This window comes from Microbacterium lacus (assembly GCF_002812805.1).
In the GTDB taxonomy this organism is placed as follows: domain Bacteria; phylum Actinomycetota; class Actinomycetes; order Actinomycetales; family Microbacteriaceae; genus Microbacterium; species Microbacterium lacus_A.
The window spans coordinates 224,128-311,372 of the sequence record NZ_NMUM01000022.1 but is presented as its reverse complement, the minus strand read 5'-3'; the positions used below and the strand labels follow the sequence as shown (position 1 = coordinate 311,372).

The 87,245-nt window shown below is 68.2% G+C and carries 79 protein-coding genes and 1 pseudogene (1 of these 80 running past the window's edge); 30 read left to right on the top strand and 50 right to left on the bottom strand.

The annotated features are described in order from the left end of the window. Positions 1–54 precede the first annotated feature (54 nt). The 5 genes from CGU34_RS07765 to infC form a co-directional block, all read right to left on the bottom strand. Entirely contained in the window at positions 55–1,296 is a 1,242-nt protein-coding gene (locus tag CGU34_RS07765) for an IS256 family transposase (RefSeq protein ID WP_100809640.1), read from the bottom strand. An 82-nt stretch (positions 1,297–1,378) separates the two neighbouring features. Further along, positions 1,379–2,062, bottom strand: a complete 684-nt coding sequence (locus CGU34_RS07760; protein ID WP_100813758.1) for a TrmH family RNA methyltransferase — start codon at positions 2,060–2,062, stop codon at positions 1,379–1,381. Positions 2,063–2,152: 90 nt separating this feature from the next. Then, positions 2,153–2,539, bottom strand: coding sequence for a 50S ribosomal protein L20 (gene rplT, locus CGU34_RS07755; protein ID WP_036301883.1), 387 nt, complete (start codon positions 2,537–2,539; stop codon positions 2,153–2,155). Between the two features lie 31 nt (positions 2,540–2,570). Then, positions 2,571–2,765: a 50S ribosomal protein L35 gene (rpmI, locus tag CGU34_RS07750; protein WP_036301881.1), complete on the bottom strand. Its 195-nt coding sequence runs from the start codon at positions 2,763–2,765 to the stop codon at positions 2,571–2,573. A 74-nt stretch (positions 2,766–2,839) separates the two neighbouring features. Next, positions 2,840–3,460, bottom strand: coding sequence for a translation initiation factor IF-3 (infC, locus tag CGU34_RS07745; RefSeq protein ID WP_081766484.1), 621 nt, complete (start codon positions 3,458–3,460; stop codon positions 2,840–2,842). 324 nt (positions 3,461–3,784) lie between these two features. Between infC and CGU34_RS07740 the strand changes: the two genes are divergently transcribed. Then, complete coding sequence (locus CGU34_RS07740; RefSeq protein ID WP_051514236.1) at positions 3,785–4,159, top strand: DUF1844 domain-containing protein; 375 nt, start codon at positions 3,785–3,787, stop codon at positions 4,157–4,159. 15 nt (positions 4,160–4,174) lie between these two features. On the opposite strand, the gene CGU34_RS07735 is transcribed toward CGU34_RS07740, so the two are convergent. The 6 genes from CGU34_RS07735 to CGU34_RS07710 form a co-directional block, all read right to left on the bottom strand. Next, positions 4,175–4,978 carry an SseB family protein gene (locus CGU34_RS07735; protein WP_100813757.1) on the bottom strand — a complete coding sequence of 268 codons (804 nt, stop codon included), beginning with the start codon at positions 4,976–4,978 and terminating at the stop codon, positions 4,175–4,177. Next, positions 4,962–5,708: a bifunctional 1-(5-phosphoribosyl)-5-((5-phosphoribosylamino)methylideneamino)imidazole-4-carboxamide isomerase/phosphoribosylanthranilate isomerase PriA gene (priA, locus tag CGU34_RS07730; RefSeq protein ID WP_100813756.1), complete on the bottom strand. Its 747-nt coding sequence runs from the start codon at positions 5,706–5,708 to the stop codon at positions 4,962–4,964. Before priA ends, CGU34_RS07735 begins: the two co-directional genes overlap by 17 nt. Positions 5,709–5,795: 87 nt before the next feature. Continuing rightward, on the bottom strand, positions 5,796–6,464 hold the full coding sequence (gene hisH, locus CGU34_RS07725) for an imidazole glycerol phosphate synthase subunit HisH (protein ID WP_036294660.1): 669 nt from the start codon (positions 6,462–6,464) through the stop codon (positions 5,796–5,798). Next, positions 6,461–7,063: an imidazoleglycerol-phosphate dehydratase HisB gene (gene hisB, locus CGU34_RS07720; protein ID WP_036294657.1), complete on the bottom strand. Its 603-nt coding sequence runs from the start codon at positions 7,061–7,063 to the stop codon at positions 6,461–6,463. The genes hisH and hisB overlap by 4 nt, the downstream gene beginning before the upstream one ends. Beyond that, positions 7,060–8,145 carry a histidinol-phosphate transaminase gene (locus CGU34_RS07715; protein ID WP_036294654.1) on the bottom strand — a complete coding sequence of 362 codons (1,086 nt, stop codon included), beginning with the start codon at positions 8,143–8,145 and terminating at the stop codon, positions 7,060–7,062. The genes hisB and CGU34_RS07715 overlap by 4 nt, the downstream gene beginning before the upstream one ends. A gap of 52 nt (positions 8,146–8,197) precedes the next feature. Next, positions 8,198–8,545, bottom strand: a complete 348-nt coding sequence (locus CGU34_RS07710) for a LysM peptidoglycan-binding domain-containing protein (RefSeq protein WP_036294651.1) — start codon at positions 8,543–8,545, stop codon at positions 8,198–8,200. A gap of 337 nt (positions 8,546–8,882) precedes the next feature. Between CGU34_RS07710 and lexA the strand changes: the two genes are divergently transcribed. The 3 genes from lexA to CGU34_RS07695 all read left to right on the top strand — a co-directional run bounded on the left by lexA (position 8,883) and on the right by CGU34_RS07695 (position 13,097). Next, entirely contained in the window at positions 8,883–9,650 is a 768-nt protein-coding gene (gene lexA / locus CGU34_RS07705; protein WP_081766093.1) for a transcriptional repressor LexA, read from the top strand. 72 nt (positions 9,651–9,722) lie between these two features. Next, the gene (locus tag CGU34_RS07700; RefSeq protein ID WP_051512864.1) at positions 9,723–11,117 is read left to right on the top strand and encodes a hypothetical protein; all 1,395 of its coding nucleotides are present in this window, start codon (positions 9,723–9,725) and stop codon (positions 11,115–11,117) included. Between the two features lie 51 nt (positions 11,118–11,168). Continuing rightward, on the top strand, positions 11,169–13,097 hold the full coding sequence (locus tag CGU34_RS07695; RefSeq protein WP_036294649.1) for a S9 family peptidase: 1,929 nt from the start codon (positions 11,169–11,171) through the stop codon (positions 13,095–13,097). 16 nt (positions 13,098–13,113) lie between these two features. Here CGU34_RS07695 and hflX read toward each other — a convergent pair whose 3' ends face one another. Further along, entirely contained in the window at positions 13,114–14,631 is a 1,518-nt protein-coding gene (hflX, locus tag CGU34_RS07690) for a GTPase HflX (RefSeq protein ID WP_036294646.1), read from the bottom strand. Positions 14,632–14,761: 130 nt separating this feature from the next. On the opposite strand from hflX, the gene CGU34_RS07685 reads away from it, so the two are divergent. Then, entirely contained in the window at positions 14,762–15,406 is a 645-nt protein-coding gene (locus CGU34_RS07685; protein ID WP_100813755.1) for a class I SAM-dependent methyltransferase, read from the top strand. A gap of 48 nt (positions 15,407–15,454) precedes the next feature. Here the strand turns inward: CGU34_RS07685 and dapF are convergent, their stop codons facing one another. The 7 genes from dapF to CGU34_RS07650 all read right to left on the bottom strand — a co-directional run bounded on the left by dapF (position 15,455) and on the right by CGU34_RS07650 (position 22,140). Then, positions 15,455–16,327, bottom strand: coding sequence for a diaminopimelate epimerase (dapF, locus tag CGU34_RS07680; RefSeq protein WP_036294640.1), 873 nt, complete (start codon positions 16,325–16,327; stop codon positions 15,455–15,457). 10 nt (positions 16,328–16,337) lie between these two features. Beyond that, positions 16,338–17,315 carry a tRNA (adenosine(37)-N6)-dimethylallyltransferase MiaA gene (miaA, locus tag CGU34_RS07675; protein WP_051512862.1) on the bottom strand — a complete coding sequence of 326 codons (978 nt, stop codon included), beginning with the start codon at positions 17,313–17,315 and terminating at the stop codon, positions 16,338–16,340. After that, entirely contained in the window at positions 17,312–18,865 is a 1,554-nt protein-coding gene (gene miaB, locus CGU34_RS07670) for a tRNA (N6-isopentenyl adenosine(37)-C2)-methylthiotransferase MiaB (protein WP_036294637.1), read from the bottom strand. The genes miaA and miaB overlap by 4 nt, the downstream gene beginning before the upstream one ends. Before the next feature lie 140 nt (positions 18,866–19,005). Further along, positions 19,006–19,383 (bottom strand): hypothetical protein, encoded by a 378-nt coding sequence (locus tag CGU34_RS07665; RefSeq protein ID WP_100813754.1) that lies wholly within the window; start codon positions 19,381–19,383, stop codon positions 19,006–19,008. Positions 19,384–19,557: 174 nt separating this feature from the next. Further along, positions 19,558–20,316, bottom strand: a complete 759-nt coding sequence (locus tag CGU34_RS07660) for a regulatory protein RecX (protein ID WP_100813787.1) — start codon at positions 20,314–20,316, stop codon at positions 19,558–19,560. 2 nt (positions 20,317–20,318) lie between these two features. After that, positions 20,319–21,374, bottom strand: a complete 1,056-nt coding sequence (gene recA / locus CGU34_RS07655; RefSeq protein ID WP_036294633.1) for a recombinase RecA — start codon at positions 21,372–21,374, stop codon at positions 20,319–20,321. 214 nt (positions 21,375–21,588) lie between these two features. Continuing rightward, positions 21,589–22,140 (bottom strand): MarR family winged helix-turn-helix transcriptional regulator, encoded by a 552-nt coding sequence (locus CGU34_RS07650; protein WP_232711587.1) that lies wholly within the window; start codon positions 22,138–22,140, stop codon positions 21,589–21,591. An 87-nt stretch (positions 22,141–22,227) separates the two neighbouring features. Here CGU34_RS07650 and idi point away from each other — a divergent pair, with 87 nt between their 5' ends. Genes idi through CGU34_RS07615 form a run of 7 tightly spaced genes read left to right on the top strand, consistent with a single transcriptional unit; the run spans position 22,228 to position 27,935 of the window. After that, on the top strand, positions 22,228–22,788 hold the full coding sequence (idi, locus tag CGU34_RS07645; protein WP_051512859.1) for an isopentenyl-diphosphate Delta-isomerase: 561 nt from the start codon (positions 22,228–22,230) through the stop codon (positions 22,786–22,788). 10 nt (positions 22,789–22,798) lie between these two features. Continuing rightward, a complete protein-coding gene (locus tag CGU34_RS07640) occupies positions 22,799–23,875 on the top strand; it encodes a polyprenyl synthetase family protein (RefSeq protein ID WP_198517712.1) in 1,077 nt (358 codons plus the stop codon). Continuing rightward, positions 23,872–24,804 (top strand): phytoene/squalene synthase family protein, encoded by a 933-nt coding sequence (locus CGU34_RS07635; protein WP_100813753.1) that lies wholly within the window; start codon positions 23,872–23,874, stop codon positions 24,802–24,804. The genes CGU34_RS07640 and CGU34_RS07635 overlap by 4 nt, the downstream gene beginning before the upstream one ends. Continuing rightward, positions 24,801–26,375, top strand: a complete 1,575-nt coding sequence (gene crtI, locus CGU34_RS07630; protein WP_100813752.1) for a phytoene desaturase family protein — start codon at positions 24,801–24,803, stop codon at positions 26,373–26,375. The genes CGU34_RS07635 and crtI overlap by 4 nt, the downstream gene beginning before the upstream one ends. 5 nt (positions 26,376–26,380) lie before the next feature. Then, positions 26,381–26,743 carry a lycopene cyclase domain-containing protein gene (locus CGU34_RS07625; RefSeq protein ID WP_036299625.1) on the top strand — a complete coding sequence of 121 codons (363 nt, stop codon included), beginning with the start codon at positions 26,381–26,383 and terminating at the stop codon, positions 26,741–26,743. Beyond that, positions 26,740–27,045, top strand: a complete 306-nt coding sequence (locus CGU34_RS07620) for a lycopene cyclase domain-containing protein (RefSeq protein WP_036299627.1) — start codon at positions 26,740–26,742, stop codon at positions 27,043–27,045. Before CGU34_RS07625 ends, CGU34_RS07620 begins: the two co-directional genes overlap by 4 nt. Then, complete coding sequence (locus tag CGU34_RS07615) at positions 27,042–27,935, top strand: prenyltransferase (RefSeq protein WP_232711586.1); 894 nt, start codon at positions 27,042–27,044, stop codon at positions 27,933–27,935. Before CGU34_RS07620 ends, CGU34_RS07615 begins: the two co-directional genes overlap by 4 nt. A 190-nt stretch (positions 27,936–28,125) precedes the next feature. On the opposite strand, the gene CGU34_RS07610 is transcribed toward CGU34_RS07615, so the two are convergent. After that, positions 28,126–31,056 (bottom strand): UPF0182 family membrane protein, encoded by a 2,931-nt coding sequence (locus tag CGU34_RS07610; protein WP_036299629.1) that lies wholly within the window; start codon positions 31,054–31,056, stop codon positions 28,126–28,128. A 79-nt stretch (positions 31,057–31,135) separates the two neighbouring features. Beyond that, positions 31,136–32,254, bottom strand: coding sequence for a YlbL family protein (locus tag CGU34_RS07605; protein WP_036299631.1), 1,119 nt, complete (start codon positions 32,252–32,254; stop codon positions 31,136–31,138). Positions 32,255–32,457: 203 nt separating this feature from the next. On the opposite strand from CGU34_RS07605, the gene CGU34_RS07600 reads away from it, so the two are divergent. Beyond that, entirely contained in the window at positions 32,458–33,834 is a 1,377-nt protein-coding gene (locus CGU34_RS07600; protein WP_051513669.1) for a zinc-dependent metalloprotease, read from the top strand. 796 nt (positions 33,835–34,630) lie between these two features. On the opposite strand, the gene CGU34_RS07585 is transcribed toward CGU34_RS07600, so the two are convergent. Both CGU34_RS07585 and nudC read right to left on the bottom strand, forming a co-directional pair. Next, positions 34,631–36,448 (bottom strand): ATP-dependent helicase, encoded by a 1,818-nt coding sequence (locus CGU34_RS07585; protein ID WP_100813749.1) that lies wholly within the window; start codon positions 36,446–36,448, stop codon positions 34,631–34,633. Further along, on the bottom strand, positions 36,445–37,365 hold the full coding sequence (gene nudC / locus CGU34_RS07580; RefSeq protein ID WP_100813748.1) for an NAD(+) diphosphatase: 921 nt from the start codon (positions 37,363–37,365) through the stop codon (positions 36,445–36,447). The genes CGU34_RS07585 and nudC overlap by 4 nt, the downstream gene beginning before the upstream one ends. A 63-nt stretch (positions 37,366–37,428) precedes the next feature. On the opposite strand from nudC, the pseudogene CGU34_RS17520 reads away from it, so the two are divergent. After that, positions 37,429–38,193 (top strand): annotated as a pseudogene (locus tag CGU34_RS17520) (phosphotransferase); the annotation flags it as partial. Positions 38,194–38,651: 458 nt separating this feature from the next. Here CGU34_RS17520 and CGU34_RS07575 read toward each other — a convergent pair. After that, positions 38,652–42,185 (bottom strand): UvrD-helicase domain-containing protein, encoded by a 3,534-nt coding sequence (locus CGU34_RS07575; protein ID WP_440344733.1) that lies wholly within the window; start codon positions 42,183–42,185, stop codon positions 38,652–38,654. A gap of 53 nt (positions 42,186–42,238) precedes the next feature. Continuing rightward, entirely contained in the window at positions 42,239–45,568 is a 3,330-nt protein-coding gene (locus CGU34_RS07570; protein WP_232711585.1) for an ATP-dependent DNA helicase, read from the bottom strand. Between the two features lie 171 nt (positions 45,569–45,739). Here CGU34_RS07570 and CGU34_RS07565 point away from each other — a divergent pair, with 171 nt between their 5' ends. Both CGU34_RS07565 and CGU34_RS07560 read left to right on the top strand, forming a co-directional pair. Beyond that, positions 45,740–45,964: a DUF3107 domain-containing protein gene (locus tag CGU34_RS07565; RefSeq protein ID WP_036299639.1), complete on the top strand. Its 225-nt coding sequence runs from the start codon at positions 45,740–45,742 to the stop codon at positions 45,962–45,964. A gap of 1 nt (position 45,965) precedes the next feature. Beyond that, positions 45,966–46,283 (top strand): hypothetical protein, encoded by a 318-nt coding sequence (locus CGU34_RS07560; protein WP_100813747.1) that lies wholly within the window; start codon positions 45,966–45,968, stop codon positions 46,281–46,283. Here CGU34_RS07560 and CGU34_RS07555 read toward each other — a convergent pair. Continuing rightward, the gene (locus tag CGU34_RS07555) at positions 46,273–46,989 is read right to left on the bottom strand and encodes a ferritin-like fold-containing protein (RefSeq protein WP_036299643.1); all 717 of its coding nucleotides are present in this window, start codon (positions 46,987–46,989) and stop codon (positions 46,273–46,275) included. The two genes, CGU34_RS07560 and CGU34_RS07555, sit on opposite strands and share 11 nt — an antisense overlap. Positions 46,990–47,201: 212 nt before the next feature. Between CGU34_RS07555 and CGU34_RS07550 the strand changes: the two genes are divergently transcribed. After that, complete coding sequence (locus tag CGU34_RS07550; protein ID WP_100813746.1) at positions 47,202–48,689, top strand: DEAD/DEAH box helicase; 1,488 nt, start codon at positions 47,202–47,204, stop codon at positions 48,687–48,689. Between the two features lie 141 nt (positions 48,690–48,830). Continuing rightward, positions 48,831–49,262, top strand: coding sequence for an SHOCT domain-containing protein (locus CGU34_RS07545; protein ID WP_232711584.1), 432 nt, complete (start codon positions 48,831–48,833; stop codon positions 49,260–49,262). Positions 49,263–49,363: 101 nt separating this feature from the next. On the opposite strand, the gene CGU34_RS07540 is transcribed toward CGU34_RS07545, so the two are convergent. Then, a complete protein-coding gene (locus CGU34_RS07540) occupies positions 49,364–50,245 on the bottom strand; it encodes a PHP domain-containing protein (RefSeq protein WP_100813745.1) in 882 nt (293 codons plus the stop codon). A gap of 98 nt (positions 50,246–50,343) precedes the next feature. Between CGU34_RS07540 and CGU34_RS07535 the strand changes: the two genes are divergently transcribed. Together CGU34_RS07535 and CGU34_RS07530 are read left to right on the top strand one after the other, a co-directional pair. Next, the gene (locus tag CGU34_RS07535; RefSeq protein ID WP_100813744.1) at positions 50,344–51,369 is read left to right on the top strand and encodes an endonuclease/exonuclease/phosphatase family protein; all 1,026 of its coding nucleotides are present in this window, start codon (positions 50,344–50,346) and stop codon (positions 51,367–51,369) included. Positions 51,370–51,419: 50 nt separating this feature from the next. Further along, a complete protein-coding gene (locus CGU34_RS07530) occupies positions 51,420–52,880 on the top strand; it encodes an aminopeptidase P family protein (protein ID WP_100813743.1) in 1,461 nt (486 codons plus the stop codon). A gap of 115 nt (positions 52,881–52,995) precedes the next feature. On the opposite strand, the gene CGU34_RS07525 is transcribed toward CGU34_RS07530, so the two are convergent. Both CGU34_RS07525 and CGU34_RS17360 read right to left on the bottom strand, forming a co-directional pair. Next, positions 52,996–53,715 carry an alpha/beta hydrolase family protein gene (locus CGU34_RS07525; protein WP_157811256.1) on the bottom strand — a complete coding sequence of 240 codons (720 nt, stop codon included), beginning with the start codon at positions 53,713–53,715 and terminating at the stop codon, positions 52,996–52,998. Between the two features lie 29 nt (positions 53,716–53,744). After that, the gene (locus CGU34_RS17360) at positions 53,745–54,563 is read right to left on the bottom strand and encodes a general stress protein (RefSeq protein WP_232711583.1); all 819 of its coding nucleotides are present in this window, start codon (positions 54,561–54,563) and stop codon (positions 53,745–53,747) included. A gap of 58 nt (positions 54,564–54,621) precedes the next feature. On the opposite strand from CGU34_RS17360, the gene CGU34_RS07515 reads away from it, so the two are divergent. The 4 genes from CGU34_RS07515 to CGU34_RS07500 are packed head-to-tail and all read left to right on the top strand — an operon-like array spanning position 54,622 to position 59,279. Then, entirely contained in the window at positions 54,622–55,908 is a 1,287-nt protein-coding gene (locus CGU34_RS07515; protein WP_100813742.1) for a magnesium transporter MgtE N-terminal domain-containing protein, read from the top strand. Continuing rightward, positions 55,908–56,462, top strand: a complete 555-nt coding sequence (locus CGU34_RS07510) for a DUF1003 domain-containing protein (protein ID WP_036299673.1) — start codon at positions 55,908–55,910, stop codon at positions 56,460–56,462. The genes CGU34_RS07515 and CGU34_RS07510 overlap by 1 nt, the downstream gene beginning before the upstream one ends. Beyond that, entirely contained in the window at positions 56,452–57,678 is a 1,227-nt protein-coding gene (locus CGU34_RS07505; protein ID WP_036299675.1) for an Mrp/NBP35 family ATP-binding protein, read from the top strand. Before CGU34_RS07510 ends, CGU34_RS07505 begins: the two co-directional genes overlap by 11 nt. A gap of 53 nt (positions 57,679–57,731) precedes the next feature. After that, positions 57,732–59,279, top strand: coding sequence for a carboxylesterase/lipase family protein (locus CGU34_RS07500; protein WP_036299677.1), 1,548 nt, complete (start codon positions 57,732–57,734; stop codon positions 59,277–59,279). A 117-nt stretch (positions 59,280–59,396) separates the two neighbouring features. On the opposite strand, the gene CGU34_RS07495 is transcribed toward CGU34_RS07500, so the two are convergent. Beyond that, positions 59,397–59,828, bottom strand: a complete 432-nt coding sequence (locus tag CGU34_RS07495; RefSeq protein WP_036299679.1) for a twin-arginine translocase TatA/TatE family subunit — start codon at positions 59,826–59,828, stop codon at positions 59,397–59,399. 62 nt (positions 59,829–59,890) lie between these two features. On the opposite strand from CGU34_RS07495, the gene CGU34_RS07490 reads away from it, so the two are divergent. Next, the gene (locus CGU34_RS07490) at positions 59,891–60,535 is read left to right on the top strand and encodes an O-methyltransferase (RefSeq protein ID WP_370651683.1); all 645 of its coding nucleotides are present in this window, start codon (positions 59,891–59,893) and stop codon (positions 60,533–60,535) included. A 67-nt stretch (positions 60,536–60,602) separates the two neighbouring features. On the opposite strand, the gene CGU34_RS07485 is transcribed toward CGU34_RS07490, so the two are convergent. The 3 genes from CGU34_RS07485 to dapE all read right to left on the bottom strand — a co-directional run bounded on the left by CGU34_RS07485 (position 60,603) and on the right by dapE (position 63,155). Continuing rightward, the gene (locus CGU34_RS07485; RefSeq protein WP_081766366.1) at positions 60,603–60,773 is read right to left on the bottom strand and encodes a DUF3117 domain-containing protein; all 171 of its coding nucleotides are present in this window, start codon (positions 60,771–60,773) and stop codon (positions 60,603–60,605) included. A 76-nt stretch (positions 60,774–60,849) separates the two neighbouring features. Continuing rightward, positions 60,850–62,097, bottom strand: coding sequence for a hypothetical protein (locus CGU34_RS07480; RefSeq protein ID WP_232711582.1), 1,248 nt, complete (start codon positions 62,095–62,097; stop codon positions 60,850–60,852). Beyond that, complete coding sequence (gene dapE / locus CGU34_RS07475; protein ID WP_100813741.1) at positions 62,082–63,155, bottom strand: succinyl-diaminopimelate desuccinylase; 1,074 nt, start codon at positions 63,153–63,155, stop codon at positions 62,082–62,084. The genes CGU34_RS07480 and dapE overlap by 16 nt, the downstream gene beginning before the upstream one ends. A gap of 64 nt (positions 63,156–63,219) precedes the next feature. Between dapE and dapD the strand changes: the two genes are divergently transcribed. From dapD to CGU34_RS07460, 3 genes are all read left to right on the top strand, one after another. Continuing rightward, positions 63,220–64,176 carry a 2,3,4,5-tetrahydropyridine-2,6-dicarboxylate N-succinyltransferase gene (gene dapD, locus CGU34_RS07470; protein ID WP_036299699.1) on the top strand — a complete coding sequence of 319 codons (957 nt, stop codon included), beginning with the start codon at positions 63,220–63,222 and terminating at the stop codon, positions 64,174–64,176. Positions 64,177–64,244: 68 nt separating this feature from the next. Next, positions 64,245–65,051: a polyphosphate kinase 2 gene (gene ppk2 / locus CGU34_RS07465; RefSeq protein ID WP_440344732.1), complete on the top strand. Its 807-nt coding sequence runs from the start codon at positions 64,245–64,247 to the stop codon at positions 65,049–65,051. 101 nt (positions 65,052–65,152) lie between these two features. Then, positions 65,153–65,467, top strand: a complete 315-nt coding sequence (locus CGU34_RS07460; RefSeq protein WP_100813739.1) for a GIY-YIG nuclease family protein — start codon at positions 65,153–65,155, stop codon at positions 65,465–65,467. 140 nt (positions 65,468–65,607) lie between these two features. Here CGU34_RS07460 and CGU34_RS07455 read toward each other — a convergent pair whose 3' ends face one another. From CGU34_RS07455 to CGU34_RS07380, 16 genes are all read right to left on the bottom strand, one after another. After that, entirely contained in the window at positions 65,608–66,867 is a 1,260-nt protein-coding gene (locus tag CGU34_RS07455) for a citrate synthase (protein WP_036298539.1), read from the bottom strand. 280 nt (positions 66,868–67,147) lie between these two features. Continuing rightward, positions 67,148–68,260, bottom strand: coding sequence for a succinyldiaminopimelate transaminase (gene dapC, locus CGU34_RS07450; protein WP_036298535.1), 1,113 nt, complete (start codon positions 68,258–68,260; stop codon positions 67,148–67,150). Positions 68,261–68,262: 2 nt separating this feature from the next. Next, positions 68,263–68,583: a ferredoxin gene (gene fdxA, locus CGU34_RS07445; RefSeq protein WP_036298533.1), complete on the bottom strand. Its 321-nt coding sequence runs from the start codon at positions 68,581–68,583 to the stop codon at positions 68,263–68,265. A 29-nt stretch (positions 68,584–68,612) separates the two neighbouring features. Continuing rightward, positions 68,613–69,026 carry a DUF6113 family protein gene (locus CGU34_RS07440; RefSeq protein ID WP_198517711.1) on the bottom strand — a complete coding sequence of 138 codons (414 nt, stop codon included), beginning with the start codon at positions 69,024–69,026 and terminating at the stop codon, positions 68,613–68,615. A gap of 31 nt (positions 69,027–69,057) precedes the next feature. Next, entirely contained in the window at positions 69,058–69,372 is a 315-nt protein-coding gene (locus tag CGU34_RS07435) for an AzlD domain-containing protein (protein ID WP_036298531.1), read from the bottom strand. Further along, on the bottom strand, positions 69,369–70,109 hold the full coding sequence (locus CGU34_RS07430) for an AzlC family ABC transporter permease (protein ID WP_100813738.1): 741 nt from the start codon (positions 70,107–70,109) through the stop codon (positions 69,369–69,371). The genes CGU34_RS07435 and CGU34_RS07430 overlap by 4 nt, the downstream gene beginning before the upstream one ends. A 191-nt stretch (positions 70,110–70,300) precedes the next feature. Beyond that, positions 70,301–72,205 carry a translational GTPase TypA gene (typA, locus tag CGU34_RS07425; RefSeq protein ID WP_100813737.1) on the bottom strand — a complete coding sequence of 635 codons (1,905 nt, stop codon included), beginning with the start codon at positions 72,203–72,205 and terminating at the stop codon, positions 70,301–70,303. Positions 72,206–72,424: 219 nt separating this feature from the next. Further along, positions 72,425–74,104 carry an ABC transporter family substrate-binding protein gene (locus CGU34_RS07420; RefSeq protein ID WP_198517710.1) on the bottom strand — a complete coding sequence of 560 codons (1,680 nt, stop codon included), beginning with the start codon at positions 74,102–74,104 and terminating at the stop codon, positions 72,425–72,427. A gap of 64 nt (positions 74,105–74,168) precedes the next feature. Then, on the bottom strand, positions 74,169–76,313 hold the full coding sequence (locus tag CGU34_RS07415) for an ABC transporter ATP-binding protein (RefSeq protein ID WP_232711581.1): 2,145 nt from the start codon (positions 76,311–76,313) through the stop codon (positions 74,169–74,171). Continuing rightward, a complete protein-coding gene (locus tag CGU34_RS07410) occupies positions 76,306–77,229 on the bottom strand; it encodes an ABC transporter permease (RefSeq protein ID WP_100813736.1) in 924 nt (307 codons plus the stop codon). The genes CGU34_RS07415 and CGU34_RS07410 overlap by 8 nt, the downstream gene beginning before the upstream one ends. A 1-nt stretch (position 77,230) precedes the next feature. Continuing rightward, positions 77,231–78,214 carry an ABC transporter permease gene (locus tag CGU34_RS07405; RefSeq protein ID WP_100813735.1) on the bottom strand — a complete coding sequence of 328 codons (984 nt, stop codon included), beginning with the start codon at positions 78,212–78,214 and terminating at the stop codon, positions 77,231–77,233. Between the two features lie 262 nt (positions 78,215–78,476). Next, complete coding sequence (locus tag CGU34_RS07400; protein WP_100813780.1) at positions 78,477–79,106, bottom strand: PH domain-containing protein; 630 nt, start codon at positions 79,104–79,106, stop codon at positions 78,477–78,479. 5 nt (positions 79,107–79,111) lie between these two features. Then, the gene (locus CGU34_RS07395; RefSeq protein ID WP_100813734.1) at positions 79,112–80,758 is read right to left on the bottom strand and encodes a dipeptide ABC transporter ATP-binding protein; all 1,647 of its coding nucleotides are present in this window, start codon (positions 80,756–80,758) and stop codon (positions 79,112–79,114) included. Then, on the bottom strand, positions 80,755–81,702 hold the full coding sequence (locus CGU34_RS07390) for an ABC transporter permease (RefSeq protein ID WP_100813733.1): 948 nt from the start codon (positions 81,700–81,702) through the stop codon (positions 80,755–80,757). The genes CGU34_RS07395 and CGU34_RS07390 overlap by 4 nt, the downstream gene beginning before the upstream one ends. Beyond that, entirely contained in the window at positions 81,692–82,621 is a 930-nt protein-coding gene (locus CGU34_RS07385) for an ABC transporter permease (protein ID WP_100813732.1), read from the bottom strand. Before CGU34_RS07385 ends, CGU34_RS07390 begins: the two co-directional genes overlap by 11 nt. A gap of 159 nt (positions 82,622–82,780) precedes the next feature. Next, positions 82,781–84,400 (bottom strand): peptide ABC transporter substrate-binding protein, encoded by a 1,620-nt coding sequence (locus tag CGU34_RS07380; RefSeq protein WP_100813731.1) that lies wholly within the window; start codon positions 84,398–84,400, stop codon positions 82,781–82,783. Positions 84,401–84,532: 132 nt separating this feature from the next. On the opposite strand from CGU34_RS07380, the gene CGU34_RS07375 reads away from it, so the two are divergent. Together CGU34_RS07375 and CGU34_RS07370 are read left to right on the top strand one after the other, a co-directional pair. Then, positions 84,533–85,354, top strand: coding sequence for a CPBP family intramembrane glutamic endopeptidase (locus CGU34_RS07375; protein ID WP_100813730.1), 822 nt, complete (start codon positions 84,533–84,535; stop codon positions 85,352–85,354). Between the two features lie 311 nt (positions 85,355–85,665). After that, positions 85,666–86,571, top strand: coding sequence for a hypothetical protein (locus CGU34_RS07370; RefSeq protein WP_100813729.1), 906 nt, complete (start codon positions 85,666–85,668; stop codon positions 86,569–86,571). Between the two features lie 205 nt (positions 86,572–86,776). On the opposite strand, the gene gcvP is transcribed toward CGU34_RS07370, so the two are convergent. Then, positions 86,777–87,245, bottom strand: partial view of an aminomethyl-transferring glycine dehydrogenase gene (gene gcvP / locus CGU34_RS07365; protein ID WP_232711595.1) — the final stretch only. Its footprint extends 2,435 nt past the window's final position; only the last 469 of its 2,904 coding nucleotides appear in the window; the start codon falls outside the window, past its right edge; it ends in the stop codon at positions 86,777–86,779.

The following is an 87,245-nucleotide window of genomic DNA, read 5'->3' as shown; positions in this document are numbered from 1 at the left end:
GGTCAAGTCCTGGGACGTGGTGTATCGGTGATCGTGTGATCCCTCGTGTCGAGGTCAGGCTGTGAGGGCCCGAAGGTCGGGTTCGATCACCTCCTCTGTGGTGGGTTCGCCGACGCGGCGTGCGGCGGCGAGGGCGTCGAGGCCGAGGTAGCGGCGTTGCTCGGCCCACTCGTCGTGTTGCTCGGCGAGGACGGCGCCGACGAGCCGGATGATCGCGTCGCGGTTCGGGAAGATGCCCACGACGTCGGTGCGGCGGCGGATCTCCCGGTTGAGGCGTTCGTTCGGATTGTTGGACCAGATCTGCCGCCAGATGCTCTTCGGGAACGCGGTGAACGCGAGGATCTCCTCACGTGCGGCCTCGAGGTGCTCGAACGACCTGGGGAGCTTGTGCTCGAGCGCGTCCAGGACGCGGTCGAACTGGGCGTGCACGGACTCCGCGTCGGGCTGGTCGAAAACCGTGCCCAGCAGGGTCTTCACCCATGGCCACGAGGACTTTGGGGTCACGCTCATCAGGTTCGCCGCGTAGTGGGTTCTGCACCTCTGCCAGGACCCGCCGACGGTCGCGCCGATCGCTGCGACCAGACCTGCGTGTGCGTCGGACGTGACGAGCTTCACGCCGGTCAGGCCTCTCGCGACGAGGTCGCGCCAGAACGTCAGCCAGCCGGCGCCGTCTTCGGTCGAGTTGACTTGCAGACCGAGGATCTCGCGGTAGCCGTCGGCGTTCACGCCGGTCGCGACCAGCACCGCGACCTTCACGACCCGGCCGCCCTCGCGGACCTTCATGGTGAGCGCGTCGGCGGCGACGAACGAGTACGGGCCGGCGTCCAACGGCCGGGTGCGGAACGCGGTCACCTGCTCGTCAAGGTCGCGCGCCATCTCCGACACCTGCGACTTCGACAGCCCGGTGATCCCGAGGGTCTTCACCAGGTCATCCATCCGACGGGTGGACACGCCGAGGAGGTAGCTGGTCGCGACCACGGTGGTCAGTGCGGCCTCCGCGCGGCGGCGGCGTTCCAGCAGCCACTCCGGGAAGTAGGTGCCCTGCCGGAGCTTGGGGATCTTCACGTCGATGGTCCCGGCGCGGGTGTCGAAGTCGCGGTGGCGGTAACCGTTGCGACGGTTCACCCTGTCGTCGCTGATCGTGCCGTAAGCGGCGCCGCAGATCTGGTCCGCGTCCGCGGATAGCAGCTGGTTGATGAACGTGCCGAGCATCTCCCGCAGCAGATCGGGAGACGCCTGCGCGAGGTGGTCTTCGAGGAAGCGGGCAGGGTCGATATCGTGGGGTGAGACGGTCATCGTCGGGGTCCTTTCGAGATGGATGTGAAGAGTTCTCTCGAAGGATCACGCGGTGACCGTCGCTACGTCCGCAGCGACACGGTCACCCGATCCGTACACCACCTTGCCGGACGCCACCGAGCCATGCGGTCGGCTCGGCAAGAATCCCCTGGTCGCGTGCCTCGAGCAGATCGTCGCCCTTCACATCGGCGGCGATGACCCGCAGACCCGCGCCGCGCGCCAGCTCGAGCGCCTCCGCGAGGTCGGTCGTCAGCGCGATGGGGAGGTGAAACAGGGAACCGGTGGTCGCGCGCACAACCTTGGGGTTGTAGGGATCGACCGTGCGGCCGGTCAACACGACGGCATCAGCGCCCGCGGCATCCGCTGCCCGAATGATCGTGCCGAGATTGCCGGGGTCGCGAACCTCCTCGCACACGGCGATGAGGCGCGGGGATGCCCCGAAAATCTCGCGGATCGAAACCGGGAACTGCCGGGCGACGGCGACGACCCCCTGCGGCGTGACGGTGTCGGCCATCGCGTCGAGGACGGCCTCGGTCGTGTACTCGACCTCGACACCGGCGGTGGCAGCGAGCTCACGTAGTTCCCCGTGCCGCTCGATAGCCGTCGGGGTCGCGAAAAACTCGACGATTGCCTCGGGCCGATAGGTCAGAGCCTCGCGAACGGCCTGCGGACCCTCGAGCAGAAACAGCCCCGTCTCGTGACGGGCGCTTCGTTTGGTCAGTTTTGCGACGGCGCGCACGCGCGGCGAGCGCGGGTTCTCGAGCACGTGCACAGTCTAGGGCGCCGCGGTGTAGCGCCCGTGAACGCCGAAGGCCCCGCCCTCGAGAGAGAGCGGGGCCTTCGAACAAACAGGTGCTTACGCGGATGCCTTGGGCGCCGACGTGTCGGCCGGCAGCGCGGCCTTGGCCGTGGCGACGAGCGACGCGAACGTGGCGGGCTCGTTGACCGCGAGCTCGGCGAGCATGCGACGGTCGACCTGCACACCCGCGAGGCCGAGGCCCTGGATGAAGCGGTTGTACGTCAGGCCGTTCTGGCGGGACGCGGCGTTGATGCGCTGGATCCAGAGGCGACGGAAGTCGCCCTTGCGCTTGCGACGGTCACGGTACGCGTAGACCAGGGAGTGGGTGACCTGCTCCTTGGCCTTGCGGTACAGGCGCGAACGCTGTCCGCGGTAACCGGAGGCGCGCTCGAGGATGACGCGACGCTTCTTGTGGGCGTTTACTGCCCGCTTGACTCTAGCCATTTGTCTTGTTTCCTATCCTGATTCGGCGCGCTCAGCGACCGAGAAGCTTCTTGGCGACCTTGGTGTCGGCCTTGGACAGGACCTGGTCCTGGTTCAGGCGACGCGTGCGACGGCTCGACTTGCCCTCGAGGTTGTGGCGCATACCGGCCTGCTGCTTCTTGAGCTTTCCGCTACCGGTGATCTTGAAGCGCTTCTTGGCACCCGAGTGGGTCTTCTGCTTCGGCATCTCGTTTTCCTTTGCTGAGGCCCCGGAGGGCGTCGTGGGTGTGCACCCGCCGAGGCGGGAGTGGTGTGGGGGTCCTACTCGGCGACCGAGTCGGCGGTCTCGGACTCGGGCTTGGGACCGCGTGCCTCGCGTGCCGCCTGCTTGGAGGCGTCGCGCTTGGCGTTCTGCTCGGTCTTGACCTCGGACTTGTTCTTGTGCGGTGCGACCACCATGACCATGTTGCGACCATCGATCGTCGGGTTCGACTCGACCGTGCCGTACTCGGCCACATCTTCCGCGAACTTACGCAGAAGACGAACACCCTGCTCGGGACGCGACTGCTCGCGACCACGGAAGAGGATCATCGCCTTGACCTTGTCGCCGGTCTTCAGGAAGCCCTCGGCGCGCTTGCGCTTGGTTTCGTAGTCGTGCTCGTCGATCTTCAAGCGGAAACGGACCTCTTTGAGGACCGTGTTCGCCTGGTTGCGGCGTGCTTCCTTGGCCTTCTGCGCAGCCTCGTACTTGAACTTCCCGTAATCCATGATCTTGACCACGGGCGGCTTCGAGTTGGGGGCCACCTCGACGAGGTCGAGCTCTGCCTCCTGAGCGAGGCGCAGCGCTGCCTCGATGCGGACGACACCGATCTGCTCTCCTGCGGGGCCGACGAGTCGGACCTCGGGCACGCGGATGCGGTCGTTGGTGCGGGGATCGCTGATGCGGAACTCCTCTAGATCTGGGTAACCGCACGACGAAGCCGCACGGGGTGGAAGCACCCGGAGACGAGAGTTTCCGGGTGAAGCGAACGTCGCATTCCACCCGGCGCGGAGTTGATACAGCCCGCCGGCTTTGTGCCCAGACCACTGGATGCCTCGGATCGAGACGAGCCAGCGGAGCACGTGGACCCGGTAGCCTGGCCTATGGCCGGCGCGGGTGGGATGCGAATCCTCTTCGAACCGAGACAAAAGTCCCGGAGCCCGCAGAAGTCTAGCAGAGAGCGACACGTGAGCACGATTCCCCCCGAAGACAATGTCCCGCACAGCATGGAACCGGATGCCGCGACCCAGGCTCGCTGGGAGGAACAGGAGCGTGCCGCCTCGGCCGCAACCCGCGATATCGCGGATGTTCCGGCCGTCGAGATCATCACGACGACCGCGGTCCACCTACTAAGTGCCGCCGCCGTCAAGACCGGGCTCGCCGATGATCCCGCCAACCAGACCGACCTGGACGAGGCTCGCAAGCTCATCAACGCCCTCGCCGGCTTGATCAGCGCGGCCGCGCCCGAAGTCAGCGACATGCACGCCCGGTCGCTCCGCGACGGTCTGCGCTCGGTGCAGTTGGCGTTCCGCGAGGCATCCGTCATCCCCGATCCGATCGGCAAGGGACCCGGCGAGAAGTGGACCGGACCCGTCACCTGAGCGGATCAACCGCGCTCAAGGCGCCGAGCGCTCCAGGCGAACCGTGAGCGAGTCGACGAGCGTCGCGATGCGGTCATCGGCCGCCCACCGCTGAGCCAGGCGAGCGAGCACGGGGTCGAGTTCCTGACGATCGAGCCCCTGCAGCAGACTCAACCGGACGATCGTCTCGGGCCCGCGCAGGCGCGCAGTCGGGTCGCCCGCTTCGAGTGCGATGTCGACGGCCGCCAGCTCGGACGCGATCGATTCGAGGAACGCCTGGCGCACCTCGACGGATTCTGACGACGGCATCCACGACTCGCCCTGCGCGAGCGCCCAGACGGCGGGCCGACGGATGACGAACTCGGTCTCGGAACCCGGGTCGACCACGATCAGGTCTGTGCCCTCCCCCACGGCGGCCTGAGCCACGCGGAACACGGGCGTTGGGATCGGTCGCGCCGACGCATCCCACGCCTGCAGAGCCGCCACGCTCGAGAACGCTGGCAGCACGGTTCGCCCGTCGGGGGCCGCCACGGTCACGATCGAGAGCTCCTGCGTCTTGTCCACGGTCAGACCGGATGCCGAGACCCCCGTCTCGCCACGTTCCGCGACGAGGGGCACGAGAAGGCGGGCGGCGCGCAAGGAATCGACCACGGCGGCCTGACCGACCTCGCCCGCGCGGAACGCGGCGAGGGCGACGAGGAAGGCTTCCGGCGCCGAACCGTCATCGCCCGCGTGGGGGTTCGGCTGAAATGCGCGCCCCTCCCAGGGAACGCCCGCCGAGTCGGTGCCGTGCTGGTGCGCGGCGCCGTTCGGGTCTTCCGGGTCAGCCGGCTGCGACATCCAACGCCTCGGCCAGCGTGAAGGCGCCAGCGTAGAGGGCCCGACCGACGATCGCGCCCTCGACCCCGAGCGGGACGAGTTCGCGCAGTGCCGCAATGTCATCGAGGCTCGAGACGCCGCCCGAGGCCACGACGGGCTTGGGTGTGCGCGACGTCACCTGACGGAGCAAGTCGAGGTTCGGACCCTTGAGGGTGCCGTCCTTCGTGACGTCGGTGACGACGTAGCGACTGCAGCCGGCCGCTTCGAGACGCTGCAGGACCGTCCAGAGGTCGCCCCCGTCCTCGGTCCAGCCTCGCGCGGCCAGCGTCGTGCCCCGCACATCCAGACCGACGGCGATCGCCTCGCCGTAGCGGGCGATGACATCTGCCGCCCATTCGGGGTTCTCGAGCGCTGCGGTGCCGAGGTTGATGCGACTGGCACCGCTCTCGAGGGCGGCCTCGAGTGAGCGGTCGTCGCGGATGCCCCCGGAGAGCTCGACCCGCACACCCTTGACCTGCTTGATCACCTTGCGGAGAACGGCGGTGTTGTTTCCGCGACCGAATGCCGCGTCGAGATCGACGAGGTGAATCCACGTCGCGCCCTGCCGGGCGAAATCGAGGGCCGCGTCGACGGGATCGCCGTGGAAGGTTTCGGTGCCGGCTTCGCCCTGGGTGAGGCGGACGGCCTTACCTCCGGCGACATCGACGGCGGGAAGAAGGACGAGCTCGGGTGTGGCGGAGAAGTCGTTCATGGATCCTCGTGCGTGGGCGGATGCGCCGGTTTTACACCGGATTCGGCTGCCGCGCGGGGCGGTCCGAAGGCCGGATAGGCACGAAGCCTAGATGTTAGTCGGGGTCAGGCCGTCGATCCAATTCGCGAGCAGTCGGATGCCCGCGGCACCGGACTTCTCGGGGTGGAACTGCGTCGCCGAGAGCGGGCCGTTCTCCACCGCGGCGAGGAACGGTGCACCGTAGTCCGTCCAGGTCAGGTGCGGGTTGGCGAAGGGCCCGTTCGCCTCCAGCTGCCATTCCTGCACGCCGAACGAGTGGACGAAATAGAAGCGCTCATCCTCGAGACCGGCGAACAACTTCGATCCCGGATCGGGGCGGACCGTGTTCCAGCCCATGTGCGGCAGAACGGGGGCGTCGAGTTCGCGGACGACACCCGGCCACTCCCCCATGCCCTCTGTGTCCACGCCGCGCTCAACACCCAGCTCGAACAGCACCTGCATGCCGACACAGATGCCGAGCACGGGGCGTCCACCCGCGAGACGCCGGTCGATCAGTCGGTCCCCACCGCTCGCCCGCAGCGCCTCCATGACAGCGCGAAAAGCACCGACGCCGGGCACGAGAAGACCGTCGGCCTCGAGCACGAGCTGAGGGTCCGACGTCAGACGCGCGTCAGCGCCCGCCGCCTGCAGCGCCTTGACGGCCGAGTGGACGTTGCCGGATCCATAGTCGAGGACGGCGACGAGAGGTCGACGCTCTCCGGAATCCGCGTCTGTCACAGTGCACCCTTGGTGCTCGGGATCCCCTCGACGAGGGGATCGAGCGACTTGGCTTGGCGGAAGGCACGGGCGAAGGCCTTGTACTCGGCCTCGGCGATGTGGTGAGGGTCGCGCCCCTCGAGCACGCGAATGTGCACCGTGAGACCACCATTGAACGCGATCGCCTCGAACGTGTGGCGCACGAGCGATCCCGTGAAGTGGCCACCGATCAGGTGGTGTTCGAACCCGGCGGGCTCACCCGTGTGCACCAGGTACGGACGACCCGAAATGTCGACGACCGCCTGCGCAAGGGCTTCATCAAGCGGTACGAGGGCGTCGCCGTAGCGAGAGATACCGGCCTTGTCGCCGAGCGCCTCGCGGATGGCGATGCCCAGCACGATGGAGACATCCTCGACCGTGTGGTGTGCGTCGATCTGCGTGTCGCCCGTCGCCTTCACGGTCAGGTCGGTCAGCGAGTGCTTCGCAAATGCCGTGAGCATGTGGTCGAAGAACGGAACCGTCGTGTCGATACTCGAGCGACCCGTTCCATCGAGGTTGATTTCGAGGTCGACGGATGACTCACTCGTGCGACGAGTCTTGCTCGCCGTGCGCTCGCTCATGCCTGCGAGTCTATCGACGCGAGTTGGTCGAGGAACGCGGTGGTCTCATCCTCTGTGCCCGCCGAGACACGCAGCGTGCCGGGAAGTCCGACGTCGCGAACAAGCACGCCACGCTCGAACAGCGCGCGCCAGGTCGCGGCGGGATCGTTCACGCCACCGAACAGGATGAAGTTGGTCCATGACTCGTACGGTTCGTATCCGAGCGCGGACAGGGTCGCACCCATGCGGTCACGCTGCGCGACGATGTCGTCGACCATCGCAAGCATGGTGTCGGCGTGGCGCAGCGCGCCGAGCGCGGCCGCTTGCGTGAGCGAGCTCAGGTGATAGGGCAACCGCACGAGGCGGAGAGCGTCGATGAACGCGGGATTCGCCGCAAGATACCCGACGCGCGCACCGGCGAAGGCGAACGCCTTGCTCATCGTGCGCGAGACCGCGAGACGGGGACGATCGTGCAGAAGCGTCAGCGCCGACCGCTGGTCGTGCGGTGCGAACTCCCAATACGCCTCGTCGACGACGACGACGCCACGGGATGCCTGATACACCGCCTCGATGACGTCGATGGGCAGCGGTGTTCCCGTGGGATTGTTCGGCGAACACAACAGGATGATGTCTGGGTCCGCCTGCGCGACCTGCTCGGCCGCGAACTCCGGGGTCAGCGTGAAGTCGTGTCCGCGTTCACCCACAACCCACCCCGCACCGGTCCCTGCCGCCAGGAGCGGGTACATCGAGTAGGTCGGGCCGAATCCGAAAACGGTGCGACCCGGCCCACCGAAGGCCTGCATGATGTGCTGCAGCACCTCGTTCGATCCGTTCGCCGCCCACATGTTCTGCGCAGTCAGGCCATGCCCGAGATAGTCGGCGAAAGCCTCACGCAACGTGTCGAATTCGCGATCGGGATAGCGGTTGATCTCACGAAGGGCGACGGCGATGCCATCCAGGATGTCGTCCGCCACCTCTTGGGGAACCGGGTGCGTGTTCTCGTTGACGTTCAGTGCGATCGGCACGCTGGCCTGCGGGGCTCCGTAGGGAATCTTCCCTCGGAGATCGTCACGGAGAGGAAGGTCTTCGAGGGATGCGCTCACCCCTCCCATGCTACGACGCGCGAGACGAGGGGCGACGACTGGGTGTTCTTCCCTAGGAGGCGAGGTCGGCCGGGATCGCGATGCTCTGTCCGGCGACGACAGACGAAGAACCGAGCGCGTTCAGGCGGACGATCTCGTCCACGACATCCCTCGGATCGGAGGTCGGCGCCACCTCGAGGGCAATCGACCACAGGGTGTCACCCGGCTCGACCAGCACGGTGGTGAACTCATCGGCCGACGCCGAAACACTGCGCGAGGCGAGGGCCTCGCCACTCGCGAGGACACCGACGAACACTGCTGCTGCCAGGGGCAGCGACACCAAGCTCACGACGACGCGACGTCCGCGTGCCGTCAGCCGCAGGCGAGTGTGCGATGGCATCGACATGAGTGCGGTGGTCATCTTGTCCTCCTGGATCGTGCGGTGCTGTGTAGCGCGGGATGAGCGTGGTGGTCGCGAGTCCGGGCGGGCCGGTCGTGAGTCCAGCTCCGCATCCGGCTCTCGGCCGGGAGAGCCGGATGCGAAGTTGTGTTCCGAAGTTATCTTCGAGTATTTCATGTTGTCAAGTCCTTATTGCGCTTCGAATGGCCCGAAATCGTTCGACACGCTCGAACAGATGTGCCGAAATGTCCCACGGACCGGATAGTGTTTCGATGGTCGCGCTGGTGCAAGAGCAGTACACCAGGGACCACCGACATCGCATTCAGAGCGACGCCTCGTACGGCGGAAGGAGCACGACATGACGCTTGAGCCCGGGGACTCCGCGCTGGCGGAGTCGGATGCCGAGAGGGACGTGGACTCGGAGGCGAGCGCGGACGACGCGTCCGTCACCGAAGAAGTCGCCGGGCCACGGGCGCGCACGCGCCGCCGCAAGAGCCTCAGCGACAAGCAGCTCGCAATCCTCGAAGTGATCCAGCGCGCGGTTCAGGCGCACGGCTACCCGCCGAGCATGCGCGAGATCGGCGACGCCGTGGGCCTCCGCTCGCTCTCGAGCGTCACCCACCAGCTCAACCAGCTCGAGCTGTCGGGATACCTCCGGCGCGATTCGGGCAAGACCCGCGCGATCGAGATCTTGATCGATCTCCCCGGTACCGCGACCGAGAATCCCGCCGACACGGCCCCGCCCGTGGGCGATGCGGCGATGGTCCCTCTCGTCGGTCATATAGCGGCCGGCGTCCCCATCACTGCCGACCAGCAGGTGGAAGAAGTGTTCCCGCTCCCCCGCCAGCTCGTCGGCAAGGGCGAACTGTTCATGCTGCGTGTCTCGGGCGAGTCGATGATCGACGCCGCTATCTGCGACGGCGACTGGGTCGTCGTGCGCACGCAGGCGAACGCGGAGAACGGCGACATCGTGGCCGCCATGCTCGATGGCGAGGCGACCGTCAAGACCTTCCGGCGGCGCGACGGCCACACGTGGCTGCTGCCCCGCAACAGCGCATTCGAGCCGATTCTCGGCGATCACGCGAGCGTTCTCGGCAAAGTCGTCGCGGTCCTGCGCGCAGTCTGACCACCCGCGGTGGCCCCGGGCGCTGTTGCGGGAAAACCTGCGCGCGCAGGCGTGGGAGCGGTATAAGGGGATGTGACCAACCCCACCTCCGCCTCCGCGAACGACGCGGAGGTCGCGCGTCGGCTCGCCGAACTCGAAGCCGAGAACGAACGGCTTCGCTCGCGCCTCGAAGCGACGCCCGCTCGCCCGGACCGCGTCTCGCGGCCGCGGAAGGGCACGTGGCGCGGAGTCCTGTCCGCCGCAGTGATCGTCGTCGCGGCGCTCTTGGTACCCGTGTCGATCGTGTCGGCGTGGGCACGCACCGAACTCGTCGACGAGACCGCCTTCGTCGCTACGTTCGCTCCCCTGGCGCAGGATCCCGCCGTGCAGGCGCTGATCGTCGACGAGGCGACGGTGGCGATCGACGAGTCGCTCGACCTGCAGGGCCTGACCGACGATCTGTTCGACGGACTCGGTGGGCTCGGACTGCCGCCTCGGGCCACGGCCGCCATAGATCTGCTCCGCGGTCCGGCGGTGGAAGGGCTCCGCGGCCTGATCGGCACATCCGTGACCCAGCTCGTGGAATCCGACCTCTTCGCCTCGGTCTGGGAGACGGCCCTCCGCTCGAGCCATCGTGGGCTTGCCGCAGCCGCGACGGGCACGACCCCGACGGGGGCCGTCACCGTCAGCGACGCCGGCGAGGTCGGCATCTCGCTGGCCCCGATCATCGATGAGGTGAAGGAGCGGCTCGTGGCGCAGGGCGTCGGTTTCGCCTCCGCTATCCCCTCCGTCGACCGCACGATCGTGCTCGTTCAGAGCGACGCGCTCGTCACCGTTCGCATCGTCTATGGAATCGCCGCGACGGTCGGATGGTGGCTACCGCTCATCACACTCGCCCTGTTCGTCGGTGGTGTGCTCCTCGCACGCCGGAAGAGCGTCGCCCTCGTCGGCACGGGTGTAGCCATTGCCATCGGCGGCGGAACACTCGCCATTGCCCTCGCAATTGGCGCAACGGTTGCGTCGATCGCGGCGTCGCAACTCGCTCTCCCGATCACGGCCGTCGATGCCATCTACGAACAGATCGTCACGGCGATGCGTGACACCGCCGCGGTGGTCGCGCTGATCGGTGTTCTGCTCGCGCTTCTTGCATGGGTACAGGGGCGGAGCACAGCGGCGATCGCGATCCGGACCGGTGCCGCAGGCATCAACCACCGGCTGCGCTCGACGCTTCGCTCAAGCGGCGTGGACACGGGCCGCGTCGGCCGCTGGATGTACGCGTACCGCGTCCTGGTGCGGGTGGCCCTCGCCGCGCTGGCAATCCTCTGGCTCTTGGCGTTGCGTCCGCTCTCGATCGGCGATGTCTCGCTCGTTCTGGTCGTCGCACTCCTGGCCTGGTGGGCGACCGAGCTCGCGCAGAGCGATGCGGTACAGGATGAGCCCGAGCGCGCCGAGCCCGAGCTGAGTGGGTCCGAGCGCGTCACGACGTAGGGCACCCGGCGTCACGTACGCGGCGTCGGCCCCTCCGCGTAGCCTGTCGTGATGACCACGATTCTGCCTTTCGGAACCTGGCCCTCCCCCATCTCGGCCGCCGAGGTCACCACGTCCGCACCCCGCATCGACGGCGCGCGCTTCGTCACTGACGAAGCGTGGTGGAGCGAGTCGCTTCCCGCGGAGCGTGGTCGCACGGCCATCTTGCGTCTGCCCCGTAACGCCGACCACGGCGCCGACGCGGACGTGGTGCTGCCGGCACCGTGGAGCGCCCGCTCGCGAGTCCACGAGTACGGCGGTGGCGCGTGGACGGTGGATGACCGCGGCATCCTCTTCTTCGTCGAGCAGTCGGATCAACGTGTGTGGCGCCTCGAGGCGGACGGCGAGCCCCGCCCCCTGACCGCGGAAGCCCCGGGCACGCAGTACGGCGACCTGACGTGGTCGAACGGGCGCCTGCTCGCCGTACGCGAGGTCGCGCGCGAGGGGCACTATCCCGCGCGCGACATCGTCGAGATCGTCCCCGCGGTGGGCGGTTCCCCCTCCGCGCCGGTTCCGCTCGCGGCCGGCTACGACTTTCTCGCCTACCCGCGTCTCTCGCCGGATGGCGACCGGCTGGCGTACATCGGGTGGAACCATCCGAACATGCCGTGGGATGCCACCCAGCTGGTCGTACTCGACACCCGCAGCGGCGAGACCAGCATCGTCGCCGGCGGATCCCACGAATCCGTTCTGCAACCCGAGTGGACGGGTCCCGACGAGCTGACCTACACGACCGACCGATCCGGCCGGTGGACGCTCGAGCGTCGTCGGCTCGGCGGCCTCGCCGAACCGACCGCGGCCGAGGAATCGGACACCGACACCGGCGGGCCGCTGTGGAACCTGGGCGCTCGGTGGTTCGCCCCGCTCGAAGACGGTCGGCTTCTGGCTGTGCGCACGCATGGCCGCGACGAACTTGTCGTGGAGAACACGGATGGCTCGGTTCGAGCGATTCCGACGCCCCTGTCTGCCCAGGTGCTGATTCGAGATGTGAGGGGCACTCGCGCTCTCATCACGGGCGCGGGCGCGACGACACCGTCAGGACTCTGGCTGGTCGACGTCGACGACCCGGCATCCGCACGGCCGCTTCGCGGTGGGGTCTCGTCGAGAAGCGTCGGATGGCTGCCCGAAGCTATCGCGATGACGTTCGATGGACCCGGCGGCGCCGTGCACGCCTTCGCCTACCCACCGACCAATCCGGGCGTGGACGGCCCCGCCGACGAGCGCCCGCCCTACATCGTGACCGTTCACGGCGGGCCTACCGCCCACGTCGCGGGCGAGGCATCCCCCGCTGTCGCCTACTTCACGAGTCGCGGCATCGGTGTGCTCGATGTCAACTACGGCGGTTCGAGTGGTTATGGACGCGCCTACCGCGAGCGGCTGGCCGGGAAGTGGGGAATCGTCGACGTCCAGGATGTCGTCGCCGCGGCCGAGGGCCTCGTCGCGGTGGGAATGGCGGACGCCGCGCGCCTGGCGATCAAGGGCGGATCCGCCGGCGGATGGACCGTCCTGTCCGCGCTGACGACGTCGAAGACATTCTCGGCGGGCATCAGCCGCTACGGCGTCGCGGACCTCCGCGCCCTCGCCGAAGACACGCACGACTTCGAGGCGCACTACCTGGACGGGCTCGTGGGGCCGCTCCCGGAAGCCGAGTCTGTCTACGAAGAGCGATCCCCGCTCAGACGTATCGACAACCTCAGCGTGCCCGTGCTGCTTCTGCAGGGAGCGGATGACCCGGTCGTGCCGCCCGCGCAGGCCTACGCCATGCGCGATGCCCTCGCGGCAAAAGAAATCAGCCACGCGCTCGTGGTCTACGAGGGCGAGTCGCACGGCTTCCGTCGTGCCGAAACGATCCAGCACGCGCTCGAGAGCGAGCTGAGCTTTCTCGGGCAGGTGTTCGGGTTCGCGGCGCCGGGCGTGCCCGTGCTGCCCCTCGAGTCCTGAGGGGCAGCGGAAGCGGTCAGCGGAGGAAGGGGGCCAGCTCGGCCGCGAGCCGGGCCGAGACGTGTGCGTGCAACGCTGTGCCGCCCTCTTCATGACCCTCGGAGATGATGAGGCCCGAATCGTGGGCCGCAGACACCAGGTCTCCGCGGTCGTAGGGCACGAGCGCGTGTACCTCGACGGCCGGAAGCGGCAGCGCCGCCTCGACCGCGGTGCGCAGCTCGTCGATGCCCTCGCCCGTGCGGGACGAGACGAACATCGCGTTCGGCACAAGGCCGCGCAGCACCATCCGGTCATCCGCATCGATCAGGTCGGCCTTATTGAACACGACGATCTCGTGGGCGTCGCGAGCGCCCGCCTCGGCCATGACGTCACGGACCGTCGCGAGCTGACTCGCCGGGTCGGGGTGTGCCGCGTCGACGACGTGCAGCACGACATCCGCGCCCGCGACCTCTTCGAGCGTCGAGCGGAAGGCCTCGACCAACTGGTGCGGAAGGTTGCGGACGAAACCGACCGTGTCGGTAAGCGTGAAGACGCGCCCATCGACCGTCTCGGAACGACGGACCGTGGCATCCAGCGTCGCGAACAGCGCGTTCTCGACGAGCACACCCGCGCTCGTCAGCCGGTTGAGCAGGCTCGACTTGCCCGCGTTCGTGTACCCGGCGATCGCGACCGAGGGGATCGTGTTGCGGGTACGCTCGGCGCGCTTGGCCTCGCGAGCCGGCGCGAAGTCGCGGATCTGGCGGCGCAGCAGCGCCATCTTCGTGCGGATGCGTCGGCGGTCCAGCTCGATCTTCGTCTCACCGGGTCCGCGCGAGCCCATACCCGCGCCGCCGGCGCCGACCTGGCCACCGGCCTGACGCGACATCGAGTCACCCCAACCACGCAGACGCGGGAGCAGATACTCCAGCTGCGCGAGCTCGACCTGCGCCTTGCCCTCACGGCTCTTCGCGTGCTGGCTGAAGATGTCGAGGATGACCGTGGTGCGGTCGATGACCTTGACCTTGACGACGTCCTCGAGCGCGCGCCGCTGGCTGGGCGCAAGCTCCGTGTCGGCGATCACGGTGTCCGCACCGACGGCCGCGACGAGGTCGCGGAGTTCCTGGGCCTTGCCGCTGCCGAGGTAGGTTGCGGGATCCGGATGCGGGCGCCGCTGCAACACGGCATCGAGCACGATCGCGCCGGCGGTCTCGGCAAGAGCCGCGAGCTCGCGCAGCGAATTCTCGGCGTCCTCCTGCTCGCCCTGCGGGTAGACGCCTACGAGCACGACGTTCTCCAACCGCAGCTGCCGGTACTCGACCTCGGTGACGTCCTCGAGCTCGGTCGAGAGCCCCGGAACGCGCCGGAGCGCCTGGCGATCTTCGCGATCCCACTGATCGCCGTCTGAATCCGCGCCAGCGGTGGTCGAGGCATCCTGCAGCGCCTGCGCAGCCCCGAACGTCCGGACGCCCGAGCGCGTTTCGGCGCGCGCGAGAACGCGAGCGACGACGTCGTCAGCCTCGCCGTTCTCATGAGATGTGGGGATGGTGTCGGTCATGTATTTCCTCTCCGGATGCCTCGTGCCGCCTCGTGAAGAGGCCCCCTGGCATCCGTGGTCGTCGTGTCCGCGCGACGTCGTAAAACTCTAGCCTCCCGCGCGACACGGGTACTCCGCTACGCTCGCACCCATGGCGAGCGACCACTATTTCTCTGCGAGTCCCGCCAGCGCCGAGAATTTACGTCAGATCCGTGTCGACTTGAATGGTCGATCCGTCGAGCTGACGACCGCTGGCGGGGTCTTCAGCCCCGATCGTTTGGACGCGGGGACTGCCGTACTTCTCGCGAACACCCCCGCAGCTCCCGCGGGAGGACACCTGCTGGATCTCGGCTCCGGATGGGGCCCGGTTGCCCTGACCCTGGCGATGCAGTCTCCGCACGCAACCGTGTGTGCCGTGGACGTCAACGAGCGAGCCTTGGATCTCGTGCGCCGGAACGCCGCGAACCTCGGACTCCCCAATGTCAACGCTGTACTGCCGGATGGTGTTCCCGACGACGTGGTGTTTCGCAGCATCCGCTCCAATCCGCCGATTCGCGTCGGGAAGAACGAGCTGCACGGCCTGCTCGAGCGCTGGATCCCCCGCCTCGACGAGCGCAGCGACGCGTGGCTCGTTGTGCAGCGGAACCTCGGCTCCGATTCCCTGCAACGCTGGCTCGCCTCGACGTTCGAGCACGGATACAGCGTGCATCGCGCGGCCACGGGGCGCGGCTACCGCGTGATCCGTGTCCGTCGCCACGGTTCGCCGCCGACGACGCCTCTCGACATCGTTACCTGAGCTCAGCGCGAGTCACCTGGCGTCGGAGCGGAGCGTCCGCTTTGCCGCTCAGGCCAGGGCGACGTCGCCCGAGAAGACCAGCACCGCGGGCCCGGAGAGCAGCACGTGCATCTCGTCGCCGCGAGGAACCATCCGAACACCGAGCGTCCCGCCGGGAACGTCGACCCGCCAGATGTCGGGGGCCCCGGCCCCCGCCCAATGCCGCACGGCCAACGCCGCCGCGGCGACACCCGTGCCGCAGCTCAGGGTCTCACCAACCCCACGCTCGAAGACCCGCATCCGGATGACGCCGACGCCGTCTTGCACGAGGGGTTCGGCCGGCACGACGAACTCCACGTTCGCGCCCGCTTCCGGTTCGGGGTCAAGCACCGGCTTGTACGTCAACTCGAGCGCCTCGAGCTCGTCCTCGCCCGGCAGCGCGACGACCACATGAGGATTGCCGACATCGATGCCGAGGCCGGGCCGGGCGACACTCAGCCCAAGCGCACGTACGGTCGGAGCATCCTCGTCCACCGTCCACGCGCCCAGATCCGCCTCGAACCCGTTCGGCACCCGCGCCACGTGCTTGACGCCGGCCCGCGTACCGATCGGGATGCCCGCCGTGTCGACCTCGGCGAGCCCCGACTCGGCCAGGTAGTGCGCAAAAACACGGATGCCGTTGCCGCACATCTCGGCCTTCGAGCCGTCGGCGTTCCGATAGTCCATGAACCATTCGGCGCCCGCCGCCACGGCCGATGCACCCTCATCGATGGCCGCCGCACGGACGACACGCAGGATGCCGTCGGCTCCGATCCCGAAACGTCGGTCGCAGAGGGCCGCAACCTGATCGTCGGTCAGCGAGAGCGCTCCGTCTGGATCCGCGACGATGACGAAGTCATTGCCCGTGCCGTGACCTTTGGTGAACGTGACGGTGCCGGGCATGCCCACAAGTCTAGGGCGCCGAATTGACCTCACGCGTGAGCGCTCGTGCCGCGGTCGCCTCCCCCGCCGGCATCCAGTGCACGCCTGTGTAGCGGCGGAACCACGACACCTGCCGGCGTGCGTAGCGTCGGGTCAGCGCCTGGGTCTGCGCGATCGCCTCGGCCCGGTCGATCTCTCCCGTCAGCTGTGCGAGGGCTTGCGCGTAACCGATCGCGCGTTGCGCGGTCGTGCCGCGCTCGAGGCCCGCGGCCCGCAACAGCTCGACCTCGTCGAGCAGACCCTGCGCCCACATCGCCCCGACCCGGGTGTCAAGACGCTCGACCAGCACGGAGCGTTCCTCGTGCAGTCCGATCACGGTGGACGGATGCCAGGGCACCGGCTCGTCCGGAAGCGCCGCGCCATGCGTCGCACTCCCCTGCGCCAGCACCTCGAGGGCTCGCACCACCCGCCGGCCGTTGCGCGCGTCGATGCGAGCGGCGGTGACCGGGTCCTGCTCACGGAGCCGGGCGAAGAGAATGCCGGGACCGTGCGCCTCGAGTTCGGCCTCGAGCTCCTCGCGGAGGGCCTCGTCGCGGGGTGGGAATGAGAAGTCGAAGAGGACGCTCGAGACGTACAGGCCCGAGCCGCCCACGAGGATGGCGTGCGCCCCCCGGGCGTGAATCTGCTCGATGGCCCGCCTGGCCTCGTTCTGATAGGCAGCGACGGCCGCGTCCTCGTCGACGTTCAATACATCGAGCAGATGGTGCGGGACGCCTCGACGCTCGGCGAGCGGAAGTTTTGCGGTCCCGATGTCCATTCCGCGATACAGCTGCATCGCGTCGGCGTTGACGATCTCGGCGCGCTCACCGCGTGCCCCGAGCGCTTCGGCGAGGTCGAGAGACAACGCGCTCTTGCCCGTGCCCGTCGCGCCAACGACAGCGAACAAGCGCGGCGCGGCGGGGTCGGACCCGGCGGGTGCACCCGGATCGAACCCGGACGCTTCGCTCACGCCCGCGGCGGCATCACGGGCAGGCCGAGCGACACGGCGCGCGGTGCACCCGCTGCTCCAGCGGCCGGCGCCGGAACGGCACAGGACTCGGACTGCGTGCGGTCCCAGGCATCCCCCGCCCGCGTGCGCCGGATGCGCAGCGGCGCGCCCTCCGGCGAGTCGGCGAGCAGGTAGAACGGCGCGGCGTGCGTCACGACCGCGGTCACGATGTCGCCCGGGCGGGGCGTCTCGGAGCCGGCAGGCAGCTCGACGTGGACCAGCCGGTTGTCTTCGGCGCGTCCCGTCAAGCGATGGGTCGCGGCATCCTTCTTGCCCTCGCCGCTCGATATCAGGACGTTGACCTCTCGGCCGACCTGCGCCTGGTTCTCTTCGAGCGAGATGCGATCCTGCAGAGCCATCAGGCGCTCGTACCGCTCCTGCACCACAGCCTTCGGGACCTGGTCGGGCATCGTCGCGGCCGGCGTGCCCTCACGAATCGAGTACTGGAACGTGAAGGCGCTGGCGAACCGGGCTTGCTCGACGACCCGCAGTGTCTCGGCGAAGTCTTCCTCGGTCTCACCGGGGAACCCGACGATGATGTCCGTCGTGATTGCGGCGTTCGGGATGCGCTCACGAACGCGGTCGAGAATGCCCAAGAACTTCTCGCTGCGATACGAGCGGCGCATCGCCTTCAGGATGCGGTCGCTGCCCGACTGCAGCGGCATGTGCAGCTGCGGCATGACGGACGGGGTGTCGGCCATCGCGTCGATCACGTCGTCGGTGAAGGCCGCCGGGTGGGGGCTCGTGAAGCGGATGCGCTCGAGTCCGCGAATCTCGCCGGCTGCGCGCAGCAGCTTACCGAACGCGTGACGGTCACCGAATTCGACGCCGTACGAGTTGACGTTCTGACCGAGCAGCGTGACCTCGATCGCACCGTCGTCGACGAGCAGGCTCACCTCTTCGAGGATGTCGCCGGGGCGACGGTCCCGCTCTTTGCCGCGCAGGGTCGGGACGATGCAGAAGGTGCACGTGTTGTTGCAGCCGACCGAGATCGACACCCAGCCGCTGTAGACCGAGTCGCGCTTGGTCGGAAGGGTCGAGGGGAAGACTTCGAGCGATTCGAGGATCTCGAGCTCAGCATCGCCGTTGTGTCGAGCGCGTTCGAGCAGCCGCGGCAGCGAACCCATGTTGTGGGTGCCGAAGACGACGTCGACCCAGGGGGCCTTCTCGATCACGGCTTGCTTGTCCATCTGGGCGAGGCACCCGCCGACCGCGATCTGCATGCCGTCTTTGCGTCGCTTGACGGATGCCAGGTGCCCGAGCGTGCCATAGAGCTTGCCCGATGCGTTCTCGCGTACCGCGCAGGTGTTGATGATGACGACATCCGCCTCGGCCCCGGCATCCGCGCGGACGTATCCGGCGCTCTCGAGCGATCCGGAAAGGCGCTCGGAGTCATGGACGTTCATCTGGCAGCCGAACGTTCGCACCTCGTACGTGCGAACGTGTCCGTCTGCTGTGCGTGCGGCGACGGACGGCGCGATGAGGGTGGGCGCGCTGGAGAGGGTCGACATGATCCGCCTATTCTACGAGGCGCCATCACCGCGGGGCTCTGGACGAGGTGAGAGCCGCCGAAACACCCATCGTGCGACGAAACACCCTTCGACGCGGGGTGTTTCGTCGCCGCAGGGGTGTTTCGGCTGCACCGAACGCGCTACGTGTCGATCCAGAGGGTCACGTTCAAATTCGCGAGCCGCCGCACGAGCCGAGCCGAGATCGTTTCAGCGCCGCGCGGAAGGGTCATGAAGATCCGGACGACGGTTCCTTCAGCGTGGAGCACTGCCTCGGGCAGAGGGTCGAGGAAGTCGAGGAGCGTGTCGAGCGCCGACTCAAGCTGGTCGATGCGGGCGTTCCAGTCGGGCTGGTCGAAGGTAATCGTGCCGAGCGAATAGCGATGCTCGGACTCGCCCGCGGCTCGTTCTGTCCCGAAGCTCGCGAGTTGATCGATGGGGTCCGCGCTGAAGACCGTCAGGCTCACGATGACCTGGCCGGCATCGACATCGGGGTCCGGCACGTCCACGCTCATCATCACGGCAGAATCCTGGCAGAACGGCCGTCGAAACACCCGTCGTGCGACGAAACACCCCTAGACGCGGGGTGTCTCGTCGAGATACGGGTGTTTCGCCGGTGATGGCGCGGCGCGGGCGGCACGCGGCGCGCCGAGCGCGCGCAAACAAGCGCGGCGCATAGCCAGCGCAAGCAGGTTTCAGCGGAAGCGGACCTTGGATGAGCCGACACCGGCCTCATCGAGGGCCTGCTTGGCCGCCGTCATGGCCATCGACCCGCCGAACCCGCGACGCGCGAGCTGGCCGTGCAGCCGACGGACGGCCGCCTCGCGATCGAGCGACCCCATCGAGCGGGCCTTCTGCCGGGCGAAATCAAGAGCACGCTCGGCCTCATCGTCGGGGAGTTCGTCGAGCGCCGCATCCACGACCTCGCGCGGGATCCCCCGACCCGAGAGCGTCTGCGAGATCGCGCGACGCCCTTGGCCCTTGCGGCTCGTGGCGGCATACACGAGCTGCTCGGCCAGTCGAGCATCGTCGAGATAGCCTCGCGCCTCGAAGTCCGCCACGACATCCTCGGCTGTCGCACTGTCGAGGCCACGCTCGGCCAACATCCCCCGAGCCTCTTTTGCGGACAGCTGACGCGTGCGCAGCCGCTTCACGAGTGCCTGCGTCGCGCCGTCGACATCGACGCCCGGCTCGTCATCTTCGTCCGGAAGTTCGTCCCGCGTCGAGATCGCCACCGGCTTACGTGGAGCGGTCGTCGGTCCTGCAGTCGGGGCGGCCGTCGGGGCTTCGTCCTCGGCCCAATACTCGGGCGAGAACGTCACCTTGCGACTCGGGGACGCGACCGCCCTGTCGGGCGCGGTCTGTCCGCGCTGGGGTTCTGCACCGCGGTCCGCACCCGGGAGGTAGGTGACGGGGGCCAAACGCTCGCCCCCGTCACCTTCATCGATAGGCATGATCACGCCGGGCGGCGCTGCGCCAGTTCGTCATCCGCGGCGACGGGCGGCAGGGCCTTCGGCATACCGATGCCGAGCTTCTGCTTGATCTTGTGCTCGATCTCGTCTGCGGTGTCGGGGTTCTTGAGCAAGAAGTTGCGGGCGTTCTCTTTACCTTGCCCCAGCTGCTCGCCCTCGTACGTGTACCAAGCACCCGACTTCTTCACGATCATGTGCTCGACACCGAAGTCGATCAGCGAACCTTCGCGAGAGATGCCGGTGCCATAGAGGATGTCGAACTCGGCCTGCTTGAAGGGCGGAGCCATTTTGTTCTTGACGACTTTGACGCGCGTGCGGTTACCCACGGCATCCGAACCGTCCTTCAACGTCTCGATGCGTCGGATGTCGAGGCGAACGGAGGCGTAGAACTTGAGCGCCTTGCCGCCGGCCGTGGTCTCGGGCGAGCCGAAGAACACGCCGATCTTCTCGCGCAGCTGGTTGATGAAGATCATCGTCGTGTTGGTCTGGTTCAGACCACCCGTCAGCTTGCGAAGCGCCTGGGACATCAGTCGCGCCTGGAGACCCACGTGCGAGTCACCCATCTCGCCCTCGATCTCGGCGCGCGGCACGAGAGCCGCGACCGAGTCGATCACGATGAGGTCGATCGAGCCCGAACGGATCAGCATGTCGGCGATCTCGAGCGCCTGCTCACCCGTGTCCGGCTGCGAGACCAGCAGCTGGTCGATGTCGACGCCGAGCTTCATGGCGTACTCGGGATCGAGCGCGTGCTCCGCGTCGATGAAGGCGGCGATTCCGCCCGCACGCTGGGCATTCGCGATGGCGTGCAGCGTCAGAGTCGTCTTACCCGACGACTCGGGACCGTAGATCTCGATGATGCGACCGCGGGGCAGTCCACCCACGCCGAGTGCGACGTCGAGGGCGATGGAGCCGGTCGGAATGACCTCGACGGGAGCGCGGTCATCGCTGCCCAGGCGCATGACCGAGCCTTTTCCGAACTGGCGGTCGATCTGTGCGAGGGCCGATTCAAGGGCCTTCTCGCGGTCGGCGGGGTTGGGCATGGGATGCTCCTTCTGTCTCGCGGTCCATCGCCTGCAGTCTGTCGCGCAGCCGGATCGGCGATCCGGATACTTCGACAAGGCGTGAGCGGGGCTCGGTGTGGTTTCCACGTTAGGAAGGGCCTCCGACATCCGTCGTCTGGCCGTTCATGTCCGTGGAGAAACAGCACCTCGTCCACCTGTGCAGGAGCTTATCCAGCGACGAACATAGTTTCGACTAATGCGTGGGCGTGTCGTCGAAGACTTCCACGATAATCGCCGACTCGTTCCGCTCCACAACCGCATCTCCGACCACGGGCGCCTCCGCGGCGCGAGCGCCCGAGGCCGGGTCCACCGCCCGCGCGATTCGTGTCATGAACTCCGTGATGTAGCGAAGCTGCGTTTCGTCGTAGTCCCGTGCGATCCCACGCATGACATCCAGATGACCGCCGACATGCTGGTAGAAGGTTTTGCGCGAATGGTCCGTCAGAACCACGACGCGCGCACGGCGATCCGTGGGGTGTGGCCTGCGCTCGACGTGCCCCGCGACGACCAGCCGATCGATCATCTTCGATGTCGAAGCGGTGGAGATACGCAGGTGCCGCGCGAGTTCGTGGGGGCTCACGGCCGTTCCGCGTCGCTCCCACTCCACCATCATGCGGAGGGCGCGCAGGTCGGTGAGATTCATCGCCATGTCGTCGCCGAGCTCACCGTGCATGCGGTCGAGCGCGTCGCCGAGCGTGCGCAGCGCAAGGAGCGCCGAGCGCACCGGATCTGGTTGCTCACTCAATGCGTGGACACCCCCTCGGGCTCATGTGTATCATCGGGAGACAGCAATTAGCTAGCTAAGCTAGCGAATTAACAGGGGAGCACGTATATGCCCGACACCGACTACGTTGTCCTCCTCGATGAGGCGGGAAACGAGATCGGGACCGCCCCGAAGGCCAGCGTCCACGGTACCGATACCGCACTGCATCTCGCATTCTCGTGCCATGTCCTCGATGATGAGGGGCGCATTTTGGTCACCCGTCGCGCTCTCGACAAGCAGACCTGGCCCGGCGTCTGGACGAACTCGTTCTGCGGTCATCCCCGTCCCGCCGAGCCCGTCGTCGCGGCGGTCCGTCGTCGCGCGGAGTACGAGCTCGGCATCACCGTCTCATCCCTCGAGCTCGCGCTTCCGCTTTTCCGCTACCGCGCCGTTGATGCCAGCGGGATCGTGGAGCACGAAATCTGCCCCGTGTACACGGCGCGGACGAGCGATGAGCTCGTCTTGAACCCGCACGAGGCCGTGGACTACATGTGGGTACGCCCCGAGGACCTCGCGCGCTCGCTCGAGGCAACTCCGTGGGCGTTCAGCCCGTGGCTGGTCCTGCAGGCACAGCAGCTCGACCTGTTCACGGCGCATCGGCCCGTGAACGATCATCGTCTCGCTTCATGAGACTCCCGTCATGAGCCTGATCGCCACCGGTCTGGTCGGCTCCGTCGCGCGAGCCGAGATCGACACGCAGATCGACGGCGCCCTCGCGCGGATACAGCGTCGTGCGGAGCCCTTCGGCGGCGTGTTTGCCGAGTTGGGCTCCGCGATCCAGCGCTCGGCGCAGGGCGGCAAACGCTTTCGTCCCGCGCTCGTGGTCGCGACGTTCGAGTCGCTGGGCGGCGACGCTTCGACGAACGGCTGCGTCTATCCCGTCGCCGCGGCTTTCGAACTGCTGCACGCGGCATTCCTCATGCACGACGACATCCTCGACCACGACACGATGCGTCGCGGGGTACCCAACGTATCCGGCCAGTTCCGGTCGTACGCGACGCGGTGGGGCGCGGATGCCTCGGGAGCCGCGCTCGTCGGTGATGCCGCCGGGCTTCTCGCCGGAGATCTGCTGCTGCACGAGTCTCAGCGTCTGATTGCCCTCTGCCCCGCTACCGAGGACGAGCGCGTGCGTCTGCTGGACCTGCTCGACGAGGCCGTACTGGTGTCTGCCGCGGGTGAGCTCGCGGATGTCGCCCATTCCGTTCTCGACAAAGAACCGGCTGCCGCCGACATCCTGGCGGTCACGCACGACAAGACGGCCGTGTACTCGTTCGCCGCGCCCCTGCGCGCGGGTGCGTTGTTGGCCGGGGCAAGCCCCGAGGTCGAGGCGATGTTGGCGCAGTTCGGCAGCCGGCTGGGCCTCGCCTACCAACTCGTCGACGACCTGATCGGCGCGTTCGGCACGGATGAGCAGGCCGGTCGCCCGGCGGGAGCCGATCTGCGCGAGGCGAAGCAGACCGCGCTGATCGCCCTCGCCCGAGCCACCGCAACGTGGTCCCAAGTGAGCGATGCACTGGCGCTCGCGCACACGGGACCGATCGCGGTGCGCCACGCGCAAGACATGCTCGACGGCAGTGGCGCACGAAACGAACTCGAGCGCCTCGTGAACAACGCCCTGTCAGAAGCACGCGAGCTCATCCTGCCTGGCTATGTGCCGCCGGCGACGGCGCGGATGCTCGGCGACCTCGTCAGCGCTGTAGAGGCGCGTATTCCGTGACCGACCGTTCAGCACCCCGCGACACCACCGGACTCGACCTGTACGACCGCACGGCACGCGCCGCGGCCGAGACGGTCATCTCTCGCTACTCGACATCGTTCGGCTATGCGTCGCGTCTGCTCGGTCCGCGGGTCCGACCGCACGTACGCAGCATCTACGCCCTCGTCCGTGTCGCGGACGAGATCGTCGACGGCCCCGCGCGCGAGGCGGGACTCACCGCCGAAGAGGAGGCGCGCGAGCTCGACGCGCTCGAGGCGCAGACGCTCGAGGCCATCCGCACGGGATTTTCCGCGAACCTCGTCGTTCACGCTTTCGCCCTCACCGCACGTGAGTGTGCGATCGACGAGGCGCTGGTCCGGCCCTTCTTCACCTCGATGCGGACGGACATCACCGTGTCCGAACACGACGCAGCATCGCACGATGCATACGTCTACGGATCGGCCGAGGTCGTCGGCCTCATGTGTCTGCAGGCCTTCGTGAACGCCGGCAGCCCGAACCCCGGACCGGCAGATCCCGAGATCGTCGCGGGCGCCCGACGGCTGGGAGCGGCGTTCCAGAACGTGAACTTCTTGCGGGATGCGGGTCACGACAGCGACGCCCTCGGGCGCGACTACCTCGGGCTGGACGGCTCGCCGACGACCCGGGCCGCCGTACTCGATGACATCGACGCCGATCTCGCCGCCGCGGCATCCGTCATTCCGCGACTGCCGCGGGACTCCCGACGCGCCGTGACGTGCGCGCACGACCTGTTCGCCGAGTTGAGCGCACGACTGCGACGAGCGGATGCCTCGGCCGGCCGGGTCCGCGTGCCGAACCCGGTCAAGGCGGCTTTGTTCGCGCGGGCTGCGGCGGGGGCAGCGCCGCGCGCGCCGCGGCCGACGCACGACAACCCAACCCAGGATCGACCGACGCGAGGAACACGCTCATGAGCTCCACCCAACGAGTCGTCGTGATCGGCGGGGGTATCGCAGGCCTCGCCACGGCCACCCTGCTCGCCGCGGACGGCCACGCCGTCACGCTCTTCGAGGCCCGGGATGCTCTCGGCGGCCGAGCGGGCTCGTGGGAGCACGATGGCTTCCGCTTTGACACGGGCCCGAGCTGGTACCTGATGCCCGAGGTGTTCGACCACTTCTTCCGCCTGCTCGGCACGAGCGCCGAGCGCGAGCTCGATCTCGTCCCCCTCGACCCCGCCTACCGCGTCTACACCGAGGGCGAGCCCGAACCCCTCGAGATCCACTCGGGCGTCGAGCCCGTCGCCGAGCTCTTCGAGGACATCGAGCCGGGCGCGGGTGCCGCGATCCGCGACTACCTCGCGTCGGCTCAGGACGCCTACGAACTCGCGGTCTCGCGATTCCTCTACGACTCGTATGCCTCCACGAAGGGCCTGCGTGACCCTGCTCTGCTGCGCCGGCTGCCGCAACTCCTCCCCCTGCTGACCCGCCCCCTCCACCGACACATCGAGAGTCGCTTCGCTGACCCGCGTCTGCGTCAGGTGCTCGGCTACCCCGCCGTGTTCCTGGGTGGTTCGCCGTTCGACGTGCCGAGCCTCTACCACCTGATGAGCCACCTCGACCTGGGCGACTCGGTGGCCTACCCGATGGGCGGCTTCACGACCGTGATCGAGGCCGTGGCGCGCCTCGCGCGCGAGCGGGGTGTGACGATCGAGACCGGCACACCGGTCGTCTCGATCGAGACCGCCGGGTCGCGCGCGGTCGGCGTGCGGGTTCAGGATGCCTCGGGAACGACGCGTTTCGTGCCCGCCGACCTCGTCGTGGGCGCGGGGGATCTCCACCACCTCGAGACCGAGCTGCTGCCCCCGGAGCGCCAGACGTATCCGGAGTCGTGGTGGAAGAAGCGCACACCCAGCCCGGGTGCCCTGCTGCTGCTGCTCGGCGTCGAGGGCGAACTGCCGCGTCTCGCGCACCACACGCTGGTGTTCACGAAGGACTGGCGCGGCAACTTCGACGCGATCTTCGGGGACGAACCGTACGTGCCCGATCCCGCGTCGCTGTACGTGTGCCGACCGAGCGCCACCGACCCTTCGGTCGCCCCGGCGGGCCACGAGAACCTGTTCGTGCTCGTTCCGATGCCGGCGGATGTGGCCCTCGGCCACGGTGGCGTGGACGGGGCGGGAGACCCCCGCATCGAAGCCGCGGCCGATGCCGTCGTCGAGCAGATCGCTGCATGGACGGGCATCCCCGACCTCGCGGACCGGATCGTCGTCCGCCGCACCACCGCCCCCGCCGACTTCGCGAGCGACCTGCACACGTGGCGCGGCAACTCGCTCGGGCTGTCCCACACCCTGCTGCAGAGCGCTGTATTCCGTCCGCGGAATGCCTCGCGCAAGGTCGACGGATTGCTATACGCGGGCGCAGACGTCCTCCCCGGTATCGGCCTGCCGATGTGCCTGATCTCGGCAGAACTCGTCCTCAAGCGGGTCCGTGGCGACGACGGGGCGGGGAGGGTACGCGAGCCAGTTCTCGATGCCGTGGCAGACTGAACGACGTGCCGGGCCTGTACCTTCTCGCGATCCTCGTATCGGCGGCCGGAATCGCGCTCCTCGACCGGCGCTTCCGACTCGCGTTCTGGGCGGCTCGCGGCAGGACCGTTGCGACAGTCGCGATCGGAGTTATCTTCTTTCTCGCGTGGGATGCCGCGGGCATCCTGACGGGCGTCTTCGTGAAGGGCGACAGCGAGCTCTACACCGGCGTCATGCTCGCTCCCGAGCTGCCGCTCGAGGAACTCTTCTTCCTCGCCTTCCTCTGCTACCTGACACTCCTGTGCTGGGCCGCGGCATTCCGCGTTCTCGCGCGTCGAGACAGAACAGCGGCGCCCGCGGCAGGAACCGACGAGAGTACGCACAGATGACCTATCCGCTCATCGTCGTCCCGTTCCTTCTCCTCGCGGCCCTCGTCACGATCCTGACCGCACGGCGCGAACGATTCGCCCGGCGGATGGCCGCATCGGGGCTCGCGGCGCTCGTGCTGCTCACGCTGACCGCGGTCTTCGACAACGTCATGATCGCCGCGGGTCTGTTCACCTATCCGGCGGAGCACCTGAGCGGCATTCACATCGGACTCGCGCCGGTCGAGGACTTCGCCTACCCGCTCGCGGCGGCCTTCCTGATCCCTGCCGTGTGGACACTCCTGAGCCCGAAAAGGCCGACGTGACCGGGGCCGAACAGATCGGCCTCGGCCGAACCATCCGCACTCTTTTCGTGTCTTCACGGCCGATCAGCTGGGTCAACACGGCGTTCCCGTTCGCGGCCGCGTATCTTCTGGCGACGCGCGAGATCGACGTGGTGCTGATCGTCGGCACGATCTTCTTCCTCATCCCCTACAACCTGGCGATGTACGGGATCAACGATGTCTTCGACTACGAATCCGACATGCGCAATCCGCGCAAGGGCGGTGCACACGGGGCCGTTCTCGATCGACGTCTGCATCCGGTCACCCTGTGGGCCGCAGGGCTCGCGTGCCTGCCGTTCGTGGTGTTCCTGGTCTCGGTCGGCGGGCCCCTGTCGTGGCTCGTGCTCGCGTTCAGCCTCTTCTTCGTCGTCTTCTACTCCGCTCCCCCGCTGCGGCTCAAAGAGGTGCCGTTCGCCGACTCGATGACCTCCAGCATCCATTTCTTCTCGCCCGCCGTTTACGGCCTCGTGCTCGCGGGCGTCAGCTGGACGCCCGGGCTCGTCGCGATCATCGTGGCGTTCGCGCTGTGGGGAATCGCGTCGCACGCGTTCGGCGCGGTGCAGGATGTCTCGGCCGACCGAGAGGCGGGCATCTCCTCTATTGCGACCGCGCGGGGCGCCGCCTGGACCGTCCGTTTCGCGCTCGTCTGCTACGGGCTCTCGGGTCTGACGATGCTCGCGTCGGAGTGGCCGGGGCCCCTCGCCGCGCTGCTCGTCATCCCATACCTCGCCGCCGTATGGCCGTACCGTAGCGTCAGCGACGCCGCTTCGGACGAGGCGACCCGGGGGTGGCGTGCGTTCCTGTGGATCAACCAGCTCGCGGGCTTCGGCGTGACGCTGCTGCTCGTGTGGTGGTGGCTGCTCACCGCGTAAGTCGCCCGCCGCGGACCCCGCCGCTGGGCCCCGCGCTGCAGCCCCAGCCGGGCCGCTCCCCTGGCACTAAGTGCGGTTCCACGACGCGACAGCTGACATCTGCTGCCAGGTGAGCGGGTCGTTTCGACAGACTCAACGACGAGACGGTGCCACACCGGCAGGGGTGACACCGTCTCGTGTGCGACGTGGACTACTCGGCGGTCAGCTCGAGCAGCCGGTCGATTGCGTCCGTCAGGCGGGCGTCGGCCTCGCCGAACGCCGCCCAATCGCCGGCCTGCAGGGCCGTCTCGCGTTCGAGCATCGCCTCGCGCGCATCGTTCAGCAGGGCCTGCTCCTGAACATCGATGCTCCCGCCGCCACCATCCGACGGGTCGGTCGGTGTCGCGCTCGGGTCACCCGGCGTCGCATCCGGGTCCGGCTCGACGGTTCCGTCACCGGCATCCGCTCCCGAATCCCCGCCGAAGAGCGTGTCGAGCGCCTCGTTCAGCGTGTCCTCGAATGCGATCTGGTCGCCGAACGCAACAAGAACCTTCTGCAGCGTCGGCAGCTGAGTGCCACCGGATGACTGGACGAAGACGGGCTGCACGTACAGGAACCCGCCACCGACAGGAAGGGTCAGCAGGTTTCCGTTGAGCACCTCGGACTGGCCCTGGCGCAGCAAGTTGATCTGGCCCGAAACCACGGGGTCCGCGTCGAACGTGTTCTGCACCTGTCCGGGCCCGGGAACCGTGGTGTCCGCGCTCACGACGAGCATCCGCAGCGCACCATACCCTTCGGCCTTGACGCCGTTGTCGGATCCGGCGTCGGCATCCACCGCGAGGTAGCCCGTGAGGATGTTTCGCGAGGCCGTACCCGTTCCCGGGGGAATGAACGTCGTGAACATCGAGAAGGACGGTTCGTCCTGACCCGGCATCTGCATCGTCAGGTAGTACGGCGGCTGCAAACGCGTCGAGGTCGTGTCCTGCGGGTCCACCGGCGTGGCCCACGCGTTGTCGCGCTGGTAGAACGACTGCGCGTCATCGACATGGTACTGACCGAGCGTCGCGCGCTGCACCTTGAACAGATCCGTCGGGTACCGCACGTGGCTGATGAGTTCGGCTGACATCTCGCTGATGGGTTTGATCGTGTTCGGGTACACCTTCTGCCACGCCTGGATCAGCGGGTCTTCCGGGTCCCACGCGTACAGGGTCACACTTCCGTCGTAGGCATCGACCGTCGCCTTGACCGAGTTACGGATGTAGTTGATGTCGTCGATCGTGAACCGCGGGGTCGGGTTCGTCGTGTCGGCGATGGCATCCGAGAGGCTCACGGTGCGCGAGTACGGGTAGGTCGACGCCGTCGTGTATCCGTCCACGATCCACACGATCCGACCGTCGACGACGCTCGGGTACGGGTCGTTGTCGAGGTCGAGGTACGGAGCGGCCTTCTGCACGCGCGTCTTCGGGTCACGGTCGTAGAGGATCTGCGAGTCCTCGTTGACATAGTCCGAGAGCAGGATGTCGGTGGACTGGAACTTCAGCGCGTAGATCAGCTTGTCGAACAGCGTGCCGATCTTCGGGCCACCGTCACCCTCGAACGTGGTCTTCGTCTCGCTCTGACCGTCCTCAGATCCGCGCGGATAGTCGAGCTCGACCGGGGTCGTCCCCTCGGGCGCACCGACGATCGAGTACACCGGCGACTGCTCGCCGAAGTACACGCGGGGCTGGAAGTTCTCGCTGTCGCTCAGGAATCCGGTCGCCGGGATTCCGCGTTCGAGGAAGACGGGGTTGCCGTCGCTCGTGCGCTGGTTGCCCGCGGCCACGACGAGGCCGTAGCCGTGCGTGTAGACGACGGTGCGGTTCTGCCAGGTGCCGGCGGTACCCAGCGCCTCCATGTCGAGTTCACGGACCGAGACGACGGTGTCCTGGGACTCCCCGTTGATCTCGTAGCGGTCGACGTCGAGCGGGTCGGTGAACTGGTAGTAGGCCCGGAACTGCTCGAGCTGACGGACCGTCGGGCTGATGATCGCGGGGTCCATGATGCGAATGGATGCCGTGGTCTGGGCGTCCTCGCGCAGGGCGCCGGGCTCGGCATCCGTCACGGCGGTCGTCTCGGTCTTTTCCAGACCGTCGATGCCGTAGGCGACCTTCGTCATCTCGAGGTTCCGGTCGATGTACTGCTCCTCGAGCGAGAACTCATTCGGCGCGACCTGGAAACGGTCGACGATCCAGGGATAGCCGACGCCCACCACGACCGCCGAGACGATCAGCAGTGCGGTACCGATGAGTGGGAAGCGCCAACGACCGATGATGGCCGTGGCGAAGAAGAGGATGGCGACGAACGCCGCGATGCCCGCCAGGATGGCCTGGCCGGGGATGACCGCGTTGACACCGGTGTAGCCGGGTCCCGTGATCAGGTCGCCCGTCTCGCTCAGCGTCTTGTAACGATCGAGCCACAGGCTCGCGGCCTGGACGACGAGGTACAGGCCGGCGAGGATCGCGAGCTGGATACGCGCGGACTTCGAGATCCGCAGCTCCCAACGCCCGCCTTCGCGCTGGCCGACGCGGACGGAGCCGTAGAGGTAGGACACGACGCCCGTCAGGCCCAGGCAGATCAGCAGAACAGCAGAGATGAATCCGAGCGCGGCGCTGTAGAACGGCATGGCAAACAGGTAGAACCCGGTGTCGAGACCGAACTGCGGGTCGGTGGTTTCGGTCGTCACACCGTTCACCCAGAGCCAGACGGTCTCCCACTGGGTGGACGTCGAGAAGCCCGCGAAGAAGCCGAAGAAGACCGGGATCCCCCACATCGCCAGGCGACGGAGCGGTTCGACGACCTCTTGGTAGCGATCGAGCTGACTCGACAGTCGCGCGTAGACCGGTCGGAGCCGGTAAGCGAGCTGGATCGTCAGCCAGACGGGGACGGCCATCGCGAGGAATCCGATGACGAACATCGTCGCGCGGGCGAGCCACTGCGTCACCAGGACCGAGTCGAACCCGATCTGCTGGTACCACATGAAGTCTGCGTACAGGGAAGCGAAGATGAAGAACCCGACAAGCAGTACGGCGATGATGACCAAGGAGATGGTCACAACGCGTCGTGTAGTGCGGGGGGCCGCTGGCTTCGAGGAAGTCGTGGTCACCCATCCATCCTAGGCGCCCGGTTTTGCGCGGAGTCTGCCCCGAGCCAGGGAGAAGACCGGGTATCAGGCCACGTTTCGGTTACGGAGCGGTGCAAGAGGGCACCGCGTCGAGGTCGCCCCCGGCGCTCACGGCGTCGAGAGCCGCCACCGCGTCGTCGAGGTCTGCCACGGAGAACACCCGCAGGCCGTCCGGGATGTGCCCCACGACCTCGTCGCAATTCGCCTCGGGTGCGAGGAAGTACTCCGCCCCCGCGCCCTGTGCACCGTAGAGCTTCTGACGGATGCCGCCGATCGGCCCGACGACGCCGTCTGCCGTGATCGTGCCCGTACCCGCGACCTGCAGGCCGCCGTTGAGGTCATCGGGAGTCATGGTGTCGATGATCCCGAGGGCGAACATCAGGCCAGCGCTCGGGCCTCCCACGTTGTCGAGCTGGATCGTGACCTGAACGGGGAAGTCATAGTCGACGATCGTGGACACCCCCACCTGGTAGGCCGAGTCGTCCTCGTTGAGGACGGGCGTGACGTCGACCGTCATCTCGGTCCCGTCGCGTTCGATCGTGAGGGCGACCGGCGCGCCATCCGTCTCCTGGATGATGTCGCGCAGCTCGGTGACGTCGGTCACGTTCTGACCTTCCGCCGCGAGGACGATGTCATCCGGCTCGAGGATGCCCTCCGCCGGCGACCCCTCGGGTAGCGAGTGGATCCGCACTCGCGAGTCGACCTGGTAATCCAGCTCGCGCAGGGCCGCAACCGTCGCCTCGTGCTGCGAGTCGACCATCAGCTGAGCGTTCTGCTCTGAGCGCTGTTCGCTCGTCTGGCCCGCCGGGAACACGGAGTCCAGCGGCACGACCGCGCGAGAACGGTCGAACCACGCGCCCATGAGCTCGAGCCAGGTGGGCGTCCGCTCGCGGTTACCGACGACCTGGACGGTGGTGAGGTCCAGAGCGCCGCTCGTTTCGAACGTCTCCGCACCCTCGACCTCGATGAGGGGAACGGCCGCGCCATCCGCCCCCGTCGCCGTTCCGAGCGTGTTGTAGACCGGGCCGGGCTGCTGGATCACGTAGCCCGTGGGCAGGAACGTGAGCGTCGCCAGGCACACCAGGGCGACCGCGAGCGCGATGATGCCGATCCTCGTGGCACGCCGCAGGGGAGGTCGTTGCGCGGGCACGACCCGGACGTCTTCGTCGAACAGCGCCACGGTGGGACCTTTCTTCGCTCCGCGGGACGGAGCGGGACTTCGGGCGCCGTTCGCGAACGGCGTAAGCAATGCGGGCCCGACCCCGGCGGGGCCACAGTCGGCTGCGACTAGCGTAGAACCACCCACCCGAACGACGCTGAGAGGCGGCTGAAGTGCCTGGCGACGAGAACCCCGAAGACGACTTCGAAGAGCTTCTGCGGCGCATGCTCGGAGGCGGCGGACAGATCGATCCGGCGCAGTTCGAGCGGCTGACCGGCATGCCGTTGGACCCCGCCATGATGGCAATGGTTCAGCAGCAGCTGCGTGGCGCGATGGCTGCCGGAGACGGCATCCCGTGGGGTGTCGCCGAGCAGCAGGCCCTGCAGCTCGCTCGCGCCGGCGGGTTGAGCGTGACCGATGGCGACCGCGTCGACCTGGACGGCGCGCTCACGCTCGCAAATCTGTGGCTGAGCGAAGCGACCGTCATCTCGGAACTCGCGCAGACCCCCCGCATCATGACGCGCGCCGAATGGGTGAGCGCGACCCTGCCCGTCTGGCAGGAGTTCGCCGAACCCGTTGCGACGAGCATCACGGATGCTTTGACCCGCACGCTCGCCGAGCAGGCACCGGAAGAGCTCAAGCCGCTTCTCCAGGGCGCGGGCAAGGTCATGCGCTCGCTCGGCGGATCGCTGTTCGCGACACAGCTCGGCCAGGTCGTCGGGCAACTCTCCACCGAGGTGATCAGCGGGGGCGATGTGGGAATCCCCGTGATGCCGGCCGGCGAAGCGGCCATCCTGCCGCAGAACTTCGTCGATTTCGGCCGGGACCTCGACATCGCGGACGATCAGCTCGCCCTGGCGGTCGCGGTGCGCGAGCTCGCACACGCCCGTCTCTTCCGTCACGCGAAGTGGTTGCGTCTGCACGTGCTCTCGCAGGTCACCGAGTTCGCACGCGGGATCGATGTCGACACGGATGCTCTCGAAGACCTTGCATCCCGGTTCGACCCCTCGCGCCCGGACGAGCTGCGCACGGCGCTCGAAAGCGGCGCGTTGCTGCCCGAGCACACCGAGGCCCAGCGGTCGGCCCTCGCGCGCCTCGAGAGCCTCCTCGCGACCGTGGAGGGGTGGGTCGACGTCGTCACCGAGGATGCGACCGCGCGTTTGCCGAAGGCCGCGGCGATTGCCGAGACCGTCCGCCGTCGCCGTGCCGCGGGCGGACCGGCGGAACAGGCGCTCGCATCGCTCGTGGGACTGGAGTTGCGACCCCGCCGCCTGCGTGAAGCGGCCGCCATGTGGCGCGCGATCACCGATGCCGTGGGTGTCGAAGCCCGCGATTCGCTGTGGGATTACGCGGACTTCATGCCGAGTTCCGAAGACATCGACGACCCGTCGCGGATCATCGACAGCCTTCGCCGTCGCGCTCTCGGCGATGACGCGCCCGAGGCGGAACTCGACGAGCTCGACGACGCGATCGCTCGGATTCTCGCCGGCGAGGAGTCGTCCGACCCCCGGACGGATCCGGACACCGGTGCGGATTCCGGTCCGGACGAGACCGGCGACTCCACGGCCGACGGCGGAGCGCCCGACGAGCCGGCGCGCTGACACCGTTCGTCCTCCACAGGGGCAGCTGAGCGTGGACCTTCCCGTCCGCCTGTGGAATCCCCCGCCCACGACCGCCCGGCAGGACACAATCACGGGATGACCGTGATGCTCCGTCTGGATCAGACCCACACCCCGCTCTGGCGCGACGCGACGACGATGCAGCTCGGCGAACACGCCCATTCACGTTTGACGGATGTCTCGCCGTGGCAGGAGCGCCTGTTGTTCGAGCTCACGCGCGGTCTGCCCGATACGGGTGTAGATGTTTGGGCGGAGTTGCAACGCGTGCATCCCCGAGAGGTCCGGGCCTTTCTCCGACGTTTGGGCTCGGCCCTGCTCCGGATCGATCTGGAGCGGCGGAGCGCTCCCGGCGGGATCGTGCTCGAAGCCCCGCGGGGAGGTTCGGACGATCCGCTCGTCGTCGCGATACGGATGGCGCTCGAGACATCCGCGTACCGGGTGACGGTCATCGAGGAGGCCGATCCGGGCGAACACGATCGACCCGGCGCCGAGGCATCCGGTGCGGATGTCGTGGTGATGTTCGCGCGGCACGTGCTCGACCCGCGGCGCGCTGCTCCGCATCTACGCGCGGACCGGGTTCATCTGCCGGTCGTGGTCGGCGGCTCCGGCATCGTCATCGGTCCGCTCATCGTGCCGGGTGTGACGGCCTGCCTCACGTGTCTTCACCTCGAGCGGCGCGACGCCGACGACGCCTGGCCCATGCTGGCGCTCCAGTTGCTCTCTGCTGGTGCACCCGTTCCCTCGCCCGAGCTCATCCACGAGAGCGCTGCGGCACTCATCAGGATCCTCGCGGACCCGCGTTCCGCGGAGGGGCGCTCTGTGACGGTGAACGCGGCGGGCGGGCGGCGGCAGCAGGCGCACCGGCCGCACGATGAGTGCGGATGCCGAGCTCCTGAAGGAAACGCGAAGGCTCCCGCTCCGCTCTCCCGTTCCCGGCGGACCACGACAGCGAGACAGAACGCCGTGCCCGCGTGAGGGCGACGTAGAGCAACCGGCGCTCCTCGTCGACCTGCTCGAGTCCCCGCGCATACGAGATCGGCAACAGTCCCTCGGACAAACCGATCACGTGTACGTGATCCCATTCGAGCCCCTTGGCCGCATGGATCGTCGCCAGGGTCACGGTGCGGAGCCCCGGATCGTGCTGGTCGCGGGCACGTGCCTGAAGATCGTCCGTGAAGGCGCGCAGCGTCGTGCCCGGCGGCGCATCCTCCGCCAGACGCAAGAGCGTCGCGCGCGCTTCCCACGCATCACGGAGCGCCCCACCCGCCGGGGGCGGCGTCTCGGTGTACCCGCGCGAGCGCAGCAGATCGCGAACGATCGGAACGAGCTCGCCCGAACCACCCGCGACGGACTCGCCGCGGAGCACCATGACCGCATCACGAACCTCGGGCAGCTCGAAGAACCGCTTGCCACCGAGGACGCTCGCGGCGATGTCTTGGGCGGCGAGCGCTCGCTGCAGCGCTGCCGACTGCGAATGAGCGCGATAGAGCACGGCGAAACCCTCGGCCGTCTCGCCCCCGTCGAGTCGCCGCTTGATATCGCGGGCGACCGCCGCCGCCTCGGCGTCGTCGTCGGGATGCATTGCGGTTGTGGCGGGCGGTACTGCCGGGCGGGTGTCGACCTGCTGCTCGGCCGGGGGTGCGCTCGCACCCGCGGCGACCAGCTCGAGAGCCCCCGGACGACCACGCATGAGTGCGTTGGCCGTCGCGAGAACGGCCGGCGCCGAGCGATAGTTGCGCTCGAGGCGCACCATCAGCGCGCCGGGGTGGTGTCGCTCGAAATCCAGCAGGAAGCGCGGGTCAGCGCCCGCGAACGAATAGATCGTCTGGCTCGCGTCTCCGACCACGCAGAGATCGTCCCGGTCGCCGAGCCAGAGCGAGAGGAGTCGTTCCTGGAGCGGCGAGACATCCTGATACTCATCCACGGTGAAGTGGCGGTACTGCTCGCGGACGGCGCGCGCAACGCGCGGCTCGGACTCGATCATGCCGGCGCAGGCGAGCAGGATGTCTTCGAAGTCGAGCTGGCGCCGTTCATCCTTGAGCTTCTCGTAGGCCTCGTGCAGACCAACCACAGCGTCGGGACTCAGACGCCCGAGGCCCGGGCGGCCGGCTCGTGCATAGTCTTCGATCGTGCGGAGGGTGACCTTCCGCCATTCGATCTCGGACGCCACGTCGCGAAGCGTCGCCCCGTCGAGATTCAGACGCAGGCGACTCGCCGCATCGGAGAGCACGCGCACCTTGTTGGGCAGGACCGGCGGGGCCGACTCCCCACCGGCAACCGTCGGCCAGAAGTAGTTCAGCTGCGCGAGCGCGGCGGCGTGAAAAGTGCGCGCCGAAACCCCCTCGATGCCCAGCGACCGCAGGCGCCCCCGCATCTCTCCCGCCGCGCGGGTCGTGAATGTCACGGCCATCACTCGGGGTGGCGAATACATCCCGCTATCGACGCCGTAGGCGATGCGGTGCGTGATCACGCGGGTCTTGCCGGACCCCGCCCCCGCAAGCACGCAGACGGGTCCGCGAACGGCGAGCACCGCCTCACGTTGATGCTCGTCGAGATCGTTCAGGGCACGCTCGGCGCCCTCCGAGACATCTGTCATCGCTCCGTGACCCGCTCGAGCCACTGCTCGATGAGTCCGCGGGAAATGGACGACGGCCCGGGAAGCGTCACATCGCCGTCACCGGCGAGCGCCCGGGCCACCTCGTCCGGCTCGAACCAGCGGACATCCACGATTTCGGAGCCGTCCGGACGCGCGGCCTCGGAGTTCTCGGTGAAGGCGAGGTACCCGAGCATCAGGGAACGCGGGTACGGCCATGCTTGCGACCCGACATACTCGATCGCTGCGATGCGCACGCCCGATTCTTCCTCGATCTCGCGCACGAGGGATTCCTCGGCCGACTCCCCGGCCTCGACGAAACCCGCAAAGCACGAGTAGCGCCCTTCGGGCCAGGCGGCGTTCGATCCGAGCAGCAAGCGGGTACCGTCCGTGACCGCGACGATGACGGCGGGGTCGGTGCGAGGGAAGTGTTCACGGCCGCACGATGGGCAGTGTCTCGACCATCCGGCGTTTCGCAGTTCCGTCCGCGTTCCGCACGCGGGGCAGAAAGCAGCGTCTCGGATCCACCGTGCCAGCGACAGCGCCTCGACGAAGAAGGCCGCGTCCTCGAGCCCGAGCGCGCCACCCACCTCACGCAACTCCGCCCACCCACCCGCGGGATCGACCGGGGCATCGTCCTCTTCGTCTAGCAGCGCCAGGAGGACCGGGCCCGTGGCATCGCGACCAAGGAACGCCACGATCGCCTCGGTGTCTGCGCCAGGGGCAACAGCCGAAGCGGGCACGAATACGATCGCACCGGACTCGTCGAGCGGAGCGCGACCGCGCCGCAGCAACAAAACGCGGGCACCGGGCTCGGCCGCGAGAACCGCGAGTGCATCGGAAAGATCGCGGTCCAGCGCCGAGCGGTCGATCGGCGAGACCGGGGGCGTGATCACCCTGGGCAGGCCCGGGACCGTCATGGAAGACCTCTTTCGCGGGCGTGGCGCGGGTAGTGCGTGCAAGGACAGACCTACCCTGGGGGCATGACTGGCTCCCCCCTCACTTTAGCCGCGTCGGTGAGCGCAGCCCTGCCCGAGGCCGCGATCGTCTCGACGGCTGCCCTCTCGACAGGCGAGGGCGGACGCTACGACAGCGCCGTCGTCGGGCTGGACGACGGATCCCAGGTCGTCGTGCGCGCACCGGTGGATGCATCCGCCGCCAGCGACCTCGCCACCGAGGCGCTCGCCCTGCGCGCCCTGACCCCGGGCGCCCGCGCCCTCCTGCCCTTCGCGGCGCCTCGTCCCCTCGGCGAGGTCGCACTCGCCGAAGGTCGGGCCCTGCTCACCGACCTGGTGCCCGGCTATCGCGTCGAGGCGGGCGACCTGCCCGCCGGCCCGGGGGCCGCGACCTCCATCGGCATCGCCCTGGCCGCCCTGCACGCACTCCCCGCATCCGTCGTCCGTGCTGAGGGACTACCCGTCAAGACCGCGGAAGAGGTTCGTGAGGCGGTCGTCGCCCTCGTCGAACGGGCCGCGTCCACTCGCCGATTGCCCGTCGCCCTCGCCACACGGTGGCGCCGCGCAGCCGAGGACGAAGCACTCTGGCGATTCGACCCGTGCGTTGTACTCGGTGACGCGGTCGCGTCGTCCTTCCGCTACGAAGACCGAGACGGTGCACCGACCGTTTCTGGCGTCCTCGGCTGGAGCCGGTTCAGCGTCGGCGACCCAGCGGTGGATCTGCAATGGCTCGCGGCCGCGCCGGATGCCGCCGACGACGTTTATGCCGCCTACGTCTCGTCCGCGCACCGTTCACCCGACCCGGACCTGCGCACCCGTGCACGGCTGTACGCCGAACTGGAATTCGCGAAGTGGCTGCTGCACGGCCACGAACAGCGCCGCGACGACGTGGTCGATGACGCGGTCGCTCTGCTCGACGCGCTCGTCGATGGTCTGGGTGATAGCGCGGCGCGCCTCGATCCGGTCGCGGTCGTCGGCGTGGACGATGCGATGGCCGTGCTCGCCGACACTCCCGTGACGAAGGCCAGCGCCGAAGACGACGGCAGCATCGCCATGCAGACCGACGCGTACGACCCCGAGATGGTTTCCCTGTTCGTCGCCGCCGCCCGCGAGCACGAACCGAACGAACGCGACACGTCGTCGGGGGGCGAGCCCGCGAAACGGTCATCGTCGCTGGGCGAACCATCCGCCGTGCCGGTCACTGACATGGAGACCGCACCCATCGATGTGAGCAGCTGGAGCGAACTTCGTCAGGCGTCCGGATCGGGTGCCGCGGCCGATCCCGCGATTTCGGACGACACTGATGCGGACACCTCTGATCCGGCTGACCCGGACGAGGAGATCGAGGCAGCACGAGCCTCGCGTGCCGCCTTCCAGCGCTGGGCGAGGTCGGCCTCGGAGTAGAGCCGGTCACCCCGCAGGATGAGATCGTCGCCCACGTAGTACAGGACGACGTCGATCTGATCCAGGGGGATGCCGCGGGCCTTGTGATAGGCCACGCGGTAGAGGGCGAGCTGCAGCATCCGCTCTTCCCGCTCCGCCGCCGTCCGCGGCGGGCGCCCCGTCTTCCAGTCCACGATCTCGATGCGGCCCCCGCGATCGTGGCGACGATAAACGGCATCGAGCTTGCAGATAACGACGCGTCCGGGTCCATCCGTCTCGGCCAGGGCGAAGTCGATCTCGGTTTCGACCTCGAGGGGCTGCAACGACCCCCATTCCGACCGCTCGAAGTTCGCGCGAAGTCGCTCGAGGTCCGCGGCGTCTTCGGCGGATGCCTCGGAGTCGGTCGGATCGTCGTCACGCTCCCACAGCGCGTCATCGGTTGACGCACCGGCGCCGCTCCGACCCGACCGATGCTCGACCCACGAGTGGAACAGCGTGCCAAGCCGCGTCTGCCGGTACGGCCGCTCGGGCATGGGGCGCGCAATGGCGGCAACGGTTCCCGAGTAGTCCGTCACGAAGTCCTTGAAGCGGGATGCGGGGATTCGCGTCGGCGCCGCATGGCTGGGCCCCTTCGCACGCAGATCGCGCTCGGCGAGCAGGCGCGCGAGCAGCTCATCCGGTTCGGGATCGGCACGTGTTGCCGCGTTCTCGACGCTCGCCGCGGCGGCGCGCACGATGGGGCCCCGCGCACCGAGCGGGTCGAGGGGCCACGAGAGCACCTGTCCGCCCCGTTCGACATACGGGTTATCGCCGGGGTCGGCGGGCTCGATCGGCGGCATCCCGAGCGCCTCGACCATTTCGGCGAGATACGGGCTGGGGTCGCGAGGTTTGCTCTGCCCACCCCACTGCGATCCCGTCAGCAGCAGGTCCGAACGAGCCCGCGTGACGGCTACGTAGGCGAGGCGCCGCTCCTCGGCCTTCTGGTGGTCGCGCACACCGTCGCGATAGGCCGCGATGGCCTTCCGTAACGCGGCGCGCTCGGGATCTGCGCCCGGGCGCCAGTCCAAAACGGGCAGCGCATCCCGGTCGCCGCGGAATGCATAGGGCAGCACGCCGAAACCGAGCCATCCGGCGACCGAACGCGGGGCCTTGGGTAGTTCGTCCTGCACGAGACGGACAACCGCCACCGCATCCCACTCGAGGCCCTTCGAGCCGTGCACGGTCAGCAGCTGCACGACTCCCGGCTGCGGAGGCTCCGGACGCGGCATGAGCTCGTCGGTCTCTTCCGCGTGATCGAGCCAGGCGAGCAGACTGCTGATCGAGCCGCGCTCATCCGCCGTCAGGAAGGCGCGCACCTCGTCGAGGAAAGCACGCAGCTGCGCCGCCGCGACGCGCGCGGGCCCCCGCGTTTCGTTCGCCGCCAGCTCGATGTCGAGGCGCAGCTCGAGCTCGATCGTGCGGATGAGATCGGGGATCGGCTGAGCCACGGCCCGCCGCAGACGCCCGAGCATCTCCCCCGCCTCGCGCAGGCGAGCGCGCCCGGCGGGCGTGATGTCGGCGAGGAGGCGGTAGTCGTCGCGTACCGTGCGGACGAACTCGAGCGCATCAACGAGCGATGGCTGTTCGTCGGCGCCGGCCGAACCACGCACGCGTGCGACCAGTTCGGCCGGGAGCGGCACGAGCGAACCGTCGCGCTTTGCGAGCGCATCCGCCAGGGCGTGCAAGGCGGCGAGGTCGGCCACGCCGATCGCGAAGCGCGGCCCCGACAGCAGACGAATCAGCGACGACCCCTGCGAGGGGTCGTGGACGACCCGGAGTGCGGCGACGACGTCGACGACTTCGGGTGTTGTCAGCAGCCCGCCGAGTCCGAGGATGCGGTGTGGCACGTCATGCCGCGCCAACGCCTCGGCGAATGCATTCATGTGCCGCTTGGTGCGGAACAGCACGGCGCCAGAGTGGGCCCGGGGACTGCCGGATTCGGCCTGGGCCCCCGCCTTTTCAGCAGAGTCATGCCGCGCTCGCACCTCGACGAACCAGCGCGCGACCGCATCCGCTTCGTCGTCGATCGTCTTCTCGAATCGACACTCGACCCGCCCCTCCGCGGCACCGGGTCGTGCCCCCAGAGCACCCACCGGCACCCCGCGATGCTCCGCTCCCGCCACGAGCCGGTTCGCGGCGGTCAGGATGCTGAGGTCGTTCCGCCAACTGACCATCAGGCTGAACCGACCGCAATCGGTGCCGTGTGCGAAGGCGCCCGGAAAAGCGCCGAGATTGTCCGCGGATGCTCCGCGCCATCCGTAGATCGACTGATTGGGGTCACCGACGGCCATGACCGCGGAGTCTCGGAAAACTTTCGCGAGCAGGCGCGTCTGGATGACCGAGGTGTCCTGATATTCGTCGAGCAGCACGACGCGGTACTGCTCGCGAAGCTGGTCGGCAACTTCGGGCGCGCGCTCGATGATCTCGAGCGCGCCGGCTACCTGATCGGCAAAATCGAGGGTGTCTTCGGCTCGCTTGCGGGTGGCGTAGTCGTTCACCAGTCCCGCGAGAACGGGTAGACCGCTCATCGCCGCGTGGAATTTCTCGATGTCTCCGGGATGGGCGAGCGCGGGGTTCGTCAGCGGCTCGAGGGCCGTGGCCCACTCGTCACCGAAGCGGGCCACACTCTCGGCATCGACGCGGTTATCGAGAAGCTCACCGGCAAGGCGGTGCACGGCATCGACGACACTCGCAAAGGCCTCACCGCGCTCGGAGAGGCGCTCGTCCTCGGACGCCACGACCACCCGCCGCGCGAGCAGCCACGATCCGGACTGGCTCATGAGCGCGGCATCCGGGTCACGCCCGATCCGTGGACCATGCTCGCGCACGATCGCGTCGGCGAATGCGTTATAGGTCGACACGCGGGGCCGCGACAACAGGGCCTCGCCCGCCGCATCCTGCTCCGGAGGCACGGCGCCGAGCGTCTCAGCGAGGCCGTCGACGAAGGCGATCAGCTCGGCGCGCCGTGCGCGGGCGGGCAGCGCGCCCGCCCTCGCCCAGAACGTCGCGAGGGTGCCGTCCGCCGCGAGCGCCTCGAGGTACGGGAGGAGTCCCCGCCGCCCGAACTCGTCAATGCCCGCCAACCGCTGATCGATTCGCTCGGCCAACTCGCCCGCGGCCTTGCGGGTGAACGTCAGCCCGAGCACCTCGTCCCGCCGCACGTGCCCGTTCGCGACGAGCCAGACGACCCGCCCCGACATCGTCTCGGTTTTACCGCTGCCCGCTCCTGCCACGACGAGCGCGGGGCTGGGCGGCGCCTCGATCACGGCGCGCTGATCGGGCGTGGGGTCGGGCAGTCCCAGGGCCGCCGACAAGACCGGGGCCGACAGACCCAGGCGGCCCGGCCATTCAGTGCTTCGCAATGATGACGAAGACGGCGACGACGAAGACGCGGTGGCAGCCGACACGAACGCGCTCACGAGGCCGACACCGCCTTGATCGTGTGGATTCGGCAGACGGCGAAGCGATCCGTCGTGCAATGCGTGTCGAGGTTCGCATCGAACCGGTCGGACGACATCCCCTCGGCCACGTCGATGATGGTGCGGAGGAACGACGTGCGACGTGCGGCATCCATGGGTGCTTGGCGCGCGAGGCGGTAGTGCGTGTTCTTCAGGGTCTTCGACAGGACGAGCAGCCGGGCGCCCGCATTCGCCGTCGGGTCGGCTCCGGGCAGCAACCCCTCGAGCAGAGCGAGTTGGTAGGCCGCCAGCTGTGCGTCTTCCGCGACCTTCTCATCGGTGACCTTGTCTTCCGAGCGCCCCGTCTTGAGATCGACGACGACCACCCGCTCCGAGCCGTCCGCGTCCCCGGGATCCAGCGCTTCGCCCCGGCCGGGCGGATAGACCTCGATGCGATCCACCGATCCGCTGAGCAGCGCCAGTCTGCGTCCCTCGGGAATGCTCGGTTCCGTTTCGAGGCGGGGCTCGTCTCGGATGGCCCAGACATCCGGCGCCATCTCGCCACCGTCTGCGGCGCTCGCGGCGGAATCCATGTCGATCGCGAGGCGGAAGCGCGCCTCGGCGCCGACCGCGCGGCCCTCTTCGCGGTGGAAGCGCTCGAGATATGCGTGCAGTCGGTCCACGAGCACCCCCGCCCACGCGTGCTCCTTGCGTGACATCCACGGCGCCTCGAAGTCGAGCTCGCCCCAGCGCCCATCGACCACGGCCTGCAGCGCGTCGCGGTCGCCGCCCGGAACCTCTTCCATGGCCGCGTGCAGGATCGTTCCGACCCCCGCCGACCACGAACGCGTGTCCCCACCGAGGGCGCGGATCGCCCAGTCCAGGCCGCACGCGTCGAACGCATCGAGCTTCGACGGTGAGACGTGCACCGGCGCGCGGGCGGGGTCACGCAGCGGAGCGTTCGAGGATGCCTCGGCCAGGCCGTACCACTGGTGTGGCGCCGCGCCGGGTACTCCCGCACGGGCGAGCACGACGAGCTGACCGGCCGCGTGCGCGCGCACCGGGGCGGGGGCCACAGGCGTCGTGAGCGCCCGCCGATGCTGGGCCACGAGCCCGCGCAGGGTGAGCGGATGCTCCGCTGCACCGGACGGATCATCCACGTCGTCGGGTTCGGGGAAGAAGCTGAGCAGCGGACTCGGGCCCCGATCATCGTCGTCGACGGCTGTCACCGCGAGGCGACTGCGTGCTCGAGACACGGCGCGGACCAGCAGCCGCAACTCGTCGTGAAGCGCCGCACGGCGCCGGTCGAGCGTGTCCGTCGCCTCGGAGCCCGCGGACGCATCCGCCGCAGAACCCCCGCCGATCTCGGCGAGCCGCCAGGTATCGAGCAGGCCGCCGCGCAGACGCACGTTCGGCCACACACCGTCTTGCACGCCCGCGATGACGATCCCCTCGAACTGCTTGCCGAGGGCCGCCGCCGGTGTGAGCAGCGACACCGTCTCGGCGACATCCGGCGAGGTCAGCATGTCTTCGGGCACCTCGCTGTCGACCATGCGACGGAGAAACGCTTCGGGGGCCTCGTTCGGGGTGGTCTCGACAAAACGCTTGGCGGCATCGAACAGCGCCACGAGTGCGTCGAGCGCGTGACCGCTTTCTGCGGACAGCGTGCCGGGCGTCGTGGCGAGCTCGTGCCAGACACGAGCCAGCGGGCGACCCCCACCATCCCGCGCACGATCCCACGCGACCCACAGCAGATCGTGCACCGTGGCACCGCGCTGGGCGTCGTCGTGCAGCACCCGCAGAGTCGTGGCCAAGCGCTCGGCCGCTCGGGCCTCGGGCGTGTCGAGCAAAGTCAGATCGAGGGGGTTCGCCATCGCCTCGTGCAGCAACTCCCGGGCCGGGCGGGTACCACCGTCGGCCAGTTCGGCGTGCCGCAGACGCGCGCGAAGACGCCGGAGTCCGACCGCGTCGAGTCCGCCGAAGGGTGAGAGCAAAACCGCTGCCAACGCTTCGGAATCTCGCGTTGCCGGCGCGCTCATGCCGAGCCGCACCAGCTGCACGAGGTCGCGCACCACGCCCTCGCTGCCGAGCGGCCGCGGCAGGCTGGACGAACGGGTGGGCACCTCGCGCGCGGCCAGTTCGGCCTCGAGTTCGCCGACCTGGCGGGTGTCATGGGCCACTACGGCGAGCGCCGACCACGGGATCTCGTCGACGATGTGCCACTCCCGCAGCACCCGCGCGATGCGATCGATCTCTTCGTGCGGGCTCGGCGCGATGATCGTCCGCACTCGGGCGTCCGGCGCGAGCTCGGGCCCGGGCGCCCGACGATGTTCGACGCGTCCGGATGCTCCGATCGCCGACGTCACCTCGCGCGCTATCCGGGTCAGAGCCGGGGTCGACCGGTGCTGATCGTCCAGCACGTGAAGCGTGCCGAGCGCGTCGCAGAGGCGCGCGAAAAGCTCGGGCGACGCTCCGCGAAACGAGCCGGACCCGATGTCCGGATCACCGAAGGCCAGCACCGCAACGCCTCGCGCCCGCAACCCGCGAAGCATCGCCATCCCCCCGCGCGTGAGCTCTTGGGCATCATCGACCAGCACGACGCGCAGCCGAGCCGGGGGGCCGAGCAGCGCCTCACCCGCCGCGCCCGCCGGTGCGGTCGCGAGGATCGCCGCTGCCTCACGCAACAGCTCGGCCGGATCGCGGTGGTCGGAGCGCATCGCGCCCACCGTGAATCGGTAGTCGGTCATGAACTCCGCCGCGCTCACCCACGCCTGGCGCCCGAGGCGCCGCCCCGCGGCCGCCAGCTCTGCGGGACCGATGCCGCGCTCCGTGCACTCTGCGAGTAGGGCACGCAGCTCAGCGCGGAACGTGCGCGATGCCCGCACCGCGGGGCCGAGAGACGCGGGCCACCGGGTGACACCGCGCTCGGCATCCCGTTCGTCTCCCGCGAGCAGCTCGGCGATGATGCGGTCCTGGTCCGGCGCCGTGAGCAGACGCGGGGGTTCACCGCCTCCCTGCTCACCACCACCCTGCACCACCACGGCACGGACGAGCTGGAACGCGAAGGACGCCATCGAACGGGCCAAGGGCCCCGGTGTTGCCACCCCGCCCACGAGCGCGAGCCGGTCGCGCAGGGCCGTGGCCGTCTGGCGGGTGGGGGTGAGCACGAGCACCTCGTCGACACCCACGCTCGCGGAGGTGAGCAGCCGCGCCGCGCGCGCGATCAGGGCCTCGGTCTTGCCGGTGCCGGGCGCCCCGATGACGACGCCCGATGCATCCGGGGGCAACATGACGACGGCGGCCTGTGCCGCGTCGAGGCCGTCGGCCCCGCCGCCATTCATGCTCATCCCCCCACGCTAACGCGGGCTCCCGACACCGACCGTCCGACCGCCCCCGCGCGGCACGGAAGGCGCGCGTTCGCCCTCAGCGTGACCGAGCCGGGCGGCCCTGTCCCACCCGTGTCGTAGAGTTTCAGAGCAGTCGGGCGTCGTGCCCGAAGAGCAGAGAGGCAGTCACCCGTGGAGATTCGCATCGGCATCGCCAACACCGGCCGTGAGCTGAACTTCGAGACGTCCGAGTCCGCCGAGACCGTCCGCGCCTCCGTCGCGAAGGCGCTCGACGCATCCGCTTCGCACGTCTCCTTCGCCGATTCCAAGGGCAATTCCTACATCGTCCCGACCGCGTCCCTCGCGTACGTCGAGCTCGGCACCGAAGAGGCACGCCGCATCGGTTTCGTCGGCTGACATGCTGATCGTCCTCGCGCTGGTCGCGGCCGTCGCGATCGGGTTGGCACTGCACTTCACTGTGCCGTTGCGCCCGACGCGCGGTGTCGCGCTGGCACCCCTGCTGGAGGCGGCGATCGCTGCCGTGATCTACACGAGTCTGACCTGGCTGGGTCTTGCCGAGAGCAACCCCTGGCTGTGGGTAGCGTCAATCCTGATTCCGGCCGCCGTGACCGCTCTGGTCATCCTCGTCGTGTCTCGCGCCCGGGCCGTGCACGACGAGCGCGAGCGCGCGCCTCAAGATCGCCTGAGAAGCTCGCGGACGCGGCTCAGGCGTTGAGGCCGACCGCATCCATCCGTCGCGAGTGCGCGGCCATGAGCTCGGTGAACACCGGCTCGACCTTCTCTTCGGCGGCACGATCGAGACCGACGGATGTCGTGAGCGCTGCCCGCGCGACGAGCAGGGTGTCGCCGACCAGGCGCCGCCCCCACATCGACAGCAGCGAACGCCATTCCTCGTCGCTCGCGATCGTCGCCCCGATGATCTCGACGATCGCGCCACGATCGTCGTCGGCTTCGAGGATCACGGATACCCGTCGCCCGGTATCCCCGTAGGTCGAGGCGAGCGCGTGGTAGAAGTCGTCGAGTAGCCCCGCGGTCAGGTGCACGCTCAGCAGCGTCTCCATCGGACGCTCGCCGCTCGTGACACGACGGAACGCATCGAGCTGCTCACGGAAGGGCAGCATCACGGTGGTGGGGTCTTCGTTCCGATCGCGGATGAGCGAAACGATCGCCTGATGCTTCGTGAGCGCCGCACCCGCGGCCCGCGACAGCGCTTCTTTCTGCGCCAACTCCGGCGTCGAGGTGATCAGTTGCGTGAGCGTCTCGAAATATCCGAGTTGCAGATAAGCGGCCTGGCCCAGGAAGGTCTGCACGTCCGGTGCGAGTTCGGAGAAATCGACGCGGGTGGCGCCCGATGACTCGCCCCGGGATCGGAGGGTCAGCACGCGACGCGGCGTGCGCCGCCGGCGCAACCAATTGAACACGGGATCAGCCTAGCCGCGGGGGCGCGCGACCGTCCGTGGCATGCGCGGGGAGTGGCGGAAGAGGCGTGCCGGAGAGCCTCGGGTAGGCTGGGCATCGTCCCGGCGTCGGATCGGGACCCCGCGCCTGTGGCTGAGTGAAGGGCGTGGATAACCCTTTCTGCCCTACGGGGCAAGCACCCAGGCAGCATCTCACTGCCGGACAGGCTCATATTGTGACGACCTTCGCCGAACTCGGTGTCGATCAAGACATCGTCGACGCCCTCGCGGCGAAAGGCATTATCGATGCCTTCCCGATCCAGGAGCAGACGATCCCCCTCGGTCTACCGGGTCAGGACATCATCGGTCAGGCCAAGACGGGCACCGGAAAGACGTTCGGCTTCGGCATCCCCGTCGTCCAGCGTCTCGGGCTCGACCCCTCCCCCGGCGTCAAGGCGCTCATCGTCGTCCCGACGCGCGAACTGGCCGTCCAGGTCTATGAGGACATGGACATGCTGACCTCGAACCGTTCGACGAGCGTCGTTGCGATCTACGGCGGCAAGGCGTACGAGGGTCAGATCGACCAGCTGAAGGCCGGCGCGCAGATCGTCGTCGGCACCCCGGGGCGCCTCATCGACCTCAACAACCAGCGCCTGCTCGACCTCTCGAATGCGACCGAGGTCGTGCTGGACGAGGCCGACAAGATGCTCGACCTCGGGTTCTTGCCCGACATCGAGAAGATCATCACCAAGGTCTCGCAGATCCGCCACACGCAGTTGTTCTCGGCCACGATGCCCGGCCCGATCGTCGCGCTTGCTCGTCGCTTCATGACGAACCCCATTCACATCCGCGCGACCGACCCCGACGAGGGCCTGACGCAGGCCAACATCAAGCACCTCGTGTATCGGGCTCACTCGCTCGACAAGGACGAGGTCATCGCCCGCATCCTGCAGTCCGAGGGTCGCGGCAAGAGCGTGATCTTCACGCGCACCAAGCGTGCCGCCCAGCGCCTGTCGGACGAACTCGGCGATCGCGGCTTCAACACCGCATCCGTGCACGGTGACATGAGCCAGGAGGCGCGCGAGCGCTCGATGGCCGCGTTCAAGGCGGGCAAGAAGGATGTCTTGATCGCCACCGACGTCGCCGCACGCGGCATCGACGTCGACGACGTCACGCACGTGATCAACCACACGATCCCCGACGACGAGAAGACCTACCTGCACCGCGCGGGCCGCACGGGTCGCGCCGGAAAGACGGGCATCGCGGTCACGTTCGTGGACTGGGATGACCTGCACAAGTGGGCGCTCATCAACCGAGCACTGGAGTTCGGTCAGCCCGAGCCGACCGAGACCTACTCCTCCAGCCCGCACCTCTTCACCGACCTGGACATCCCGGCGGGCACCAAGGGACGGCTCACGACCGCACCCCGCACGGCCGCCGTCAAGACGCAGGAGCCGCGGGAACGTTCCGCAGCGCCCGCCGGCGACCGCCCGCGGCGCTCCCGTTCACGTTCGCGTTCGGGTGAGAGCGGCGAAGGCACCGCTGCATCCGCCGCACCCACCGCTGCGTCGAGCGCCGGTACTGAGGCGCCGCGCGCCGAGGGCGGCGGAACGCACGATGGTGGCGGCAGCGAGCACCACGATGGACGGCCCGCGCCGTCGCGTCGCCGTCGTCGCCGCCGTTCGGGTGGCTCATCCGGCGCCCCCAGCGCCCCCAACGCGTAAACCGTCGCGTCGGCCGCCCTCTCGGCGGTCGGCGCACGGGTTTGACCTGTCGGAGCAGATCGACCCCCGCGCGATGGCGCCAACCGCTATCTTGAGCGGTGGCGCCCGCAGGCGCCGATCATCCGATTGGAAGGCACACCCGTGCACATCTTCACCGAGGCTGTTACCCCCATCAGCTACGAGTACCAGGGCTTCTGGGGTTCTTTCTGGGACCTCATCTGGTGGTTCCTGGCCATCTTCATTTTCTTCGCCTACCTGATGGTCTTGTTTTCGATCATCACCGACCTGTTCCGCGACCACAAGCTGAGCGGCGGATGGAAGGCCCTGTGGATCGTCGTTCTTCTCCTCACCAACTGGCTCGGCGCGCTGATCTACCTGATCGTCCGAGGCAGGGGCATGGGCGAGCGGAGCGCCGCCCAGGCGCAGGCCTACCAGCGCGCGCAGGAGGACTACATCAAGCAGGCGGCCGGCACGAGCCCCGCGGACGAGATCGCCAAGGCCAAGGCCCTGCTCGACGCCGGTACGATCACGCAGGCCGAGTACGACCAGATCAAGACGAAGGCGCTCTCCTGATCGCCTGAGCTGATTGCCAACGAGCGGCCCCCATCCTCTTCCGGGTGGGGGCCGCTTCGTGGTTCCCGTATCCCGGGGTTGGCGTCCCGGGGCTGCGGGTCTCAGGGAAAGACGGGCGCGACCCCGGTGCCGCGCGCAATGATCCGTTCGACCATCTCGTCCGAGGTCGTGTTCTCGCCGGGCAGGTTCGGTTTGCCGAGGCCGTGGTAGTCGCTCGAACCCGTGACGATCAGGTCCCGCCGCTCGACGATCCCGCGCAGCACCGCCACACCCGCGGGTGTGTTCTCGCGGTGATCGAGTTCGAATCCGGCCAACCCCGCGTCGATCAGTTCTTCGAGATACGGAACCGGCATCATCAGTCCCCGCCCGGCGGGAGTCGGATGCGCAACGACCGGTACGCCTCCAGCAGCAACGATCAGGCGCACCGCGGTGAGCGGATCCGGCGCGTAGTGACCCTCGTAATAGCCCTCGCGCGGGTGCAGGATGCCTTCGAATGCAGCGGACCGGTCGACGGCCAGGCCGCGCGCCACGAGCGCATCGGCGATGTGCGGGCGACCCACGGTCGCGCCGTCGGATGTCTGAGCGACGACGTCCGCCCACGACAGGTCGTAGTCGCGTGAGATGTTGCGGACGATCCGCTCGGCTCGCCCCATCCGGTCCGTGCGCACGCGTTCCATTTCGGCCCGAAGCGCCGGGTTGTCCGGGTCGAAGAGGTACGCCAACAGGTGGACGCTTCGCCACCCGTGCTTGGCGCTCAATTCCATGCCCGGCAGGAGCGTCATGCCGAGCGACGTCGTCGCCTCGGCCGCCTCCGCCCAACCGGCGGTCGTGTCGTGGTCGGTCAGCGCGATGGTGCGGAGTCCGTAGCGATGCGCCGCCCGGACGACTGTCTCGGGCGGTTCCGTCCCATCGGATCGCAATGAGTGGAGGTGCAGGTCGCTCGGTCCTTCGAATCGCCGCTCGAATCGCCGCTGCCCGCTCACCCCACGAGCGTACCCCCGCACGTAGATGCGGGGCGGGCGCCAGCGCTCGGGGCGCCCGCGTGGGTCGTTCTCCCAGCCTCGGCTTCTAGAGTCGGAACGTGCTGCGTGTGCTCGGGATCCTCATCGCCGTGCTGTTCGCGATTGCGACAGCGGTGCTGACCTGGCCCTCGTTCTTCCGGGTCGAGCAGACCTTTCCGATCGCTCAGATCGTGGCCTTCCGATCGCTCGTCGCCGTCGCTTTCGCAATCGCCGCGATCCTGATGCTGCTGCTGGCGATCGCCCGACCTCTCCGCGGGTTCGCGCTCTCGATGGCCTTGGTCGCGATCGTCGGGACGCTCGGCAACGGGGTGATCGTCGGGACGCGGGGGCTCGGGACGACCGAGCTTCCCGCCGAGACGGAGACGAGCGTTCGCGTGATGACGTGGAACACGGCCGGCGAGGCGACGGATCCCGTCTCCGTGGCGCAGACAGCCGTCGCGATGCAGGCGGACATCATCTCGCTCCCGGAGACGACGATCGAGACCGGCGAGCAGATCGCGGTGGCCATGCGGGAACTCGGCCGACCCATGTGGGCGCACCACGTCGAGTTCAGCGTGGGCGTCGACACCTGGGATGCGCGGTCCACGACCCTGCTGATCTCCCCCGATCTCGGGGACTACTCGGTCATCGAATCGTCGCAGGACGGCTCGAGCAACACGGCGGTCCTTCCCAGCGCCGTCGCCATGCCGGTCGACGGTGAAGGCCCGATCGTCGTGGCCGTGCATGCCGTCGCACCGCGCCAGGGGGATATGGAGCACTGGCGCGAGGACCTCCGCTGGCTGGCCGACCAGTGCGCCACCGGCAATGTGATCATGGCGGGCGATTTCAACGCGACCATCGATCACATGGCACGGCTGGGTGTCGACGGCGGAACGCTCGGGTACTGCCACGATGCGGCATCCGAATCCGGAAACGGCGGCGTGGGCACTTGGACGACGGACATCCCCGCTCTCGCCGGCGCACCGATCGACCACGTCCTCTCGACACCGAACTGGGAGGCGACAGGATCGATCGTGCTGCGCTCGCTCGACGGGTCGGGCAGCGACCACCGGCCCCTCGTCGTCCAACTCGAGCCCGTCGGCTGAGAGAGTCGCTCTCCCGGCGCCGCCACGGCAGCCCGTGCGAGACTGGAACGATGAGCACGACAGGTGAAACCAACACGGTGTCCGACGGCGCGGCGACCGACGAGGCTGAGGCCGCGAGCGCACGCGACGAGCGCGAGGCGCAGGCCAACGCTAACCGCCGGCAGCGATTCGGTCAGGGCTTTCTCGACACGATTTCAACCGGATGGGCCGACCGTCCCGAGCCGTCTGCCACAGCGCGTCCGCAGGCCGCGTATGCCGCGGCCCGTCGCGCCGTGCTGTCGGCGGCTTTCCCGGGCAAGCGCCTCGTGGTCCCCGCGGGCGGTGTGGCGGTGCGCAGCAACGACACGGACTATCCGTTCCGCGCTCACTCAGCTTTCGCGCACCTGACGGGGTGGGAGCGGGATGCCGAGCCCGACGCCGTCCTCGTGTTCGACCCCATCAAGGACGGACACACCGAGACCCTGTACTTCCGCGAGCGCGCCGACCGCAACACGGCCGAGTTCTACGCCGACGCCTCGATCGGTGAGTTCTGGATCGGTCCCCGCCCGGCCCTCGCGGGTGTCGCTGCCAATCTGGCGCTCGCTACGGCACACATCGAGGCGTTCGAGGCATCCGACGACGATCTCGTGGTCGGTGAGGCCGAACACCTGACGCGCTTCGTGTCCGAGTTGCGGCTCGTCAAGGACGAATTCGAGATCGAGCAGATGCGCCTCGCCGTCCAGGTCACGGCGGACGGGTTCGACGACATCGTCCGCTCGCTCCCCCGCGTCGTCGCGCACCCCCGCGGCGAGCGCGTGGTCGAGGGCGTCTTCCACCTCCGGGCGCGCACGGACGGGAACTGGGAAGGCTACGACACGATCGCGGCGTCCGGACCTCACGCGTGCTACCTGCACTGGACCCGCAACGACGGTCCCGTCGTTCCCGGCGATCTCATGCTGATCGACGCCGGCGTCGAGGTCGACAGCCTCTACACCGCCGACATCACGCGCACCCTGCCCGTTTCGGGCCGCTTCACCGAGGTGCAGCGTCGGGTCTACGAGGCGGTGCGCGAGGCGGCGGATGCGGGGCTGCGCGCGGCCCGCCCCGGCGCTCGATTCCGCGAGGTGCACGAGGCCGCGATGTCCGTGATCGCGGCCCGCGTCACCGAGTGGGGCCTGCTGCCGGTGACCGCCGACGAGGCACTCGCGCCCGAGACAGGTGGACAGCACCGGCGCTACATGGTGCACGGCACGAGCCACCACCTCGGCATCGACGTGCACGACTGCGCACAGGCGCGGCGCGAGATGTACTACGACGGCGTTCTCGAGGCCGGCATGGTGTTCACGATCGAGCCCGGCCTGTACTTCCAGATCGATGACGTGACGGTGCCGGAGGAGTATCGCGGCATCGGCGTCCGTATCGAGGACGACATCCTGATGACGACGCAGGGCCCGGTCAATCTCTCGGCCGACATCCCGCGCTCGGCCGACGACGTCGAGGCCTGGATGGCGCGGCTCGCGCCGCAGGTCTGAGTCACTTCGACAGGCTCAGCGACCGACTACCGCGACGCTCCCTGAGCCTGTCGAAGGGAGCGTGCAGACCTCAGAGCAGTCGTGCTTAGAGCAGTCGGGCTTAGAGCAGTCGGGCTCAGAGCAGTCGAGCGCGGAGGAACTCCGCGACGAGCGGCGCGAGGTCGGCCCCGACCTGATCCGCGGGGCGCTTATGCCCCTTCACCTCGAACGAGTGCCCGCCGCCCTCGATCCAGGTGAGCTGAGCGTCCTGACACGCCTCGACCGCGCGCTCCAGCCCGTCGTGGGGCACGACGAAGGGGTCGATGGTGCCCGCGACGAACAGCTGGGGCACCGCGATCCGCGGCAGGTGCTCCGCGCGCTCCTTCGCCGGGTCGCCGGGCGGATGCAGCGGATAGCCGAGGTACACGAGGCCCGCGACACCGAGCGGCCGTTCGGCCTCGGCCATCGAGGCCATGCGGCCCCCGTAGGACTTACCGGCCGCCCACAACGGCTCACCCGCGGGCGCTTCGCCCCGGGCACGGTCGACGACCGCGCGCCAGGTGGCGATCGCGTGCGCCGCGGGCCCCGGCATCCGTCGTCCCGCCTCGCGGTAGGGGAAGTTGAAGCGCACGGTCGCGACCCCCGCGTGCGCGAGCGCGTTCGTGAAGCCGACGAGGAAAGGGTGGTCGTACCCCGCACCGGCGCCGTGCGCGAGGACGAGCGTCGCCCAGGCCGCGGTGGGACGCTGCGAGGCGACGCTGATCTCGGCCTCGCCCGTCGGCAGCGTCACGGGCCAACGCTCCACGCCGCCGGTTGCGGAGGAGATCTCGTCGTCGGAGGATGCAGGCACAGACATCCGTCCTCCGAAGTGGAGATCTCCTCCGTTCACGAGTCGCTGCGGCGGTCTGAGTCGGTCGCGTCGCGCGGGGTGTCTGCCGAATCCTCTGAAGCGTGGTCGGATGCCTCGGAGTTGGCATCACCGGGCTCGACAGGCGGCGCTGCCGCGGCGGGCTCGATTCGCTGGCCGTAGCGCGGGGGTTCCTCACGCGGCGCCTCGGGAGCCGCGTGGTCGATGCGCTCACCGTAGCGCGGGGGCGCGGCGTCCGGTGGCAGCGGGGGCCGCTCAGCTGGCCCCGCCGCACCGCCGGGCGCGGGCGGTACCGGCGGAAGCGCACCAGACCCGGGAGCAGCGGGAGCAGCGAAGGGAGCAGGAGCGGATGCCGATGCCCCGCCGCCGACACCCAGCACCTGCCGCGCCTTCGCGAGGCTGTCAGCCCCGACCGTGACCTCGTAGTGGTCGGCGAGGACCTGCATGACGGAGGCGAAATCGCGGCGCCGGCGAATGAAGGAGTACGTGATGATGCTGAGCAGCATCCCGACCGCGACACCGACGAAGAGCACGCCGACGAACGCCTGGATCGGAACGGAAGGGCTGCCGAGCACGAGGATCGCCGAGAAGAACAGGCCGATCAGCAAACCGTTCACAGCACCCGAACGTGCGGCGGTGGCGTACCCCAGGCGTCCGGTCACCCGTTCTATGGAACGAAGCCCCAGGCCGACGATCGCGATGTCTCGCGCGGGAACCTCGCCCGCGATCAGCGCCGAGACCGCCTTCTGCGCACCCTCGTAGGTCGGAAAGCTCGCAATGGTCTCGCCGACGGCTTCTCCACGTCTGCCCGTAGGGGCGGGTCCCAACATACTCATCCGCCCATTCTCCCACGCCCTCCCTAGGCAGCATCTGTGTCGGGGCTACGCTGGAGCAGTGAGCACGCAAAGGGTCTTTGTCGCGCGCCTGGCCGGGTGCGCCGTCTTCGACCCCGCGGGCGACCGCCTGGGACGCGTCCGCGATGTCGTTGTCGTATACCGAGCAAGCGACCCACCGCGTGTGGTCGGGCTGGTCGTCGAGATCCCCGGACGCCGGCACGTCTTCGTGTCGATCGGACGCGTGACATCGATCGCGACCGGCCAGGTCATCACGACCGGCCTGATCAACGTGCGCCGGTTCCAGCCGCGCGGCGGTGAAGTGCGTGTCCTCGCCGAACTGCTCGGGCGCCGCGTCCACCTGATCGATGGCTCGGGTGAAGCCGTCATCGAGGATGCGGCCATCGAACGCAACCGCCTCGGCGAGTGGGCCATCGGCCAGCTGTTCCTGCGCCGCCCGAAGACGAGCGCCAGCCCCTTCGCCAAGGGACCCACGACGTTCGCGAACTGGAGCGACGTGCGCGAGCGCATGGCGCCCGGCGAGTCGCAATCCGTCGAGCAACTGGTGGCCTCTTACTCCGAGCTGCTGCCCGCCGACCTCGCCAACACTCTGCTCGATCTGCCCGACGCGCGGATGATGGAGGTCGCGGGCGAGCTCCCCGACGATCGTCTCGCGGATGCGCTCGAAGAGATGCCCGAGGACGATCAGGCGCACATTCTGGAACAGCTCGGCGACGAGCGGGCCGCCGACATCCTCGACGCGATGGAGCCGGATGACGCCGCCGACCTACTCGCCCAGCTTCCGGAGGGCCGGTCCGAGCAGCTGCTCGATCTGATGGAGCCCGACGAGGCGGACGACGTGCGCGCCCTCCTGGCCTACGGCCCCGACACGGCGGGCGGACTCATGACGCCCGAGCCGATCGTGCTCTCGGCCGACGCGACGGTCGCCGAGGCGCTCGCGCTCATCCGCCGGCACGAGCTGCACCCCGCCCTCGCGGCCGCCGTTTTCGTCACCCTCCCGCCCTACGAAACCCCGACGGGCCGCCTGCTGGGTGTGGTGCACTTCCAGCGGATGCTGCGCTATCCCCCGCACGAGCGCCTCGGCGCCATCATCGACGACTCGGTCGAGCCCGTGCACGCCACCGCCTCGGCGGCCGAGGTCGCGCGGCTGCTCGCGAGCTACAACCTCGTCTCGCTGCCCGTCGTCGACACCGCCCACCGCCTCGTGGGTGCGGTCAGCGTCGACGATGTGCTCGATTACCTGCTGCCCGATGACTGGCGCTCGCATGATGCGGATGCTTCAGCATCCGGTCCCGCGAGTCGTGCCGCCGGATCGAGGCGACGCTGATGGCGCGGACGTCGCGCCGGGTCACGCTGGACGCGCCACGCGGGCGCGCCGGCGTGCTCTCGCGCACACCGCAGCCCTCGCGTGACCGGTTCGGCCGCTTCACCGAGTGGATCGCCCGCAAGATGGGCACGCCGTGGTTCCTGCTCGGCCTGAGCGCCTTCTGCGCCCTCTGGATCATCTGGAACACGATGTTCCCCTCGTACTGGCGTTTCGACTCGGCGGCGAACGGCTTCACGGCGCTGACGCTCGTCCTGTCCCTCCAGGCCTCGTATGCCGCTCCCCTCATCCTGCTCGCGCAGAACCGCCAGGACGACCGCGACCGCGTCCAGATCGAGCAGGACCGGCAGCGCGCCGAGCGAAACCTCGCCGACACCGAGTACCTCGCCCGCGAGATCGTTGCTCTTCGTCTCGCGCTCACGGATGTCAGCAGCGAGGTCGTCACGAAGGACGTGCTCCGTCATGAACTCCGCAACGAGCTGAAGACCCTGCTCGAAGGTCTTGAGGCCCGCAGCGAGACGTCCGATGCGGACACCGCGGCACCCGATGAGCGCTGACAACAACGACCCCGGATTCGGGCTCGGAGTCGATCAGAAGCTGACAGACGCCGTGCGAGCTGCGGTGGGGGCGGTGACCGACCCCGAGTTGCGTCAGCCGATCGGCGACCTCGACATGCTGCGCGAGATCGCTGTCACGGATGGAATCGCGGATGTCGGGATCGCCCTGACGATCGTCGGATGCCCCGCCGCGAGCCGGATCGAATCCGACGTGCGCCGCGCGGCCGCATCCGTCCCGGGTGTCCTCGATGTGCACGTGGACGTCGGCGTCATGACCCCGGCGGAACGCGCCGCCCTGACGGAGCGCCTCCGGGCAGGTCGCCCCCGTGGCATCCCGTTCACGGCCGAATCCCTCACGCGCGTGATCGCCGTCACGAGCGGCAAGGGCGGGGTCGGCAAGTCCACCGTCACCGCGAACCTCGCCGTGGCTCTCGCCGTGCGGGGACTCCGTGTGGGTCTCATCGATGCCGATGTGCACGGCTTCTCGATCCCGGGCCTGCTGGGCTTGGTCGATGCCGAGGGCCGGACGGTCCGCCCCACCCGCATCGACGACCTGATCCTGCCGCCGGTGGCCTACGGGGTGAAGACCGTGTCGATCGGCATGTTCCTGCGCGAAGGCGACGAGGGCGCGGCCGTTGCGTGGCGCGGACCCATGTTGCACCGCACCGTGCAACAGTTCCTGACCGACGTGCACTTCGGCGACCTCGACATCCTGCTGCTCGATATGCCACCCGGCACGGGCGATATCGCGATCTCTGTCGGCCAGCTGCTCCCCCACGCCGAGGTCGTGGTCGTCACGACTCCCCAGGCCGCGGCATCCGATGTCGCGATTCGCAGCGCCCTCGTCGCGCGCCAGACGGGGCAGCGCGTCATCGGGGTCATCGAGAACATGGCCGCGTACACGCTGCCCGATGGCACCGTGCTCGACCTCTTCGGTTCGGGAGGGGGTGCGCAGGTCGCGGCGGCGCTGTCCGCATCGCAGGCAGCGGATGCATCCGGTGACGTCCCTCTGCTCGCCTCCATCCCCCTCAGCCCGGCCCTGCGCACAGCGGGCGACGCGGGCACCCCCCTCACGGCGACACTGAATGAGACGGGCGACGAGACGGATGCCGCGGCGGATGATCCCGCTCGGCGCGCCCTCATCGACCTGGCCGCTCGGCTCGCGGGGGTTCCCCGCGGTCTGGCCGGGCGCCCCCTCACCGTGACTCCGCACTGATCTCGAAGGCCCCGCTGGTCTCGAAGACTCCGCACTGATCTCAAAGGAGAGCCATGGCATCCGACACGACCCTGACAGTGACCACGACGCGTGGACCGGTGCGGGGCGACACCGACGGCACCGTTCGGTCATGGAAGGGCATTCGCTACGCCGCGCCGCCGATCGGTCCGCTGCGCTGGCGCGCGCCGCAGCCCCCGGAGCCCTGGTCGGACGTGGCCGATGCCACGCGGTTCGGCCCCATCCCCGTGCAGACAGCCTCGCCCGCCATCCGGCTGCCCGAGGACGCCGTGCAGAGCGAGGACTGCCTGACCCTGAACGTATGGGCCGCCGAGAACGTCTCGGCAGCGGAACCGCGACCGGTCATGGTGTGGGTGCACGGCGGCGCGTACATGTTCGGGGCGACAGCGCAGCCGATCTACGACGGCAGGTCGCTCGCCGCGAGTGGCGAGATCGTCCTCGTCACCGTCGGGTACCGCGTGGGTGCGCTCGGCTTCGCCGATCTCTCCCGCTTTTCGACCGAGTCCGAGACGTTCGAGACGAACCTCGCGCTGCGCGACATCCTGTTCAGCCTGGAGTGGGTGCGCGAGAACATCGCGGCGTTCGGCGGTGACCCGGGTCAGGTGACGCTCTTCGGCGAATCCGCCGGCGGTGGCATCGTGACGACCCTCATGACCTCTCCCGCGGCCGAGGGACTGTTTCATCGAGCCATCGCCGAGAGTTCCCCCGCGACGTCGGTGTACGGGCAGGATCGCGCCGAGCGCATGGCGCGCGAGCTGCTCCAGACCGTGGAAGCCGACCCCTCGGATGCCTCGTCCTTCCGCGACATCCCAGCTGACCGGCTCGCCGCGGCCGCAATGACCGTCTATGCGGCCACGCCCCTCGACGAACCCGGCACCCTGGCTTTCACACCCGTTGTCGACGGCGATCTGGTGCCGGAGCATCCGGTCGACGTCTTCGCACGCGGCGGCGCCCTGCCCGTGCCGCTGCTGATCGGCACCAACCGCGACGAGACCTCGCTGTTCACGATGATGAAGTCGCCGCTCATGCCGGTCTCGCGCGAAGCGATCGAAGAGATGTCGGCCGACCTGCGAGCCGACCGGCCCGATCTCGACATCCCCGCCGACGCCGAGATCCTCTCCGCCTATGCGGGTCTGCGGTTGAAGAAGCAGGGCCCGGCGATCTCGCGGGATCTCGGATTCCGGATGCCGACCCTCTGGCTCGTCGAAGGCCACGCCGCCGTCGCACCGACATACCTGTACCGCTTCGACTGGGCGACCCCCATGCTGCGGCTGCTCGGTATCGGCGCGACCCACGCGACCGAGCTGCCGTACCTGTGGGGCAACATGCAGGGCGGCAAGAAAGACATCACGTTCCGACTCGGCGGGATGCGCACGGGCCACCAGCTCTCGCAGCGCTTCCAGCAGCGCTGGATCGGGTTCGCCGTGAGCGGCTCACCCCAGGCGGAGAGTGCCGCCGTGTGGGCGCCCTATACGACCACCGACCGCGCCACGCTCGTGATCGACCGCGTCGATCGGGTCGTGCCGGACCTCGACGGAGAGCTGCGCGCAGCCTGGGGCGACGAGGTGCTCTCTTTCACCTGAACTCGCCCACGAGCCTGTTCGCGGAGTTCCGCGCGAGCGTCGGAGATCTCGGCAGCGTCGGAGGAATCTGCCCCGATCGATCCGACGCTCAATCGATCTCCGACGGCCAGCGAGCGGTCAGGTGGCTTCTGAGTCGTATGGGGTCGCGTTCGGCGCGGAGGCGACGGATGCGGGGGCCGCGGCGGTATCGGAGGCCCCGGCCAGCGCCGCAACGCCGGCGCCAGCCGCTCCCGCGCCACCGAGCGCGGCGGTCGCCGGTCGGGGTGCGCCCGGGCTGACCGGCTTGATCGGCGCTTCGTCGAGAAGCGCCTCGCGGATGATGCGCCGCGGATCGTACTGACGGGGATCGAGCCGGCGCCAGTCGACGTCGTCGAAGTCCTCGCCCATCTCGTCGCGCACCCTCGTCTTCGCCCCGCGGAGAAACTCGCGCAGGCGTCCGAGCAGCTTCGCCAAGCCCTCGGCATACCGGGGCAGCCGCTCGGGCCCGACCAACAGGGCGGCGATGACACCGATCAGCAGAAGCTTCTCGATCGTCAACCCGAAGAACATGACTACAGGTTACTCGCCGCGCCTGCGGTCAGAGTCCGCAACTGCCGCGTAATCTAGGGAAAATGGACAAGCGCGTGAGCGGACAGCAGGCCAGCTGGCGATACGCGACGGAGCAGGTCACCGAGCCCGATCCGATCGCGAAGGCTCGCGCGCACTCGCTCGAGTTGGGCATCGTCCCCATCGATCCCGCGATCGGTGCACAGTGCGCTGTGCTCGCCGCCGCGTCGGACGCCCTCAACCTGGTCGAGATCGGCACGGGGGCCGGGGTGTCGGGCATGTGGTTGCTCCGTGGCAGCGCCCGAGGCATCCTGACGACGATCGACGCCGAACCCGAGCACCTTGCCGCAGCGCGCAAGGCGTTCGCAGACGCAGGCATCCCGCCCGCACGCGCACGCTTCATCACCGGTCGTGCAGCCGATGTCCTGCCGCGCATGAACGAGTCGGCATACGACATCGTCCTCATCGACGCGGACCCTGAGCACATCCTGGAGTACGTGGCCCACGGTCTGCGCCTCGTGCGCGTCGGTGGCACGGTGCTCATCCCCCGCGCCCTGCAGAACGGGCGGGTCGCGGACCCCGTCCAGCGCGACCCGATCACGACGGCCTTCCGCTCACTGATCCAAGAGACGCAGGGATCGCAAGCGGTCATGCCCGCCCTGTCGATCGTCGGCGACGGGCTCCTGCAGCTCACCAAGATCACGGAGTAGATCACGGAGTAGCGCCGGGGACGCAGAAAGGCCGGTCCCGTGAACGGAACCGGCCAGACGACGAACTCTATGCGGAGACAACTCCGGAGAGCACGTCGTGAAGCTCCTTGGCTTCGGCGTCGTTGACCGAGACCACGAGACGCCCCCCACCTTCGAGCGGCACCCGCACGATAATCAGGCGCCCCTCCTTCACAGCCTCCATCGGTCCGTCGCCGGTCCTCGGCTTCATGGCTGCCATAGCGGCCCCTTTCGTCGCGAAATCTAGCTCAGTCCAGTTTATCCTGCCCACCGACATAAATCGGCCGAGCGGTATATCAGGGCACCTGCCAGTACATGTTTGCCAGTCCATACATGTTCCATATCCACCACCACTGCCCCACGAGGCACACGGCGAGCGCCCCGATCCGCCAGATCATCGACCGCGGGGCAGCGACCGCACCCCAGAGCGGCGAGAGCGGGAACAGCAACCGGAAGATGCTCGACTGCGGAAAGAACACCGCGAAGAGATACACGAGATAGCTCGCCGCCCACAGTCGCACCTCGACGCCGAGACGCCGCACGTGCGGTTCGAACAAAAGCAGCGCGGCCGCACCGAGCATCAGCGCGACCGCCGCGACGATCCCGATTCCCGCAGGCGCACCCCACGACTGCAACCAGAACTCGGCACCCGCGAACCAGCCGTGGAACGGGATGAACACTCCCCCGTCGGCGACCCAGTTGCGGCGCCAGGCCAGCTCCGTCGCGAGATATCCGCCCAGATCCCCCGTCACGATCCCGACGACGATCTGCCATGCGAATCCTGTCGCCACCGCGAGGGCCCCGAGCGCGAGGATGTGGGCGATCTCGATCCGGTGGAGCGGCTCGCGGTCGCGCCGGAACCACCGCCAGAGACCGAACAGCCCGAGGAAGAGCGCGAACGCGAGCACCCCCGGTCGGGTGAAGGCCATGAGCGGAATCAGCGCGTAGAGCCATCCGTAGCGCCGTCGCTGCAAGCACCAGATCGATACGAGCAGCCACAGCAGGAACAGCGACTCGGCATACGCAACCTGGAACAGGGCCGCCAGGGGCGCCGACGCGAACAGGCCCACCGACCACAGCGCGGCGGTGTCGCCGATGCGCCCGCGCGTCATCTGGAACAGCACCAGGCAGCAGCCGAAGCCCGCCGCGATCGCGACGAGGAACCCACCCGCGCCCCAGTAGCCGAAGGGGATGCCGATGACGTTTGAGAGGAAGGCGTAGATCGGCATGAAGGCCCAGGCGTTCTCGGCCACCGCGCCCGTGTCCGTCAGCGGGAGTTGCGTCGGATAACCGCTGACGGCGATCAGCCAGTACCACTGGGCATCCCAGCCGATGATGAAGGATCCGAGCCCCGGGTTGACTCCGAAGCGTGAATCCGGGCCCGACATCGCAGACGCGAGCAACATCAGCCCCGTCGTGACCAGCCGCGCGGCCAGGTAGATCAACGCGATCCACAGCACCATCCAAGGCCCTCGGGCCGGGCGTATCAGCAGCGCGTCCTCGTCGGGGCCGGGAGCCTCGGCCTCGCTCACGCCGTCAGCCACGCCCGCAAACCGCGCGCCACGGCCTCGATCTGGGCGACCGGCACCCGCTCCTCGTCGTGATGCGCGAGGTGCGGGTCACCGGGTCCGTAGTTGACCGCGGGCACTCCGAGCGCGGAGAAGCGTGCGACATCCGTCCACCCGTATTTCGGTCGCGGTTCGGCGCCGACCGCCGCGACGAACTCCCGGGCCAGCAGGGCGTCCAGTCCCGGGCGCGCGCCCGGCGCGAGATCGACGATCTCGATCTCGAAGCCCTCGAACACGTCGCGGACGTGCTGTTCTGCCTCGAGTTCGGAACGGCTGGGCGCGAAGCGGAAGTTCACCTCTACCTCGCAGAGATCGGGGATCACGTTGCCGGCGATGCCGCCCGAGATCGACACGGCGTTGAGCCCCTCGCGGTAGTCGAGGCCCTCGACGGTGACGGTCTGCGCCCGATAGCGAGCGAGTCGCTCGAGGATCGGGGCTGCCTTGTGGATCGCGTTCTCGCCGATCCAGGAGCGTGCCGAGTGCGCTCGCACGCCGTGCGTCCGGACGATGGCTCGAAGCGTCCCGTTGCATCCGCCCTCGACCTCGCCGCCCGAGGGCTCACCGAGGATCGCGAAGTCGGCCTGGAAGAGATCGGGGCGGACGCGCGAAAGCCGATTGAGCCCGTTGAGGCTCGAATCCACCTCCTCGTGGTCGTACCACATCCATGTGATGTCGACCCGGGGTTCGACCAACTCGGCGGCGAGCACGAGTTGCACCGCCACCCCGGCCTTCATATCGACCGTGCCGCGGCCCCAGATGCACTCCTCGCCATCCACGACCACATCGCGCGTCGGCAGGTTGTCGTTGATCGGCACCGTGTCGATGTGTCCCGCGATCACGACCCGCTGGTCGCGACCGAGCATGGTGCGCGCCACGATCGTGTCACCGTCGCGGAACACCTCGAGATGCGGGAGCGTCGACACCGCGGCCTCGATCGCATCCGCGAGGGGGGTCTCATCCCCCGAGACGCTCGGAATGTCACAGAGCACCCGGGTGAGCTCGACGGGTGACACGGACAGGTCGAGCTGCGGCATCCCCCGAGTGTACCGGCGCGATCGTGGCCAACCCGGGCCCGCGCGGTTCGGTAGCGTGGGTGGCATGAGTAGCGAGCGGTGGGTGTGGGGCGAGGGACTGGCGACGATCTCGAGCGACGGGACGGTGCTCGACACCTGGTACCCGAATCCGCAACTCGGCCGTGTGCCGCTCGGACGCGACGCGGCGATCGCGGACGACAACGTCGACCGCCTGGCCGCTCCCGATGACCGTCGCGGGGTCACGGTCGAGGCCGTCACGGTCGAGATCGACCTCGACGCACCTCCCGCATCGACCTCCGACGCGTACCTGCGCCTGCACGTACTCTCGCACCTGTTGGCCACCCCGAACGAGGTCAACCTCGACGGCATCTTCGGGCACCTGCCCGTGGTGGCGTGGACGAACGCCGGCCCGATGCATCCCGACGATGCCACTCGCCTGCGTCCCCTGCTGCTGCGTGACGGCATCCAGGTGGGCTCGCTCGATAAGTTCCCGCGTCTGACCGACTACGTCACTCCCGTCGGCGTGCGGATCGCGGATGCCTCGCGCGTGCGTCTGGGCGCCTACCTCTCCCCCGGCACGACGGTCATGCACGAGGGGTTCGTCAACTTCAACGCCGGAACCCTCGGCTCCTCGATGATCGAGGGTCGCGTGTCACAGGGCGTCGTCATCGGCGACGGCAGCGACATCGGCGGAGGCGCGTCGATCATGGGCACGCTCTCGGGCGGCGGGACGCATCGCATCTCGATCGGCGCGCGCACCCTGCTCGGGGCGAATGCCGGTGTCGGCATCTCGCTCGGTGACGACTGCGTCGTCGAGGCGGGGCTCTATGTGACCGCCGGGACGAAGGTCGCGCTCGTCGACGCCGCGCCGACGGCCGATGGCACGGTGCCGGTCGTCAAGGCCGCCGAGCTCTCGGGCAGCGACGGCATCCTGTTCCGGCGCAACTCCGTATCGGGCGCTGTCGAGGCCGTCCGCCGCGCGGGAGTCGGCGTGACACTCAACGAGGCTCTCCACGCCTGAGCCCGGTGCGGACGCTCCCTGAGCCTGTCGAAGGGCGCGCCCGAAGCGCCCTCGCGTAGGGTGGCGCCATGAGTAAGCGGATGCCGAAGGCCCTGTACAAGAGCGAGTTGAAGGCCCTGCAGGCGCGCCTCGTCGACATGCAGGCGTGGGTGCAGGCGACCGGTGCGCGCATCGTCGTCATCTTCGAGGGGCGTGATGCGGCGGGCAAGGGGTCGACGATCAAACGAGTCTCCGAGTACCTCAATCCGCGTGTCACGCGCATCGTGGCTTTGCCCACGCCAACCGAGCGCGAGAAGACGACCTGGTACTTCCAGCGCTACGTCGCGCATCTGCCCGCGGCGGGCGAGATCGTCCTGATGGATCGGTCCTGGTACAACCGCGCGGGTGTCGAACACGTGATGGGTTACTGCACGAACGCCGAATACCATCGGTTCCTGCACCAAGCACCCATTTTCGAGCGGATGCTGGTGGAGGACGGCATCATCCTGCTCAAGTACTGGTTCTCGGTGTCGGATATCGAACAGGAGCGCCGGTTCCACGACCGCGCCCGTGATCCGATGCGCCGGTGGAAGCTGAGCCCGAACGATGTCTCATCGATCACCAAGTGGGAGGACTACTCCCGGGCCAAGGACACGATGTTCGTCCACACCGACATCCCGGAGTCGCCCTGGTTCGAGGTCGACAACGAAGACAAGCGGCGCGGGCGCGTCAACATGATGGCTCATCTGCTTTCGCAGATCCCGTCCGAGCCCGTCTCACGCGAGGACATCGTGATTCCCGAGCGTCCGGTGTCGGGCGGTTACGAGCGACCGCCGCGGGACGATGACAACGCTGTGCCGGACTACGCGGCCGAGGTCATCGCCCGCGAGGGCTGATCCTCGCCCCACGCTCCCTGAGCCTGTCGAAGGGAGCAGCCAGGCCGCCTCGCCTGTGGAGAACTACGGAGCCCGTCCGTTGACAGCTCCGACACTGAATCATGCCCTTCGTGTACATCCTGCGCTGCGCAGACGGCAGCTTTTACACCGGCAGCACCGCGCGCGACATAGAGCACAGGGTATGGGAACACAATCAGGATGACGGAGGTGCCGCGTACACGCGCCGCCGTCGGCCGGTCACACTCGTCTGGTGCGCGTTCGACGAATCGATCGAACGCATCTTCTCCTGGGAAAAGCAGATACAGGGGTGGAGCCGAGCGAAAAAGATGGCGCTGATCGATGGACGGTTGTCCGAACTTCCCGGACTCTCCCGCTCCACGGGCGCCACGTCTCGACGCGAACCTCACGCTCCCTGAGCCTGTCGAAGGGAGCAACCAGGCACAACGGGTCACTTCGACAAGCTCAGTGACCGACCGACCTCACGCTCCCTGAGCCTGTCGAAGGGAGCAACCAGGCACAACAGGTCACTTCGACAAGCTCAGTGACCGTGCGGGGGTCAGACGCCGGGGTAGTTGCGCTCGGGCGCACCCGTGTACAGCTGCTGCGGCCGACCGATCTTCGTCTGCGGATCGAGCTGCATCTCGCGCCAGTGCGCGAGCCAGCCCGGCAGACGGCCGATCGCGAAGAGCACCGTGAACATGCGCGTCGGGAAGCCCATCGCCTTGTAGATCACGCCGGTGTAGAAGTCGACGTTCGGGTAGAGGCGACGCTCCTTGAAGTAGTCGTCGCTGAGCGCCAGCTCTTCGAGTTCCTTCGCCAGATCCAGGAGCGGGTCGCTGACGCCGAGCGCTTCGAGCACCTCGTCTGCCGACTCCTTCACGAGCTTGGCGCGCGGGTCGTAGTTCTTGTAGACGCGGTGGCCGAAGCCCATGAGCTTGACCCCGTCTTCCTTGTTCTTGACCCGCTCGACGAAGCGCGCAACACTCTCGCCCGAGTCGCGGATCTTGCCCAGCATGTCGAGAACGGCCTCATTGGCACCACCGTGCAGCGGGCCGTAGAGCGCATTGATTCCCGCCGAGATCGACGAGAACTGGTTCGCGCCGGTCGATCCGACAAGCCGCACCGTCGACGTGGAAGCGTTCTGCTCGTGGTCTTCGTGCAGAATCAGCAAGCGTTCGAGCGCCCGCGACATGACCGGGTTCGGCTCGTAGATCTCGCTCAGCACGCCGAAATTGAGCTTCAGGAAGTTGTCGACGAAGCTCAGCGAGTTGTCGGGGTAGAGGAAGGCCTGGCCGACGCTCTTCTTGTGCGCGTACGCCGCGATCACGGGAAGCTTCGCGAGCATCCGGATCGTGTTGAGCTCGATGTGCTCGGGGTTGTTCGGGTCGGACTCGCGCTCGTAGTACGTCGACAGCGCCGACACGGCGGACGAAAGCACCGACATCGGGTGCGCCGTGTGGGGCAGGGCAGAGAAGAAGCGCTTGAGATCCTCGTGCAGGAGCGTGTGGTGACGGATGCGGTCATCGAACGCCGCGAGTTCGTCGGCGCTCGGCAGCTCGCCGTAGATGAGCAGCCAAGCGACCTCGAGGTAGCTCGAGTGCGTGGCGAGCTGCTCGATCGGGTAACCGCGATAGCGCAGGATCCCCTTGTCGCCGTCGATGAACGTGATAGCCGACTTTGTGGCGGCGGTGTTCACGAAGCCGTAGTCGAGCGTGGTGTGCCCGGTCTGACGCATGAAGGTCGAGATATCGATGCTCGGAGTACCGTCACTTGCCTGCAGGACGGGGAATTCCGCCGTTCGATCAGCGATGCTCAAGAACGCCTTCGTGGGCTGTGGTGCTGCCGACGTGCTGCCCGATTCGTTCTGCGTGGCGTCTTCATTGACATCGTTGCTCACGGCGCCTCCTTGCGATTGTCGTCGTCTGGGGGTTCAGCCGCGGCGGGCGGCTTTCGTTCGGCGCGGCGCTGGTGAAGCGAAGACCGGAACGGCGGCGTCGAGGCTGATGGGCCCCAGACATCCGCGTCGTTACAGCCTAGTGGGCCATCGCGCCTACTATCGAACCGCCCAAAGCGTCGGCGGATTCGATGGTGGATGTCTACGAAACGGTCGCGCGGAGCCGCGCTGCCGCGCTGGCGATGCGCTCGTCGGTCGCGGTAAGCGAGAGCCGAACATGCTGCGGGAAGTGCTCGCCGTAGAAGACGCCCGGGCCCGCGAGGATGCCGAGATCCGCCAGCCGCCCCATGCTGTCCCACGCGTCGAGCCCCTCGGTCGCCCAGAGGTAAAGACCGGCCTCGCTGCGGTCGATCGTGAACCCGGCCGCCTCAAGCGCCGGCTTGAGCGCGGCGCGGCGGGCGCGATACAACTCCTTCTGCGCGGCGACGTGCGCGTCGTCACCGAGGGCGACGACCATCGCCGCCTGTACAGGGCCGGGCAGCATGAGCCCAAGATGCTTGCGCACGTTGGCGAGGCGCGCGATCAAGTCGGGGTCACCCGCCAGGAACGCGGCACGGTACCCGGCGAGGTTCGACTGCTTGCTGAGCGAATACACGGCCAGCACGCCCGTCGGGTCACCGCCCGTGACACGCGGATCGAGGATGCTGGGGATGGGCTCGTTCGCCCACGGGCCAGCCCAGCCCAGCTCGGCATAACACTCGTCGCCGGCGATGACGGCGCCGAGTTCGCGGGCACGGGCGACCGCGCGAGCGAGCTGCGGGGCATCCAGCACTCCACCATCGGGGTTGCCGGGCGAGTTGAGCCAGACGAGGCGCGTCCCGGCAGGCCACTCGTCCGGTTCGTCCGACGCGAACGGGATCGCTCCCGCAACGCGCGCACCGATCTCGTACGTCGGATACGCGGCGCGCGGATGCACGACCACATCTCGTTCGCCGAGCCCCAGGAGCGTCGGCAGCAGCGCCACGAGCTCTTTCGACCCGATCGTCGGCAGCACGTTGCGGGGTTCGAGCCCGGCGACACCGCGTCGGCGGTCGAACCACTCGGCGATCGCCTCACGAAGCGCGGGCGTTCCGACCGTCTGCGGGTACGCGTGCGCGTCCGTCGCCTCGGAGAGCGCCCGGCGGATGATGTCGGGAGTGGGATCGACCGGCGAGCCGATCGAGAGATCCGCGATGCCATCCGGATGCTGCCGCGCCCGGGCCGCGTAGGGCTCGACCTGGTCCCACGGGTAGTCGGGGAGGCCCAGGACCCCCACGCTCAGTGCTCCTGCGGAGGGAGCGCCTCGATGACGGGATGATCCTTGTGGATCACGCCGACCTTGGCTGCTCCACCCGGGGACCCGATGTCGTCGAAGAACTCGACGTTGGCCTTGTAGTAGTCGCTCCACTCGGCGGGCAGGTCATCTTCGTAGTAGATGGCCTCGACCGGGCACACGGGCTCGCAAGCACCGCAGTCGACGCACTCATCCGGGTGGATGTACAGCGATCGTTCGCCCTCGTAGATGCAGTCGACGGGGCACTCGTCGATGCAGGCACGATCCTTCACATCGACGCACGGGAGGGCGATCACGTAGGTCACCCGACCAGTCTATGTCGGCGCGGACGCGCTCAGATCCGGCCGGCGTCGCCGCCGACGGACGCGTCAGGCCCCGAGACTGCAGCGGGCCGGGTGGACGTCGGGAACTCGGGCCAGGCCACGATCAGCACGGCGACGAGCGGGCAGGCGACCGTCCAGATCACAGCGGCCATGCCCGCGGGGGCGATGACGGATCCGCCGGGTCCCTCCCCCGAGAACACGATGACGGCCAGCGTTATGCCTACGCCGGCCGCGACCGAGGCCCACCGATCGGCGAGCAGCCGGATGGCGAGCATCAGGGCCGCGGCCCCGAGGATCCCCAGGACGAGGCCGACCGGGATGCCCCAGATCGTCGCCGCGTGAGCGACCGTGCCGACGACGCCGAAAACGGCGCCCGCGAGCGCGGCAATGACCAACGTCGGGATGCGTGAGACGAACTGCGGCATGGGCTCGACGATACCCCGCGCGAGTCCCGGCTCAGACGGCCCAGCCCGCGAGCCTCAGCAGGGCTGCCGTCACTGCTGCCGCAGCGACCACCACGAGGAACGGGGCGCGGATGGCGAGCAACCCCGCGGCGACCAGCACGGCCGGCACCCGCGCATCGACGGCGAGCGCCTGGCCCGCACCGAGGGTCTGCACGGCAACCAGGGCCGCGAGCAGGGCGACGGTGAGCAGGTCGGCGATCCGCGCCGGGCGAGGCGCCTGCACCCACGCGGTCGGCAGCAGATACCCGACCGCCTTGAGCGCGAGACAGATGACGGATGCGAGCAGCACCGCGGTCCAGAGGGTCATGGCAGTCCCTCGCGTTCCGGGACGTCGAGCGGCTCGAGAGGGGGCACGTCATCGCGGCCGAGCCAGTTGAACCACCCCACGACGATCGCAACGACGGCGGCCAGCAGCACGGGCATCCCGGGCATCAATCCCGGGGTCAAGACGGTCGCGACGACCGCCGCGGCCACACCCACGGCGATGGCCTGGCGCCCGCGGAGCCGCGGCCACAGCAGCGCGAGGAAGGCGGCCGCGGCGGCGGCGTCGAGGCCATACGCCTTGGGGTCGCCGAGGACGTCGCCCAGGAGGGCTCCGAGAAGCGTCGTGATGTTCCAGCCGACGTAGATTCCGAGCCCGGTCAGCCAGAACCCGAGCGTGCGGGCATGCGGCGTGGTCTGGGCGAGGGAGACAGCGGTCGACTCGTCGATCGTGAAGTGCGCGGCCCCCGCGCGACGGAGCGCTCCCTGACCGATGACGGGAGACATCCGCATGCCGTACGCGACGTTACGCACACCGAGCAGGGCTGCCGAAGCGATCGCGGCGGGCGCCGCCGCCAGCCCCCCGGCGCCGATCACGCCCACGAAGGCGAACTGCGAGCCCCCGGTGAACATCACCAGGCTCAGGATGCAGGTCTGCCACACATCGAGCCCGGATGCGACGGACAGGGCGCCGAACGACACCCCATAGACGCTCGTCGCGAGAGCGACCCCGAGCGCCTGCCTGCGTGCGCGGCGCGCCTCGGAGTCGGGCGGCTGGGGCATCCCTCGAGCCTATCCGCGGGGCGCGCGCGCTCCCGCATGCCGATCGAGATCCGGTGGCCGCACCGGCACCGCGACGCGCAGCCCGACCCCCGGAATTCGCCCGTGCATGCAGCGAGAGGACGCAACATGCCGCGGGGACTCATCCCCGCACGGCATGTTGCGTCCTCTCGGTGCAGCTGCGGCTTCTGAGGTCAGCCCTGGCGCTTGAGGCGTGCCGTGGCGCGAGCGCGCTCGTTTGCGTCCAGCGCGACCTTGCGGATACGGACGATCTCGGGCGTGACCTCGACGCATTCGTCGTCGCGGGCGAACTCGAGGCTCTCTTCCAGCGTCAGCAGTCGCGGCGGCGTCATCGACTCGAAGGTGTCGGAGCTCGCGGCACGCATGTTCGTGAGCTTCTTCTCCTTCGTGATGTTCACGTCCATGTCATCGGCGCGCGAGTTCTCACCGACGACCATGCCCTCGTAGACCTCTTGCGTGGGCTGGACGAAGAACGACATGCGCTCCTGCAGGGCGATGATCGCGAAGGGGGTGACGACACCCGAGCGGTCGGAAACGATCGAACCGTTCTGGCGCGTGACGATCGCGCCCGCCCAAGGCTCGTAGCCGTGCGAGATCGCGTTTGCGATGCCGGTGCCGCGGGTCGTGGTCAGGAACTCGGTGCGGAAGCCGATCAGGCCGCGCGAGGGAACGATGAATTCCATGCGAACCCAGCCGGTGCCGTGGTTGGTCATGTTGTCCATGCGGCCCTTGCGGGCCGCCAGGAGCTGTGTGATCGCGCCGAGATACTCCTCGGGAGCGTCGATCGTCAGGTGCTCGAAGGGCTCGTGCGTCTTGCCATCGACCTGCTTCGTGACCACCTGCGGCTTACCGACGGTGAGTTCGAAGCCCTCGCGTCGCATGTTCTCGACCAGGATGGCGAGGGCCAGCTCTCCTCGACCCTGCACCTCCCAGGCATCCGGGCGTCCGATGTCGAGGACCTTGAGCGAGACGTTACCGATCAGCTCGCGGTCGAGGCGGTCCTTGACCATACGCGCGGTGAGCTTGTGCCCCTTGACCTTGCCGACGAGCGGCGAGGTGTTCGTGCCGATGGTCATCGAGATCGCGGGGTCGTCGACCGTGATCCCCGGGAGGGGACGGATGTCGTCGGGATCCGCGATCGTCTCGCCGATCGTGATGTCGGGGAAGCCGGCGATCGCGACGATGTCACCGGGGCCCGCGTCATCCGCGGGGTAACGCTCGAGGGCGCGCGTCTTGAAGAGCTCAGTGATGCGCGCGTTGCTGGTCGAACCGTCGGCACGCACCCACGCGACCGTCTGGCCCTTCTTCAGCGTGCCGTTGAAGACGCGCAGCAGGGCGAGGCGTCCGAGGAAGGGGCTCGAGTCGAGGTTTGTGACCCACGCCTGCAGGGGCGCATCGTCTTCGTACGACGGCGCGGGCACGTGCTCGAGGATCGCGCCGAACAGCGGCTCGAGGTCGTCGTTGTCGGGCAGCGCGCCGTTGTCGGGGCGGTTGAGGGAAGCTGCGCCCGCGCGACCGCTGGCGTAGACCACGGGGACGTCGAGCAGGGCGTCGACATCAAGGTCGGGAACGTCGTCGACCAGGTCGGACGCGAGCCCGAGCAGCAAGTCGTGGCTCTCTTCCTCAACCTCGGCGATACGCGCGTCGGGGCGATCGGTCTTGTTGACCAGCAGGATGACGGGGAGCTTTGCCTCGAGAGCCTTGCGCAGCACAAACCGCGTCTGCGGGAGGGGTCCCTCGGATGCGTCAACCAGCAGGACGACACCGTCGACCATCGACAGACCGCGCTCGACCTCGCCACCGAAGTCGGCGTGGCCGGGGGTGTCGATGACGTTGATCGTCACGGGACCGTCGGTCGCGTGGACACCCTTGTAGGTCACCGCCGTGTTCTTGGCGAGGATCGTGATGCCCTTTTCGCGCTCGAGGTCGTTCGAGTCCATCGCGCGCTCTTCGGTGTGCTCGTGCGAGCCGAACGAGCCCGTCTGGCGGAGCATGGCATCCACCAGCGTCGTCTTGCCGTGGTCGACGTGCGCGACGATCGCGACATTGCGGAGATCGGAACGGAAGGCACGCGCCATGAAAAGGTCCTTGCAGTGATGGGAAGTGTGAGAGATGGCCCGGTGTTTCGAGAGGCTCAACAGCCGGTGTCGAAGGGTCCAGTCCCCGTCAGCCTATCGCAGGCCGCTGTGAGCCCGGCGAGTGCCCTCTTCCGCGCGGTGTGGGCGCCCGGATGCGCCAGGAACGACAGCGGGGCGGGACCCCGAAGGATCCCGCCCCGCCCGGACAACAACCGCTGCTTACTCGGCGGCCCAGCCCACGAGCGTCCAGTCGATCGTCTCGAACTGCGTGGCGCCCCAGTTCACGAGACCATCCGTGACGGCGTACACGTTCGGGAGCGGCGCGATCGGGAACATCGGGACGTACTCCCAGATGGCCGCGTTGATCTCGTTCGCGATCTCGATGCGCGCCTCGGGGTCGAGCTCGGTGTTGGCCTGGTCCCACAGGTCGCCGAGCGCCTCATCGGTCGTGCCGGTGAAGTTCTGCTCGGAGTCCAGCGGGAAGAACAGCGGCTCCGACGAGGAGATCGGGAACGCGGTGCCGACCCACGAGAAGCTGACCATCTCGAAGTCGCCCGGGATCACGTAGTCGCTGAAGTAGCCGGCAACGGGAACCGAAACGAGCTCGACGGGGATGCCGAACTCACCGAGGTCGGCCTGGACCTGCTCGGCGCGCTGGATGTTCGTCGCGGTGTCGGCAGGAACGGTGACGCTCAGCTCGAGCGGCTCACCGTCCTTGACCCACGAGTCGCCGTCCTTGCTGTATCCGGCCTCTTCGAGGAACGCGGCACCGGCATCGAGGTCGTAGGGCAGCGCGTCATCCGTGTAGCCATCCTGACCGGGCATGAAGATGTAGTCGCCCTGCGTGACGGCGGGCACGCCGACAGGCGTGTTGGCCGCGGCCGCGATCTGCTCGCGGTTGACGATCGAGGCGACCGCCTTGCGCACGTTGACGTCCGCGAGGGGACCTTCCTTGGCGTTCATCGTGACGTGGGTCCACGTCAGGCCGTTCGTGGCCTGGATGTCCGCGCCGTCGACGGTCTGCGCGGTCTCGTAGAGGTCCGCACTCGCCGAGATGTAGAGCGCGTCGATCTCACCGTTCGCGAACGACGAACCCTGCTGGTCCTGGCTGACGGCCTGGAACAGGATGCGGTCGAGCTTGGGGGTCTCGCCCCACCACAGCGGGTTGCGCTCGAGCGTGATGACCTGGCCGGTCACGTCGATGTCGGTGAACATGAAGGGACCGCTCGAGGGCATGCCCTGCGTGAGGAAGCCCTCGTTGAACGCGGCGGGGTCGCTCGCGATGCTCTCTTTGAGCACGCTCGTGAACAGGCCCTGCCAGTCGGCGTAGATCGACGAGAAGGTCACGACGACGTGGTACTCGTCGTCGCCCTGCTCGATGGACTCGATCTGGTCCCACCCTGCGGTCGAGACGTTGATGAACTCTTCGTTGGAGCCGTTGTTGGCGAGCCACGTGGCCGCGTAGTCGGCGACCGTGATGGGGGTTCCGTCTTCCCAGACCGCGTCGGGGTTGAGCGTGATCTCGACGACCTGCGGGTCTTCGCTCGTGATCTCGGCCGACGACGCGTAGTTCTCGTCGACGATCGGTACGCCGGTCTCGTCGATCTTGAACGGGCCGCCGAGCGTCGTCTCGACGATGTCGTTGGTGTCGGACTCGTTGCCGTCGATCTGGTAGATGTTGAAGTTGACGGGCAGGGCCGAGACCGCGAGGGTCAGGTCGCCGCCGTCCTGGACGTCCGCGGCGTCCGCGCGCACCCAGTCGGTGGAGGGCAGTTCAGCCGCATCCGTCGGGGCGTCGCTCGGACCCCCGGTGTTGCCTGCTGAACAGCCCGCGATGATCAACGCGCTTGCGCCGAGCATCGCGATGGCGCCGAGCGCCTTCGCACTTCGAGTTCTCATGTGATCGTTTCCTCTCGTGTTTTCTGGGGAAGACCGGGGTGGCGTGGTGCCGTCACCTCGGGCGTTACCCGGCGCGGTCGAGAGCTACCTGATCCATCAGCGCGGAGCGATCCGCGTGATGGCAGGCGACGCTCGCGCGGCCGTGCCGGGTAAGTTCGGGGTCGCTTCCGCGGCAGACCTGCTGCGACGCGTCGTCCAGCAACGCGTACAGCGGGCAGCGGGTGCGGAAGCGGCACCCCGAGATCTCCTGCGTCGGGCTCGGGAGGTCCCCCTGCAGCAGGATGCGTGTGCGGGCGCGTTCGATGCGCGGGTCGGGAATCGGTGCGGCCGAGATGAGGGCCTTGGTGTACGGATGCCTGGGCTCATTGAAGACCTCGGCGATCGGCCCCTGTTCGACGATGCGACCGAGGTACATCACGGCCACGTCGTCGGCGATCTGTCGCACGACGGCGAGGTCGTGGGCGACGAAGAGGAACGACAGGCCGAGACGGTCCTTCAAGTCTTCGAGCAGGTTGATGATGCCGGCCTGGATCGAGACATCCAACGCCGAGACGGGCTCGTCGAGCACGATGATCGAGGGGTTCGTCGAGAGCGCGCGGGCGATGCCGATGCGCTGGCGCTGACCACCCGAGAACTCGTGCGGGTAGCGATCGGCCATCGCGGGGTCGAGGCCGACCAGTTCGAGCAGCTCGACGACGCGCTTGTCGCGCTCGGCCTTGGGCTTGCCCGCGACCCACAGCGGCTCGGTGATGACCTCGCCGATCGGCAGGCGCGGGTCGATGGCGCCCATCGGGTCCTGGAAGACGATCTGGATGTCTTCCCGCAACGCGTGGCGCGCACCCTTGCCGAGCTGGTCCACGTCCTTGCCCGAGATCTCGATCTTTCCGCCCTGGGGCGCGACCATCTCCATGATCTCGAGGATCGTGGTGGTCTTGCCGCATCCGGATTCACCGACGAGCCCGAGGGTACGGCCCGCCTGGAGCGTGAACGAAACCCCGTCGACGGCGCGCACGGTGCCGATCCGGCGCGGGAAGATCGACCCCTTCATGAGCGGGAAGTGGCGCACCAGATCGGTTACTCGAACGACGGGAGCATCCGTTGTCTGGGCGCGCTCCTCCTGTGGCAGCGGCTCGGGACGCGGGAACACCTCTGCGCGCGAAAGTTCACCGCGCGCGATCTCGCCGGCACGGATGCACGCTGAAACGTGCGGCGGTACCGAACCCGGATCGTGCTCGAGCAGCTCGGGCTCGATATCGCGGCAGGCGTCGATCGCGACGGGGCAGCGCGGGGCGAACGGGCACCCGCGCGGCAGGGCGCTGAGCGATGGCGGTCGCCCCTCGAGCGGCACCAGGCGCTGCGTGCCGGCCGTCAGCATGTTCGGCACCGAGCGCAGCAGGCCGATCGTGTAGGGCATGTGGGGTTCGTGGAAGACCTCGTCGGTCGTGCCGAGCTCGACGAGCTTGCCGGCGTACATCACGCCGACACGATCGGCATGACCGGCGACGACGCCGAGGTCGTGCGTGATGAGCACGACCGCGGAGCCCGTGATCTCGCGCGCGGTCTCGAGCACCTCGAGAATCTGGGCCTGGATCGTCACATCGAGCGCCGTCGTCGGCTCGTCGGCGATGATCACCTTCGGGTCGTTCGCGATCGCCATCGCGATCATGGCTCGTTGACGCATTCCGCCCGAGAACTCGTGCGGGAAGGCGCGGGCGCGACGCTCGGCGTCGGGAATGCCGACGATCTTCAGCAGCTCGACCGCGCGCGCGTGCGCGGCCTGAACCGAGAGGGAGGAGTCGTGCAGACGCAGGCCCTCGGAGATCTGGTCGCCGACCGAGTACACCGGGGTCAGCGCCGAGAGCGGGTCCTGGAACACCATGGCGAGTTCGGCGCCACGGATGCGCGACAGTTCGTTGTCGCCCATGCCCAGAAGCGAGCGCCCCTCGAACTCGATGGCGCCCGTGATCTCGGCGGACGAGGGCAGCAGACCCATGACGGCCAGCGACGAAACGGACTTGCCCGAGCCGGACTCGCCGACGATGCCGAGGAACTCGCCCGCGTGGACGTCGTACGAAATGCCGCGCACGGCGCGCACGGGGTCGCCGCCGCGCTGCGGGAACGTCACGCTGAGGTCGCGGACGGAGAGGAGCGGCGCCCCCACGACGGGTGTGCGAGCGGCGGCCTTGCGACCGACCTGGAACTCAGCCACGGTTCACCCCCGAGGTCGGGTCGATGGCGTCGCGCAGGGCGTCGCCGATCAGGCTGATGGCGAAGAGAAGGATGATGAGCACCGCCGCGGGGAAGACGAAGAGCCAGGGCCGGGTGAGCGCCGCGGCGGTGCCGTCGGCGAGAAGCGTGCCGAGCGAGACATCCGGCTTCTGCACACCGAACCCGAAGTAGCTGAGCGACGTCTCGGCCATGATCGAGGCGACAATGCCGAGCGTCGCGTCGATGATCAGCAGCGAGGCGATGTTCGGCAGGATGTGCCGGCCGAGGATCTTCCGCGTCGGCATGCCCATGTAGCGCGCGGCGCGCACGAAGTCGCGATTGCGGAGCGACCGGGTCTGGTTGCGGACGACCTGGGCCATGATCATCCAGCTGAAGATGGCGAGGAAGAAGGTGAGCGCCAGCCACGACAGCCCGCGGGTCAGGGGGCTCAGCAGCACCAAGATGAAGAACGACGGGATGACGAGCAGCAGGTGGATGAACCATCCGATCACGCTGTCGGCGCGTCCTCCGAGGTAACCGGCGAGTGAGCCCACGATCGCGGCGATCAGCGTCGCGCCGATTCCCGCGAGCAGCCCGATGATGAGCGACTTCTGCAGGCCCGAGAGCGTCTGCGCGTAGATGTCCTGTCCGATCGCGTTGGTGCCGAACCAATGCCGGAGTGTCGGACCCATGCCCATGTTGAGCGCGTCGCGGTCGGTGACACCCCACGGGTACGCGAGCGGTCCGAAGAACGCCCACAGCACGATCAGGATGAAGACGGATGCTCCTACCCAGAATCGCGGCATGCCCCGCAGGCGCGCCCACACCAGGCGGTTGCGCGAGAGCGGCTTGCGCGTCTTCGTGACGTCATCCTGGGGGTCCAGCGGCGCCTCGAGCGCCTCTTGCTGCATGGTCATGTCAGGCCCTCACCCTCGGGTCGAGCGCCGCGTAGAGCACTTCGGACAGCGTCGACGACAGCAGCACCAGCACAGCGACGAACAGGGTCGACCCCGCCACCGCATTGATGTCGTTCTGCGTCACGGCATTCAGCTGGAACTGCCCCATCCCCCGCCACGAGAAGACGATCTCGAGCATCGCCGAGCCGGCGATCAGCGTGCCGAAGCTGTAGGCGAAGAACGTCGACATCGGGATCAGCGCGATGCGCACGCCATGGCGCACGAGCGCCTTCGAGCGAGGCAGGCCCTTGGCCCGCGCGGTGCGGATGTAGTCGGCGCCGAGCACGTCGAGCATGACGCTGCGCTGATAGCGGGAGTACGACGAGGCACTGATCAGCACGAGCGCGATCGTCGGCAGCAGCAGGTGGATGGCGCGGTCGAGCGCGATATCCCACCACCCGCCGGATATCCCGGCCGTGTATTCACCCGTGAAGCGGATGACCTGGGTGCCCACCGCGTTGTTGAACGACGTCGCGGCAATCATCAGCAGAACGCCGATGACGAAGGTCGGCGTGGCGAAGACGATGTACGACGAGTACGTGACGATCTGGTCGCTTGCGCGGTATTGCCGCACCGCTCCCCAGACACCCAGCAGCACACCGACGATCGCACCCAGGATCGACCCGATCAGCAGCAACCGCAGGCTGGCGCCCGACCGTGCCGCGATCTCGGCCGTGACCTGGGCCCCGCCGACCGTCTCGCCGAGCGAGAACTGCGTGAACAGGTTGACGAGCCAGTTCCAGAGCCGCACCAGCACCGGCACGTCGGGGTTCACACCCATCGCGTTCAGGCTCGCATCGATCGACGACTGCGGCGGGCGCGGATTCATCCCGTAGAACCGGTCCTGGGGCTTCAGCAGGACGCTCGCCAAGATGTAGGCGAGGCACGTCGCGATCAGGCTGAGGATCGCGTAATGGATGAACCTGCGGACCACATAGAGCGTCACCGGGCGGGCCTGGCAGGGGTATCGCGGAATGCAGCGGGGGAAGTTGCGTACGTCATCGTGGATCTCTCGGAAACGGTTCCGGGATGGAACTCGGTGTCACGAATGCTGGTTCTCAGACCGCCGTGGGGACCGGCGATTCATTGACCCTAACCCGGCACCGGGGAACAGTCGCCTACATCAGCGCGTCTTTTCACGAACGTAACAATCCCGCCCTCTGCAAGAAATGCGCCAACCGCAGCTTGCGGCTTGCCCATTTCCGTCATCAGAAGGAGTTCACGGTTATCAGTGCGCTCACAGCCCAGATGGCGATGGCGACGAGCGCGATCAGGGCCGGAACGTCCCAGCTGCGACGGACGACGGATGCTGCGGGCGCGGTCCCCGGCGCCGTCAGCTCCGGCACGGGGTCACCCTCGGTCGCCGAGATCCACTGTTCGCGCAGGAGCTCCATATCGCGCTCAGCGGGAGGCTCTCGCCGCTCGCCCCCGCCGAGACGCAGACCCGGCCGCGCAGGGCGCCCGGCGACCGGACCACCGAAGCTCGCGACATCCTGTCCCGTACTCAGACGAAAGCGCACCTGCCAGCGCAACTCGATGTCGTGCACGGCACTCCAGGGGAATTCGACGATGCGCAACAGATTGTGCACGCGAACGCCTTCGGAATCCGTCCGGATGTACGGCGCATAGACGAGCACGTAGACGAACCAGAGCACCAGCAGCACCCAGGGCGCCAACAACAGCATCTCACCCAGCCCGGCTCGCACGGCCGCGTCGACCAGCAACGCGAGCGCGACGACAGCACCGGCGATCGCCCCGATCGTGGCGGAGGGAGCACGGAATACCCGTACATCCCGACGCCCGCCGACGGGATCGTTCGGTGCGGACGGCGAGGGCATGCCCGTCACACGCCGCCCAGCGGGATAGACGCCCCCGGGATCGCGGCCAGCAGCCTCTGCGTGTACTCCTCGGCGGGGTTCGCGAAGATCTCGTCGACCGTCCCCTGCTCGACGATCTTGCCGCGCTCCATGACCGCCACCATGTCGGCGGCGACGCGGACAACGGCGAGGTCGTGCGTGATGAACAGGTACGTCAGCCCGAGCTCGCTCTGCAGCTCGGCGAGCAGCTGCAGGATCTGGTCCTGCACCAGCACGTCGAGCGCCGACACGGCCTCATCGAGCACGACGACATCGGGCTTCAGCGCGAGCGCGCGCGCTATCGCGACGCGCTGCCTCTGCCCACCCGAGAGCTCGTTCGGATAACGCGACTCCAGCTCCTGCGGCAGAGAGACCTGGTCCAGCAGCTCGGCCACACGAGCTCGACGCGACGCGCGGTCGCCGACCTTGTGGATGTTGAGCGGCTCCGAGATCGTGTTGCCGATGTTGCGGAGCGGATCGAGTGAGCCGTACGGATCCTGGAAGACCGGCTGCATCTGCCGGCGCAGCCGGAAGGCCTCGCGTCCACTCAGCTTCGCGACATCCTGACCGTCGACGAACACGTCGCCGGATGTCGGATCCTCGAGCTTCAGCACCATCTTTGCGACGGTCGACTTGCCCGAACCGGACTCACCCACGAGGGCCAGGGTCTTGCCCCGCGGGATCTGGAACGAGACCCCGTCGACGGCGCGGAAGGCCTCGCTGCGGAAGCCACCGAGGCGGATCTTGTACTCCTTGACGAGGTCGCGGACCTCGATCGCGGGAGCGGTCGTCTCGGCACTCGCGTCGGCCTGTTCGCGCGGCCGTGTCTGGATGCGCTTGGACGCCAGGCTCGGCGCCGCGGCGACGAGACGCTGGGTGTACGGGTGCAGCGGGTTCTCGAGGATCTCGCGGCTCGGGCCCATCTCGACGATCTCACCGCGGTTCATCACGATGATCTTCTCGGCGCGTTCGGCGGCGAGGCCCAGGTCGTGTGTGATCAGGAGCACCGAGGTGCCCTTGTCGCGGGTCAGCGTGGCCATGTGATCGAGGATGACGCGCTGCACGGTCACGTCGAGAGCCGAGGTCGGCTCGTCGGCGATCAGCAGCTTCGGGTCGGCCGCGAGACCGATGCCGATCAGGGCGCGCTGGCGCATGCCCCCCGAGAACTGGTGCGGGAACTGATGAAGGCGCTTCGCCGCATCCGGAAGTCCCGCCTGCTGGAGGACCTCGATAGCGCGGGCGTCGACATCCTTCCGGCCCGACGCGATCCCGTTCGCGCGGATCGCCTCCTTGACCTGGAAGCCGATGCTCCATACGGGGTTCAGGTTCGACATCGGGTCCTGCGGGACATAACCGATCTCCCGCCCGCGGATGCGCTCCATCTGCGTGGCGTTGAGGTCGGTCAGCTCGCGCCCGTCGAGCTTGATGCTTCCGCCCGTCACGAGGCCATTGCCCGGAAGGAGGTTGACGACGGCGGAGGCCGTCGTGGACTTGCCCGAACCGGACTCCCCCACGATCGCCACGGTCTCGCCGGGGAAGATGTCCAGGCTCACGCCGTGCAGCACCTCGTTGGCGCCGAACGCAACCGTGAGGTCGCGGATGCTCAGGAGCGGGACGTCGGTGCGCTCGCTCATCGGCGGGCCCTCGCCTTCGGGTCGATGGCGTCTCGGAGAAGCTCACCGAGCACGATGAACGCGAGCACCGTGACGGTGAGCGCAATCGACGGGTAGATCAGCGCCATCGGCGCGACACGCAGGGACTGCTGCGCCTGGCTGATGTCGTTACCCCAGGACATCGTCTCGCTCCCGAGGCCGACCCCCAGGAACGCGAGCGTCGCCTCGGCAACGATGGCCGCGGCGAGCGAGATCGTCGAGACGACGAGTACGGGCGGCAACGCGTTCGGCACGACATGCGAGACGAGCGTCCGGAAGCGCGACTGGCCGAGCGCCCGGGACGCCATCACGAAGTCCGCCTGGCGCACGCGCAGGATCTCGGCGCGGATGATGCGCGCCGTCGACGCCCACGCGAACCCGCCGATCGCGAAGGCGAGCGTGAAGACCGTGCGGTTCTGCGAGAAGACGCTCATCACGACGATCGCCGCGAGGATGTACGGGATCGCGAAGAAGATGTCACCGATGCGCGAGAGGAGCGAGTCCAGCCATCCGCCGTAGAAGCCGGCAAGAGCCCCGAAGATCAGGCCGACGGTCGTGCCGATCACGGTGGCGATCAGGCCGACCGAGATGGAGGTGCGTGCCCCCCAGACGATGCGCGACCAGACATCGCAACCCTGGAACGTGTAGCCGAGCGGGTGCCCTGCGGCAGGGCCTCCGTTGCTGTTTTCGAGGAAGCACTGCGAATTCGGCGGGACCTGTGTGAACAGGGTCGGAGCAAAGGCCATGATCACGATAATCAGGACGACGACGCTCGAAACCCAGAAGGTCGGGCGACGACGCATGTCGCGCCACGCGTCGAGCCACAGGTTGCTGCGCTTCGCAGCGACACGGACCTCGTCGACCTTGATCGTGGCGTCGCGCACAGGGGCGACGAAGTGCGGGGCAGGAGTGAGATCACTTGGCATAGCGGATCCTCGGGTCAAGCAGACCGTAGAGCAGGTCGACAACGAGATTGACGAGCACGTAGACGACCACGAACACCGTCACGAATGAGACCACGGTGGGCCCCTCTTGGCGCTGGATCGCTTGATACAGCGTGTTACCGACGCCGGGAACGTTGAAGATTCCCTCGGTGACGGTCGCACCGACCAGCAGCACGCCGAAGTTCGTGGCGGAGTTCGTGATGACCGGCAGCAGCGAGTTGCGCACGACGTGCACGGGCACGACACGACGCCGCGAGAGTCCCTTGCTGTACGCGGTGCGAACCCAGTCCTGATTGAGCGTGTCGATCGTCGACGCGCGCATCAGTCGCATGCTCGTCGCGTACAGACTCACCCCCAGCACGATGGCGGGGAGCAGCAGGTCGAACCATCCGTTCTGCGCTCCGACCGTCGGCCGGAACCACCCGAGCTGGATCGCGAGGAAGTACTGGGCGAGGAACGCAAGCACGAAGATCGGCACGGCCACGAAAATCAGGGCGACCACGAGTGAGGTGTTGTCGAACAGCTTGCCCTTACGCAGCGCCGAGACGGTGCCGATGATGATCGCGAGCGTGAACTCGATCACAAGCGCCATGATCGCGAGCCGCGCTGTCACCGGGAAGGTGCGCAACAGGATTTCTCCGACCGGCTGCCCGGAGAAGCTGACGCCGAAGTCGCCCTGCAACACACCGGTGATGTAGTAGAAGTACTGCACCAGGAACGGGTCGTCGAGGTGGTACTGCTCTCGAATCTGAGCGAGCAAGGTGGGGTTCGGGGTCCGGTCGCCGAAAAGGGCGAGGATCGGATCCCCCGGCATGGCGAAAACCATGAAATAGATCAGCAGCGTCGCCCCGAAGAACACGGGGATGACCTGCAGAAGACGCCTGAGGATGTACGCGAGCACCCTCACTCCCTCCGGATACGGGGCGAGCGCGTGCCTGGTCGGCACGCGCGAACCCGCTAAGAGCATCGTGCCGCGTCGGGTGGGCGAACGCGAGCCCTGGGGAACATGTCGCGAGGCGGTGACGTGTAACCGTCACCGCCTCGCGAGTGAGATCAGGACTTAGCCCTTGGTGATCTCGTGGTAGAGCGGAACCGAGTTCCAGCCGAACTCGACGTTCTCGACCGTTTCGGCGTAACCGCCGGTCACGTTCGAGTACCAGAGTGGCGTGGCCGGCAGGTCCTCGAGCAGGATCGACTGCGCCTGCTGGAACAGCTCGTTCGCCTCACCGATGTCGGTGGAGGAGATGCCCTCGGCGAGCAGCGCGTCGAACTCGGCGTTCGAGTAGTCGCCGTCGTTCGAGCCCGCATTGCTTGCGTAGAGCGGTCCGAGGAAGTTGTACAGACCGGGATAGTCGGCCTGCCATCCGGTGCGGAACGCGGTCGTGATCGTGCGGGAGTTGACGAGCTCGCGCAGTTCGGCGAAGGTCGGGTACGGGGCACCCGACGACTCGATGCCGAGCACGTTCTTGATCGAGTTGGTCACAGCGTCGACCCAGGCCTGGTGGCCACCGTCGGCGTTGTACGCGATCTGGAAGGAACCCTCCCACGGGGAGATGGCGTCGGCCTCGGCCCAGAGACGCTGGGCCTCTTCCTCGTTGTACTCGAGGACCTCAGCACCCTCGAGCGAGTCCGACCATCCCGCGATGACGGGCGACGTGAAGTCGCTCGCCGGAGTGCGGGTGCCCTCGAAGATCACGTCGGTGATCTGTGCACGGTCGATGGCCATCGACAGCGCCTGGCGACGCAGCTGGCCCTCTTCGCCCTCGAAGTGCGGGAGGTACTCGGGAACCGTGAAGGACTGGAAGACGGCGGCGGGCTGGTTGACCGCGCGGTCGCCCAGGTCCGACTCGAACGTCGCGAGCGAGCCCGTCGGGATCTGGTCGACGACGTCGACCTCACCCGCGAGCAGGTCGGCGTAGGAGGCATCCTGCGATGCGTAGAAGATGATCGACAGGCCGCCGTTCATCACCTCGCGCACGCCCTGGTAGTCGGGGTTCGCGACGAGGTCGATCTGCACATCGTGCTGCCAGGCGCCCTCACCGTCGAGCATGTACGGGCCGTTGCCGACCGGGTTCTCGCCGTACGCGGCCATGTCCTCGAACGCGACGTCGGGCAGCGGGTAGTACGCGGAGTAGCCGAGGCGCAGCGCGAAGTCCGAGGCCGGCTTGTTCAGCGCGATCGTGAACGTGTAGTCATCGACCAGCTCGAGGCCCGTGAGCTCCGAGTCCTCATCGTAGCTGAAGCCCTCGATGTCCTCGAAGAAGTAGCTGTTGTACTGCTCGTTGGAGGCAAGCGCGCCGTAGTTCCACGCGTTGATGAAGTTGTCGGCGGTGACTTCCTCGCCGTTCGTGAAGGTCTGGCCTTCCTTGATCTTCACCGTCAGGTTCTGCGGGTCATCGACCGTGATCTCTTCGGCCATGTCGTTCACGGGCGAGCCATCCGCACCGTACGACACCAGGCCCGCGAAGATCGCGTCGAGGATCTTTCCGCCGCCGACCTCGTTGGTCGCGGTGGGGATGAGCGGGTTTTCCGGCTCAGAACCGTTCGTGGTGATGATCGCGTCGCTCGCGCCGCCACCGTCGGTGTCGCCCGAGTCATCGCTGCCCGCGCAGCCGGCGAGCGTGAGCCCTCCGACGGCGAGGAGCGCGATCCCCGACAGGGCAATCTTGTTGCGCTTCACTTGTCCTCCTGTTAAGAGTGCTGTTACGCGCAGCATCACGGTTGTGAGTCTGCGCGGGATAGAGAAACCCTAGGCATCCTGGTCCGAATGCTCCAAATCATGAGCAAAACCGTTACATAGCCTTAACTCAGGATGCCGTCCATATGGCAATCTGTCGAAGTGGATCCCCTGAGCCCCGTAGCACTCGACCGCACCGCACGCGTTCGACTGTGGTGGGAAATCGGAATCGTGCTGGCCCTGTCGGTCGGCCGCTCGGCGCTCTACTCGGTGCTGCAGCTGGTGGAGTCCCTGGGCCGTGAGGAATCGCTGGGCGATCAGTCGGCGTCGGTCAACCCGGGGGCTTCGGCATCCGAATTCTGGCCCGTTCTCTATCAATTCCTGTCGCAGTTCTTCGCGCTGGTGCCGGTGGCCCTGGCGATCTGGCTGCTGTGGGAACCCGGCAAGTCCGCGTTCCGGCGTATCGGACTCGACTTCCGCCGCTTCGGCGGAGACTTCGGGCGCGGCTTCCTGCTGATCGTCGTGATCGGTGTGCCGGGGCTCGGTCTGTACGCCCTCGGGCGCGCGCTCGGCATCACCGTTCAGGTCGATGCCTCGCCCCTCGACGCGTCGTGGTGGACGATCCCGCTCCTGCTGCTCGCGGCGGTACGCGCGGGACTCACCGAAGAAGTCATCTTCATCGGGTACCTGTTCGACAGACTGCGCCGGCTCGGATGGGGCTGGTGGACGATCATCCTCTCGACGGCTGCGCTGCGAGCGGCGTATCACGCGTATCAGGGGTTCGGTCCGATGCTCGGCAACTTCGTGATGGGCATCGTGTTCGGCTGGTGCTACCGGCGCTGGGGCCGCATCATGCCGCTCGTCATCGCGCACACGCTGATCGACGTGATCGCCTTCATCGGGTACCCGCTCGCGGTTGTTTGGTGGCCCGGCGTGTTCGGCGTTCCGGGCGCCTGAGCCCGGCCGCTGCTCCGTCCAAGTCATCCCAGTCCCGACCTTCCCCCCTGCCGCTCACACGGCGAAACACCCCTGCCGCGACCACAAACCCCTCGTCGAGGGTGGTTTCGTCTCACGATGGGTGTTTCGCCGCGATGGTGACGCGAGGGCACGGTCGGGCGGGTGCGCAATCGTCTGCCACGGGGCAGTCCTGCACAACGGTGGACAGAACGGGCCGGTCCACCGATTGCAGCGTCTGAACCGTTGGTCGCGGCCGAATCCGTCACGGTGGACGGGTGCAGCATACTGACGCCCTGAGGGAAACACCGTTCGTGCTCGCCGCAGATGAGCGGCGGTTGCACACGGGGCTGTACGGGCGAGCAGCTCGCGGGGAACTCCTCCGGGTGCGCCACGGCGTCTATGCAGGGGCGGAATGGTGGACGGGCCTGAAACCGCACGAGAGGTACCACCAACGGGTCGCTGCGGCAGGGCTCGTTTTCACCGATGCCATCTTCATGCGCGAGTCAGCGGCGGTGTTGCACGAGCTACCCATCTTCGGGGAGCCCCGCGACATCCACATCTTCGATCCGGATCGACGGTCCACGAAACGCTACGGTGACGTGGTCGTGCATGCCGCGCAGGGCGCTCGGAATGTCGCGGCGATCGGATCTGTGTTCGTCACCGACCTTCTGGCGACCGTCGTTGACACAGCACGGCACCTCCCCCCGGCATACGCGCTGGCCGTGGCAGACGCCGCGCTCCGGCGCGGGATGCCGAGAGAGCAGCTGCGCGCTTGGTCATCTGACGACGCAAACCGTCGGAACGAGCGCTTGCTGAGGTGGGTATGGGACTTTGCCGACGCGAGGGCTGAGTCGGCGGGCGAGTCCGTGAGTCGAGCCGTGATCTCGTGGCTGGGCTTCGCCGTGCCGGTGCTGCAGCAGGTTTTTACCTACGAGGGAATCACGGATCGCTCCGACTTCTGGTGGACCAAAGTCCGGGCGATTGGCGAGTCGGACGGATACGGGAAGTATGTGGCATTAACGGCCCAGGCAGCCGTCGAAGGAGTCGTGAAAGAGAAGGTGCGCGAAGACCGACTCCGACGATATTCCGACGGCTTTGCACGATGGGATTGGTCCGACGCCCATCGGGTAGTGCCCATCGAGCGCAAGCTGCTGCGCGCCGGAGTTCCGCTGGTAGCGGCGCGCGACAACGCCATGCTCGCGACCCTGCGGCGATAGACAGAGCATGCGTGTGTCGGGGCTCATTCGGTGGAGCAGTCCCATCGAGTGAGCCCCGACATCCGGGCGTTTCTGTCGCCTGCCGTCTGCGAAACACCCCGCGTGCGGCGAGACACCCCAGGACACAGGGTGTTTCGTCGCACGAGAGGTGTTTCGCGGTGACGTGGCGGTGCTGAGCGTGTGGCCCGGGGGCGAGCGGCCGGGGTCAGGCGAAGGCCTCCACGGGCGGGCAGGCACATGCGAGGTTGCGGTCGCCCCACGCGTTGTCGACCCGCCGCACGGGCGGCCAGTACTTGTTCTGCACCAGCGCATGAGTCGGGTACACGGCGCGCTCGCGGGAGTACGGATGCTCCCAATCGCCCGCGATCGCCGACTCGGCGGTGTGCGGCGCGTTCACGAGGGGGTTGTCGTCCGCCGGCCACTCCCCCGCCGCCACCGCGTGAGCCTCGGCGTGGATCGCGATCATGGCCTCGACGAATCGCTCGAGCTCTGCGAGCTCTTCGCTCTCAGTGGGCTCGACCATGAGCGTGCCCGCCACGGGGAACGACATCGTCGGCGCGTGGAATCCGTAATCGATCAGGCGCTTCGCCACATCGTCCACCGTGATCCCCGTCGCCTCGCGCAGGGCCCGCAGGTCCAGGATGCACTCGTGCGCGACGAGCCCGTTCTCACCC

What these genes read in the sequence shown, in the direction of transcription:
- CGU34_RS07735 (WP_100813757.1), bottom strand. Translation starts at nt 4,978, where the DNA reads ATGTCGCAGCCGGCTGACCCGGAAGACCCGAACGGCGCCGCGCACCAG.
- CGU34_RS07390 (WP_100813733.1), bottom strand. Translation starts at nt 81,702, where the DNA reads ATGCCAAGTGATCTCACTCCTGCCCCGCACTTCGTCGCCCCTGTGCGC.
- lexA (WP_081766093.1), top strand. Translation starts at nt 8,883, where the DNA reads ATGACGCTTGAGCCCGGGGACTCCGCGCTGGCGGAGTCGGATGCCGAG.
- CGU34_RS07400 (WP_100813780.1), bottom strand. Translation starts at nt 79,106, where the DNA reads ATGCCCTCGCCGTCCGCACCGAACGATCCCGTCGGCGGGCGTCGGGAT.
- hflX (WP_036294646.1), bottom strand. Translation starts at nt 14,631, where the DNA reads ATGACCGACACCATCCCCACATCTCATGAGAACGGCGAGGCTGACGAC.
- CGU34_RS07505 (WP_036299675.1), top strand. Translation starts at nt 56,452, where the DNA reads ATGAGCGCTGACAACAACGACCCCGGATTCGGGCTCGGAGTCGATCAG.
- CGU34_RS07460 (WP_100813739.1), top strand. Translation starts at nt 65,153, where the DNA reads ATGCCCTTCGTGTACATCCTGCGCTGCGCAGACGGCAGCTTTTACACC.
- CGU34_RS07640 (WP_198517712.1), top strand. Translation starts at nt 22,799, where the DNA reads ATGAGCCTGATCGCCACCGGTCTGGTCGGCTCCGTCGCGCGAGCCGAG.
- CGU34_RS07740 (WP_051514236.1), top strand. Translation starts at nt 3,785, where the DNA reads ATGGAACCGGATGCCGCGACCCAGGCTCGCTGGGAGGAACAGGAGCGT.
- hisB (WP_036294657.1), bottom strand. Translation starts at nt 7,063, where the DNA reads ATGAGCGAGCGCACGGCGAGCAAGACTCGTCGCACGAGTGAGTCATCC.
- CGU34_RS07510 (WP_036299673.1), top strand. Translation starts at nt 55,908, where the DNA reads ATGGCGCGGACGTCGCGCCGGGTCACGCTGGACGCGCCACGCGGGCGC.
- CGU34_RS07525 (WP_157811256.1), bottom strand. Translation starts at nt 53,715, where the DNA reads ATGTCTGTGCCTGCATCCTCCGACGACGAGATCTCCTCCGCAACCGGC.
- CGU34_RS07765 (WP_100809640.1), bottom strand. Translation starts at nt 1,296, where the DNA reads ATGACCGTCTCACCCCACGATATCGACCCTGCCCGCTTCCTCGAAGAC.
- CGU34_RS07495 (WP_036299679.1), bottom strand. Translation starts at nt 59,828, where the DNA reads ATGTTCTTCGGGTTGACGATCGAGAAGCTTCTGCTGATCGGTGTCATC.
- rpmI (WP_036301881.1), bottom strand. Translation starts at nt 2,765, where the DNA reads ATGCCGAAGCAGAAGACCCACTCGGGTGCCAAGAAGCGCTTCAAGATC.
- miaB (WP_036294637.1), bottom strand. Translation starts at nt 18,865, where the DNA reads ATGTCGACCCTCTCCAGCGCGCCCACCCTCATCGCGCCGTCCGTCGCC.
- CGU34_RS07695 (WP_036294649.1), top strand. Translation starts at nt 11,169, where the DNA reads ATGACCACGATTCTGCCTTTCGGAACCTGGCCCTCCCCCATCTCGGCC.
- rplT (WP_036301883.1), bottom strand. Translation starts at nt 2,539, where the DNA reads ATGGCTAGAGTCAAGCGGGCAGTAAACGCCCACAAGAAGCGTCGCGTC.
- CGU34_RS07420 (WP_198517710.1), bottom strand. Translation starts at nt 74,104, where the DNA reads ATGAGAACTCGAAGTGCGAAGGCGCTCGGCGCCATCGCGATGCTCGGC.
- typA (WP_100813737.1), bottom strand. Translation starts at nt 72,205, where the DNA reads ATGGCGCGTGCCTTCCGTTCCGATCTCCGCAATGTCGCGATCGTCGCG.
- idi (WP_051512859.1), top strand. Translation starts at nt 22,228, where the DNA reads ATGCCCGACACCGACTACGTTGTCCTCCTCGATGAGGCGGGAAACGAG.
- CGU34_RS07485 (WP_081766366.1), bottom strand. Translation starts at nt 60,773, where the DNA reads ATGGCAGCCATGAAGCCGAGGACCGGCGACGGACCGATGGAGGCTGTG.
- CGU34_RS07570 (WP_232711585.1), bottom strand. Translation starts at nt 45,568, where the DNA reads ATGAGCATGAATGGCGGCGGGGCCGACGGCCTCGACGCGGCACAGGCC.
- CGU34_RS07430 (WP_100813738.1), bottom strand. Translation starts at nt 70,109, where the DNA reads ATGCCCCAGCCGCCCGACTCCGAGGCGCGCCGCGCACGCAGGCAGGCG.
- CGU34_RS07710 (WP_036294651.1), bottom strand. Translation starts at nt 8,545, where the DNA reads ATGACCACCGCACTCATGTCGATGCCATCGCACACTCGCCTGCGGCTG.
- CGU34_RS07440 (WP_198517711.1), bottom strand. Translation starts at nt 69,026, where the DNA reads ATGCCGCAGTTCGTCTCACGCATCCCGACGTTGGTCATTGCCGCGCTC.
- dapE (WP_100813741.1), bottom strand. Translation starts at nt 63,155, where the DNA reads ATGCCGCAGCTCGACCTGTCCGTGTCACCCGTCGAGCTCACCCGGGTG.
- crtI (WP_100813752.1), top strand. Translation starts at nt 24,801, where the DNA reads ATGAGCTCCACCCAACGAGTCGTCGTGATCGGCGGGGGTATCGCAGGC.
- priA (WP_100813756.1), bottom strand. Translation starts at nt 5,708, where the DNA reads ATGAACGACTTCTCCGCCACACCCGAGCTCGTCCTTCTTCCCGCCGTC.
- CGU34_RS07435 (WP_036298531.1), bottom strand. Translation starts at nt 69,372, where the DNA reads ATGACCCTCTGGACCGCGGTGCTGCTCGCATCCGTCATCTGTCTCGCG.
- dapD (WP_036299699.1), top strand. Translation starts at nt 63,220, where the DNA reads ATGAGTAGCGAGCGGTGGGTGTGGGGCGAGGGACTGGCGACGATCTCG.
- CGU34_RS17360 (WP_232711583.1), bottom strand. Translation starts at nt 54,563, where the DNA reads ATGAGTATGTTGGGACCCGCCCCTACGGGCAGACGTGGAGAAGCCGTC.
- nudC (WP_100813748.1), bottom strand. Translation starts at nt 37,365, where the DNA reads ATGACGGTCCCGGGCCTGCCCAGGGTGATCACGCCCCCGGTCTCGCCG.
- CGU34_RS07660 (WP_100813787.1), bottom strand. Translation starts at nt 20,316, where the DNA reads ATGCCTATCGATGAAGGTGACGGGGGCGAGCGTTTGGCCCCCGTCACC.
- ppk2 (WP_440344732.1), top strand. Translation starts at nt 64,245, where the DNA reads ATGAGTAAGCGGATGCCGAAGGCCCTGTACAAGAGCGAGTTGAAGGCC.
- CGU34_RS07620 (WP_036299627.1), top strand. Translation starts at nt 26,740, where the DNA reads ATGACCTATCCGCTCATCGTCGTCCCGTTCCTTCTCCTCGCGGCCCTC.
- CGU34_RS07375 (WP_100813730.1), top strand. Translation starts at nt 84,533, where the DNA reads ATGCCGTCCATATGGCAATCTGTCGAAGTGGATCCCCTGAGCCCCGTA.
- CGU34_RS07685 (WP_100813755.1), top strand. Translation starts at nt 14,762, where the DNA reads ATGGCGAGCGACCACTATTTCTCTGCGAGTCCCGCCAGCGCCGAGAAT.
- CGU34_RS07395 (WP_100813734.1), bottom strand. Translation starts at nt 80,758, where the DNA reads ATGAGCGAGCGCACCGACGTCCCGCTCCTGAGCATCCGCGACCTCACG.
- CGU34_RS07410 (WP_100813736.1), bottom strand. Translation starts at nt 77,229, where the DNA reads ATGACCATGCAGCAAGAGGCGCTCGAGGCGCCGCTGGACCCCCAGGAT.
- CGU34_RS07600 (WP_051513669.1), top strand. Translation starts at nt 32,458, where the DNA reads ATGCTCGGAGGCGGCGGACAGATCGATCCGGCGCAGTTCGAGCGGCTG.
- CGU34_RS07585 (WP_100813749.1), bottom strand. Translation starts at nt 36,448, where the DNA reads ATGACAGATGTCTCGGAGGGCGCCGAGCGTGCCCTGAACGATCTCGAC.
- recA (WP_036294633.1), bottom strand. Translation starts at nt 21,374, where the DNA reads ATGCCCAACCCCGCCGACCGCGAGAAGGCCCTTGAATCGGCCCTCGCA.
- CGU34_RS07500 (WP_036299677.1), top strand. Translation starts at nt 57,732, where the DNA reads ATGGCATCCGACACGACCCTGACAGTGACCACGACGCGTGGACCGGTG.
- CGU34_RS07530 (WP_100813743.1), top strand. Translation starts at nt 51,420, where the DNA reads ATGAGCACGACAGGTGAAACCAACACGGTGTCCGACGGCGCGGCGACC.
- CGU34_RS07560 (WP_100813747.1), top strand. Translation starts at nt 45,966, where the DNA reads ATGCTGATCGTCCTCGCGCTGGTCGCGGCCGTCGCGATCGGGTTGGCA.
- dapF (WP_036294640.1), bottom strand. Translation starts at nt 16,327, where the DNA reads ATGCCCGGCACCGTCACGTTCACCAAAGGTCACGGCACGGGCAATGAC.
- CGU34_RS07490 (WP_370651683.1), top strand. Translation starts at nt 59,891, where the DNA reads ATGGACAAGCGCGTGAGCGGACAGCAGGCCAGCTGGCGATACGCGACG.